A 113,919-nucleotide genomic window follows, 5' to 3' on the forward strand; every position below is an offset into this window, starting at 1 on the left:
GACGGCATGCGCGTGATTTACGAAGCTGCGAAAGCTACCAAGGCGGGTTCGGGCGAGGCCTTGCTCAACGCCATGAAGGGGCAAATTTTTGAGAGTCCACGTGGCCCCATGTTCATCGACGCGCAGACCCGGGATGCGGTGCACAACATCTACATCCGCAAGGTGGAGAAGGTCAACGGTCAGCTCTACAACCAAGAGTTCTCGACCCTCAAAGACGTCAAAGACCCAGGAAAAACCAAGTGACCATTCTGTTTGACGGCATCGCCTACGGCATGCTTCTTTTTATTCTGGCGGTGGGCCTGTCGGTGACGATGGGCTTGATGAATTTCATCAACCTCGCGCATGGTGCTTTTGCCATGGCAGGGGGGTACCTGACGGTGGTGCTGATGCAGCACTACGACGTGCCATTTTTGGTGTGTTTGCCGGTGGCTTTTGTGGGCACGGCCTTGTTGGGCGCGGTGCTTGAGCGCACGCTGTATCGCCCTATGTACAGCAAGCCGCACTTGGACCAGGTGTTGTTCTCGATTGGCCTGGCCTTCATGGCCGTGTCCTTGGTGGACTACTTCATCGGTTCACAGCAACAAATCATGCAACTGCCCGAGTGGCTCAAAGGCCGCACCGAGCTGTGGGACGGCGCTTTGGGCATGGGGCATTACCGCCTGTTCATCATTGCGGTGTGCGCGGCGCTGACCTTGGGCTTGCAGTATGTGCTGTCGGCCACACGTTTTGGCAGCCGCTTGCGCGCCAGTGTGGACGATGCGCGGGTGGCCGCAGGTTTGGGCATCAACGTCAACGTGGTATTTGCTGCCACCTTTGCGGTGGGCTCGGGACTTGCCGGGTTGGGTGGTGCACTTGGCGCTGAGGTGTTGGGTCTGGACCCCACGTTCCCGCTCAAGTTCATGGTGTATTTCTTGATCGTGGTGGCCGTGGGTGGCACCTCGTCGATCACGGGGCCGTTGCTGGCCGCGCTGCTGTTGGGCATTGCCGATGTGGCGGGTAAATATTACGTGCCCAAGTTGGGCGCATTCATTGTGTATTCGCTGATGTTGGTGATTCTGATTTGGCGTCCCCAAGGTTTGTTTGTTCGCCAAGGAGGTAAGTGATGACTGCACGTGACTCTTTGTTGAACACCGCACGCTTCAAGGCGTGGGAGCCGTTGTTTTGGGCGCTGGCCTTTGCGGCACCGTGGGCTGTGTCGCAGCACGCCTTGATCGTGAACGAGATTGCCATCGTGGCCTTGTTCGGTGTGTCCCTGGATTTGGTGTTGGGTTATGCCGGCATCGTGTCGTTAGGGCATGCAGCCTTTTTGGGTTTTGGCGCATACACCGCTGCACTGTTTGCCAAGTTGGTGATGCCTGATCCTTTGGTGGGTTTGCTGGTGGGCACCGTCGCGGCAACAGGCTTGGGCGCTTTGTGCTCGATGACGATTTTGCGTGGCAGCGATTTGACGCGTTTGATGGTCACCTTGGGCATGGCTTTGATCTTGTTGGAGCTGGCCAACAAGCTGGACTGGTTGACGGGCGGCGCCGATGGCTTGCAGGGCGTGGTGCTCGGGCCTGTGCTGGGACGTTTTGAGTTCGATTTGATGGGCCAAACCGCCGCTTGGTATTCGCTGACGGTGCTGTTGTTGTTGTTTGTGTTGGCGCGTCGTTTGATTCATTCGCCTTGGGGTGCCACGCTGATGGCGGTGCGTGACAACCGTTTGCGTGCGATGGCGATTGGTATCCACGTGCATGCACGTTTGGCCGTGGTCTATACCGTGGCAGCGGGTATCGCGGGTGCAGCGGGGGCGTTGATGGCACAGACCACGGGCTTTGCCTCGCTGGATGTGTTCTCTTTGGAGCGCTCTGCTGACGTGATGCTGATGTTGGTGATTGGCGGTGTGGGTTGGTTGTACGGAGGTGTGGTGGGTGCGGTGGTGTTCAAGCTCATGCACGACGTGATCTCCAGCATCACGCCGCAGTATTGGACGTTTTGGATCGGCCTGTTCCTGGTGGTCTTGGTGCTGGTGGGGCGTGAGCGTCTGATTCGGCCTTGGACTTGGTTCTCAAAGAAAGGCGGTGCGGCATGAGCACGCAAGAGATCGTCTTGAAGACGGAGGGCTTGGTCAAACGCTTTGGCGGGATCACGGCCACCGACCATGTGAATCTGAGTGTGACCCGTGGTGCACGCCACGCCTTGATCGGGCCGAACGGGGCAGGCAAAACCACCTTGATCAACCTGATGACGGGTGTGTTGCCCGCTACGCAAGGCCGCATCACGCTGGAAGGTCAAGACATCACCCATTTGGCACCGCACCAACGTGTGCGACGCGGCATGGTGCGGACGTTTCAAATCAACCAGCTCTTCAACAGCATGACGCCGCTGGAGACTTTGGCCATGGTGGTGTCGCAGCAGCGTGGTTTGGGCAACCGCTGGTGGCAAGTGTTGGGCAGCAACGAGACGGTGGTGGCGCGCTGTGAGGAATTGCTGGCCATGTTCCGCTTGAGTGAGGTGATGAACCAACGCACCGAGCATTTGGCCTACGGCAAGCGCCGTTTGTTGGAGATGGCCATTGCCTTGGCTTGTGAGCCGCGTGTGTTGTTGCTCGACGAGCCCGTGGCGGGTGTGCCCGCAGGCGAGCGCGAAGAACTGCTGCAAACGGTGGCGGCTTTGCCCAGCGATGTGTCGGTGCTGTTGATTGAGCACGACATGGATCTGGTGTTTGGCTTTGCCAACCGCATCACAGTGTTGGTGAATGGTGCGGTGTTGACCGAGGGGACACCGCAAGAAATTGCCAACGATCCGCAAGTCAAGGCGGTGTATTTGGGCCATGGGGAGAGCGCGCATGTCTGATTTGCTGCAAGTCGAAAACCTGAGCGCCGGGTATGGCGAAGCAGTGGTGTTGAACGGTGTGAGCTTTTCTTTGGCAGAGGGTGAAACCTTGGCTTTGCTGGGGCGCAACGGCACGGGCAAAACCACCTTGATGGACACTTTGGCAGGGGCCACGCGTCAGCACGGCGGACGCATTGTGTTGGGCGGCGAAACCTTGAGTGGGATGCCATCGCACCAGCGCGCAGCTGCCGGCATTGGCTGGGTGCCCCAAGAGCGTTGTATTTTTAAATCGCTCACGGTGCACGAAAACTTGACCGCGGTGGTGCGTCCTGGACGTGCGGGCCACAGTGCCAAACCGTGGACACCTGAGCGGGTGTATGAGATGTTTCCGCGCTTGGCTGAACGCAAGACCAATTTGGGCACGCAGTTGTCGGGCGGTGAGCAGCAAATGTTGGCTGTGGGCCGCGCCTTGGTGCTCAACCCGCGCTTGCTGTTGCTGGACGAACCCCTGGAGGGTTTGGCACCGATCATCGTGGAAGAGTTGCTGCGTGCAATTGCGCGTATCACCCGCGAAGAAGGCCTGTCGGCCATCATTGTGGAGCAGCATCCGCAGGCCATCTTGGCCATCAGTCACCGCGCAGTGGTGCTAGACCACGGCAGTGTGGTGCACACCGGCAGCGCCGAGAGTTTGCTGGACGCACCTGAGTTGCTGGACCAATTGCTGGGTGTAGCCCGCGTGGATACAGCGCAGGTTGCCTGATCACTGAAACAAGACACAAGGAGTTGGCGATGTTTTTGAAAAATACTTGGTACGTGGCCTGTTCGGCTGCAGAGATCACGGACAAGCCTTTGGGCCGAAAAATTTGTGGCGAGAGCATGGTGTTCTACCGTGGTGATGGCGGAAAAGCTACCGCGCTGGAAGATTTTTGCCCGCATCGCGGCGCACCTTTGTCTCTGGGGTTTGTGTGTGAAGGCAAGCTGGTGTGCGGCTACCACGGCCTGCAAATGGGCTGTGATGGCAAAACGGTCTCCATGCCTGGGCAACGTGTGCGGGGCTTCCCAGCCATTCGCAGCTTTCCCGTGGTGGAGCGCTACGGTTTTGTCTGGGTGTGGCCAGGCGATGTGAGCTTGGCCGATGAAAGCCAAATGCCGGTGTTCGAGTTTTTCGATAACCCGGCTTGGGCTTATGGCGGCGGGCTGTATCACATTGGCTGCGACTACCGCTTGATGATCGACAACCTGATGGACTTGACGCACGAGACCTATGTGCACGCCAACAGCATCGGGCAAAAAGAGATTGACGAAGTGCCTTGCACCACCAAAACCGAGGGTGACTTGGTGGTGACCAGCCGTTTCATGGACGGCATTTCTGCGCCCCCATTTTGGAAGATGGCTTTGCGCGGCAACGACCTGCCCGATGACCAGCCGGTGGACCGTTGGCAGATTTGCCGATTCTCGCCGCCGAGTCACGTGATGATTGAAGTGGGCGTGGCCTTGGCCGGCAAAGGTGGCTACAACGCGCCGGATGATATCAAAGCTTCGAGTGTGGTGGTGGACTTCATCACGCCTGAAACCGAAACGTCTATTTGGTACCACTGGGGCATGGCACGCAAATTCAAGCCCAACGATGCGGAGCTGACCGCAACCATTCGCGAAGGCCAAGGCAAAATTTTTGGCGAAGACTTGGAGATGTTGCAGTTGCAACAAAAAAATCTGCTGGCCTATCCGACACGTGAATTGCTCAAACTCAACATTGACGCGGGTGGTGTGCAATCGCGCCGCGTGTTGGACCGTTTGATCGCGCAAGAGCAGGGCGTGGCTGTTGAAGGTGCCGCATGACTGCTCAGACTTTGAAGGTGCGCGTGGCGCACAAGCGCGACGAAGCGGACGGTATTTGTTCTTTGGAACTGCTGCCTGTGGAGGGAGGCGTGTTGCCAGCCTTCACGGCGGGCGCGCACATTGATGTGCACTTAGGTTCAGGCTTGGTGCGTCAGTATTCTTTGTGCAACCCACCCAGCGAGACGCAGCGTTACCAAATTGCCGTGTTGCGCGACCCTGCCTCTCGCGGTGGGTCAGAAGCGGTGCATGCACAGGTGAAAGAAGGTCAGCTGCTCGAGATCAGTGCACCCAAGAACCACTTCCCGTTGGCGACCGATGCCAAGAAGCACCTGTTGTTGGCGGGTGGCATTGGCGTGACGCCGCTGATGGCGATGGCCGAACAGCTCTCGAACGACGGTGCTGACTTTGCCTTGCATTACTTTGCGCGTTCAGCCAGCAAGGCTGCATTTGTCGACCGCTTTGCCGCGTCAGCGTTTGCGTCTCGCGTGCACACCCATTGGGACGATGTCCCGCAGGATCCGCCAGTCAGTTTGGCTACCTTGATTGGGGTGCCGCAAGCCGGGCAGCACTTGTATGTGTGTGGACCCAAGGGCTTCATGGATGCGGTGTTGGCCACAGCGCGCGCGCAGTCTTGGCCTGAAGACCAATTGCACTTTGAATTTTTTGGCGGTCAGGTGGTGCATGACGCAACGGATGCCGCATTCACCGTCAAGATTGCCAGTTCAGGCCAAGAAATTCAGGTGGGGGCAGACCAAACCGTGGTTGACGCCCTGCACAAAGCAGGCGTCGATGTGCCAATTGCCTGTGAACAAGGCGTTTGTGGCACCTGCTTGGTTCGGGTGTTGGAGGGTATTCCTGACCACAAAGACCTGTACCTGACCCCTGAGGAGCAAGCAGCCAACGATCAATTCACCCCTTGCTGCTCGCGTTCCAAAACAGCTGTGTTGGTTTTAGATTTGTAAGTCTTTGTTTCTAAAATTTTAAGAAATACTTTCAAAAAGTGCTCTAAGTTATTGCTGTGAATCACTTTTTTTTGCCATATTGAAGAATATAAACCTCCTTCTTATGTAGTTTTTGGCAGTTTATTTGCTAAAATCAAAAGAAGGAGTTTTTATGTCCAATCAGTCTGATTCGCTTGAAAGTGTTGTTATTGGTGACGGCGTGGTCGTCAAAGGCACGTTCACTGTGCCTTCAAAAGCCATCATCAATGGTGTGATTGAGGGCGATTTGACTGCAGAAGAGGTGTTGATCGGCCCAACAGGCAAGATCACTGGGCGTGTGTCGGCCAAAGTGATTGATGTGCGCGGTCAGTTGCACAACACCATCATCAGTGAGAAAAGCTTGATCGTTCGCTCCACTGGCAAGATTGCTGGCAAAGTCCAGTACATGGAAATTGAGATCGAAAAGGGCGGCGAAATCGAAGGAACTTTGAGCCAAGGGGCAGACGGTTCTGCGGTGAGCATCGGCGGTACGGCACCAGCCGTCTGACGCGCTTTCTCTCATGTTGATTCGTCGACTCATTAGGGGTGCCCGCATGCTGCCCGGACTGGTGTCCGATGGATGGACGCGTCAATACGAAGACGCTCGCATCATCCTGGAGCAAAACGGAGATGTCCATTATTTGAATGTGACCGCGCGGGTGCAACGTGCTTTGGTGCGTTCTGGCATCGTGGTCACAGGAGCCATGCTGATTGCAATTTTGGTGTTGTTGTTCACCAGCGTCAGCCTGATGATGAGTCGTGCCAAATTGGAGCGCTCACATGAAGAGGTGTACCGTGCTTTGTTGAGCAGTGCCGCAGATTCAGAGCAGGGTGAAGTGCTGTCGATGAACGATGAGCAAATGGTCGCGTTGGCTCAAACCATCCGTGATCGAGACATGAGCATCCGCCGTTTTGTAGACACGTCGATGGTTGCTGTGTCACAAGAGAACGTGACGATGAAGTCGCAACTGGAGTCTTCCGGATTGACCGAGAAGATTGTCAAGATCATTCAGCAAAACGCAGCCAATGGTGGTTTCAACATCGATGACGATGTGAAGGGTAACCCGTTGTTGCGTGGCAAAGTGGCAGACCAGTTGGCCACCAACCGTTCTTTGCGCGAGGTGTTGTATGCCTTGCCTAGTTTGATGCCTGTGCCCAATTACAGCGTCACCTCAGATTTCGGCATTCGTCGCCACCCGATCACGGGTCAGACGCATTTCCACACAGGCTTGGATATGTTGAGCCAAACAGGCGATGAAAAAGTGCACCCCGTCAAGCCTGGCATTGTGGTGTTGGCTCAATACCACCAGCAGTACGGCAACACAGTGGTGATTCGCCACACCAATGGCGTGGAATCTTTGTATGGGCATTTGGCCAACATCGATGTGAAGTTGGGTGACAAAGTCACCACCGACTCGGTGCTGGGCAACATTGGCAGCACAGGGTCTTCGTCAACGGGCAAGCATTTGCATTTGGAAATCTTGATTGGCGGCTATCCCGTCAATCCTCAAAAAGTTATACGGACGGCACAATATGTTCAACAAATCCAAAACCAGCAACACTAATCTCCCCAGCGACAGCGCCTCAGAGCTTAGCGTTGAGAACGATGTGCAAGAGTCGGCTCAGCAGGCCGCTGCGTCAGCACCTGTTATTTCACAGAGAAACACCATGATGGACATGATTTCAACCACCGCTTCCAAGCCGTCTATCCTGAGTGAAGGCTTCTCCTTCCGTGGTGAAATTTCTGCCAAAGGTGCGATTCATGTGGAGGGTTCGTTGAACGGCCAAATCCAGGTGGATGAGCTCACGATTGGTGCACGCGGTCAGGTTGACGGGGTTGTGACGTGCAGCAGTTTGCATATCAAGGGCAAGTTTTCAGGCACGGCCACTTGCAACGAGTTGATCGTGACTTCTTCTGCATCTGTTGACGGCCACGTGGTATACCAAACACTGTCAGTCCAGAAGGGCGCATCGATCAAAGGTGAACTGCTGCTGGTGAAGTGATCAGCTTGACTTGTCACTTTTTGACTCTTAGGTCGCCATGACACCAGTTGAACAAGAATCCACCATCAATGGTGCTGCCCTGCGTTTGGCCCGTGAGGCGCGTGGTTGGACCTTGAGTGACATGGCGACGCGCTCTTGCATGTCGATCCGTCAGATTCGTCAGCTGGAAGAGGGCGGCTCTAGTTCTTTTTACAGTGTCAGCGTCAAACTCACAGCCGTTAAAAAAGTTGGCAGTTTATTAGGGCTGACGCAAGAGCAATGGTTCATTGCACCTGCCGTGGCCTTGTCGACGGAGACGGCGGTGGCCATGGTGTCGCAAGCTGAAACTGATGCATTGACCCACGTATCGTCTTTCTCAGAGTCGCCGCCGACAGCGCTTGAGGCCGGTTCAGACACCCCGATGTTTATTCCGCCACCGCAAAACGAAGCCTCGGTGTCAGCATCAAAACCCAAAGTTTCCCTGTGGGCTATTTTGGGTCTGTTTGCAGCGGCTTTGGGTGTGGCAGTCGTGATGCGACCCGCGCCTGAGTCTGTTGCCACAGAGTCCGCACCGCCTCCGGTGCTGATGGTGCCAAATGGTGAGCCAGAGGCGGCGGACAAGGTCGCCACTGCTTCTGATGTTGCACCTGTTGTCGAGGCGGCCAGCGCCGCCGTGACGTCTGCCGCTGCAAAGGTGTGGACTTCAGGTGTGACGGCATCTGCCAGTGCAGCGCGGCCCGCGGCGTCAAATGCTGTAGCGCCTGCGTCTGCCTCTGCGGCTTCCGCACCGGTTACAGCGGCGTCAGCCAAATCTCTTTGATTGCTTGCGCGGGGTGCAGCAAAGCTGCGCGTCCCGCAGGGCGCATGTATCACCCGTTTATTGCTTAGCCCCTAACGCCAAAGCCTCTTGACGACTGATCTCCAGTGCTTCTGCTGTAGCTGCCGGCATAGGCCATCCTGCCATGTGTTGCAGGCATAAGCTGCGCATGGCATCTACCCACTGCGGGCTGTCGTTGAGGCACGGGATGTAGTGGAAGGTGTCTCCGCCTGCGGCATGAAACGCTTCTTGGGCTTCTTGCGCGATTTCTTCCAAGGTTTCTAGGCAGTCACTGGTAAAGCCGGGACAAATCAAATCTACCCGTTTCACACCTTGTTGTGCCATGGCGATGAGGGTGGGTTCTGTGTAGGGCTCCAGCCACTTGGCTTTGCCAAAGCGCGATTGAAAGGTGACTTGGTATTGGTCTTTGCGCAGCCCCAAAGCCTCGCCCAAAAGACGCGCCGTTTTGTAACACTCGCAATGGTAAGGGTCGCCCAACTGCAGGGTGCGCTCAGGCACGCCATGAAAGCTCATCACCAACCGTTCAGCTTGACCGTGTTCAGCCCAGTGGTGGCGCACGCGCTCGGCCAACGCGGTGATGTAGCCTGGATCGTCATGGTAGTGGTTGATGAAGCGAAACTCAGGGAGCAGGCGAGTCTGTAAGCCCCAGCTGTAGACCGCATCGAACACGCTGGCGGTGGTGGTGCCAGAGTATTGCGGGTAGGCAGGCAGCAGCAGAACGCGCGTGGCACCCTGGGCTTTGAGCGCGTTGAGTTGAGTAGGGATGTCGTGGCTGCCATAGCGCATGGCGTAATCGACGATCACATCTTGGCCATGTGCATGGAACGCTTGTTGCAAGGCTTGGGCCTGACGTTCAGTCCAGACCTTGAGGGGGGAGCCTTCAGCGGTCCAAATGCTCGCGTATTTCTGAGCCGACTTGGCAGGACGAATACGCAAGATGATGCCGTGCAGGATAGCCAGCCAGATCAGGCGTGGAATTTCTACCACGCGTCGGTCACCTAAAAATTCAGCCAAGTAGGTGCGCAGGGCCTTGGCCGTTGGGGCGTCAGGGGTCCCCAGGTTGCACAGCAAGACGGCGGTGCGCGGGGCTTGTCCATGGCGGAACGAGGGTTCGGGGGAGAAAGCAGGTTTAAACAGCATGCGGTATTCTCGCCCAGCCATGATTGACCCCACCCAAATACACGCCATCACGTTCGACCTCGACGACACCTTGTGGCCCATTGCGCCCACCATCGCCCATGCAGACCAAGTGCTTGCCGAGTGGCTGGCCACCCATGCGCCGCAAACAGCGCGCTTATCTGCCAATTTGGAGGTGCGACGCGAGATTCGTGCTTTGATTGATGCCCGTCATCCCGAGCGCAGCCATGACTTGAGTTTTTTGCGTTTGGCATCGATTCGGGAGAGCCTGCGCCGTGCAGGTGAGGCTGAGCATTTGGCTGAGGCTGCGTTTGATGCCTTTTTTGCCGCACGCAACCAGGTATTTGTGTTCGACGGGGTGGTGCAGGCCTTGTCGCGTTTGGCAGCACGCTATCCCTTGGTGGCGGTGTCTAACGGCAATGCAGATGTGTTTCGCACGCCAGTGGGGCCTTATTTTCAAGCCTCGGTGAGCGCACGTGACTGCGGTGTGGCCAAGCCCGATCCGCGCATTTTTGAAGCTGCGGCACGCCAACTCGGTCTGCCCCCAGAAGCGGTGCTGCACGTAGGTGACGATGCCTTGGCTGATGCGGTGGGCGCACGTGGGGTGGGCATGCAGACGGTCTGGGTCAATACCCATGCCCGTGATTGGACACACGACTCGCCCCAGCCCTTGACCTTGTCAGAGGTGACGCAACTGTGCGATTACCTGTTGCCCTGAACGTACTGCGCCTTCCAGGGTCGACGGGTAGGGCCCCCGAACGTAGTCGCCGCAGGCAAAGAGGTGAGGTGCAATGCAGGTTTCAGGCCGCACGAGATCGGGCAGGCAGGCCAGGGTGGCTTGTTTTTCGACCACAGTTTGCACGATGCTGAGATGCAGCCAGCCCAATTGCTGAGCGACTTGCTGTTGCACACGTTCAGCGATGTCGTGGCGTTCTCCCTGACTGGCGCTGACCACGCAGGCCAACAAGCCGGCTTGTTGTGTCAACACACCGCGATCAAACACAAACTGAGCTGGCTGCTGGGCACTGCTGTGCAGGGCCACCATGGGCTGAGTGAGGCCTGCAAACGCTTTGTCTGTGCAATGCAGGTAGACGGTGGTGATCGCGGTGTGCGTGAGGGCTGCTGCCTGTTGTGACCAATGCGGATGCTGTGTTGCGGTCAAACGCGCTGCTTCTCGCGCGGTGCAGGCCAGCACCAGAGCTTGCCCTGGCTGAGGTTGAAACTCTGGGAGCATCATGTCTTCGGCGGTGATGCGATGGCCCAGGTGAATGTGCGCACCTTGCCTTTGTAACCAGCGCAGGCAGGTTTCGGGGAACAAAGCGCCAAGGTCGCACGTGGGTATTAGCAGATCAGCACTGCCCGGGCCACCCAATAGTGCGTCGTGCAGAACGCGTAAAAAAACCAGGGCACTGGCTTCGTGCAAAGGTGTGTTGAGTGCCGACAGGCACAACGGCTCAATCAGTTGTTCACATACGCTGGGTGACAATTTGCTGTGAGTACACAACTGGGTCACTGTCCAGTCACTGGGGCATATGAAGCCATTGCGGTGCCATTGCCAACAGGCGTAGAGCAGATGAGTTTTGTCATGCCAGGTCCATCCACGTGCTCGTGCGATGCCTGCCAGCACGTTCCAAGGCGCGGGGCCATCGGGCAATGCGAGCCCTTGACCGTTGGCAAATTGCAGGTTCAGTGGCATGCGCTTGAGCAAGGCTTCGGGTTCTAAGCCCACTGTGCGCATCAAGGCCAGTGTGTCTCGGTAGGCGCCAATCAACACGTGTTGACCGTTGTCGAGTGGATGACCAGCAAAGGTCTGTGGCAGTTTGCGGGCGCGTCCTCCGCTGATATGGGCTGTTTCGTAAAGGTGGACCTGCATGCCATGCTGCACGGCAGCGACTGCAGCAGCCAGTCCAGCCCAGCCGGCGCCCACGATGCGGACTTGTTTCATGGACACCCTGGTTTAGAAGCGCCCGAGAGCTTGCATCTTCCAGGCCAGCCAGAGCTTGCGCAGAGGTGTCAGTGCCACACGCTGTTGCAGCACGGGAAATTTCTGGGCTTCGATTTCCCGCAACAATGTGCGGTAGATGCTGGCCATCATCAACCCCGGTTTTTGGGTTTGCCAATCTGCAGTGCGCAGTTGGCCCAAAGCCTGGTCGTACAAGGCATGGGCACGTTGGGCTTGGAACTGCATCAGCGCTTGAAAGCGCTCTGAGTCAAGACGGTTGAGCACCTCGTGTGCTTTCACATCGAATTGCTGTAATTCAGACATCGGCAGATAAATGCGTCCACGCAAGGCGTCTTCGCCCACATCACGGATGATGTTGGTGAGTTGAAATGCCTGCCCCAGCGTGTGTGCGTAATCGGTGGTGGCGGGATCCGTCTGGCCAAAGATTCGTGCCGATACCTCGCCAACAACGCCGGCGACCAAATGGCAGTATCGGGTGAGGTTGGGGTAGTCGAGGTAACGGGTTTGTGTGAGGTCCATTTCGCACCCCTCGATCACTGACTGCAACATGGTCTCTTCAATGCCGAATTCTGCACACAGTGGTTGCAGAGCTTGCATCACTGGGTGCTGTGGATGACCCGCGAAGGCTTGGTGTACTTCGTTGCGCCACCAAGCCAGTTTGGTCTGCGCGACGCCTGGATCGCTGACTTCATCCACCACATCGTCGACCTCGCGGCAAAACGCATAGAACGCTGTGATCGCTGCACGTCGCTGAGGTGGCAAAAACAAGAAAGCGTAATAAAAGCTGCTGCCTGAAGCCGCAGCTTTTTGTTGAACGTATTGTTGAGGTGTCATGAAGGACCCATTATCTGGGTTGTTGAAGACGGCTACATGCGCAAGCAACGCCAGGCAATGCACAGCAGATCTGTACGGTTGAGGCGAGGGCGATTTTGCTCAGCCTCCAGTTTGTCCAAAATTCGCAGTCCGCCTTGGACAACTGCACGCAGCTCCCATCCTGCGCGCCCTTGGACACGCTTGGCCAAAGGCGCGCCCTGGTTCATCAGCGCGCGAGCAAACTGGAGTTCTTCTTCAAGGGCGTGAGCTTGTGGCAAATAGTTGCGCCCACGTGCTAAATCAAGTGGGCGGTCTTGCCAAAAATTGATCAGTTGCAACGCGGTGCAAATGGCATCGCTTTGATGCAGCGAGGTGTTGTCACTCACCCCGTACAAATGCAGCATCAGCCGCCCTACGGGGTTGGCTGAGCGACGGCAGTAATCCAGCAGTTCAGCGCGGTTGCGGTAGCCTTGACCGACGCTGGTATAGACCACGTCTTGTTCGAAGGCATCCAATAAATCGTGCAGAGGTTGGGCTGGCAACTGATGCTGTTGGACGGCATGTGCGAGGGCCGCAAATAACGCGGGCCAGCGTTGGCTTGGTGTCGTTGAGCCTGCTAAGCAGAGGTTTAAATCTGCGCGGTATTCGGCCAAGTCGTTGAGGCGGTGGTGTGCCGGGGCGTCACCTTCGTCGGCGATGTCGTCAGCCGTACGGGCGAAGTGATACAGCGCCGCCACGGCGGGGCGCAGATGGGCCGGACACAGCCAGGACGCAACAGGGAAATTTTCGTAATGATCAATGCTTGCCATGTGAAGAGGGATTGTCGCTTGACAGTTTTTTTTCACTCGCTAGAATTACTAACCAGTCAGTCATTAAATTTTTGAATACTTTATGCCGTACAAATTCTCTACTTTGATTTACTTTGTGGTGTCTGCCCTGTGTGCGCTGATGCTGTCGGCTTGTCATAAGGCTGAACCTTTGCAAGAACCTGTGCGCGCTGTGAAGGTCATGACCGTGGGGTCGGTGAGTTCAGATTTGGATTTGGAATTTTCGGGTGAGATTCGTGCGCGCGTGGAGACAGGTTTGGGTTTTCGCATCGCTGGAAAATTACTCAGCCGTTCAGTCGAATTGGGACAACGTGTCAAAGCAGGCCAAGAGCTGGCGCACATTGATGCACAAGACTACCGTTTGGCATCTGATGCCACAGCAGCACAAGTGTTGGTGGCGCAGACCAACCGTGATTTGGCTGGGGCTGATTTGAAGCGTTATCAAGATCTATACAAACAAGGCTTCATCAGTTCGGCCGAGTTGGAGCGTCGTGAGGCCGCGTACAAATCTGCTCAGGCCCAATGGCAACAGGCGCAAGCCCAAAACGCAGTGCAAGGCAACCAGTCAAGCTACACCCGCTTGCTGGCGGATGGCGCAGGCGTGATCACTGCGGTGGACGCCAGTGCAGGTCAAGTCTTGGCCGCCGGCCAGTCGGTGGTAAGGCTGGCGCTGGACGGTCCACGGGATGTGGTGTTCTCGGTGCCAGAAGACAAACTGCCGGCCCTCAAACCAGGAAGCGTTGTGGCGGTTCGGCTGTGGAACAGCGGCAAAACCTTGCAAGCCAAAGTGCGTGATGTATCCGCCAGTGCCGATCCTGTGACCCGCTCTTTCGTGGTCAAAGCGATGTTGCCGTCTGGCTTAGGGCGCGATGAGGCCGATGTGGTGCTGGGTGCTACCGTGACGGTGACTTTGCCTTCTATGGCGGCTGCGTCTGGTGTTGCCGTGGTGAAGTTGCCCACCAGCGCCTTGCGTCAAGAGGGCGGTGCGACATCGGTCTGGTTGCTTGACCCGCAAACCATGACGGTGAAACCACAAGCGGTCGATGTCCATACTGCTGATGGCAACGATGCTGTGGTCAGCGCCGGGCTGAAGAATGGCGACCAAGTGGTGGTGTCGGGCGTGCATGTGCTGAACCCGGGACAAAAGGTCTCGCTTTACCAGGCCCGCAAGTGAGATTGAGCATGAATAAATTCAACTTATCTCAATGGGCCCTGGAACATCCTGCGCTGACCCGCTACCTGATGGTGGTGTTGATGGTGTTGGGCATCGCAGCCTATTTCCAGTTGGGTCAAGACGAAGACCCGCCTTTCACCTTTCGTGCCATGGTGGTTCGTGCCTATTGGCCTGGTGCCACGGCGCAGCAAGTGGCAGAACAAGTGACTGATAAATTGGAGCGAACGCTGCAAGAGGTTCCTTATGCGGACAAGATCCGCAGTTACTCCAAGCCAGGTGAGTCACAAATCATTTTTCAACTCAAAGACTCAACAAAACCCAGCGATGTGCCCAATGCCTGGTACACCGTACGAAAAAAGATTGGCGACATTCGTTACACCTTGCCAGCGGGTGTGCAAGGCCCTTTTTTCAATGACGAGTTTGGTGATGTATTTGGTGTGATTTATGCACTGGATGCGCCAGGTTTCACGCCTGCCGAAGTGAAACGCTTTGCCGACGATGTGCGGCAACAGCTGCTGCGCGTGCCTGATGTGGCCAAGGTGGAACAGTTTGGCGTGCAGGACGAAAAGATATTCATCGAAATTCCACAAAAGCGCTTGGTGCAGCTTGGCCTCGACTTGAATGCGGTGCTGGCACAGTTGGGACAAGAAAACGCTGTCGAGAACGCGGGGTCGGTGCAAGCGCCTCTGGATGTGTTGCAAGTGCGTATTGAAGGCCAGTTCGAGACGGCGGAGCAATTGCGAGCCATGCCGATTCGCGGCAGCTCGGGCCAACAGTTGCGCTTGGGGGATATTGCCACTGTGCAGCGTGGCTACATTGATCCGCCCTCTGTCAAAGTGCATCACCAGGGCCAACCTGTGATTGCCTTGGGTGTTTCAATGGCCAAGAAGGGCGACATCATCGCTTTGGGTAAATCGCTCAAGGTCGCGACTCAAAAAATAGAACAAACTTTGCCTGCAGGGGTGCGACTTGTGCAGGTACAAGACCAGCCCAAGGCCGTGATGAGCTCCGTGGGGGAGTTTGTTCAAGTGCTCATTGAGGCTGTCTTGATTGTGCTGTTGGTGAGTTTCGTGTCGCTCGGCCTGCACAAAGGTGGACGGTTCGGCTGGCATGTAGACATTCGCCCGGGTTTGGTTGTGGCCATCACGATTCCTTTGGTGTTAGCCATGACTTTTTTGGCGATGCATTATTTAGGCATTGGTCTACACAAAATCTCTCTCGGATCTTTGATCATCGCTTTGGGCTTACTGGTGGACGACGCCATCATCGCCGTGGAGATGATGGTGCGCAAAATGGAAGAGGGCTATGACCGTGTGCGTGCGGCCACCTTTGCCTATGAAGTCACCGCCATGCCGATGTTGACAGGCACGTTGATCACCGCCGCTGGTTTTTTGCCCATTGGCATGGCCAATTCAACGGTGGGTGAGTACACCTATGCCATTTTTGCGGTGACCGTGGCTGCGTTGGTGCTGAGCTGGTGGGTGTCGGTCTACTTTGTGCCTTACTTGGGGACCTTGTTGCTGAATGTGAAGCCCCATGCTGAGCACGAGTTGTTCGATGGCCCGTTCTACACGCACTTTCGCCGGGCGGTGATGTGGTGTGTGGTGCATCGCTGGAAGGCCATTGGCATCACTGTGTTGTTGTTTGTCTTGGGGCTGGTGGGGATGGGGCGTGTGCAACAGCAGTTCTTCCCCGATTCGAGTCGCCCCGAAATTTTGGTGGATCTGTGGTTTCCTGAAGGCACCTCTTTCAAACTCAACGAGAGCGTGACGCAAGCGGTGGAACAGCGCTTACTCAAAGAAGCCGGCGTGCAAACAGTCAGTTCTTGGATTGGCTCAGGTGTTCCACGTTTTTATTTGCCACTCGACCAAGTATTTCCGCAGACCAATGTGTCGCAGTTGATCGTGGTGCCAGAAGATTTGAAGCGTCGAGAGTCCTTGCGCTTGGCGCTGCCTACCATGTTGGCGCAAGAATTTCCTGAGGCGCGTGCCCGTGTAAAGCTGTTGCCCAGCGGGCCACCCGTTGCATACCCCGTGCAATTTAGGGTAGTGGGACCTGATCCCAAGGTTTTGCGTGAACATGCTGACGAGGTCAAGGCAGTGATGCGTGCTAACAGCGCAGCGCGTGGCGTGAACGACAACTGGAATGAATCGGTGAAAGTGATTCGCTTGGAGGTTGATCAGGCCAAGGCGCGTACCTTGGGCGTGACTAGCCAATCGTTGGCCCAAGCTGCCCGTACGTTGTTGGTCGGCTCCACGGTTGAGCAATTCCGTGAAGACAACAAACTGATTGACATCGTCTTGCGTCAACCCGTCGATGAGCGTGACGCCATCAGTGACCTGACCAATGCATATGTCCCGACGGCCAGTGGTCGCATGGTGGCGCTGACGCAAATCGCCAAACCCGTGTTTTCTTGGGAGCCTGGGGTGATGTGGCGTGAAGGGCGTGAATACGCGATCACGGTGCAGTGCGACATCATTGAAGGTTTGCAAGGAGCGACGGTGACTGATCAGCTGCTACCAGATCTTCGAAAGTTGGAAGCGCAATGGTCACAAACCCAAGATTCAGGCTATCGCATTCAGGTCGCGGGTGCGGTGGAGGAGAGTGCCAAAGGCTCAAGCTCCATCTCGGCAGGGATGCCGATGATGTTGTTCATCACCTTCACCTTGTTGATGCTGCAGTTGCAAAGCTTCAGTCGTGCGCTGCTGGTGTTTTTGACTGGGCCGCTGGGATTGGCCGGAGTAGCCGCAGCCTTGCTTGCGCTGGATCGCCCCTTTGGCTTTGTCGCGTTGCTGGGTGTGATCGCGTTGATGGGCATGATTCAGCGCAATTCGGTGATTTTGATTGATCAAATTGAACAAGACCGTGCCAACGGGGTGGCGGCTTGGGAGGCCATTGTGGAAGCCGCTGTGCGGCGTTTGCGACCGATTGTGTTGACTGCAGCCGCCGCCGTATTGGCCATGATTCCTCTCACCCGCAGCGTGTTTTGGGGGCCTATGGCTGTGGCCATCATGGGGGGGCTGGCGCTGGCAACGGTGTTGACCTTGTTGTCTTTGCCCGCCATGTACGCTGCCTGGTTCCGAGTCGAGCGGCCAAAACCAGCGGCGTAAACGGATAAAATAATAGGTTGACCGATTTCAAGCGGGTGGTCTTGCACAAAGACCGCCCGTTGTTCTTTGAAAAAACCCGCGCGGGTGGCGAAATTGGTAGACGCACCAGGTTTAGGTCCTGACGTCCGCAAGGATGTGCGGGTTCGAGTCCCGCCCCGCGCACCATGATTCATGGCAACTGGCCCATTGAGGGCTGTTGCTGACAATGCCAATTTAGGAGAAACCGCATGGCTGTGACCGTTGAAACTTTGGAAAAACTGGAACGCAAGATCACCCTCACGTTGCCGGTGGATGTCATTGCCAAGGAAGTGGATGCCCGCCTCAAGCGCGTCGCCCGTCAAGTCAAGATCGACGGCTTTCGCCCCGGCAAGGTGCCGATGAACATCGTGGCACAACGTTATGGTTATTCCACCCACTACGAAGTCATGAACGACAAGGTGGGCGAAGCTTTTGCAGCTGCCACCAATGAAGCCAAGCTGCGTGTCGCTGGTCAGCCCCGTATCTCTGAAAAAGAAGCCTCTCCAGAGGGCCAAATGGCTTTCGAGGCGATTTTCGAGGTGTACCCTGAAGTCAAGATGGGTGACTTGGCCAGCATTGACGTGGAAAAAGCTTCTGCTGAAGTGACCGATGCCGCCATCGACAAAACCATTGAAATCTTGCGCAAACAGCGTCGTACCTTCGCGCAGCGTGGGTTGACGGGGGCGGCTGAGGACAGTGACCGCGTGACCATTGACTTTGAAGGCAAGATTGACGGAGAGCCTTTTCAAGGCGGCAAAGCCGAAGACTTTCAGTTCTTGCTTGGCGAAGGCCAAATGCTCAAGGAATTTGAAGATGCGGTGCGCGGTATGAAGTCGGGCGAAAGCAAAACCTTTCCGCTGAATTTCCCCGCCGACTACCACGGCAAAGAAGTGGCGGGCAAACAAGCCGACTTCTTGGTGACTTTGAAAAAGGTTGAAGCAGCTCACATGCCAGAAGTGACCGACGAGTTGGCCAAGTCCTTGGGCGTGGCTGATGCCACCGTAGCAGGCTTGCGCGCTGACATCAAAAACAACTTGGAGCGCGAAGTGAAGTTCCGCTTGCTGGGCCGCAACAAGCAAGCTGCTTTGGACGCTTTGGTGACTGTCGCTGAACTCGATTTACCCAAGGCCAGCGTGCAAGCTGAGCTGGACCGCATGATCGAAGGCGCCCGTGCAGACTTGAAAGCACGTGGCATCAAAGATGCTGACAAAGCCCCCATCCCTGACGACGTGTTCCGCCCACAAGCTGAAAAGCGCGTTCGCATGGGCTTGGTGGTGGCTGAGTTGGTGCGCAATCATGAGTTGCACGCCACAGCTGAGCAGATCAAAGCGCACATCGAAGAGTTGGCCTCAAGCTACGAAAAACCTGCCGATGTGGTCAAGTGGTATTACAGCGACATGAGCCGTTTGGGCGAAGTTGAAGCCATCGTCATTGAAAACAATGTGACCGACTTCATCTTGTCTAAGGCGAAAGTCACGGCCAAAGCCGTGTCATTCGACGAATTGATGGGCCAATCCTGATCTGTCTTCGTCAACAAGGAAACACTATGAGCGCACTGGACACACAAGCCCTGGGAATGATTCCCATGGTGATCGAGCAGTCGGGCCGCGGCGAGCGGTCTTATGACATTTATTCACGCCTGCTCAAAGAGCGCGTGATCTTTTTGGTCGGTCCAGTCAACGACCAAACCGCCAATCTGGTGGTGGCGCAGTTGTTGTTTTTGGAAAGCGAAAACCCTGACAAAGACATTTCGCTCTACATCAACTCACCTGGCGGCTCTGTGAGCGCGGGCATGGCGATTTTTGACACGATGAATTTCGTCAAGCCTCAAGTCTCCACCCTGTGTATTGGTATGGCCGCCAGTATGGGCGCGTTCTTGCTGGCTGCAGGCGAGAAGGGCAAGCGCTTCTCGTTGCCTAATTCGAAAGTCATGATTCACCAGCCCCTTGGCGGTACGCAAGGCCAAGCCACCGAAATCGAAATTCACGCCCGTGAAATTTTGAAAACACGTGAGCAGCTCAACCGTATCTTGGCTGAGCGTACAGGGCAACCACTTGAGAAAATCGAGCGTGATACCGAACGTGACTACTACCTGAGTGCTGACGAAGCCAAGGACTACGGCTTGGTCGACCAAGTGATCAACAAACGCGCCTAATACGCAGCGTTTGGTTTCTAAGGCGGCGTCTTTTTTGGGTCATCGTACCCATAAGCGCCGCTTTTGATTTGGGTATCATCGACTCAACATTTTTTAGCACCTTCTCAAAGCAATTTCATGGCCGACAAAAAAGGCGCTTCTGGCGAAAAAAACCTCTACTGTTCTTTCTGCGGTAAGAGTCAGCACGAGGTAAAAAAGCTCATTGCAGGACCTTCGGTCTTTATTTGCGATGAGTGCATCGATTTGTGCAACGAGATCATTCGAGACGAGTTGCCTGCTGGCGATCTGGCCGCAGAGACACGCGGTGATTTACCTACCCCGGCAGAAATCAAAGCGAACCTTGACAACTACGTCATTGGACAAGAGCCTGCCAAACGCACCTTGGCTGTGGCGGTGTACAACCACTACAAGCGCTTGAAGCACAAAGAAGGCGCTAAAAAAGAAGATGTCGAGCTCTCCAAAAGCAACATCTTGTTGATCGGCCCTACCGGGTCTGGCAAGACCTTGCTGGCCCAAACCATGGCACGCATGTTGGACGTGCCGTTCGTCATGGCCGATGCCACCACCTTGACCGAAGCCGGTTACGTCGGTGAAGACGTTGAAAACATCATTCAAAAATTGCTGCAAAGCTGCAACTACGACGTTGAGCGCGCGCAGCGTGGCATTGTGTACATCGACGAAATCGACAAGATTTCGCGCAAATCTGACAACCCATCCATCACCCGCGACGTATCAGGTGAGGGGGTGCAGCAGGCCTTACTCAAGTTGATTGAGGGCACCATGGCCAGCATTCCACCGCAGGGTGGGCGCAAGCACCCCAACCAAGACTTTTTGCAAATTGACACGACCAACATCTTGTTCATTTGTGGCGGTGCATTTGCCGGTCTTGAGAAAGTGATCGAAAGCCGTACCGAAGCTTCCGGCATTGGTTTCGGTGCCACGGTCAAGAGCAAAGAAAGCCGCAGCTTGACCGAAGTGTTCGGTGAGGTGGAACCGCAAGACATCATCAAGTTTGGGTTGATTCCAGAACTTGTGGGTCGTATGCCTGTGGTGGCGACCTTGGCCGAGTTGACAGAGGACGCCTTGGTGCAAATCTTGACTGAACCCAAGAATGCCTTGATCAAGCAATACGGCAAGCTGTTTGCGATGGAAGGCGCTGAGCTTGAAGTCCGCCCCAGTGCCCTGCGAGCAATTGCTAAAAAAGCCTTGGCGCGTAAAACTGGTGCCCGAGGTTTGCGTTCCATCCTTGAACAATCGCTGATCGACACCATGTTCGAATTACCCAACACAACGAATGTCGAGAAAGTGGTGGTTGAAGAAGCCACCATCGACGAAAATAAACCCCCTTTGTTGGTGTACCGAGAGGCCGCCAAAAAGGCCTAAAAGATTCATCTCGGGGACGGCGAAAGTGCTTGTCCCCTTTTTATTGGAAGGCTGACCATGTCTGGACAACCCCCGCTGCCTGCTACCCCGATCGATCTGCCACTGCTGCCCTTGCGCGATGTGGTGGTGTTCCCGCACATGGTGATTCCGCTGTTTGTCGGGCGCCCCAAGAGCATCAAAGCGCTCGAATCTGCCATGTCCGCGGATCGGCGCATCATGCTGGTGGCTCAAAAAGCTGCCGCCAAAGATGAGCCATCCGTCGCTGATATGTTCGAGGTCGGGTGCGTTTCCACCATCTTGCAAATGCTCAAACTGCCTGACGGCACTGTCAAAGTGTTGGTCGAGGGGCAGCAACGCGCACGCGTAAACGGTATCGAAGATGGCGAATCGCATTTCACGGCCAATTTGACACCTGTGGAGGTGCTCGCCGCCGAGACCGATAGCGAGGTTGAAGCTCTGCGCCGCGCTGTGATGCAGCAGTTTGACCAGTACGTCAAACTGAACAAAAAGATTCCTCCAGAAATCTTGACCTCCATTGCCAGCATTGACGATCCCGGTCGTTTGGCCGACACCATCGCGGCGCACTTGCCACTCAAGTTAGAAAACAAGCAAGTGGTGCTTGATTTGGCTTTGGTGCGTGATCGTCTGGAAAATCTGTTCGAGCAACTCGAACGGGAAGTGGACATCCTCAACGTTGATAAAAAAATCCGTGGCCGTGTGAAACGCCAGATGGAAAAAAACCAACGCGATTTCTACCTCAACGAGCAAGTCAAAGCCATCCAAAAAGAATTGGGCGAAGGCGAGGAGGGTGCAGACATTGAAGAGATCGAGAAAAAGATCAAAGCTGCACGCATGCCTGTTGAGGCCCGCAAGAAGGCTGATGCAGAGCTGAAGAAACTCAAGCTCATGTCTCCTATGTCGGCTGAAGCCAGTGTGGTGCGTAACTACATTGATGTCTTGGTGGGCTTGCCTTGGAGCAAAAAAACAAAAATCAAACATGACTTGGGCAATGCCGAAGACGTGCTCAACGAGGACCACTACGGGCTCGACAAGGTCAAAGACCGCATCTTGGAATACCTCGCGGTTCAGCAACGCGTTGACAAAGTCAAAGCCCCTATCTTGTGCTTGGTGGGACCTCCTGGCGTGGGTAAAACCTCGCTTGGTCAATCCATTGCCAAGGCGACTGGGCGCAAGTACGTGCGCATGGCTTTGGGTGGCATGCGCGATGAAGCAGAAATTCGTGGCCATCGCCGCACCTACATTGGTGCGATGCCTGGCAAGGTCTTGCAAAGCTTGACCAAAGTGGGCACACGCAACCCCCTGTTCTTGTTGGACGAAGTGGACAAACTCGGAACAGACTTCCGTGGCGATCCATCCAGCGCTTTGCTCGAGGTATTGGATCCGGAGCAAAACAACAAGTTTGGGGATCACTATGTTGAAGTCGACTACGACCTCAGCGACGTGATGTTTGTTGCTACATCCAACTCAATGAACATTCCCCCTGCGCTGTTGGACCGCATGGAAGTCATTCGACTGTCGGGCTACACCGAAGACGAAAAAACGCACATTGCCATGAAATATCTGCTGCCTAAGCAGATGAAAAACAACGGTGTGAAAGACGAAGAGTTGGTGGTGGACGAGTCTGCTGTGCGCGATATCGTGCGCTACTACACAAGAGAAGCAGGCGTTCGTTCGCTCGAACGCGAGTTGTCCAAGATTTGTCGCAAAGTGGTCAAGGCCTTGCTGCTCAAACAAATGAAGCCACAGGTCAAAGTGGATGCTGACAATTTGCCCGACTTCTTAGGGGTGCGCAAATACACCTATGGTCGTGCAGAACAGCAAAACCAAGTGGGGCAAGTGGTGGGTCTGGCATGGACGGAAGTTGGAGGCGACTTGCTCACCATCGAGGCTGCCATCATGACGGGCAAGGGCACCATCACACGCACAGGCTCTTTGGGCGATGTGATGAAAGAATCTGTTGAAGCCGCTCGCACCGTCGTGCGCAGCCGAGCACGTCGTTTGGGTATTTCTGACGACTTGCTTGAAAAACGCGATATTCATATCCACGTTCCAGATGGTGCGACCCCGAAAGATGGTCCTAGCGCAGGTGCTGCGATGACCACTGCTTTGGTTTCGGCCTTGACAGGTATTCCTGTGCGCGCTGATGTGGCAATGACCGGTGAGATCACGCTGCGCGGTGAGGTGACAGCGATTGGCGGTCTCAAGGAAAAACTCTTGGCTGCTCTACGCGGTGGGATTAAGACGGTGTTGATCCCAGAAGAGAACATCAAAGATTTGCAAGAGATCCCCGAAAACGTGAAAAACGGCTTAGAAATCGTGCCTGTCAAGTGGATCGACAAAGTGCTAGAGATCGCTCTTGAGCGTATGCCCACGCCGTTGCCTGACGAAGCGCCTGCTTTAGCGGCAACAGCGGCCACGGAAACGCCCAAAAACGAAGCGGTCAAGCATTGATTTTTGTAAGCGCTTGTGTTTCGCTTTAAAAACGCGTTACAATAGCGGCTCTGCGGGAATAGCTCAGTTGGTAGAGCGCAACCTTGCCAAGGTTGAGGTCGCGAGTTCGAGCCTCGTTTCCCGCTCCAAATTGACAAGGGAAGCAACCGCTTCCCTTTTTCGTCAAAGACATGGCGCGATAGCAAAGCGGTTATGCACCGGATTGCAAATCCGTTTAGCCCAGTTCGACTCTGGGTCGCGCCTCCAAATAAAAGCCGTTACTGATTGATGCAGTAACGGCTTTTGCATTTGACATCCATGCATGGTCGTGCACGCGAAAGTATTTCAAAAACACTGTAAATAAAAAAAGGCGCACTACCAAGCAATGCGCTGTGGATTTCATCACCAAGCCTGTGAACGCATCGGTGGTTCGTGCCCGTGTCAAGACACACCTGACCATCAAAAAGCAATCTGACATCATGAGTCATTTGGTTTTTCTGGATGGGCTGACGAGTGTTTACAACCGCCGGTATTTTGATCAGCAACTGCAAGTGGAAATGGCGCGTGCCAGAAGAACGAAAATCCCCCTTGCTTTGATCATTCTCGATATTGATTATTTCAAGCGTTACAACGACTTCTACGGCCATCAAGGCGGTGATGAATGTTTGCGAACCATTGCCAAGCAACTGCGCGCGAGTTTGAAGCGTCCTGCAGATTTGTTGGCGCGCTACGGCGGGGAGGAGTTTGTTTGCCTGCTGCCCGAGACGGATTTTGACGCCGCCATGTTGATTGCTAATCAGCTTGAACAAAGTGTCAGAGACTTGAAGATTGCGCACGAAAACTCTGAGGTTTCAAACATCGTCACCATCAGCCTGGGGGTGGCGGCTGTATCAGGCAACGCGTCTGTCAATGCGACGGCATTGTTGACCGCAGCAGACGCGCAGCTCTACTTGGCCAAGAGTTCAGGGCGCGCGTGCGTGTGCGGCTGTGAAGTCTCAATCTAAACGTCGCTGAGCGCTTTCAGCGCAACCCCTCGACACTTTTTGCCAGTGGCGACCAGCGGTCGATTTCGCTGCGCATGTAGCGGGTGAAGGTAGCCATGTCCCAGTCTTGGGTTTCAATGTTTTCTTTGGCCAACTGCTTCAGCGCAGCTTCGGTTTTGAGACCACGACGAACCTCGGCATTGATTTTTTCTGCAAGGGCAGGCGATATGCCGGCGGGACCTGACAAAGAAAACCATGTGGTCGAACTAAGTTCTGGGTAGCCTAGTTCTGCAAAAGTTGGCACATTGGGTTGATCGGGCAGACGTTTGCTTGCGCTGATGGCCAGTGCGCGTGCCTTGCCTGATTTGATGAATGCGCTGGCAGATGTGTAGGTCGTGAAGGTGACTGGAATCTGATTGCCAATCAAGTCGGCAATGGCGGGCGCAGCCCCTTTGTAATTGATGTGTGTTTGGTTGATGTTGGTGCGCTTGGCAAACAGCTCACCCACCAAATGCCCGTGTGTCCCGATGCCTGGTGAGCCCCAGCTCAAACCTTCTTTGAGGGTTTGGCTGTAAGCAATGAGTTCTTTGACTGAGTTCACCGGCAAGCTGGGATGGACCACCAACACCAATGGCGGCCCCCCGAGGTAGGCAATGTGTGTGAAGTCGTTGAGCGGGTCCATGCTTTTGTTGGACGCCGGAGCGATCACGTGCGAGCCAATGCCAGACACCACCAAGGTGTAGCCATCGGGGGCAGACTTGGCCACCATTTGGGAGCCGATCACACCGCCGCCGCCGCCTTTGTTGTCGACCACGAAGGGTTGCTTGAACACTGTTTGCAGGTGTTGTGCGATCAAGCGACCCAGCGTGTCGGATGTGCCTCCTGGCGCATAGGGGACCACGATGCGCACGGGTTTGTTGGGCCAGTCGGTGACGTTTGGCTGGGCTTGTAGACCACTGCAAACGAGCCACAAAATGGAGACGCACAGTATTTTTTTCAACACAACGATCCTTTTTGGATGGCTATTAAAAATTAACTGAAATGCTATCATCGTTCCAGAAAGAGGAATGATGTTCCTCTATAAGGAACAAGGAGACTTCTATGCTGAACGCTGAACAAAACGAGCTCGTCACACGCACCAACGCAGGCACACCGATGGGGGAGCTTTTTCGGCGTTACTGGTTGCCCGCCTTGTTGTCTGAAGAGCTGCCTGAGCCAGATTGCGAACCTGTCAGATTGCAACTGCTTGGCGAGCGTCTGATCACGTTTCGAAATACCGATGGGCAACTGGGCGTGATGGACGAGTTTTGTGCCCACCGAGGTGTGTCCTTGTGGTTTGGTCGCAATGAGGAAAACGGTTTGCGTTGTCCCTACCATGGCTGGAAGTTCGATATTCATGGTCAGTGTGTGGACGTTCCGTCTGAGCCTGAAGATAGCCAGTTGTGCAAGCGCATCAAGCTCAAGTCTTATCCCTTGGTTGAGCGTGGCGGGGTGATCTGGATTTACATGGGCCCTCCCGAGTTGCAGCCCGCTCTGCCAGAGTGGGAGTTCGCAACGGTGCCACGCAGCCACAGCTTCACCACCAAGCGTTTGCAAGAATGCAATTGGTTGCAGGCCTTAGAGGGCGGGATCGACTCTAGTCATGTGTCGTTCTTGCATCGGGGCGGGCTGAAGAACGATCCTTTGTTCAAAGGCTCCAAAGGCAACGACTACAACATGAACGACTTGCGTCCGCAGTTTGAAGTGGTCGACACCGACGGCGGTTTGTTGATTGGCGTGCGTCGCAAGGCTGAACCAGGCCATTCGTACTGGCGTGTCACACCTTGGATCATGCCTTGCTTCACCATGGTTCCGCCGCGCGCAGACCATCCGATTCATGGGCATTTTTGGGTGCCGATTGACGACGAAAACTGCTGGGCTTGGAGCTTTGACTACCACCCGACTCGACCACTTCACCAAGAGGAGGTGGATGCCATGCGCAACGGCGCTGGTATCCATTGCAAGTATGTGCCAGGCACGTTCATTCCCTTGGCTAACAAGACCAACGATTACCTCATGGACCGACAAAAGCAGCGCAGTGGCGAGCTGTACAGCGGCGTGGAGGGCATTGCGATTCAGGATGCCTCATTGCAAGAGAGCATGGGGCCGATCCAGGACCGCACACGTGAGCACCTGACCTTCACCGACCGGGGCATTGTGCAAACCCGCCGCCGGCTGATGGCCGCGGCCAAAGCGCTGGCTGAAAACGGCACGCCACCCCCTGGTAATTTGCCCGAGCAACAGAAAATCAGATCGGTTGCCACGGTTCTTCCAGACACGGCAATTTTTCATGAGGCTGCGCGCGATTCTTTTCGTGCCGAGCCCGGTAAACCGCACACGACGGTATGAAAACACTGGCAGCAGTTGCTCTTGCCACGACGCGCACAGAGCTGCGCGAGCTCGATGTGCCGGCTCCAGACGCGAGCGCGGGTATTTTGGAAGTCGTGACCACTGGGGTCTGCGGCAGTGATTGGGGTTACTACAGCAATTTGCCAGTCTCGCGTGGGCCGCTGGTTTTGGGGCATGAAACGGTGGGGCATGTGCGCGCGATTGGATCGATCGCGGCTGGCCGATGGGGCGTCAAAGAGGGCGACTTGGTGGCGCTGGAGGAGTATTTGCCCTGTGGACATTGCGAGCATTGCCGCAGTGGCGACTTCCGCTTGTGCGATGCCACCGATTGGCGCCTGGGAGGCCTGCGTTACGGCGCCACGGCTTTGTCGGTGTCTCCTGGCTTGTGGGGTGGTTTTGCACGTCATCAGTACTTGCATCTCAACACGGTGTTCCATCGGGTGCCAAGCGGTGTGTCGGCCCGTCACGCCGCGCTGGCTTTGCCGCTGTCGAACGGCATTGAGTGGACTTACTTGCAAGGCGGTGCGGGGCCTGGCCAAACGGTGTTGATCCAAGGACCGGGTCAGCAAGGGCTGGCGTGCGTGGTGGCTGCGCGTGAAGCTGGGGCCGAGCAGATCATCGTGACCGGACTGTCAAATCCGACGGACACGCAACGCTTGGCCATGGCCAAACGGTTGGGGGCACACCACACCATCGACATTGAGACCCATGATGTGTTGGAAACCGTGGCCGAGCTCACCCATGGACGCATGGTTGATTTGGTGATTGACTGTGCATCGGGTGGACCGCAATCGGTGGTGAGTGCGATTCGGCTAGCACGTAAAAAAGGCCGCGTCATCCTGGCTGGCCAGAAGCGTCAAGTGATTCCCGAGTTTGAAAGCGATCGCATCATTGCCAATTTCTTGACGGTCAAGGGCATGCGCGGCCACTCTTACCAGTCGGTGGAGTTGGCCTTGCAACTGATTGCTTCGAACAGACACAACGTGTGTGCCATGAGCACGCATGTGTTTGACCTTGGCCAAACCGATTTGGCCTTGCGTTCTTTGGTGGGGCAGGGCGTCGAGGGCGCTATTCATATGACGATTGATCCTTGGGCGTGATGCGCATGTCCAGCCCCCTTCCTGCTGCTGCGCTGTCGTCGGTGACCAATGCCTTGCGCTTGTTAAAGGTGTTCACCGCCGAAGAGCCAGAGTGGGGCATCACCGATTTGGCAAGGCATCTGGGTGTGGCCAAAAGCACAGTTCACCGCTTGGTGAGCAGTTTGGTGCTGGAGGGATTTCTGGAGCAAAACCAGGACAACGGTCGTTACCGTTTGGGCTTGCTGCTCTTTTCGATGGGGACGATGGTGCGACGGCGCATGGATGTGGCGGAGCAGGCTGCGGTGCACTTGCGCCATTTGGCGGAGCAATCCCAAGAGACCGTGCATTTGGCAGTGCTCAATGACGACGAAATTTTGTACCTGCGCAATATTGAAAGCCCGCATGCCATTCGACCAAGGTCTTATTTAGGGGTCAGGATGCCAGCTTTTTGTACCTCTGAAGGGCGTGCAATTCTGGCTCACAGCCCAGCTGCCGTGGTCACTCGTGTTCTTTCTGAAAAGTTAGTCAACAGGACGCCGTTCACGATCACCCACAAGAAAGTCTTGATGGCCAAGTTGGCAGAGGTTCTTGCGCAAGGCTATGCCGTGGATCAAGAAGAAAGCGAACACGCGATGTGTGGTGTCGCTGCCCCGATCTTTGGTGCGAATGGTGAAGTCGTGGCGGCTGTTGGCGTGGTGGGGCCAATACACCGATTAGGCAAGACTCAGTTGCGCAAGTTGGCCCCGCAGGTGACCCGCACGGCACAGACGATTTCAGCCCAACTTGGGTACGACAAGCGCGTGCCATGAAAAGCAAGCCGATCCCGGTTTGGTTGCTGACAGGTTTTTTGGGGTCTGGCAAAACAAGCTTGTTGCTGAATTGGTTGCGCGATCCGGCACTTGCCCATGCGGCCTTGGTGATCAATGAAATCGGTGAGGTCGGAATGGACAACACCTTGGTCGCCTCTGTGGTGGACAGTGCTTCTGTTCTGACTGGGGCTTGTGTGTGTTGTGCCGGTCTAGAAGGGCTTGAAGACACTTTGTCTGAGCTGTGGTGGGACCGGTTGTATCGTCGCCGACCCCGCTTTGATGCCGTGGTGATTGAGACCACAGGCGTGGCTGATCCTCGACCGATACAAGATGCCTTGCGTCGCCATCCATTCTTGCGCGAGCGTTATGCCTTGCAGTCCACGTTATCGACGGTGAGTGCCACCCATGGCTGTGCGCTGCTAGGCTCGTCTCAAGAAGCTGTGGCGCAAGTTCGTGCTGCGGATGTCTTGATCGTGACCAAAACCGATGCGGCTGATCCCAACGAGCTGATCGCGCAATTGATGTCCATGCATTCACAAGCCCATGTGCTGCGATCGGCGCATGCCGGGTTAGGTTGGCGTGATGTGTGCAAGGCCAGTCATCCGTTGCCTGCACCGTCAGATGATGCGTTGTCGTCATCGGTTGGCCCAGCCGTGCATTCGCATGCCTTGCATGCGGACTTTGTGTCCACCCAGGCGTTTGAGGACCTGGCTGCGTTGCAGGCCCAGTTGACGTCGTTGCTGTCGGGCGATTTGGTGCGCTTGAAGGGCATTGTGGCGTTGAAGAATGGGCAGATGTGTGCCGTTCAATGGTCTTGGTTGGACACCGCCCTCACGGTCACTGTGCATGAGGGTGTACCACCGGATCAATGGGGTGTGACGTGTATTCGCCAAGCAAAAAGCCACTGACTTGCGTCAGTGGCTTTGCCGGGTTAGAGCGTTTGCGCTAAGTCATAGCAGGGGCACGATCAACAAGGCCACGATGTTGATGATCTTGATCAAAGGGTTGACCGCTGGGCCTGCCGTGTCTTTGTAGGGGTCGCCCACGGTGTCTCCTGTGACAGCCGCTTTGTGCGCATCGCTGCCCTTGCCGCCGTGGTGGCCGTCTTCGATGTACTTCTTGGCGTTGTCCCAAGCGCCGCCGCCTGTGCACATGGAGATGGCGACAAACAGCCCTGTCACGATGGTGCCCATCAACAAACCGCCCAAGGCTTTGGGGCCAAGCACCACCCCGACCAAGATGGGGGCGACCACGGGCAGCAAAGAGGGGATCATCATCTCTTTGATGGCGGCTGTGGTCAGCATGTCCACAGCACGACCGTATTCGGGCTTGGCGGTACCTTCCATGATGCCGGGTATCTCGCGGAACTGGCGCCGCACTTCCTCGACCACCGCGCTGGCAGAGCGACCCACAGCCTCCATAGCCATGGCACCAAAGAGGTAAGGGATCAAGCCCCCGATGAACAGGCCGACGATGACCATCGGGTCAGACAAATCAAAAGTCACGGCTTTGCCCGCGCTCTCAAGCTTGTGGGTGTAGTCGGCAAACAGCACCAACGCGGCCAAACCGGCAGAGCCAATGGCATAGCCTTTGGTCACGGCTTTGGTGGTGTTTCCCACGGCGTCCAATGGGTCGGTCACGTCACGCACGCTGCTGGGCAATTCGGCCATTTCAGCAATGCCACCTGCGTTGTCGGTGATGGGGCCATAAGCGTCCAAGGCCACCACAATGCCCGCCATGCTGAGCATGGCGGTGGCTGCGGTGGCAACGCCGTACAGCCCCGCCAAACTGTAGGCTGCCACGATGGCGGCACACACCGACAGCACGGGCCAGGCGGTGGACTTCATCGAGACGCCAATGCCGGCAATGATGTTGGTGGCGTGTCCCGTGGTGGACGCTTGCGCCACATGTTTGACCGGTGCGTAGTCCGTGCCGGTGTAGTACTCGGTGATCCACACCAACGCAGCTGTCAGTACCAAGCCCACGGCACAGGCACCGAACAAACGCATTTGGGTGCCAGCGCCCAAGGCGTCATCGGGCATCATGGATTTTGTGACAAAGTAGAAAGCGATCAAGCTGAGCAAGCCCGCCACGATCAAGCCTTTGTAGAGCGCTGGCATGACGTTTTTCATGCCGGGGCTGGCCTTGACGAAGAAGCAGCCAATGATCGAAGCAATGATGGACACCCCACCCAGTACCAAGGGATAGAGCACGGCTTGGACTGGGGCGCTGGCGACCACCAAAGCGCCCAGCACCATGGTGGCAATCAGTGTGACGGCATAGGTCTCAAACAAGTCGGCCGCCATGCCCGCACAGTCGCCTACGTTGTCGCCCACGTTGTCGGCAATCACCGCTGGGTTGCGTGGGTCATCTTCTGGAATACCCGCTTCAACCTTGCCCACCAGGTCTGCACCCACGTCGGCGCCTTTGGTGAAGATGCCTCCTCCTAAACGGGCAAAGATGGAGATGAGTGACGAGCCAAAGGCCAATCCGATCAACGGGTTGAGCATTTCAGCCAAATTTTTGTCTGGGGTGAGGTTGCCATTGCCGACCAAGAACCAATAGAAGCCGCCGACCCCCAGCAGTCCGAGTCCTACCACCAGCATGCCAGTGATGGCCCCGCCTTTGAACGCGACATCCAGGGCTGGACCAATGCCATGGGTGGCCGCTTGCGCCGTGCGCACGTTGGCTTTGACGGACACATTCATGCCAATAAAGCCACACGCACCAGAGAGGACGGCACCGACCACAAAGCCGACGGCGGTTTGCATACCCAGAAAGAAAGCAATCAAGATGGCCAAGACCACGCCGACAAAAGCGATGGTTCGGTACTGGCGGGCCAGATAAGCTGCGGCGCCTTGTTGAATGGCCGCAGCAATTTCTTGCATGCGGGCATTGCCGGCGTCCATGGCGAGAATGGAAGATCGGGCCCAGAAACCGTAAACCACGGCAAGCAGACCACAACCAAGCGCAAAAAGAAGCGCAGTGTTGGCAGACATAAGAGAAGTTCTCCTCAGTGTTGTTTCCCAGGAAGGAGGTGCCAACGCTTGGGTTGCATAGGCGCCACCGCTGCGTTGCTTCCTCCAGCCACCGAGTCAAACCCTGCCGCTGTGATTGGCCAACTCGGCCACTTTAAAGCAAAGCTGGAGGGGCGAAAGGCCTGTGAAAGTAAAATCGGGGTTAATCCTTAGCGTTTCTTTCAACCTTCACAACGAGACACCATGTCCTTAGATAACGTCACTCCCGGTAAAAATGTCCCCGAAGCTTTCAACGTGATCATCGAAATCCCGATGAACGCGGATCCTGTGAAGTACGAAGTGGACAAAGAAACCGGTGCCATTTTTGTGGACCGTTTCATGGGTACCGCCATGCACTACCCCACCAACTACGGTTATGTACCCAAGACCATTGCTGGCGATGGTGACCCGGTGGATGTGCTGGTGATTACCCCATTCCCGCTGATCCCCGGCGTCGTGGTGTCATGCCGCCCGATCGGGATCTTGTTGATGGAAGATGAAGGCGGCCAAGACGGCAAAGTGCTGGCTGTGCCAGTGGACAAAATTTTGCCAATCTATAGCCATTGGAAAAAGCCCGAAGATATGAACGAGCTGCGCTTGCGCACCATCGCGCATTTCTTTGAGCATTACAAAGACCTTGAAAAGGGCAAGTGGGTCAAGGTCAAGGGCTGGGAAGGTCCTGAGTCGGCCAAGCAAGAAATTTTGGATGGCATTGCCAACTACAACAAGGCCCACGGCTGAGCCTTGCGCTGACTGACCGCTTTCTGCGGTCAGTTCACCATCACCAGCTTGCCCATCACTCCACGCGATCCCATCTCGGCGTAAGCCTGTTTGAGTTCTGACATAGGCAATGTGTGGTCGATCACGGGCTTGATCTTGCCTTGCTCGTACCACTGCACCAAGGTTTGCATCATGGCTGCATTGGCTTGCGGTTCGCGTCTTGAAAAGTCGCCCCAAAACACGCCGACGATGGAGGCACCTTTGAGCAGTGCCAAATTCCAGGGCAGGGCCGGTATGGGCCCTGCGGCAAAGCCCACCACCAAGTAACGGCCACGCCACGCGATAGACCTGAAGGCGGGTTCCGCCATTTCTCCACCAACCGGGTCATACACCACATCAGGGCCTTTGCCATCGGTCAGCGACTTCAAGGCTTCGCGCAAGTTTTGTGTGCTGTAGTTGATGGTGGCATCGGCCCCTTGCGACAGGCACAGCGCGCATTTGGTGTCGGTGGATGCGGCTGCAATGACACGTGCACCGGCTGCCTTGGCAATTTGAATGGCAGCGGTTCCTACGCCTCCCGCAGCACCGAGCACCAAGACGGTTTCTCCTGCTTTGAGTTGACCGCGATCTATCAACGCATGGTGCGATGTGGCGTAAGTCATGATGAAGGCGGCTGCGTCGACCGCAGGAAACCCCTCGGGCAGCGGCATGCACAGCTTGGCTGGGGCCAAGGTATGGGTGCCAAAACCACCCGTGCCACTCAAACAGGCCACCGATTGACCGATGCGCAAGTGGGTGACGCCTTCGCCCAGGGCTAGTACAACGCCTGCATATTCAGACCCAGGGACAAAGGGCAGGGGCGGTTTCATTTGGTATTTGTTTTGCACGATCAGCAAGTCGGGAAAGTTCAAACTCGCTGCCTCGATGTGAATCAGCGCTTGTCCAGGGCCGGGTGTGGGCGTGGGGAGTTCTTGCCAATTCAGGGCATCGACACCAATCGGGTTGCTACAAAGCCAGGCGTGCACACAGTTCTCCTTTGAATGGGTCTGCGGATGATAGGTGTATGGCATGCAACCCTACAATTCGTATCAATCCTCAAGGTTTCCATGAATATTCTGATTTGCAACGACGACGGTTACCAAGCGCCAGGGCTCGTGGCCTTGTATGAGGCGCTCAAAGATTTGGGTCATGTTGAGGTGGTGGCCCCCGAACAAAACAACAGCGCCAAGTCGAATGCGTTGACGCTGCATTCGCCGTTGTATGTGTACCAGGGGCTCAACGGTTTTCGCTACGTCAACGGCACGCCGGCTGATTGCGTGCATATCGCGCTCACGGGCTTGTTGGGCTACAAGCCTGATTTGGTGGTTTCTGGCATCAACGATGGCGCGAACATGGGAGATGACACCATTTATTCGGGCACCGTAGGGGCAGCCATGGAGGGCTACTTATTTGGTATTCCTGCCATTGCGTTTTCGCAAGTTGAGAAGGGCTGGGCCCATTTGGACGCAGCAGCTGTCACTGCACGCACCTTGATTCAACAATTGAGTCAGGATGGTTTGACTGGTGCCTCCCCTTGGTTGTTGAACGTGAACATTCCCAGTCGCCCGTTGGATCAAATCAAAGACGTCCGGGTGACCCGTTTAGGGCGCCGTCATGCGGCTGAGCGTGTGATCACGCAGGTCAATCCACGCGGTCAAACCATGTATTGGATCGGTAGCGCAGGGCGAGCCAAAGACGACAGCGATGGCACAGACTTTCACGCCACATTTCAAGGGCATCTCTCGGTGACTCCTTTGCATGTGGATCTGACTGAGCATGCCGAGTTGTCGGCGTGGGACCAGCGCTTGACCAAGGCAGTCGAATGAAGCAGCGCCCCAGTTTTCCTGCGCGTTTGGATGACGTGGGCAAGTCATCGGCCACGCCCAAAACCTTGCTGGGCGCGACACGTGTGCTGACCCCCCAATCGCCTTTACGTGCTAAGCCAAGTCCTATCGCCAGCCCGACGGGGGTTGGTTTGGATTCGTCAGCGGTGCGCGCTCGCATGGTGCAAAAACTGGCTGAACAAGGCGTGACAGACACGGTCGTGTTGGATGCCATGGGGCGAACCGAGCGGCACCGTTTTGTGGACAGTGCCTTGGTGAATCAAGCCTACGAAGACACCAGCTTGCCGATTGGTCTGGGGCAAACCATCTCCAAACCCAATGTGGTGGCTCGCATGATTGCGCTGTTGCGCGAGGCGCCAGGCTTGCAAGGTCAACCAAGCATGGGCCGTGTGCTGGAGATCGGAACAGGTTGTGGTTACCAGGCGGCAGTGTTGTCGCACGTGGCACGTGAGGTGTACAGCATTGAGCGTCTGCGCGGCTTGCATGACAAGGCACGTGAAAATCTCAGGCCTTTGCGTTTGCCCAATGTTCATGTGATCTTTGGCGATGGCATGTTGGGTTATGCCAAGGGCGCTCCCTACAGTGCCATCATTGCGGCGGCGGGGGGTGAGGCGGTGCCACAAGCTTGGATTGACCAGTTGGCGGTGGGCGGACGCATCGTTGCTCCCATGCAAACCACCAAAGGCCAGCAAGCGCTGGTGGTGATTGATAAAACGCCCCAGGGTTTGCAACAGAGTTTGCTCGAAGCAGTGCACTTCGTGCCTCTAAAATCTGGCATTGCTTGACATGGGAGAACCACGGATGTTGCGTGCTGGAATATGGGTGTTGCTAGCTTCCATGGCTGTTGTTGCCATGTCTGGTTGCGCCACCAAAGGGCGCCCCGCGCCCGTGGAAGACCGTACTTCTGGTGCCTCCGCTGCCGTGGTTCAAGCTTTGCCCGGTGCTGAGAACATGGGCAAACCTGGGTATTACACGGTCAAGCCAGGGGACACGTTGATTCGCATTGGCATGGACCACGGTCAGTCTTGGCGTGATCTGGTGCGCTGGAACAGCCTGGGCAACCCCAATTTGATTGAAACCGGACAAGTGTTGCGCGTCATACCGCCAAACCAGGACACGGGCGTGGTGGTGCGCCCAGTCTTGTCGTCCGCGCCTGTGCAAGCAACGCCTGCCAGTGCGGTGGCTTCTGCTCCGACGGTGCCAACAGCGTCTAAAGCTACAAACGCTGCAGCACCTGCTGCGCCAGACAGCGCCGAAGAGGCCTTACTTTTCAAGTGGCCCACACGTGGCAATTTGCTGGCTGGTTTTGACGAGGTCAAAAACAAAGGGCTGGACATTGCTGGCAAGGCAGGCGACCCGGTGCTAGCTGCTGCGGATGGACGCGTAGTCTATGCAGGGTCGGGTTTGCGCGGGTATGGCAACTTGATCATTCTCAAGCACAACAATACCTATTTGACGGCGTATGCCCACAACCAAACCTTGCTGGTCAAAGAAGATCAAGCCATCAAACAAGGTCAAAAAATTGCCGAAATGGGCAACAGCGACGCCGATCAGGTGAAGCTGCACTTTGAAATCCGCCGCCAAGGCAAGCCGGTGGATCCTGCCAAGTATTTGCCTGCCAACTGAGTCTGATATGTCGAACACGGCCGATACGGTGTGGCCTGAACACGCCTTGCACATTGAATCTATGGATCTGGACGCCCAAGGCGTGGCCCACCGCGCCGATGGCAAGGTGGTGTTTGTCGATGGGGCGCTGCCTTTTGAGGTGGTCAGTGCCAATATCCATCGCAAAAAAAACAATTGGGAGCAGGGCTCGCTGATCGAGGTGTTCCGTGAGTCTTCTCAACGCGTGACACCCGGTTGTCCGCACTTTGGTTTGCATGCGGGGGCTTGCGGTGGCTGCAAGATGCAGCATTTGGATGCAACGGCCCAAGTCGCCATCAAGCAACGCGCTGTGGAAGACAACCTTTGGCATTTGGGCAAAGTGAAAGCAGAAACTTTGTTGCGACCTATCCAAGGGCCAACCTGGGGATACCGTTACCGCGCGCGTTTTTCGGTGCGTTATGTGGTGAAAAAAGGGGTGGTTTTGATCGGTTTCCATGAGCGAAAAAGTCGCTATGTGGCCGATACCCAGCATTGCCCCATCTTGCCCGCACATGTCGAGGCTTTGTTGATGCCTTTGCGCGACATGATTGGGCGCATGCAAGCGCGCGATACCTGTCCTCAAATTGAATTGGCCTGCGGTGACAACGTGACGGCGCTGGTGCTGCGGCATCTGGAGCCGTTGAGTGATGCTGACTTGACCCGTTTGCGTGATTTTGCGGCGCAGCACGGTGTGCAGTGGTGGTTGCAACCCAAAGGGCCAGACACAGTGCGCTTGCTAGACGACCGTCAGGTCGAGCAACTCTCGTATGCCTTGCCTGAGTTTGACGTCACCATGCCGTTCAAACCGACCGACTTCACGCAGGTCAACCCTCATATCAACCGCGTGTTGGTGACCCGTGCATTGCGCTTGTTGGATGTTCAACCTCATGAGCGTGTGATTGACTGGTTTTGCGGTTTGGGTAACTTCACCTTGCCTTTGGCCACGCATGCGCGTGAGGTCTTGGGCATCGAAGGTAGCGAGGCGTTGGTGGCGCGCTCACGCGAGAACTTGGCCTATAACCAAAGCTTGCGCAGCACACCGTTGGCACCCACACAATTTGTGGCGCGTAACTTGTTTGAGATGACGCCTGAGTTACTCACGCAAGACGGTGTGGCAGACAAGTGGCTGGTTGACCCGCCGCGTGAAGGTGCCTTCGCGTTGGCACAAACCTTGGCCACGTTGAAAGAACAACCGGAGTTACGTCAAGGGTGGGTTCCCCCGAAGCGGATTGTGTATGTGAGCTGCAACCCAGCCACTTTGGCGCGCGACGCTGGCTTGTTGGTGAATGTGGCGGGCTACCGTTGTACGCATGCAGGTGCGGTCAATATGTTTCCGCACACAGCCCATGTGGAGAGCATGGCGGTCTTTGAGCTGTCTTGAGGACTTAGCCGCCATGTCTCAATGACGCATAAAAAAAGAGACCCGAGGGTCTCTTTTTTATGGTCAATCAAGTGCACTTATTCGCGTTCGCCACCAAAAATGCCCAGCAGGGCCAGCAGGCTTTGGAACACATTGATGACATCCAGATACAAGGTCAACGTGGCGCTGATGTAGTTGGTTTCGCCACCATCAACGATTTGTTTGAGGTCATACAGCATGAAAGCGCTGAAGATCAGCATGGACAACATGGAGATCGCCATCATGCCGGCCGAGGAGCCCACAAAGATGTTGATGATGCTGCCAACCATGAGTACCACCACACCGACCGTGAGCCATTTGGCCATGCCAGACAGGTCGCGTTTGATCACGGTGGCCAAGCTGGCCATCAAAAAGAACACACCCGCAGTGCCGCCAAATGCGGTCATCACCAACTCAGCACCGTTTTTGAAGCCCAACACCATGGCGATCATGCGCGAGAGCATCAAGCCCATGAAAAAGGTGAAGCCCAGCAGCACATAGACGCCTGTGGCGCTTTCTTTGGTGCGTTCAATGGCGTAGATGAAGCCAAAAGCACCTGCCAACATCAAAATCATGCCCATCACACCCGACAGCGCGTAACTGATGCCTGTGGCAACGCCAACCCAAGCCCCCAGGACGGTGGGCAGCATGCTCAGTGCGAGCAGCCAGTAGGTATTGCGCATCACCCGGTTGCGTTCTTGGGTGGGTAGCACGCTGTAGTCAAACGCGTGGATTTGGTCGTTCATGTCACGGTCTCCTGAAACACCTGCACATGCAGATGGGCTGCATTTTAGGGCTGTGTGGCAGAAATCAAGGACTCCCTACTTTTTTGCAGGGTTCTTTTGTGTTGTATGCAGGTAAGCAATAAGCAACGAGCCAGTATGCTCTGCGCCTGTCATTCAACCTTGATACCTAGACCCATGAAAATCAAACACGTTCTCGAATCTGTCGACATCAAAGCCATTGCTGCTGCTGCAGAAGCAGAAGCGCTTAAAAATAACTGGGCCGTGACCATTGCCATCGTGGACGATGGCGGTCATTTGTTGGCCTTGCAGCGCTTGGATGGCGCCCCTCCTTTTTCTGCCCACATGGCCCCAGCCAAGGCCAACACGGCAGCGTTGGGCCGTCGTGAAAGCAAAATTTATGAGGATGTGATCAATGGCGGACGCGTGGCATTTTTGAGTGCGCCAGATTTGAACGGCATGCTCGAAGGCGGTGTGCCAATCATGAAAGATGGTCAATGCATTGGTGCGGTGGGCGTGAGTGGTGTCAAGTCCAACGAAGACGCACAAATCGCCAAGGCGGGTATTGCCGCCATTGGCTTGTAAACCGGCGTTTCAGTAAATCAGTCGTTCAGGACTGATTTCTTGCAGGATGGTGGTGGCGATCTCTTCGATGCTTTTATGGGTCGTGGAGAGCCACCGTATGCCTGCTCTGCGCATCATGGCTTCGGCTTCGGACACTTCGGCGCGGCAATTGACCAAACTGGCGTACTTGGAGTGAGGACGTCGTTCGTTGCGAATTTCGCTCAGGCGCTCGGGTTGAATCGTCAAGCCGAAGATTTTTTTCTTGTGTGGCATCAACGCCGGTGGCAGCTGACGGCGTTCAAAGTCTTCGGGGATCAACGGGTAATTGGCAGCCTTGAGTCCATATTGCATGGCCAGGTACAGGCTGGTAGGCGTTTTCCCGCTGCGGCTCACACCCACCAAAATCACATCGGATGATTCCAAATCCCGATTGAGCTGCCCATCGTCATGTGACAGACTGAAGTTGATCGCCTCAATTCGGTCGTGGTATTCCTTACTTTTGCTGACATCTGAAAACCGACCAATGCGGTGGTTGGAGGTGATGCCAAGTTCTTGTTCCAAAGGATTCACGAAGGTGCCAAACATATCGAGCAACATGCCTTTGCAGCCTTCGGTGATGACGTTGAGGACTTCCATATTCACCAGCGTGGTAAAGACTATTGGCTTGCGCCCCTCCACCTCGGCTGTGTGGTTGATTTGACGCACTGCTTGGTGGGCTTTATCGACCGAGTCCACAAACGGCAGACGGACATGGCGGAATTTCAGTTCAAACTGCGCCAAGATGGCATTTCCAAATGTTTCGGCGGTGATGCCGGTGCCATCTGAGACGAAAAAAACGGTGGGGTTTGGCATGAAAACTTTCTGTGTTGGCGACCTACAATGAGTCATTATCCAAATTTAGCCATGTGCCAAGCCAACCCCTTCCAAGAATTACAAGGTTGCAGCCGCTGCATGGCGCCGTCGGTTTTAACTTCTGGAGCTTTCCCATGTCTGCACTTTTCAGCCCGACCGCCCTGGTCGTACCGTTTGAAAACCTGAGAATGACCGACGTCGAGTCGGTAGGCGGTAAAAACGCCAGTCTCGGCGAGATGATTTCGCAACTTCCCTCTGGGGTTCGCGTGCCTACAGGCTTTGCCACTACGGCGCACGCCTTCCGTGAGTTTTTGCAATACGACGGGTTGACTGAGCGGATCAATGCCCGCTTGGATGCCTTAGATACCGATGATGTGCGCGCTTTGGCCGAAGCCGGGGCAGAAATTCGCGCGATGGTGGAAGCACAACCTTTTCCCGCAGATTTGGAAAAAGCCATTCGCGACGCTTTTGCCACCCTGTCTGCAGGCAACACAGACGCAACTTTTGCGGTGCGCTCATCAGCCACAGCCGAAGATTTGCCTGATGCCTCTTTTGCAGGGCAGCAAGAAACCTTCTTGAACGTGCATGGCATTGAGGATGTGCTGCACAAGATGAAAGAGGTGTTTGCCTCGCTCTACAACGACCGTGCCATCAGCTATCGCGTGCACAAAGGTTTTGCCCATGCGGATGTGGCTTTGTCGGCAGGGGTGCAACGCATGGTGCGCTCAGACCTGGGTGCAGCAGGCGTGATGTTCACCATTGACACCGAGTCTGGTTTTGAAGATGTGGTGTTCATCACGTCAAGCTATGGCTTGGGTGAAACCGTGGTCCAGGGAGCCGTCAATCCTGATGAGTTTTATGTTCACAAGCCTATGCTCAAGGCGGGCAAGCGTGCGGTGATTCGTCGTAATTTGGGCTCTAAGTTGATCCAGATGGAATTCACCACGCCGGAAGAGAAAAAAGCTTCTGGCAAACTGGTCAAAACCACCGATGTGCCCACGGAATTGCGCAATCGTTATTCCTTAACGGATGCGGATGTCGAGCAGCTGGCGCACTATGCTTTGGTGATTGAACAGCACTATGGCCGTCCGATGGACATCGAATGGGGCAAAGATGGCACCGATGGCCAGCTCTATATCTTGCAGGCCCGCCCAGAAACGGTGAAAAGCCAGCAAAAGGGCCAGTCCGAATTTCGCTACAAACTCAAAGGTCATGGCACGGTGCTGGCCGAAGGGCGTGCGATTGGTCAAAAAATTGGCACGGGCCCCGTGCGCTTGGTACACAACATCAGCGAGATGGACAAAGTTCAAGCGGGCGATATCTTGGTCACGGACATGACAGACCCCAACTGGGAGCCCGTGATGAAACGCGCCAGTGCCATCGTGACCAACCGTGGTGGTCGTACGTGCCATGCCGCCATCATTGCGCGCGAATTGGGTATTCCTGCGGTGGTGGGGTGTGGCGATGCCACTGAACGACTCAAAGATGGCACGTTGGTCACAGTCAGTTGCGCTGAGGGCGACACAGGCTTGATTTACGACGGTTTGCTGGAAACCGAAGTGACCGAAGTTCAGCGTGGCACCATGCCCGACATCAAGACCAAGATCATGATGAACGTGGGTAACCCCCAGCTGGCCTTTGATTTCTGCCAGCTACCCAATGAAGGGGTGGGTCTGGCACGCCTGGAGTTCATCATCAACAACAACATCGGTGTGCACCCCAAAGCGATTTTGGATTACCCCAATGTGGATGCAGATTTGAAAAAAGCTGTTGAATCTGTGGCACGCGGACACGCCTCTCCCCGCGCTTTTTATGTCGACAAGGTGGCCGAAGGTGTGGCGACCATCGCTGCGGCTTTTTGGCCCAAGCCCGTGATCGTGCGTTTGTCTGATTTCAAATCCAACGAGTACCGCAAGCTGATTGGCGGTAGCCGCTACGAGCCCGAAGAGGAGAACCCCATGTTGGGTTTCCGTGGTGCAGCACGTTACATCAGCGAAGATTTTGGTGAAGCGTTTGCGATGGAGTGCGAGGCCATGAAACGTGTGCGCCAAGATATGGGCTTGAGCAACGTGCAGGTGATGGTGCCTTTTGTGCGCACGCTCAAGCAAGCCGAGCGAGTCACCCAGTTGTTGGCAGATCACGGCTTGAAGCGCGGAGAGAACGAGCTCAAAGTCATCATGATGTGCGAGGTGCCGAGCAATGCCATCTTGGCTGATGAGTTCTTGCAGTATTTCGATGGCTTTTCCATTGGTTCTAACGATTTGACCCAGCTCACGTTAGGCCTGGATCGCGATTCAGGCTTGGAGTTGTTGGCGGCAGACTTTGATGAGCGCGATCCAGCAGTGAAGGCTTTGCTCACTCGCGCCATCAGTGCCTGTCTGGCACATGGCAAGTACGTGGGGATTTGCGGCCAGGGCCCCAGCGATCACCCCGATTTCGCACATTGGTTGGCAGATCAGGGCATCAGCTCGATTTCACTCAACCCTGACAGCGTGATTGAGACTTGGAAGTCGTTGGCTAAGTAGGCCTGCCTGTGACCTAGACGAGACGCACCTCAGGGCAATCCTGAGGTGCGTCTTGCTTTTTAACTGTTACAAATCAACTGTGATGCATCAGCAAATCCAAGCCTCTGCCGACGACCTCGATGTGCCAACCCATGAAGTGGCTGCACCTGAGGGCTTACGTCATCGCACGCGAGTTGGCCTGTGCTTGTTGGTTTTGATCACCGTCGTTGCGCTCGCTGTGGCGTGGTGTTGGCCTGAGCGCACAGCGCTGCACTTCTGGCTGGTCGCGCAAGCATTGCCGGTTTTTTATGCAGTCTTGGCATGGTGGTGGGCGCGTGAACCTGTGGAGGCTGAGCATGGGCTTTAGACCTTGGCGGTGGCGTCTGGTCTTGGCGGGATTGATGGGGGTGACCGTCTTGTCGCTAGGTCTTTGGCTGGCGGACTTGCTGGGGGTCTCTAAATCCCTGATCAATGGATTCTTTTTGGTGGTGTCGATCATTGGTTATGCCGTGATTGGCATGTTTTGTCGTACCGGTAACCCAGAAGAGTATTACGTGGCTGGACGTCGCGTCAGTGCGCCGTTCAATGGTATGGCCACCGCAGCAGATTGGATGTCTGCTGCCTCGTTTATCGGGTTGACTGGGCTGTTGCTTTCTGATGGTTTTGTAGGGGATGGACACCATGCGGGGGGCTTGGCCTATGTCTTGGGGTGGACCGGGGGTTTTTGTCTTTTGGGGTTTTTGTTTGCTGCGAAACTGAATGCCTCATCTGCCATCACTATTCCTGACTTTTTAGGCCAACGGTTCCAGAGTCCGTCCGTTCGGTGGTTGGCTGCATGGGGTGCCATTTTGTGCTCCAGTATTTATCTGATTGCACAGATTTATGGCATCGGTTTGGTGGCTTCCATGCTGTCTGGGCTGACGTTTGAATTAGGCGTTTTCTTGGCATTGGGTGGGATTTTGCTGTGTTCTTTTCTGGGGGGCATGCGCGCGGTCACCTGGACCCAGGTGGTGCAGTGCGTGGTCATCGTGGCATCGATGCTGGCTTTGGGCGTTGCTGTGTCGTGGAAAACGCAGGGGCACCCTGTGTTGGCTGTGGCGGCGGCGCAGTCATTGCAAACCATTGAGCGTCGAGCCAAAGAGATTGAGGCTGATCCAGCAGAGCAGCGCACACGGCAGGCGATTGCTTTGCGAATTCGTGATCTAGATTCAAAAATCGCCGATCCCGTGGCTGCACGCACCATTGAGCGTCAAGTCATTGCTCGACAAATTGCGCGGGCTAAAGCGGATAACGCGCCTTTGCGCGAGATTCAAGCTTTGGAAGCCAATCCAGCCTGGCGAGAGGTCGGGGTAGAGCGTTTGACGCAAGCGTGGTGGACCGAGCGTGAGCAATTGATACAAACACTCAATCGTCCGGTGGGTTTTCAAGCGGCTGATCTGCATGGCTTGAATCAAGGGTGGGTGAACACGGTTGCGCTGGTGTTTTGTTTGATGGTGGGGACTGCGGCACTGCCTCATGTGCTGGTTCGTTCCTATACGGCATCAAGTCCTACACAAGCCCAGCGTTCGGTAGTTTGGGCGCTGTTTTTTATCGTAGTGGTGTATCTGTGTGCTTCGGCGTTGGCGGTTCTGATCAAGTCGTTTGTCTTGACGGAATTGGTGGGGGTGAATTTAGACCAATTGCCGGATTGGGCTGATCGACTCAAATTGCGCAAACTGGCCTTGCTCACTGTTCAAGACTACAACCACGATGGCATTGTGCAGTTTTCAGACGTTCGTTTGTTCAACGACTACGTGGTGTTGGCAGTGCCGGAGATTGCACGTTTATCCCCGGTTTTTACAGGCCTGATTGCCGCCGGTGCATTGGCTGCTGCGTTGTCTACCGCAGACGGTCTCTTGTTAACCATCTCTAATGCTTTGGCGCAAGACTTGTACTTCCAAACAGCCGCGCCACAAGCCCCAGCATTGCGACGTGTGATGTTGTCAAAAATTTTGCTCATGGTGGTGGCATTGCTGGCGGCGTGGTTTGCTACCAATCGACCTGTCAACATTTTGTTTTGGATTACCTGTGCTTTTTCGTTGGCGGCATCCACCTTTTTCCCCGTCTTGCTGCTAGGGCTATATTGGCCCGCAATGAACCGTGTGGGGGCCATCGCAGCGATGGCGTCGGGCTTGGGGGTTTCTTTTTACTACATCGTCTCTAATCACCCCTGGGTTCAGATGAGGCTGCAGCTGAGCCCTCAGGACACAATTTGGTGGGGCTTGGATCCAACTTGTGCGGCCGTTTTTGGTGTTCCGATGGGGTTGTTTTTGGGGTACGTCTTCAGTCAAGCCTCCGCTTCGAAAAATTGACTATAATGACAGGCTTTCCCTTGCTACACCACGTCTGACGCCGTGGGTGGCTTTAACCCTCAAGGAGTGTCCATGCGTCATTACGAAATCATTTTGTTGATCCATCCGGATCAAAGCGAGCAAGTCCCAGCCATGCTGGAGCGTTACAAAGGCATGATCACCGCAGGTGGTGGTGCTATTCACCGCATGGAAGACTGGGGCCGTCGCCAGCTGTCTTACATGATCAACAAGTTGGCCAAAGCCCACTATATTTGTTTGAATATTGAAGCTGACCAAGCTGTGATGTCTGAACTTGAGCATGCGTTCAAGTTCAACGACGCAGTGTTGCGCCACCTGACCGTTTTGAAGAAGAAAGCTGATACAGCGCCTTCTTCAATGATGAAAACGGTAGAGCGCGAAGAGGCTCGCAAAGCGCAACAAGCCGAATTCTCGGCTTAAGTTTTTGCGTTTTATTGCAAGGTGTGAATCACATTGTTTTGAACGCTTGCATCGCAGAGGTTTCGGCCTTGCGGTACACCCCAGCAGGGTTGCCTGCACTTGATTTGAGACTCGAACATGAGTCTGATATCGAAGAAGCGGGGCAGCAGCGCCAAGTCAAAGCAAGTGTCAAAACCGTTGCCGTGGGAAATCTTGCTGCGCAGTTGGCTCAGCAACCTCTTGGCAGTGTTTGGCAGTTCACGGGCTTCTTAGCCTCACCACGCAATAGCAAAAACGTCGTCCTTCACATTCAAAATTTTCAGCAAATTTCATAGAAAGCCCAGATCATGGCTACGTTCAAGAAATTCAACAAAGACAAGCGCCCCAAGCGCAACACGCAATCTCTGCTGTTCAAGCGCAAGCGCTTTTGCCGCTTCACCGTCACTGGCGTGGAAGAGATTGACTACAAAGATGTCGACACTTTGCGTGACTTCATCGCCGAAAACGGCAAAATCATCCCCGCTCGTCTGACCGGCACCCGTGCCATTTACCAGCGTCAGCTCAACACGGCCATCAAGCGTGCACGCTTTCTTGCCATGTTGCCCTACAGCGACCAGCACAAAATTTAAGGAGAAACGACCATGCAAATTATTCTGCTCGACAAGGTCGTGAACCTCGGCAACCTGGGCGAAATCGTCAAGGTGAAAGATGGCTACGCACGTAACTTTTTGATTCCTTCTGGCCGCGCCCGTCGCGCCACAGAAACCGCTATCAAAGAATTCGAAGTACGCCGTGCCGAACTCGAAAAAGTGGCTGCTGAAAAGCTGGCTGCTGCACAAGCTCAAGGCGAAAAGTTGGGTGGTACAACCATCAAGCTGAGCCAAAAAGCTGGTGTGGATGGTCGCTTGTTTGGTTCTGTCACCAATTTCGACATTGCTGAAGAACTCAACAAGAACGGTTATGCCGTGGTTAAAGCCCAAGTGCGTATGCCCAATGGCCCGATCAAAGTGGTCGGTGACAGCACGGTCAGCGTGGCCTTGCACACCGATGTGGTGGTTGATATCACCGTGTCTGTGTACGGCGAAACAGCCTAAGTTTCTGCTACCCAGTCAAAAGCCGCTCCTTGGAGCGGCTTTTTCTTTTGATTTCCCCAAATAACCCACGCCTTATCCACAGGGTTATCCGATGACTTGGGTGGTCTCTGGGCTTAGGATGTCGTATTCACAGGAACCTTATGTCTGCTGTTTTATCTGGTCTTGAAGAAGGCTTCTCTGGCGATAAACAAATCGCTCAACTGCGCATTCCTCCGCACTCCATTGAGGCTGAATCCAGTGTGTTGGGCGGCTTGTTACTCGACAATGGTGCCTGGGACCGGGTGGGGGACTTGTTGGTCGATGGTGACTTCTACCGTTACGAGCACCGACAGGTGTATGCAGCCATTGGTGCATTGGTCAACGCCAGCCGTCCCGCTGACGTGATCACGGTATACGAACATTTACAGGCTCTGGGTAAGGCTGAGGAAATAGGGGGCTTGGGTTACTTGAATGCCTTGGCGCAGTATGTGCCAAGCGCTAGCAATATTCGTCGCTATGCCGAGATCGTGCGCGAACGTTCGATATTGCGCAAGCTGGTGAGTGCAAGCGATGAAATCGCCACCAACGCGTTCAATACCCAAGGTCGTGCGGTGGCTCAAATCCTAGATGAGGCCGAGCAAAAAATCTTCAATATTGGCGAAGAAGGCTCGCGCATGAAGCAAGGCTTTCAAGCCATGCCGCAGTTGGTGGTTGATTTGTTGGACCGTGTGCAGGAAATGGCCGACAACCAGAATGACATCACTGGCGTTCCCACTGGATTCTTCGACTTTGATCGTATGACTTCTGGTTTACAACCTGGTGATCTGATTGTGTTGGCTGCACGTCCGTCCATGGGTAAAACGGCTTTGGCGATCAACATTGCCGAGCATGTGGCCTTGAACGAAGGTTTGCCTGTGGCTGTGTTCTCGATGGAGATGGGTGCCTCACAGCTGGCAGTGCGTATTGTTGGCTCCATCGGTCGTATCGACCAAGGCCATTTACGTACGGGTAAGTTGAGTGATGACGAATGGCCGCGTCTGACGGAGGCCATTGAGAAGTTGCGCAATGTGTCATTGCACATTGACGAAACGCCTGGTTTGACCCCGAGTGAGTTGCGCGCCAATGCCCGTCGCCTGGCACGTCAATGTGGCAAGTTAGGCTTGATCGTGGTTGACTATTTGCAATTGATGAGTGGCTCAAACAGCAGTGGCGGTGATAACCGTGCCACTGAAATTGGTGAGATTTCCCGAGGCTTGAAAATGCTCGCCAAAGAATTGCAATGCCCCGTGATTGCTTTGTCTCAGTTGAACCGAAGCGTGGAGCAACGTACAGACAAGCGTCCCATGATGAGTGACTTGCGTGAGTCAGGCGCCATTGAGCAAGATGCAGACGTGATCATGTTCATTTACCGTGACGACTACTACAACAAAGAGTCCAAAGAGCCGGGTGTAGCAGAAGTCATCATTGGCAAACAACGTAACGGCCCAACAGGAACCGTGAAGCTGGCTTTCTTGAAGCCGCTGACCAAGTTCGAGAGCTTGGCCAGTGGGTACAACAACGGCGATTTCTAATTTTTAGAGTACATCGCTGGCGTAATCTGCCAGTCGTGAGCGTTCGCCACGTGCCAGGGTGATATGGCCTCCGTGTGGCCAACCTTTGAATCGATCCACAGCATAGGTCAAGCCTGAAGAGCCTTCGCTCAAGTAAGGCGTATCGATTTGGGCCAGGTTGCCCATGCACACAATTTTGGTACCTGGTCCCGCACGTGTGATGAGAGTTTTCATTTGCTTGGGTGTCAAGTTTTGCGCTTCGTCAATGATCAGATACTTGTTCAGAAAAGTACGACCGCGCATGAAGTTGAGACTTTTGATCTTGATGCGGCTACGAATCAATTCGCTGGTGGCCGCACGGCCCCATTCGCCAGCACTCGTCTCGGTCTTGGCCAAAACTTCTAAGTTGTCATCGAGTGCGCCCATCCAAGGGCCCATCTTCTCTTCTTCTGTGCCTGGTAAAAAGCCGATGTCCTCTCCCACACTCACTGTGGCGCGGGTCATGATGATTTCGGTGTAGCGACGCTCATCCAATACCTGCGTTAAGCCTGCGGCCAAAGCCATCAAGGTTTTTCCTGTGCCTGCTGTACCGGTAAGGGTCACGAAGTCAATTTCGTGATCGGTGAGCAAGTTCATGGCGAAGTTTTGTTCGCGGTTGCGTGTGGTGACACCCCACACTGCATTTTTGAGGTGATTGAAATCTTTGAGAGTTTTCAGTACCACCGTTTTTCCGCGAATTTCAGTCACGCGGGCATACAAACTGGGTTCGCCCGGGGCTTCGAAATACACGAACTGGTTGATGTGCAACTCAGGCACGATAGGGCCGCTCAGACGGTAGAAGGTTTGACTGCCGCTCTGCCAGCTCTCTACCGATTTGGCGTGTTTGATCCAAAAGTCAGGCGGTAAGGCCAAAGCACCAGAGTACAACAAGTCGCCGTCTTCTAGCGTCTTGTCGTTTTGATAGTCTTCTGCGGCCAAACCCAACGCACGTGCTTTGACACGCATGTTGATGTCTTTGGAGACCAGAACTACTTCCCGCGGTGCATATTGCACACGCAAGGCGTCGACGACTCCCAGAATTTGGTTGTCGGCCTTTCCTTGTGGCAGGCTGGCAGGCAAGTTGAAATCCAATGCCTGGGTTTGAAAGAATAGTCGTCCACCGACTTGGCGGTGGCCTGTGCTGTCGAGTTTCAGACCCGTTGCAATGTCGGCACCATGGGTTGCAACCAGAGCATCCAAGGTTCGGCTTGTTTGGCGTGCGTTACGCGCCACCTCGGTCATGCCTTTCTTGTTGCTGTCGAGCTCTTCCAGCACGATCATCGGCAAGAAGATGTCGTGTTCTTCAAAGTTGAACAGGCACATTGGATCGTGCATCAACACATTGGTGTCAAGCACAAACAATTTGCTGGGGCCTGGGCGTTTGGCTTTCTTTGGGGCCGCAACCACCTCAGAGGCCGAACGCTCAGCATGGCGGCGGCGTTCTTGCTGTCGCGGTTTGCTGCTGTGGCGAATAGTTTCTACAGGTTCTGGGGTTGAAACTTCTTCTGCCGTGACGCCACCTGTCGTGCGATCGAATGCTTCGATGGAAGATGTTGTGCTTGATGCGCCTTCTGTCTCGTCGTAATGCGCCACAGAACGTCGCGTTGCGCGAGGCTTTGCGGAGGCGTCCAGTGCTTCGGTGTTCAGTAAGGCAGCGCGTTTGGTGGGGGCGGGAGGCAGTGGCATGTGGCGATCGGGGGAGAGGGTTAAAACACAAGCATGAGGCTTAAAAAGCGCAAAAGCCGCCTGGAGGCCAAGGCGGCTTTTGTGGGTGAAACGTGTTCGCTTCTTTCAGCATCATGGGGCCACTATACCTGAGCCCTATGACGTTTGGTGAATTGGGCTGGTTCAGCCGCCTGCCTTTTTCAGTGCCTTGACCGCTTTGAGCACATCGTCCACATGGCCAGGGACTTTCAATCCGCGCCATTCTTCTTTCAGCAAGCCATCGGCGCCAATCAGGAATGTGCTGCGTTCAATGCCTTTGACTTTTTTACCATACATGATTTTATTTTTGACCACGCCAAACATGTGGCACATCTTTTCTTCTGTATCGGCGATCAACTCGAAGGGCAGTTCGAGCTTGGTTTTGAAATCGTCGTGTGACTTCATGTTGTCTCGTGACACGCCAAACACAACTGCTCCGGCCTTGACGAAGTCTTTGTATTTGTCACGAAATTGCATCGCTTCGGTCGTGCAACCAGGCGTGTTGTCTTTTGGGTAAAAGTACAGCACCAGCATGTTGCCCGTGTGCGAGTTGTTAGACACCTTGATGCCACCTGTGGCATTGGCTTCAAATTCGGGAAGGGGTTTATTGACAACAATTGCCATAGCGCTTCAATCAGGTGTGACAGTAAAGACGGCCGATGGAGTGGGGCAACTGTCTAGACGCCCCCAGCGGCAACCCATTATTTTAACTTGAAATCAAAGGGACAGACAGATCGGGTCTCGATGTGTAGGTAATGCCTCACTCAGTCGCTGTTTTGACCTTCAATCAACAGTGCGGCGGCCACCTTGCGGCCTTCGCCCGCCAAGATGTTGTAGGTGCGGCAGGCTGCTTGGGTGTCCATTGTTTCGACGCCAATGCGCTTTTGCATCAAGCCTTGCATCCAGGCGGGTGACCCAAACCGCAGCAGCTTGCCGCTGCCGAATATCACCAACTCGACATCAAGCTCTGCCAGTTGTGCGAAATGTGAAGGGCCGAGGTCTTGAAAGTGTTCACAACCCCAATCAAACTGGGTGCCGTTGGATGCGATGACTACGCTGTGGTGAGTTTTTTCCCCTTGAATGGCGACCCATCCAGGGCCGTAGCCGGTGACAGATGGCACATCAAAGCGATCGGGTTGCAGTTTCATGGGCGGTTTGTCAATGTGTCGGTCTGAGAGGCGGGGTGTTCTGTGGTCAAATTATAGGTTTTCACCCGTAAAAGCGCCCTCGGAGGGACTTTGAAGAAGATCCAAAAATCCAACAAGCTGTCCAACGTCTGTTATGACATTCGCGGTCCCATCATGGACCGAGCCCGTCAAATGGAGGAGGAAGGCCACAAGATCATCAAGCTCAACATCGGCAACTTGGCCGTGTTTGGCTTCGATGCGCCTGAAGAAATTCAGCAAGACATGATCCGCAACTTGCCCAACTCGGCAGGCTACTCGGACAGCAAGGGCATTTTTGGTGCCCGAAAAGCAGTGATGCATGAGACCCAGAAGCAGGGCATCAAAGGCGTCACGCTAGACGATATTTATTTGGGCAACGGTGCCAGCGAACTGATTGTGATGGCTACCAACGCTTTGCTGAACAATGGCGACGAATTGCTGTTGCCAGCGCCCGACTACCCGCTGTGGACGGCCGCGGTTAGCCTGTCGGGCGGCACGCCTGTGCATTACTTGTGTGATGAAGCTAACGGGTGGATGCCAAGCATCGACGATATTCGCGCCAAGATCACGCCCAACACCAAAGGCATTGTGGTGATCAACCCCAATAACCCGACAGGTGCTTTGTATTCTGATGATTTGCTCAAGCAAATCGTGGCCTTGGCCCGTGAACATGGCTTGGTCATCTTTGCTGATGAGGTGTATGACAAGGTTTTGTATGACGGCGTCAAGCACACGCCCATTGCCAGCTTGAGCCAAGATGTGCTGACCCTGACCTTCAACTCTTTGTCCAAGAGCTATCGTTCATGTGGTTATCGCGCTGGCTGGTTGGTGGTGTCGGGCGACAAAAAGCCGGCGGTCGATTACATCGAGGGCTTGAACATGCTCTCCAACATGCGCTTGTGTGCCAACGTGCCTGGTCAGTGGGCCATCCAAACAGCTTTGGGGGGGTACCAAAGCATCAATGATTTGGTGGGCGAGGGCGGTCGACTGCGTAAGCAACGCGACTTGGCGTATGAGCTCATCAGCGCGATCCCTGGCGTGAGCTGTGTCAAGCCTCAGGCGGCCTTGTACATGTTCCCCCGCCTTGATCCCAAGGTTTATCCGATCAAAGATGATCAGAACTTTTTCTTAGAGTTGCTCCAAGAAACCAAAGTCATGCTGGTGCAAGGCACAGGTTTTAACTGGCCCAACACGGACCACTTTCGTATTGTGTTCTTACCGCACGAAGACGACTTGCGCGAAGCCATCGGGCGCATCGCCAAATTCCTAGAAAACTACCGTAATAAAAATTCCGCATGAAACCGATCCAAGTAGGCCTCTTTGGCATAGGCACCGTAGGCAGTGGCACTTTTGAAGTGCTCAAACGCAACCAAGAGGAAATCCAGCGCCGCGCAGGGCGCCCCATCCAAATCACCATGGTGGCTGACCTAGATGTGGCGCGTGCCAAATCCATCGTGGGGAGCACCGTTCAGGTGGTCAGTGATGCACGTCAGATCATTGCCAACCCCGAGATTGACATCGTGGTTGAGTTGATCGGTGGCTATGGTATTGCCAAGCAACTGGTGCTTGAAGCCATTGATGCAGGCAAGCACGTGGTCACGGCCAACAAAGCTTTGCTTGCTGTGCATGGCACTGAAATTTTTGCCGCTGCTCACAAAAAAGGTGTGATGGTAGCGTTTGAAGCGGCTGTGGCGGGTGGCATCCCGATCATCAAGGCCTTGCGTGAAGGCTTGACGGCCAACCGCATCCAATGGCTGGCCGGCATCATCAACGGCACCACCAACTTCATCTTGTCTGAGATGCGCGACAAAGGCTTGGCTTTTGACGACGTGCTCAAGCAAGCTCAAGCCCTGGGCTATGCCGAGGCTGACCCCACCTTTGACATTGAAGGTGTGGACGCTGCGCACAAAGCCACCATCATGTCTGCCATTGCCTTTGGCGTGCCGGTGCAGTTTGACAAGGCCTACGTGGAGGGCATCACCCAACTCGAATCACAAGACATTCGCTATGCCGAACAACTGGGCTACCGCATCAAGCTGTTGGGTATTTCCAAGCGCACAGAACTTGGCATTGAGCTGCGTGTGCACCCTTGCCTGGTGCCCGCCAAACGCTTGATTGCCAATGTGGAGGGGGCGATGAACGCCGTCATGGTGCAAGCCGATGCCGTGGGTACCACCTTGTATTACGGCAAAGGCGCGGGCAGTGAACCCACCGCCAGTGCCGTAATTGCCGATTTGGTGGACATCACGCGTTTGCATACCGTGGACCCACTCAACCGTGTGCCGCACCTGGCTTTCCAACCTGATGCGATGAGCGATTTGCCCGTGCTGTCGATGGAGCAGGTGGTGACCAGCTACTACTTGCGCCTGCGTGTGGCCGATCAAGCAGGGGTTTTGGCCAAGGTCACGGGAATTTTGGCGACGGCCAACATCAGCATTGATGCCGTGCTTCAGCGCGAAGCCGGTGAAGGTGAGAGCCACACTGATTTGATCATCCTGACCCACGATTGCCCTGAGGCGAAGATGAACCAAGCCATGGCTGAGATGCAACAACTCAGCACGGTGTTGGCACCGATCACCCGCATCCGCAAAGAAGAGCTGAACTGATGCAATACCTGTCGACACGCGGTCATCCCGAGCGCAAGCGTTTTTGTGAAATCTTGTTGGAAGGCTTGGCCCCAGACGGGGGCTTGTATTTGCCCGACCATTACCCTCAATTGACGCCAGATGCGCTGGCACGCCTGCGCAACGTCTACGCACACCAAGGCTATGCCAGCCTTGCCTTTGAAGTGCTGTCGCTCTACATCGACGACATTCCCGCCGATGACCTGAAAGCCTTGTGCGTTAAGACATACACCCAAGAGGTGTTTGGCACGGCGGCGATTGTGCCGGTGCGCGCGCTCGAGCCTGGTTTGTTTGTTGAGGCCTTGTCCAACGGACCCACGTTAGCCTTCAAAGACATGGCTATGCAGCTGCTGGGTAATTTGTTTGAGTACGAATTGGCACGACGTGGCGAGGAGCTCAATATTTTTGGTGCGACCAGTGGTGACACTGGCAGCGCAGCCGAATACGCCATGCGCGGCAAACGCGGTGTGCGGGTGTTCATGACCAGCCCTCATGGGCGCATGAGTCCATTCCAGCAGGCGCAAATGTTCAGCCTGCTCGACGACAACATCCACAACATCGCGATTGAGGGTGTGTTCGACGATTGCCAAGACTTGGTCAAGGCTGTGTCCAACGATCTTGAATTCAAGAGCAAATACAAAATCGGCACCGTCAACTCCATCAACTGGGCCCGCTTGCTGGCGCAGGTGGTGTACTACTTTGCGGGGTACTTTCAAGTCACCACAGACAACGCCCAACGCGTGAGCTTCACCGTACCGAGCGGTAATTTTGGCAATGTGTGTGCCGGTCATGTTGCACGCATGATGGGCCTGCCCATCGCCCAACTGGTGGTGGCGACCAACGAAAACGACGTGCTCGATGAGTTTTTCCGAACTGGTGTCTACCGAGTACGCGGCAGCGCCGACACACATGAGACGTCGAGTCCTTCGATGGACATTTCCAAAGCCAGCAATTTCGAGCGCTTTGTGTTCGATTTGCTGGCGCGTGATGGCACCCGGGTCAACAGCTTGTTCGGTGCCGAACTTTCCGCGCAGGGCCGATTTGACCTAAGTGCAGATCCGCAATTTGCACAAGCCGCAACGCGCTACGGTTTTGTCAGTGGCAAGAGCACCCATGAAGATCGTTTGCAGACCATTCGTTCGGTCTACCAGTCCTTTGGACAAATGGTGGATACCCACACGGCAGACGGCATCAAAGCAGCACGTGAGCACATGCAAGCGGGTGTCCCGATGGTGGTGCTTGAAACTGCATTGCCGATCAAGTTTGCAGCCACCATCGTAGAGGCTTTGAACCGCGAGCCTGATTGCCCAGCCAAGTTTGAAGGCATAGAAAGCCTTCCACGTCGCGTGCAGGTGATGCCTGCCGATGTGACCCAAGTCAAGGCCTACATCACCCAACATTGCGATCACGCATGAAAGTGGTGGCCTTTGCCGGTTTTTCCGGGTCTGGAAAAACCACCTTGGTGGAACAAATGATTGGCGTCATGCGTCTGCGTGGCTTGCGAGTTTCTGTGGTCAAGCATGCGCACCATGACTTTGACATCGACCATCCAGGAAAAGACAGCTGGCGGCATCGCGAAGCCGGTGCTTTTGAGGTGGTGGTGGCTTCGCACCGTCGATTGGTTTTACAGCGCGAGTTTGAGCAACCGGCGCAGCTTTCTGTTCACCATTTGTTGGCCGAGGTCTATGACGGCGTGGACTGGGTGCTGGTTGAAGGCTTCAAGCGCAGCGATGTGCAAAAAGTCGAGGTATGGCGTCAAGCGTCGGGCCAACCCGTGCGCTATCCAGAAGATGATTTTGTGGTCGCCATTGCCACCGATTCGCCCGAGGCTTTGCCCGAGGCCACGCAGCGCCCTGTGCTAGATTTGAACGATCCTGAGGCGGTCTGTGATTGGTTGATGGCTAACCAAGACCGCTTCGACTACAACCCACCTCTGTTATGACCCGACCTGCCTTGTTGTCTCTGGATGAAGCCCTGCCTAAATTGCTGGCGCACGCCCAGCCTTTGCCAGGTGTGCAGTCGGTCTCGACCTTCGAGGCCGATGGTCGGGTGCTGGCGCAAGATGTGACGTCTGCCTTGCAAGTGCCACCGCAAGACAACAGCTCCATGGATGGCTATGCCGTGCGAGTGGCCGACTGCGTTCAGGCTGGTGCGTTGCTGCGTGTGACACAGCGCATCCCTGCGGGCTCTCACGGTACGCCTTTGGGGGCAGGTGAAGCTGCCCGCATCTTCACCGGTGCCCCCATTCCAGAAGGTGCAGACGCGGTGGTGATGCAGGAAGACTGTGAAGCGGTGGAGCCATCACAGGTGAAGGTGCTCAAGAGGGTGCCGATCGGACAATGGATTCGCCGCTCGGGTGAGGATGTCACGCGCGGCGCCAAGGTGTTGGCTGCGGGGGACCGACTCACACCCGCTTCGTTGGGCCTGGCCGCCAGCATTGGTTTGGCCCAATTGCAGGTGGCGCCCCGTCCGCGCGTGGCTTTATTTTCTACGGGTGACGAGTTGGTCATGCCGGGTGATGTGGCGCCTGATGCCATGCCACCAGGCGCAATTTACAACTCCAACCGTTTCTTTTTACGTGCCATGCTGCAACGCTTGGGCTGTGACGTGACGGACCTTGGCATCGTGCCCGACCAACGTGAAGCCACCCTTCAGGCGCTGCGTGATGCAGCCAGCCACCACGACCTGATTTTGACCAGTGGTGGTGTGTCAGTCGGAGAGGAAGACCACATCAAACCCGCCGTGCAAGCACTGGGCACCTTGAACCTGTGGCAACTCGCCATCAAACCTGGTAAGCCGTTCGCTTATGGCCAGGTCAACCGCACAGATCGCGCATCAGGGGCGTGTCATTTCATGGGTTTGCCGGGTAACCCGGTGTCGAGTTTTGTCACATTCTTGCTATTGGTTCGTCCGTTTGTGTTGGCCTTGCAAGGTGTCAGACAGACCGAGATTGCTCGCACTGAGTTGACGGCACATTTCGACTGGCCCCGTGCCGACAAGCGACGCGAATTCTTGCGTGTGCGACGCAACGCACGAGGTGGTTTGGATTTGTTTGCGAATCAAAGCTCAGGCGTGCTCACGTCGGCTGTTTGGGGGGATGGCGTGGTAGATAACCCCGCCGGGCAAACCATTGCGCCAGGAGACACGGTGAGTTTCATTTCGTTTACGGAGTGGTTGGCATGAACTTGACTGTGCGCTATTTCGCATCCATCCGTGAAGCTGTGGGGCATGGCAGCGAAGCCGTTCAAACTCAGGCCGCTACGCTGGCGGATTTGCGTGCAGAGTTGATCGCCCGAGGCGGTGCGTATGCCGATGTGCTGGCCCCGGGCCGTGCGGTGCGCATGGCGCTCAACCAAGACTTGTGTGAGGCTTCGGTTGCTTTGACCGATGGCTGCGAGGTGGCATTTTTTCCTCCGGTGACGGGTGGTTGAAGATGTCGATGACGGTCTCCATCCAAACCCAAGACTTTGACGTCAGTCAAGAGTTGGCTGCTTTGCGACAAGGTGATGCCCGCGTTGGTGCTGTGTGCAGTTTTGTTGGCACGGTTCGCGAACGCAACGAGGGCAGTCAAGTCTCCAGCATGGAGTTGGAGCATTACCCCGGCATGACCGAAAAAGCCATCGAGGCTATGTTGGCTCAAGCCCAACAGCGGTTTGACATATACGCCGCACGCGTGATCCATCGCGTGGGCTTGTTGCAACCTCAAGATCAAATTGTTCTGGTTGCCGTGACTTCAGCACACCGAGGTATGAGCTTCCAGGCGTGTGAGTTTTTAATGGACTATCTCAAGACGCAGGCGCCGTTTTGGAAGAAAGAAGTCACACCTGAAGGCGCACGTTGGGTGGACGCCCGCGTTAGCGACGACCAAGCTTTGGCACGCTGGGGTATTCAAGTCAACAACGCTGTTTGAGCGTGGCCGGGTCATTTTCGACCCTCAACGCAGCTGCTTTGACCCAGGTCAACACTTGTTAGGTCGCGCTCACTTGAAATGTAAGGGATCAGCCTCAGCTATGAGGCAATTCAATATTCGATTCCGGAGTTTTCATGCGTCTTGACAAACTGACAACCAAATTCCAAGAAGCTCTCTCAGAAGCCCAAACTTTGGCGCTGGGCAACGACCACGCCTATATCGAGCCTTCGCATGTGGTGGTGGCCATGCTGCGCCAAGACGATGGCCCCAAGTCGTTGCTACAGCGTGCGGGTGCCAACGTCACAGGTTTGGCTGCTGCGGCTGAAACGGCGATGAATCGCTTGCCCAAAGTGCAGGGTCAAGAACAGGTGCAGGTGGGACGAGATTTGGTCTCGCTTATCCAAGCTGCTGAAAAAGAATCCATCAAACGTGGTGACCAATACATTGCCAGTGAATTGTTTTTGCTGGCCCTGTGTGACAACAAAGGTGACTGGGGCAAGCTGGCACGGGACAACGGATTGACACGTCAAAGCTTGGAAGCCGCAGTCACTGCAGTGCGAGGAGGGCAAAAAGTCGATAACGCCGAGAGCGAGGGGCAACGAGAGTCGCTCAAGAAATACTGTGTTGATTTGACCGAGCGCGCTCGCAGCGGCAAGCTCGATCCGGTGATTGGCCGTGATGATGAAATTCGCCGCGCGATCCAAGTGCTGCAGCGCCGTACCAAAAACAACCCGGTGCTGATTGGTGAGCCCGGTGTCGGCAAAACGGCCATCGTTGAAGGGCTGGCCCAGCGCATTGTGTCGGGTGAAGTTCCTGACTCGCTCAAAGGAAAGCGCGTGTTGTCTCTCGACATGGCGGCTTTGCTGGCGGGGGCCAAATACCGAGGTGAGTTTGAAGAACGCTTGAAAAGCGTGCTCACAGAATTGGCGAAGGACGAGGGCCAAACCATCGTCTTCATCGACGAACTCCACACCATGGTGGGGGCGGGGAAAGCCGAAGGTGCCATGGACGCTGGCAACATGCTCAAGCCTGCTTTGGCACGTGGCGAGCTGCATTGTGTGGGGGCCACCACGCTGGATGAATACCGCAAGTACATCGAAAAAGATGCAGCCCTGGAGCGTCGTTTCCAGAAGATCATTGTGGGCGAACCCACAGTCGAAGCCACCATTGCGATCTTGCGTGGCTTGCAAGAAAAATACGAAGTGCACCATGGCGTGGAGATCACCGACCCGGCCATTGTTGCTGCGGCCGAGTTGTCGCACCGCTATATCACAGACCGTTTTTTGCCTGACAAGGCGATTGATTTGATTGATGAGGCTGCCGCCAAGATCAAGATCGAAATCGACTCCAAGCCCGAAGTGATGGATAAGCTCGATCGGCGGTTGATTCAACTCAAGATTGAACGTGAAGCCGTGCGCAAAGAAAAAGACGAGGCTTCTCAAAAGCGCTTGGGTTTACTGGAGGAGGAAATCACCAAGCTTGGCAAAGATTACGCCGACTTGGAAGAAATCTGGAAATCTGAAAAGGCCTCTGCCCACGGTGGTGCTCAGGTCAAGGAAGAGATTGACCGCATCCGCTTTCAGATCGAAGAATTCACCCGCAAGGGCGATTTCAACAAGGTGGCTGAGCTGCAATACGGCAAGTTGCCTGAGCTGGAAAAGCGCCTGAAAGAAGCCAATGCCAAAGAAAGCAGCAAGACTGCCAAGCCAGGGACGCATCGTTTGCTGCGCACGCAAGTAGGGGCCGAAGAAATTGCTGAAGTGGTAGCACGCGCGACGGGTATCCCGGTGTCTAAATTGATGCAAGGTGAGCGTGACAAGCTGTTGCAGATGGAGGACAAGCTGCACCAGCGTGTCGTGGGCCAAGAAGAGGCCATCACGGCAGTGGCCAACGCCATTCGCCGGTCACGTGCTGGTTTGGGCGACCCCAATCGCCCAACCGGTTCATTCTTGTTCCTGGGCCCTACGGGTGTGGGCAAGACCGAGTTGTGCAAAGCTTTGGCGGGCTTTTTGTTTGACAGCGAAGACCACATGATTCGCATCGACATGAGCGAATTCATGGAGAAGCATTCAGTCAGTCGTTTGATTGGCGCGCCCCCCGGTTATGTGGGCTACGACGAGGGCGGGTATTTGACCGAGGCTGTACGACGCAAGCCCTACAGCGTGTTGTTGCTCGACGAAGTGGAAAAAGCCCATCCAGACGTGTTCAACATCTTGTTGCAAGTACTCGACGATGGCCGCTTGACCGACGGTCAAGGCCGTACCGTGGACTTCAAAAACACCGTGATTGTGATGACCTCCAACATTGGCTCACCGATCATCCAAAGCATGGTGGGCCAAGATCCACAAGACATCAAAGATGCGGTGTGGGATGAGCTCAAGAGCCACTTCCGCCCTGAATTTTTGAACCGCATTGACGAGACGGTGGTGTTTCACTCGCTCGATGCGCAGCACATCGCGCGCATCGCCGATATCCAGCTCAAGGTGTTGTCCGAGCGTCTGGCCAAGATGGACTTGGGCTTGCAGGTCTCTCCTGCGGCCTTAGCCGAATTGGCCAAGGTTGGGTTTGATCCCGTGTTTGGCGCGCGTCCGCTCAAGCGTGCGATTCAGCAACGCATTGAGAACCCGCTGTCCAAGCTACTACTGGAAGGCAAGTTCGGTCCCAAAGATGCGATTGCGGTCAGTGTCGATCCGGTACGTGCACCGGGTGAATTTGCTTTCACCAAAGTAGCGGCCTAAAACTTTGGGGCTTGTCCCCCAGTCGACGTCTCAGCTCAAGCGCAAAGGTTAGGATGCTGCCAATCCTGCCTTTGCGCTTTTTTTTGAGACATCATGAGCACCACCCTTGCCCCTAACGACGTGCCTTGGCGTGACGACGCCGCTGTGATTGGCTTGGTCGGTTTGGCGCATGCTAGCTCGCACTTTTCGCATTTGTTGTTGCCGTTGATGTTCCCCGTGTTCATCCAAACCTTTGGCTTGAGTTACGCCGAATTGGGTTTGTTGATGTCGGTCTTTTTTGTGGTCTCAGGCATGGGCCAGGCCACAGCTGGGTTTGTGGTTGATCGTTTTGGCGCGCGCCCTGTGCTGTTTGCTGCTATGACAGCTTTTGTTCTGGCGTGCTTGCTGGCTGCTATGGCGAACAGCTATGCGGCCTTGATGGCGGTGGCGGTACTGCTCGGTTTGGGTAACAGCACTTTTCACCCCGCAGACTTCACCATCTTGAATCAAAAAGTCTCCAGCCTCCGACTGGGTTACGCCTTCAGCGCACACGCCTTGACCGGGAATTTGGGCTGGGCTGTTGCGCCAGTCTTCTTGGTTGGTTTGAGCAGCTTGTTTGATTGGCGTGTGGCCTACGTGGGGGCTGCGTGCCTATTTGCTGGCATTTTGCTTTTGTTGGTGTGGCGACGAGATACCTTGCTCACGCATGCCGTGGTGCATGCGAGCGATGTGCCCAGGGCCCACAGCTTGGCTTTTTTGAAAAATAGCGTGGTCTGGTGGTGTTTTGGTTTCTTCATGCTGACGGCGATGACCTTGGTGATTGTCCAAAGCTTTTCTGTGTCCATCTTGCAGGCCATGCACGGCGTGAGCTTTGAAGCGGCAACCATGACGCTCACTGCGTATATGTTGTGCGCTGCGGCGGGTGTTGTGGTTGGCGGGTTTTTGGCCGCGCGCATACCGCGTCACAGCGAACGTGTGGTGGCTGTTTGTATGTCAGTGGCAGCATTGTTCATGGCCTTGTGTGGCAGCGGCTGGTTAAATGCAACAGCCACCATGGTGGTGTTGGCATTGACGGGCTTGGCCATTGGGATCGGGGGGCCATCGCGCGACATGATGATCAAAAATGCCACGCCCAAAGGAGCAACCGGGCGGGTCTATGGCATGGTGTATTCGGGCATTGATGTCGGTTCGGCGATTTCCCCGCTATTTTTTGGTGTCTTCATGGACCGAGGCTGGTATGGCGCTACGTTGATTGGCGCAGCCTCGGTTCTGTTGCTGAGTGTGTGGGTGGCTTTAAGTGTCGGGCGCCGCACAGTGCATGCTTGAATAAATAGGAGAAGTTGATGAGGCAACAAATCGCTGGCCACTTGTTGGTGGAGTGCTTGATTGAGCAAGGTGTGACGCACGCGTTTGGCGTGCCAGGTGAGAGCTATCTGGCCGTCTTAGACGGCTTTCATGCTTACAAAGATCAGATTCAATTTGTGATCAACAGGCAAGAGGGTGGGGCGGCATTCATGGCCGATGCTCAAGGCCGTTTGACGGGCCGACCGGGTGTATGTTTTGTCACCCGCGGACCTGGTGCTACCAACGCTTCGATTGGCGTGCACACAGCTTTCCAAGACAGCGCACCCATGGTTTTATTTGTGGGCGATGTCGGTAGCGACTTTCGTGACCGTGAAGCTTTCCAAGAAGTGGACTACAACAGCTTTTTCGGACCGAGCACCCGTGGCATGGCCAAACGCGTAGAGCGCATTGACGACCCAGAGCGCATTCCTGAGTACATCGCCCGTGCCTTTGCCACAGCCATGAATGGTCGTCCGGGGCCTGTGGTGGTGGTGTTGCCAGAAGATATGTTGGTGCGCCAAGTGCATGCGCGTCCTTTGTCTCGGGTGGAACCTGTAGAGGCTTGGAGCGATCCTGGCGCACTCAGGCAATTGCGTGAAATGTTGTTGGCCTCGCAGCGCCCGTTTGTGATTGCCGGTGGTGCAGGGTGGACGCCACAGTCGGCCCAAGCTTTGCAGCGCTTTGCAGAAAACTGGAAGCTGCCTGTGGGCAACGCTTTCCGTTTTCAAGACATCTTTGATAACCACCATCCGCTGTATGCAGGTGATGTGGGCATTGGCATCAACCCCAAACTCGCGCAAAGAATTCGTGACAGCGATTTGATCTTGGCCATTGGTCCGCGTTTGGGTGAGATGACGACCAGTGGGTACACCTTGCTGAAAGCACCCAAACCTCAACAAAAGCTGGTGCACATTCACGCCAGTGCTGAAGAGCTTAACCGGGTCTACCAAGCAGATTTGGCCATGTTGTCAACCATGAATGCTGCTGCGCGCTCTTTGGAAGTGTTGACTGCGCCAGTTAGCCTGCCTTGGGAAGCATGGACTGCTGCAGCGCATGCCGACTATGAAGACAATTTCATTTCGCAAGATTTACCTGGCGACATCGATATGCCAGCAATCGTGCGCACCATCAGCCAGCTTTTGCCTGAAGATGCTGTGTTAACCAATGGCGCGGGTAACTTTGCCAGCTGGGTACATCGCTTTCACAAACACCACGGCCTAGCCAAAGGGGTACGCACCCAACTGGCGCCTACTGTTGGGTCTATGGGCTACGGGGTACCTGCTGGCATTGCAGCCAATCTGCTCACTGGACGTACTGTGTTCACGATTGCTGGCGACGGAGACTTTCTGATGAATGGTCAGGAGTTGGCAACTGCCAGTCAACACGGAGCCAAGACCATTGTGGTGTTACTCAACAACGGCATGTACGGGACTATTCGAATGCACCAAGAGCGCGAATTCCCACAGCACACCAGTGGTTCACATCTGCAAAATCCAGACTTTGCGGCCTTGGCAAGGGCATACGGCTATGCGGGCGTACGCATCACACGTACGCAAGAATTCGAGGCTGAGTTCAAAGCTGCGCTTGCTCGTTCAGAAGGCACCTTGATTGAGGTCATGCTTGATCCAGAGGTCATCACCACCCGTGGCACGTTGAGCGCGATTCGTGATGCAGCGCTTGAGCGACAACACAAATCAGCCTGATAGGTTCTAGCTGGACATATGAAAAAGGGCCGCGATAGCGGCCCTTTTTGTAGCACACGAGATGAATTACTTCAGGTGCTTGCCGATCAGGCCAGCCAATTCAAACATCGTGACTTGGGCTTTGCCAAACACCGCTTTGAGCTTGTCGTCGGCGTTGATGTTGCGCTTGTTTACTTTGTCTTGCAGGCCATGCTTCTTGATGTATGTCCACAGCTTGCTGACCACCTCAGTGCGTGGCACTGCGGTCTGACCAATCACAGCAGCCAAAGCGGCGCTGGGAGTCATGGCTTTCATGAACGCTGCGTTGGGCGTGCGCTTTTTAGCGGGTGCTTTTTTAGCAGCAACTTTTTTAGCAGGCGCTTTTTTAGCCACTACTTTTTTGGCGGGTGCAGCTTTTTTAGCAGGTGCTTTCTTGGCTGGTGCAGCCTTCTTCGCTGCTACCTTTTTAGCGGGAGCAGCTTTCTTAGCAGCGGGAGCTACTTTCTTTGCGGGAGCTTTTTTAGCCGGAGCTTTTTTTGCAGTTGCCATGGTCGATTTCCTTCTAGAAGTGTTTGTATTGCCCATCAAAAAATAAACTCTGCTGAGCAACTTAGATGCTAATAGAGAAAAATCTGCTTTCCAAGTGAAAAATCACTTTTTTCACTCTCAGTTGTTGTTTTTTGCGACAGCATTTTCCTTTCGACAAAGGTGGGCGAGAGCACAGAGAAATCCCATGCCACACCGATATCTATAGCCTCATGTATCAAGAGCTTCCGATCTTGGGATTTCTGGTGATGGGGCAAGTTAGTTCAATACATTTCAATTTGATGGAATATGTTTTCTTAATACGAAATTTGAAATTGCTGCAATGCAATATTTTTTCTTGATATGAGAAATAACTTTTTGCATTGAGGAATATTAAATGCAAGTTGTTGTTTTTAATAGATAAAAATAAATTCTTCTATAAGACACAAGAGGTGTTTCAAGTCTTATACAAGACTTATAGTCAATGCACGGGTGGTCGAGCAAAACATGCCGATTCACCGTGAATTTGTTAACAACCCTCTGGAGTGAACCATGCCTCAATCTCTGAATGAACAGCTCAGCCGTGAACAACAAATTGCCGCTCTTGAAAAAGACTGGGCGACCAACCCACGCTGGAAAGGCGTCAAGCGTGGTTACAGCGCAACTGATGTGGTGCGCTTGCGTGGCAGCGTTCAAATCGAAAATACGCTGGCCAAGCGCGGTGCTGAAAAATTGTGGCGTTTGGTCAACGGCGAAGCGAAGAAGGGTTATGTGAATTCTTTTGGCGCGATCTCTGCTGGCCAGGCCATGCAACAGGCCAAAGCCGGTTTGGAAGCTGTGTATTTGTCGGGTTGGCAGGTGGCTGCTGATGGCAACACCTCGGAAACCATGTATCCCGACCAGTCGCTGTATGCCTACGACTCCGTGCCCACCATGGTGCGTCGCATCAACAACACATTCAAGCGCGCTGATGAAATCCAATGGGGCCGGGGCATTGAACCCGGTAGCAAAGAGTTCGTGGACTTTTTCTTGCCCATCGTGGCCGACGCTGAAGCTGGTTTCGGTGGCGTTTTAAACGCATTTGAACTGATGAAAAACATGATCACTGCGGGGGCGGCGGGTGTGCACTTTGAAGACCAGTTGGCAGCGGTCAAGAAATGCGGGCACATGGGCGGCAAAGTGTTGGTGCCAACGCAAGAAGCTTGTGAAAAGTTGATTTCGGCACGTTTCGCCGCTGATGTCATGGGCGTACCTACCATCGTGCTGGCCCGTACCGATGCTGAAGCTGCTAACTTGATCACTTCTGACCACGACGCCAACGACAAACCTTTCTTGACAGGCGAGCGTACGCAAGAAGGCTTCTATCGCGTCAAAAATGGTCTGGAACAAGCCATTAGCCGTGGCGTGGCTTATGCGCCGTATGCCGACTTGGTGTGGTGCGAGACAGGTGTGCCAGACATTGGCTTTGCCCGTGAATTTGCGCAAGCGGTACATGCAGCATGCCCTGGCAAGTTGTTGTCATACAACTGCTCGCCATCGTTCAATTGGAAGAAGAATTTGAACGACAAGCAAATCGCTTCTTTCCAAGAGGACTTGTCTGCATTGGGCTATAAATACCAGTTCATCACTTTGGCGGGTATCCACATCAACTGGTTCAATACCTTCAAGTTTGCCAACGCATATGCCCAAGGTGAGGGCATGAAACACTATGTGGAAATGGTGCAAGAGCCTGAATTTGCAGCCCGTGACAAGGGTTACACCTTCGTGTCACATCAGCAAGAGGTGGGCGCAGGCTACTTCGACGACGTGACCACGGTGATCCAGGGGGGCTCATCTTCTGTGAAGGCTTTGACCGGCTCTACAGAGGAAGAGCAGTTCCATTGAGCTCATCAACGGGATGGCGTTTGTCTGCCATCTTGGTCCGATAAGAAAAAGCCACCTTTCGGGGTGGCTTTTTGATGTGCGCACTTGATGTGATGACATTTGGTCTTAGCGGGTTGAAAATGCCATGTACTTTTTGCAAACGGTCTATTTAGATGCTTGTTTTTAAGGAGGTCGCCATGGATAACGCTCAAAGCAAAGCCGGAATTGATGCGCTGAATCGGATCATGGAGTTGGAGTTAGCCGGTGTGGTCAAGTACACCCATTATTCGCTCATGGTTTACGGCTACAACCGTATTCCTATTGTCTCTTGGCTCAAAGCCAATGCCGATGAAAGCTTGGCTCATGCCCACAAAGCAGGGGAGTTGGTGACCTTGCTAGGGGGGCATCCCTCTCTAAAAATCGGGACACTTTTGGAAACGGAAAAGCATGACATTGGAGATATCCTGCGGGAAAGCCTTGAACACGAAAAGGCAGCCCTGGCTGCCTACTACGACCTGTTGAAAATGGCAGAGGGTCATTCGGTGTTGCTCGAGGAATACGCCCGTGAAATGATCGTTCAAGAAGAGTTGCACTTGGATGAGGTAAATAAGATGTTGCGCCGCCCAGGCGATACCCGTGCGTTCACGCCCTGATGGGCGGCGTAAAATCCAACTCCAGCGTTTAGACCCAATTCCAAGCGCGGCCTGTGCCGCGCTTTTTTACTTTTCAGACACATGGTTCAGATTACTCTTCCCGATGGTTCGCAACGTGAGTTCCCAGGTCCAGTGACCGTGGCCGAAGTGGCTGCTTCGATCGGTTCTGGTTTGGCCAAGGCAGCATTGGCGGGCAAGGTCGATGGCAAAGTGGTGGATACCAGCTACACCATGAACGGCAATGCCAGCTTGGCCATCATCACCGCCAAAGACGCCGAAGGCTTAGAGGTGATCCGTCACTCGACAGCGCATTTGCTGGCTTATGCTGTCAAGGAGTTGTTTCCTGAGGCCCAAGTCACCATCGGCCCAGTGATCGAGAACGGATTTTTCTACGACTTTTCGTACAGCCGCAGTTTCACGCCGGAAGATTTGGTGGCCATTGAAAAGCGCATGACCGAGTTGTCCAACAAAGATGAGCCCGTCGTGCGTCGTGTGTTGCCACGCGATGAGGCGGTTGCCTATTTCAAAGGGATCGGCGAGCACTACAAGGCAGAGATCATTGCGAGCATTCCGTCCAACGAGGATGTGAGCTTGTACCGCGAAGGCAATTTTGAAGACCTCTGCCGTGGACCTCATGTGCCCAGCACCGGCAAGCTCAAACACTTCAAGCTCATGAAGGTGGCCGGTGCTTATTGGCGCGGTGACCACCGCAATGAAATGCTGCAACGCATTTATGGCACGGCTTGGAGCAGCAAAGACGACTTGCAGCTCTACCTCAAGCAGTTGGAAGAGGCTGAAAAACGTGACCACCGCAAACTGGGCCGCGAGTTGGATTTGTTCCATATCGATGAACACGCGCCGGGCTTGGTGTTTTGGCACCCCAAAGGCTGGACCGTGTGGCAGACCATTGAGCAGTACATGCGTCGGGTCTACCGTGACAACGGGTACTTAGAGGTCAAAGGCCCTCAAATCATTGATAAGTCGTTGTGGGAAAAAACAGGTCACTGGGATAAATACCGTGACAACATGTTCACCACCGAGAGCGAAAAGCGCGACTATGCGTTAAAGCCCATGAACTGCCCTGGGCACATCTTGATTTTCAAGCAAGGCATCAAAAGTTATCGCGACTTGCCTCTGCGTTACGGTGAGTTCGGTCAATGTCATCGCAACGAGCCATCGGGTGGTTTGCACGGCATCATGCGCGTGCGTGGTTTCACACAAGACGATGGCCACATCTTCTGCACTGAAGATCAAATCTTGCCCGAATGCGACACCTTCACCAAAGTGCTCAAAAAAGTTTATGAAGACTTTGGGTTCACCGACATTTTGTACAAAGTCTCTACCCGTCCTGAAGCGCGTATCGGGTCGGACGACTTGTGGGACAAGGCTGAAAAGGCGTTGATGGACAGCCTACGTCACTCAGGTTGTGAGTTTGTGATCTCTGAAGGCGATGGCGCTTTTTACGGTCCCAAAATTGAATACACCCTCAAAGATGCGATTGGCCGTGAGTGGCAATGCGGCACGATTCAGGTGGACTTCAACCTGTCTGAGCGTCTGGATGCTGAGTACGTCGCTGAAGATGGCTCGCGCCAACGCCCCGTGATCTTGCACCGCGCCATTGTGGGCAGCATGGAGCGATTCATTGGTATCTTGATCGAGCAACATGCCGGCGCACTGCCTGCCTGGCTGGCGCCAGTTCAAGTTTCCGTGCTCAATATCACCGATTCGCAGGCTGAATATGCCCAAGAAGTTGCGAAAACGCTGCGAAATCAAGGGCTTAGGGTCGATTTAGACCTGCGCAATGAGAAAATCACGTATAAAATACGAGAGCATTCAATGCAAAAGCTTCCTTACATCTTGGTCGTAGGCGATAAAGAGAAGGAAGCTGGTGCCGTCGCAGTGCGCGCCCGAGGCAATCAAGACCTCGGTGTGATGTCTCTCCAAGCGTTCTCTCAAAAGATCGCCTCAGACATCGCTCTCAAAAGCTGATTTCACCTAGAAATTGCCAAGAGTTGTGCGTCGCACACGTGTGTCGGTTTGTTTTTGATTTTTAAGGATAGTCACCATCGCTACAGAATTTCGCGATCGCCGCCAGCGCGAGGAACGCAAACACCGCCTCAACCGGGAAATCATGGCCCCGGAAGTCCGTCTCTCCGGTCCTGACAACGAGCCCCTGGGCATTGTGAGCTTGGCTGAAGCCTTGCGCATGGCCGGTGAGATCGATGTTGACTTGGTTGAAATTGCTGCCACAGCAGTTCCGCCTGTCTGTCGATTGATGGACTACGGTAAGTTCAAGTACCAAGAGCAAAAGAAGGCGGCGGAAGCCAAGTCCAAGCAAAAAGTTATCGAGGTGAAGGAAATCAAATTCCGACCTGGTACCGATGATGGTGACTACAACATCAAGATGCGCAACATCAAGCGCTTCTTGGATGACGGTGACAAATGCAAGATCACATTGCGCTTTCGGGGCCGTGAGATCACGCACCAAGAAATCGGTATGGCGCTGTTACAGCGTATCCGTGATGAGTTGGCGGACCTGATCGTGGTTGAACAGTTCCCCAAACTTGAAGGGCGTCAAATGATCATGATGATCGCGCCTGGCAAGAAGAAATCGGGTGGCGCCGCCAAACCCGCCGCAGAAGCTGCTTCGGCAGATGCTGCGTAAATTGGTGGTGAATTAGTGTCTCGGGGCTAACAAGACTGCGCATCGGTGCGCAGGCGCCTCACGAGCACAAATAATAGGAGCATTCACATGCCCAAAATGAAGACCAAAAGCAGCGCTAAAAAGCGCTTCCGCGTTCGTCCAGGTGGCACCGTCAAGCGCGGTCAAGCCTTCAAACGTCACATCTTGACCAAGAAGACCACCAAGAACAAGCGTCACCTCCGCGGCTCAGTGGCTGTGCATGAGACCAACATGGGTCACATGGCACAAATGCTGCCAAAGACTGGCCTGTAATTAACTGACGAACAAGGAGAAAAAATATGCCTCGCGTTAAACGTGGTGTTACGGCCCGTGCCCGTCACAAAAAAGTTCTGGCTTTAGCCAAAGGTTTCCGCGGTCGCCGCGGTAATGTCTTCCGCATCGCTAAACAAGCGGTGATGAAGGCTGGTCAATACGCCTACCGTGACCGCCGCACTAAAAAGCGTGTGTTCCGTCAGTTGTGGATTGCCCGTATCAACGCCGCTGCACGTCAGTGTGGTTTGACTTACAGCCAGTTTGCCAACGGCCTGAAAAAGGCTGCGATCGAAATCGACCGCAAGATGTTGGCCGATTTGGCCGTGCACGACATGGCTGCTTTCAGCCACATCGTGGACCAAGTCAAAGCCAAGCTGGCTGCTTGATGCCCGCTGAGGTCACGTTGCGGCTGAGCGCTTTCGCAACACCGTAACGTACCCACCAGCCAAGGGATTGAAGCTGCAACCAGCTTCAATCCCTTTTTTGTTTTTTACCTCCGAATTCCTATGAACGAGTTGGACTCTTTGGTCACCAGCGCACAGGCCTTGTTTGCACAAAGCGCCACCCCGGCCGATCTTGAAAACGCCAAGGCCCAGTTTTTGGGTAAATCAGGCCGCATCACCGAGTTGATGAAGGGCATGGCTGCCTTGAGCGTGGAAGAAAAAAAGTCGCGCGGTGCGGTCATCAACGTTGCCAAGCAAGCCATTGAGGCAGCGTTGAACGCACGCCGTCAAGCCTTGGCCGATGCCGAACTCCAGACCCAACTCAAAGCCGAAGCCCTTGACGTCACCTTGCCTGGACGCACGCGCACAGCAGGTGGTTTGCACCCTGTGTCATTGACGCTTGAGCGCATCGAAGCCATTTTTGGTTCGATGGGTTTTGATGTGGCTCAGGGCCCAGAGATCGAAACCGACTGGTTCAACTTCACCGCACTCAACACACCGCAAGATCATCCGGCACGCTCCATGCACGACACCTTCTATGTCGAAGGTGGCAGCCCTGAGGCCCCGAACTTGTTGCGCACCCATACCAGTCCGATGCAAATCCGCCATGCGGTGCAACATGTCAAGCGTTACCAAGCCTTGATGGATGCGGGGCAGGTCATGCCTGAAATCCGAGTCATTGCACCCGGTCGCACTTACCGTGTCGACAGTGACGCCACCCATTCACCCATGTTCCATCAATGCGAAGGTCTGTGGGTGGGCGAGAACGTGAGCTTCAAAGATCTCAAAGTTGTCTTCACCGACTTCTACCGCACCTTCTTCGAAACCGATGACTTGGTGCTGCGTTTCCGCCCCAGCTTTTTTCCATTCACCGAACCCAGCGCTGAGGTCGACATTCAGTTCGCCAGCGGGCCATTGGCCGGGCGTTGGCTGGAGGTCGCTGGCTCTGGTGAAGTCCATCCCAATGTCATTCGCAATATGGGTCTCGATCCCGAGCGCTACATTGGCTTTGCCTTTGGCATGGGCACCGATCGCTTGACCATGCTGCGTTACGGCGTCAGCGACTTGCGCCTGTTCTTTGATGGCGACATTCGCTTCTTGAGCCAGTTCCAGTAATTCGCCCACCGACACGAGATTCACCATGCAATTCCCCGAATCCTGGTTGCGCGAATTCTGCAACCCCTCCCTCACGACCCAACAGTTGGCTGACACCTTGACCATGGCAGGTCTCGAGGTGGAAGACCTTCAACCCGTGGCGCCGCCTTTCACCGGCATCGTGGTGGGTGAAATCAAAGAAGCCGTCCAACATCCCGATGCTGATCGCTTGCGCGTGTGCCAAGTTGACGTGGGGCAAGGCAGCTTGCTCAACATCGTGTGCGGTGCACCCAACGCGCGCGTGGGTATCAAAATTCCATGCGCCATGGTCGGAGCCGAGCTGCCCCCAGGCGAAGATGGCAAACCCTTCAAAATCAAAGTGGGCAAACTACGAGGCGTAGAGAGTCAAGGCATGTTGTGCTCCGCCAAAGAACTCAAAATTGCCGACGACCATGGTGGTTTGTTGGAGTTGCCTGCTGACGCGCCCTTGGGGCAAAACATCCGCGAATACCTCCAGCTCGATGACACACTGCTCACCCTCAAGCTCACGCCCAACTTGGCGCATTGCTTGAGCGTCTACGGGATTGCGCGTGAACTCTCTGCGTTGACTGGTGCGCCTTTGAAAGCACCGAGTTTTCCAGCCGTCTCCGTGAGCAACCACGATCAATTGCCTGTCAAGATCAGCGCTCCCGATTTGTGTGGTCGCTTCTCGGGTCGTGTGGTGCGTGGCGTCAACACGCAAGCCCAAACGCCTGCATGGATGGTCGATCGTCTGGCCCGTTGTGGCCAACGCAGCGTCAGCCCCTTGGTCGACATCTCGAACTACGTGATGTTTGAGTTGGGCCGTCCCTCGCATATTTTTGACCTCGACAAAATCCACGGAGGTCTCGACGTGCGGTGGGGCAAAGTGGGCGAATCGCTCAAACTCTTGAACGGCAACACCGTCACGCTCGACGACAAGGTAGGCGTCATTGCCGACGACACCCAAGTCGAATCGCTCGCAGGCATCATGGGTGGCGACGCCACTGCCGTGAGCGACAGCACGCAAAACATTTACATCGAAGCGGCCTTCTGGTGGCCCTCGGCCATCACCGGCCGTTCACGTCGCTTCAACTTCAGCACTGACGCTGGGCATCGCTTCGAACGTGGTGTGGATCCGCAGCTGACCGTCGAGCACATCGAGCGCATCACCCAACTGGTGATCGACATTTGCGGTACACCTCAGACCACCGTAGGTCCAGTGATCGACCAACAAATCAATATGCCTGCTGCTCAAGAGGTCACCCTGCGTGTGGCACGTGCGGTCAAAGTCATTGGCATGCCATTGACGCAGCCACGTGTGGCGGACGCTTTGCGTGGCTTGGGGCTGTCGGTGAGCGAAGGCGAGGGGACCGTCACCGTGCAGGTCCCGTCCTACCGTTTTGACTTGCAGATTGAAGAGGATTTGATCGAAGAAGTCGCACGCATGGTCGGCTACAACAACTTGCCCACCACCCCCCCATTGGCACCTATCACCGCCAAAGTGCGTCTGGAGTCGCAACGCAGTCCGCATGCCGTGCGCCGTCAATTGGCCGCTTTGGGTTACCAAGAGACCATCAACTTCAGCTTTGTCGAAGAGCGCTGGGAGCATGAACTCGCAGGCAACCCCAACCCCATCAAACTGCTCAACCCGATCGCCAGTCAGATGAGCGTCATGCGCTCATCTTTGTTGGGATCTTTGCTCAACGTCGTCAAGTTCAACGTGGACCGCAAGGCCAGCCGCGTGCGCGTGTTTGAGCTGGGCCGCGTGTTCAAAAAAGATCCGTCCGTCGAAGACACCGACACCACCGTGCAAGGTTTTGACCAGCCCATGCACGTTGCAGGCTTGGTGTTCGGCAGCATCGCTCCCGCGCAATGGGGCAGCAAAGAGCAGGGCGTTGATTTTTTCGATGTCAAAGCCGATGTGCAAGCCTTGTTGGCGCCTGCGCAGCCTGAGTTTGAAGCGGCTGAACATCCGGCCATGCATCCTGGGCGTTGTGCCAAGGTGTTGCTCCATGGCGTGGTCGTGGGCCATGTTGGCGAACTCCACCCACGCTGGAGACAAAGCTGGGACTTGGCTCAAGCGCCTGTGATGTTCGAGCTTGAGCTCAACGCCGTGCTGAACCGTCAAGTGCCTGTGGCCAGTCCTGTGGCACGCTTTCCTGCGGTGGAGCGTGACATTGCCGTGATCGTCAAAGAAAGCGTCACACACGCCGCCCTCATGGCCGCCGTGCATGCCGCCCCCACACAAGGCTTGTTGCGTCACGCTGTGCTGTTTGATGTGTACCGGCCCAAGACCGACAACGCAGGCATGGCGTTGGATGAGAAAAGTCTGGCCGTTCGTTTGACACTCAACAGCGACGAAGCCACCCTGAATGAAGCCCAAATTGACGGTGCTGTTCAGGCCATCGTCAGCCAGTTGACCACCCAGTTGGCTGCACGCCTGCGCGCTTGATGCGTCACGATTTACAGTAAGACCCCCATGGAACTTTCCTTCGAGAGCCTCGAGTCCCCCGCGCTGACCAAAGCCCAGCTGGCTGATTTGCTGTTTGAGCAAATCGGGCTCAACAAGCGCGAGTCCAAAGACATGATCGATGCATTCTTTGACCTTATTGCGCAAAGCCTGGTCGAGGGGACCGACGTGAAAATTTCCAGCTTTGGCAATTTTCAAATTCGTACCAAGGCACCGCGACCTGGTCGCAACCCTCGTACAGGGGAAGCCATCCCGATTGAAGCGCGACGAGCTGTGACCTTTCACGCCAGCCACAAACTCAAAGAGCAAATTCAGGGCGACGGCCAGGGAAAATTAGAAGCCTAAATTCCACAGTGTGGCGTTGAGTCAACTTTTTTATTTGGCAAACGACAAAAATAGGCAACGCGGAGGCGATCTTCGTGTAACCTCTGCGCTCCCGTTTACAAGCCCCTGATTTCATGGAGAAATCCCTCCTTCCTTCTATCCCAGCCAAACGCTACTTCACCATTGGTGAAGTGAGCGATTTGTGTGGCGTCAAGCCGCACGTGCTGCGCTATTGGGAGCAGGAATTCACCCAACTGCGCCCCATGAAACGGCGTGGCAACCGCCGCTACTACCAGCACCATGAGGTGCTGATGATTCGCCGCATTCGAGATCTTTTGTACGACCAGGGTTTCACCATCAGTGGCGCACGCAACAAATTGCAAGAATTGGTGCAGTCTGAGCGTGAGCGTCGTCGCCTCTCAAGCGACTCAGTGGATGACACGAGCTTGCCAGACGAAGACGGCTTGGATTTAGAAACGGTGGATGGTGAGGTGTCTGATGAACAAGAGTTGGCATCACCTTTTCATGTGGACGATCAGGCCATGCATATTCTTCGCAAAGAGTTGCTGCAAATTCGCGAACTGCTCTCTGAGACGGTCTGAGTCGCGTTATAATTTATGTCTTCGGCGTGTAGCGCAGCCTGGTAGCGCACTTGCATGGGGTGCAAGGGGTCGCGAGTTCGAATCCCGCCACGCCGACCAAAACGACCAAGGGTTAGCAGCTTTTCGCTGCTAACCCTTTTGTCTTTTATTGCGCTGGTTAACGCACCATTTGCGTCATGCCCCACATGGGCAAGAAGATACCGAGCAACAGCACCATCACCAGTACAGCCATGAAGACCAGCAAAATGGGCTCCAGCGACTCACCCAAGCGATCGGCTTCGTACTCCACCTCTTCTTGATAGAGTGTGGCCAGTTGTTGCACCATGCCTTCCACATCCCCCGTTTCTTCGCCCACCGAAATCATTTGCAACTCAACGGGAGTGAACAGGCCCGCAGACATGAAACTGCGTAGCAAACTGTCGCCTTGCGACACGGCATCGCGCATCAACAAGATCCGTTCGCCGTAAAAGGCGTTGTCTACTACCCGTGACACCAGGGTCAAGGTGGTCACGATAGGCACCCCACTTTTCAGTGCCGTGCCAAAACTTCGACACAACCGGGCCGTGGTGGCTTTGGTCAACACACTACCCACGACGGGAATTTTCAACTTGTACTTGTCCCAGTTGTAGAGCCCTTCAGGCGTTGAGAGGTAATACCGCGCGCCCATGATGGCACTGGCAGCCAGCGTCAATACGCCCCACCAATACTTGGCTGCAAAAGCCGATACGGTGATCAAAAAGACGGTCACAACTGGCAAGTCTGCTTTCATGCCACCGTAGATCTTGGAGAACACGGGAATCACGTAAATCATCATGATGAAAATCGCCACCACGATGGCCGACATCACAAACATCGGGTAACGCAACACCCCTTTGATTTTTTGTCGCATCCGGCGATCAAAGTCGAGCTGTTCGAACAAGCGTTGAAACACCTCATCCAACTGACCTGCGCTTTCGCCTACGCGAATCATGTTGATGTAGTACTCACTGAAAAAATCGGGATGTCTGGCCATCGCCGCACTCAGCTCAGAGCCTTTGTCCAGTGAAGCATGGAGCGATCGCAACAGCCGGGTCATGGCAGGGTTGGTGCTGCTGTTCTTCAACCCATTGACGGCTTGAATCATTGGTACGCCAGCCTTCATCAGCGTGCCCATCTGCCGTGTCAGCAACAACAAGTCAGAGTGGCTGAGTTTGCGTGCGCCTTGCAATGCCTTGATCCAACCGGGCTGGTCTTTCAGCTCTTCGTCTTTCAATCGGATATCAATCGGCGAAATGCCTGACGATACCAACCAATTCACCACGCCCTCGGTGTTGGGTGCCTCAATCGTGCCACGCATGATGTCGCCGCGTTTATTGCGGCCTCGGTATTGGTAGACCTCCATGGCTGTCGTCCTTGTTTTCTCGCGTAGTGCGGGTTATTCGGCAATCAATGCGTTTTTCGTCACTTCGGCTATCGTGGTTCGACCTTGGAATACCAAATCGAAGCCGTGGTGCATCAAGCTGTCTTGGCCAATTTGCTGGCGTGCCACAGCCTCAAACTCGACGGGGTTTTCTTTGTGCAGCGCAATCGCCAGCTCTTGTGTCATTTCCAACAACTCAAAAATACCAATGCGTCCGTGGTAGCCAGACCCGTTGCAATGTGTGCAACCTTTGCCACGCTTGAATGTGGCCGTGCTGGGTATCGCACCAATGTAGCGGTCCACCCATTGCGCTTCCTCGGGGCTTGGGGTGTAGGGCTCGGTGCATTCTTGGCATACCAAGCGCAACAACCGCTGCGACAACACGGCGCGCAGGGTTGTCGCAATCATGAAGCCTGGCACACCCATGTCGATCAGGCGCGACGGGGTACTCACCGCATCGTTGGTGTGCAAGGTCGACAGCACCAAGTGTCCGGTCATGGCTGCGCGTGTGGCAATCTCAGCGGTCTCGTTGTCGCGAATCTCACCCACCAACAAAATATCCGGGTCCTGGCGCAAAAACGACCGCAGCACACGTGGAAAAGTCAGGCCAATCTTCTCGTTGATTTGCACCTGGTTGATGCCATCGATGCGGTACTCCACCGGATCTTCGCAGGTCAGAATCTTCACCTCTGGACTGTTCAGTCGTGACAGTGCGCCATACAGCGTGGTGGTCTTGCCGCTGCCGGTTGGCCCCGTGGACAACACAATCCCGTTGGGTGTGGCAATGGCTTTCAAAAACTTTTCAAACAACTTGGGTGGCATACCCAACACCTCCAAGTCGCGCATGCCCTGGCTTTGAATCAAGATACGCAACACCACCGACTCACCAAACTGCGTCGGCATGGTCGACATGCGAATGTCCAGTTGCCTGGCATCGGTACGCACTGAAATGCGGCCGTCTTGTGGCAGACGCTTTTCCGCAATGTCCAGACCCGCCATGAGCTTGAGCTTGACCACCAAGGGAGGGGCAATCTTCAAGTCGGCTTCCACCTGTGTATGCAGCACGCCGTCAATGCGGTAACGCACGATCAGCTTCTTCTCTTGTGGTTCGATGTGAATATCGGAAGCGCGCAGTTGTGTGGCTTCGCGAAACACGGTTTGCAGCAACTTCACCACGGGTGCTTCGGCGTCATCCACTGTGGCGCTGATCTGGTTCAAATTGATGATGTTGGCATCACGGTCAATGTCCGATTCAACTTCACGCGCGAACTCTGTCAACTGCTCGTTCTTGCTATAGATGCGCTCAATCAAGGCACTGAGTTGGTCGTTAGACACCACCGCCAATTCAATCGGACGGCCCAGCAGCGCTGACAAAGCGTCTTGTGCCGACATGTTGGACGGGTCGGCCACCGCCACCAAAAAAGTATCTTTACGATCTTCCAAAACCAATGCTTTGTATTTGCGTGCCTGCATCTCGCCCAACACACGAACCGTTTGAGGAATGATTTCATAACGTCGCAAATCGATGAAAGGTAGGCCTTGCTGCGAGGCCAGCACCCGAGCGATTTGTTCTTCCGAAACAAAGTTGTTGTCCAAAAGAATCTGGCCTAATTTTCGGCCGGTGCGTTGCTGCTCGTTCAGTGCATCAGCCAGTCGCTTGGATGTCAGATGACCAAGCGCCACCAGTTCTTCGCCGAGAGATTTTTTGATCACGGGGTTCATGGGTTCTCCTTGAGGTGCGATGGGCGTCAGTTGATGGGCTCGTCAGAGATGACTTCATGCCACTTGTACATCGTGACGCCAGAGTGCGAAATACGTTTGACTTTGCTCGGGTCCACGCCACTCAAGCAAGTGAAACCACCGGCCCATTGCTGAGCCGCTGCGGTGGCACGGGTCAGCGCAAACTCGGTCTTTGATCCATTGCTCGACGGATCATTGAAGAGGGCGCACACCCCACCACAAATGGTGGCGTTGGTGAGTGGGGTCGTGGGGGTCGAACTGACCACAAACTGCGTGCCATTGGCCAGCACCGAGGTGACCTTGGTATTGCCTGCCAACAGGCCTGAACCGCTGTACACCTTGATGATCGTGCCAACCTGAATCTTGGCTGTCGAAGCCACCGTGACTGTGGTGCCTGCTGAGCTGGCCAGCATCTTGGGGAAGGTGGGGTTGTAGGTCCACCAGATCTCTGAAAAAACATCACCATACACACCGGCTGTTGTGCCGTCGGTGTTGGGGTAGTGTGCAATCCAGTTCATCGCAATTGGCTGTGCTGGACTGCCATTGCTGTTGAACACCACCGATGCAAAGGCGCCTGTCACGTTGTCATTGCCGCGGCCCGACACCCCAAACACCAGGGTGTCTGCATCGTTACACCAACCTTTGGCTTCCCCGCTGGACGTGTCACCCGTGGTGACGGTGTTGTTTTGGGTGTTGGCGGTGCGCTTGCCGTCGGCAAAACTGCCTTTGATCAGGGGCTGAGCACCCATGCCCGGCATGATCATGCCCACCTCGGCATAGTTGCGCTCCAGATTGAGCGTTTGTGTCACCACCACACTGCTGTTGGCTGCGGCGCCCACCGCGGTACCCAAGCTGCCCACGCTCGGGGTGCCACTGCTGGACTCGATTGAATACATCAAGCCGCAAGACGGCAGCGTGCAGGCACTGGCAGCCGAGTTATTACCGGGTGGATTGCTGCCGGTGCTCCCGTGGCGGCGCCAAGCCAAATTGAACACAGCCACCGCAGGCACACTTTTATTGTTGCGCAATGTCATGTTGATGTTGGTGCCGTAACCTGCGGTACCGATCTCAGAAAACATACTCATCGTGCTTTCCAGCGTGCGATTGGCCCGACCAACCGAACCTTTGGCCCTGATCGCACAAGCCAGTGTGGTGGGGTCTACCGAGGGCTTGACGAACTGAAACGTGCCACGCCCCAGCTCATACGTTGGGCTGTTGGAGACCGTCCCGCATGAACTCACAAAACTGCTGTCGTCATAACTCACATCGTCGTTGACGGTGTAGGTAGCGCGCTCAATGCCACTCTCGGCCAAATACAGTGCTGCCACACTGTCATCGTAGATTTGTGAATCCACCGCCTTGCTGCCAGTCATCGTGTGTGTCTGGGCCAATACAAAAATGACCACCGCGATCAAAAACAACAACCCCACGATCGAGGTCACACCCGCGTGTTTGCTGACATTGGATCTGCGAAAAACATGACTCATGAGTTTCTCAATGCAACCAAGTTGTTAAACACGGTGCTTGGCCCATCAGGAGGCGACACCGTCAAGCTCACTCGGACGTAACGAATCAGCGCATTGGAGGATGTTTCTGCCAGACCGACGTCGAGATACACCAGAGAAAATCGGGTCACGTTCTCAGCCAGAATGGCGCTTGAGCTGCCTGCGGTGTGGCTCAACGTCAATGTTTGATCGGTGGCATCCAGCGTCACCGTGGTGTCAACGCCCAGCACCTCCCGCACAAACACCATGTGTGTTGGGCTGCCCATGGACGAAATCAAAAAGGCACCTGTCGTGCTGTCGAAACGTACTTCTCGCAACTCGCGGCTTAACCGCTCCATGGCGTAGCGCCCAGAAGCGGTGCCCGCGTTCTCGGCATGCACACTCTTTGAGGACATGATGCTGTCTGAAATCATGTGCGCACTCAGCATGCTCAAAATCCCCAGCAACACAATGCTGATGACCATTTCTATCAACGTGAAGCCACGTGCGGACTGTGGGGCGTGGGTCGTTTGCATGCTTAGAAATTCATCATCTGCAAGGTGACTGACGTGAATGAGATATTGTTTTTCTTCACCGTAATCACCACCTGCTTGCACTGCACGTTGACAGGGCAGGAGTCTGTGATGGCGCTTGTGCCCGTCACGGTTTGAGTCGAAATTTTCGGCACGTCAAAGCCATCAAAATTGCTCATCTCATCGCATTCAAAAACCGCACTAAAACCAGATCGGCGTCGCGTGGCCATGACCTTTTCTGCACAGGCCTGCAGCAGTTGTGTGCCAGTTTGAAGGTCACGAACGTCGGTCAACCGGTAAAACAAATTGCTGTTGAGGGTGATGATGGCCGTCGCTGCAATGCCCAGCACGAGCATGGACACCACCATTTCAATCAGTGTGAAACCGCGTTGTGATCGGCGCGTGGTGTTTTTCATCATGGCCCCACCACCACATGGCCAGTCAGGGCCCACACCGTGACAAATTTTTTGTTGTTGCTGTCCGGCGAGTTCAGGGTGTACACCACCTCGCCGTTGGGCTGCCCCAGGCTGTTGTAAACCAATGCGGCATTGGCCAAAGGCCCAGAGAGTTCGGCACCTTTTTCCAGATTGACCAAAAAGGCCGAGCCGCTGGCTGGGTCCGTGATGGGGTCTGCCGTGCAATTTATCGAATTGGGACGCACGCTGTAGGCGTTGGTGCTGGTCAGCACACATAGGCTGACGCCTTGGGTGGCGGCTAGCAACTGGGCATGGCGTAAATCGGAGGCTAATTTTTGGGCTTGTGAATCCAGCGTGACATCGGTGATGTTGAACCCTTTGGGGATCGCATACACGCTCAAAATTCCCAAAATCACAACCACAAAAACAAGTTCTAACAAAGAAAAGCCCCGCATTCCCCGTCCCCTCAGCAAGGAGGCGGGTGATGCGGGGGCATTCAGAGTTGGCAATGACTCACACGAAAGTGTTGATGGTCAAACTGTCCACTCAGTTGGGCACCGTGAACGTGACTTTCAGACCCGATGTGCCTTTTTGGACCGTGCACTCAGGGTAGGTCGTGGTTTGCACGTCATACACCGAGGTATCCAAATCGGTCAGCAATGCCGCCACTTCGGCGCATGTGGTCGTTGCGGTGGCACCTGCGGTACCAGACTTGACCTTGGCGTAGTTGATGGCTGCCGCCGACACCAAGTTGGCTGCGACGGCCTTGGTGGCTGCATTTTCGGCCTCTTCGGTCAGGCCTTGGAACTTCGGAACTGCAATCGCAGCCAAGATACCGATGATCACAATCACGATGATCAGTTCAATCAAAGTGAAACCCGATTGGTTATGTGAAGAGGTTTGTTTCAGTGAACGCATGAACTATCTCCTTAAAAAAACAAAATTGATCAAACTCCAATGTAGCTTCAATTGTTGTTTTTGTGATCAAAATATTGAATTTGTTTGATATTCGTCAAATTAAACAAAATTAACCATTAGTTTGCTAAATATTCTTGTGATTTTTATCACCAATTCACCTAGACTTCAAAAATCAACAAAGGCTATAAGTTTGATGAAAAAATCAATTAATTGGCTGTGGCGCACCGGTCCATCGGGTTGGGCATCGATTGATTGCCAGGGCGGCGTCTTCGGTGTCAGCGTCAAAAGCCCACGCAAAACCGGTGAAAAGCCACGTGTCGTCAAATACGCGGCGCTTCCCGGCGAGGCTGCCAGCGTGGATGCCTTGTCGCAAGTCAACCGCCTGATTGGAAGTTCGGGCTTTCCGTGGGTGGGCGTGTTGGATCGCAGCGAATACCAAATGTTTTTGGTTGAAAAAGCGGCGGTCCAGGCCGAGGAGATGGAGCACAGCCTGCGCTGGACGCTCAGCCCTCTGATTGACTACCCAGCCACGGAAGCCAATTTTTCATGGATGGAAATTCCAACCCTCAACGCACCCACAGGACGCACCCCGCAGCTGTACGTCGTCACCTCGCGTCGTGAATTGGTTGAAAAACGCACGGACTTGTTCGAGGCGGCACACATCGAACTCGCCGCACTTGACATCCGTGAAACCGGACAACGCAATATTTCGGTGGCCATGGAAAAGCCAAACGAGGGGGTGTGCTTGGTGTTTGCAGAACCCAAGGGCATTCAACTGACCGTGACCTTCCAGGGTGAGCTCTATCTGGAGCGTTTCATCCGTGAGGCCTTGTTTGATGAGGTCGACATCAACGTGCCCGACCAAGCCAGTTTGGAGTTTGACCGTGTGGCGCTGGAAATTCAGCGCTCCATCGATTTCATTCGTCGCAACTTTCCCTCACTTTTGATCAACCGCGTATGGGTTGGCCCGACTGCAAAAGAGATTGGTCTTGCCAAAGAGCTGGGCTCTCGTTTGCTGGAGCCGGTTCAAACACTCGATTTGGGCCAAGTGTTTGACTGGCCACAGGGCTCAGAGTTGGTACGTCCTGAAGTGCAAGCCCTTTATTTCAATGCGCTGGGCGCCGCATTGCGTTTCAACGAGTAATGACCATGAGCCAGCAGATCAACCTGTTAACCCGTCGCCGTACGCGTAAAAGCTTGGCTTGGTACAGCATTCGTGGCGTGGCCCTGCTGGTGCTCGCGCTCACCAGTGTGGCCATCTGGAATGAGTTCACCTTGCGTGAGCAACTGGCCCTTGAAAAACAGACCCAGAAGTCCATTGCAGCGGCCAAAGCCGTGCTAGACCAAAAGCGGCGAGCGTCCGGATTGGAAGATGCCGACGCTTTGGCCAAAGCCTCCAGTGCCATGCGCAGTCGGCTTGATGCGCGCCGGGAGCTGGTGGGTCTGATCGACAAAGGCGAGTTGGGCAGCTTGAGCGGGCACTCCGGGGCAATGTCTGTGCTGGCCACCATCTCGGAAAACGAAGTCTGGGTCCGTCAATTTGAAGTCACCAAAGCCGGCAAATCCATGGTGATCGTGGGCAATGCGCTCAGCAACGAGGCCGTCATGCGTTATGCCAACCGGTTGAACGAAGCTTTCAAGGCGTTTGGTTACCAGTTTTCATCCATGGAGCTTTCGCGCGAGGAAGTGTCTGTGGGGGCCGCAGCAGCGCAAAAAGCCGACCTCATCAAATTCAAACTCTATTGAGCGCCCATCATGAACTTGGTCAACTTTTCCAACAGCTTGCAAGTCAAGTTCTCACACCTGAGCTTGCGAGAGCAATGGCTTTCAGTTTTGGTTGCATTGGTGGGGGTGTATTTCTTGTTTGACACCGGGGTGTTGACTCCGCAGGACATTCGTCACCAAGTGCTGGTGTCACAACAACAAGTTGCGCAAGCCCAACTCGACGTGATCCATGCGCAAACCTTGGCCTTGGACCAAGGCAACGAGGGAAGGGCCATGCTCACCCTGCGGCAAGCCGAGCACGAACAGCTCAAAAAGCAAATTGCGGTGCTCGATGCCATCTCGGGAGGGGTCAGGCCCGATGCCATTCGAATCGGCACCCTGGTGAAAGAAGTGCTCAAGTCGCAATACCCCAAAGTGACGCTCGATGCGCTCAAAACACTGCCCGTCAAGTCCTTGATGGCGGCGCCCAAAAATGGTTCAACCAGCGCACCCCAAACCACCATTTACAAGCACGGCATCGACATCGAGGTGCGCGGCAATTACTTGGACTTGCTGGCCTATGTGAAAACCCTGGAAGCCAGTTCACAGACCTTGTTTTGGTCAGACGCCAAACTGGCTGCGCTGAAGTACCCCGAAGCTACGCTGCGCCTGACCATCTTCATTCTGAGCGATCAACCCAATTTGGGGCTGTCCTGATCTATGAAATCCATCTTCAAACTCCTATGCGTCACGGCCTCTACATGGCTGTTGGCAACTCCACTGGGGGCGCAACCCGTGTTGCGCGACCCGACCCGCCCTTCGGAAATCAGTCCGCCACCTGTGGTCTCTGCCCCCTCTAATGGCTTGCCGGATGGCAACCCCAATGGAGACTATGTGCTGGCGCCCATCTCACCCCCGGAGCGGCTCGGAGTGTTGCTCATCGGGTCATCGCGTCAATATGCGGTGATCGATGGCGTGGTGGTCAAACCCGGACAAAGCGTCAACCAGTGGCGCTTACTCAGCATCCATTCGCAAGGTGTGGTGATGCAAAGCGCATCCGGCACCCAAACCCTCAAAGTCAGTCCCTCGGTGGTCAAGACGCTGCGCTCAGCAGATCGTGCCGACCAGGGGGCCGATACCCGTGATCACAAACCAACCAGGAGAAGTCCGTGAATTGGCACGCTCTTACCATCGTCGCACCCCTTGTCGTTCTTGTGGGCTGCACGTCCACGTACCCCAAGCCTGATGTCTCCACGCAAAACAACATTGCGCAGGAAATGAAACAGGCGGGGGTGACCAAACCTGCGGTCAAAACACCGGCTTCAGGCGTCTCGGCAGAAATTTTGAGTGACTTGATGATGCCCTCCATCAACAGTCTCATCCCGAAATCGGGTCGAGGCACGGTCGATCAACGCTTTGATCTGGTGGTCAACGACGCACCCATTGGTCAAGTCTTGGCGGGGTTGGTGGCAGGCACCGAGTACAGCATCTTGCTCAAACCCGCTGCGGGCGCTTTGCCCATACCTGGCGCCGCAGGTGGTGCGATTTCCAAAGAAATCATGCCGTCTGCTGAGACCAGTGCCAGTCGCGTCACATTGAACCTGAAGAACGTGACCCTGACCGAGGCACTCAACGCCATCCGCGATGTGTACGGCTATGACTACACCATCGATGGACACCGCATCCTGGTTCAAGCGGCAGAATTGCAAACCCGCCTGTACTACGTCAACTACATCCTAGGTCAACGCCGTGGCGTGAGCGATTTGCAGGTCATTGGCGGTGCTTCGGTAGGGCACACCTCCAGCACCTCCACCTCTTCATCCAGCACCAGCTCTTCCAACTACGCCTCAGTGCAAGCCAGCGGCTTGAGCACCTCGGTCAAATCTGACATTTGGGGTGAAGCCGAAGACGCGTTGCGTACCGTGCTGGGCTGCAACATTGCCAAGTCGGTGGCCACCACCGCGACCAGCCGTGTGGGCGGCACCTCCACCTCACAAGGCAATGCCTCACGTGCTGATATTTCGCAACTCGGTGAGTCCACCCGCGGTGACCGTTTGCACGGCATCGACGGATGTGTGCAAGGCCGTGCACTGACCATCAACCAAATGAGTGGCACCATCCTGGCCCGGGGTATGCCCACCGAGCTGCGCATGGTGGAAAAGCTGTTGCGGTCCATGCAACTGAGTATTTCGCGTCAGGTCATCATTGAGTCGAAGATCATCGACGTCGAGCTCAGCAACGACTCACAGCAAGGCATCAACTGGGGTGCTTTCCAAAATGGCATGCACCAATTCTCGGTCGGTGCCAGCACGGGCAGCATTGGCATGAACCAACCCAACGTTGGCGCCGTGGGGGGCACCATCTCCAGCACCGTCACACTGGGTGGTTTGCTGGGGGCCACGCTCGCCACTGGCGCGTCAGCGCCCAACGCGTTTTCGTCAGGCTTGGGCATGGCATTTCAAGCGCGTAACTTTGCGGCTTTGATCAACTTTTTGGAGTCGCAAGGACGTGTACATGTCTTGTCCAGCCCACGCATTGCCACGTTGAACAACCAAAAAGCGGTGATCAAAGTGGGCAGCGAAGAACCGTTTGTCACCAACATCACGGGTGGCAGCATCAGCGTGCCTTCGGCCGGTTCAAACGCCATCACGATTGACCCCACGCTCACGTACCAGCCGTTCTTCTCTGGTATTTCCTTGGACGTGACACCGCAAATTGATGCCGACGACAACATCACCCTGCATGTGCATTCCATGGTCAACAGCGTGGTCGAAAAGTCTAAGTTGGCATTGCCCAACTCAGACCGTACCGTGCCATTCGCTGTCAATACCTTGAACGAAACCGACAGCGTCGTCAAAGCCAAAGACGGTCAAGTGATTGTGATTGGCGGGTTGATGACCGAAAAAACCTCCGACAACCGTGGCGGCATTCCCGGTGCACGCGATGTCCCTGGCGTGGGTGCCTTGTTCAACCGTGGCGCCCAGTCTTCCACCAAACGTGAGCTGGTCATCATGCTCAAGACCACCGTGGTCAAAGACGACAGCGTTTGGGCCAACGACATTGCCGCCACCGGTGAGCGCATCGGTGCTCGCAACACCCCCGCGCCGCGTTGAGGCCATGCAGGCGATCAAGCCCAAGAAAGCCGACACGCATGTACCTTGACTATTTTGGATTGAAAGAATTTCCGTTTGGGATCACGCCCGACACCGAGTTCTATTTCTCCTCAGGCGTCTCCCAGGAAGCCCTCAACACCTTGTTGGTGGCCGCGAAAACGGGCGAAGGCTTCATCAAAATCACAGGCGAAGTGGGCACAGGTAAAACCATGCTGTGCCGCAAGCTGATGGCCAGTCTGGGGCCAGGTTTCAAAGTGGCCTATGTGCCCAACCCGCATATCGACCCGGACAGTTTGTTCATGGAGGTGGCGACCGAATTGGGCATTGCGTTCGATCCCGGTACCCACCACAAGCACCAATTGTTGCGGGCCCTGAATGAGCGCTTGTTGGAACTCAACCGCCAAGGGCAGCGCGTGGTGATTTGTTTGGACGAGGCGCAAGCCATGCCGATCGAGACACTCGAGGCCTTGCGCTTGTTGACCAATTTGGAGACGGAAAAGCGCAAGCTGGTGCAAGTCATCATTTTTGGCCAGCCCGAGTTGGAAAAAAAGCTCAACCATCCGTCGATTCGCCAACTCAAACAGCGCATCGCCTTTGATTACTGTCTCTCTCCCATGGTGGGCGATGAGATCGACTACTACATCCACCACCGTTTGCAGGTGGCTGGGCATCGCGGTGGGCGTTTGTTCACGCGTCCCGCTTTGTGGTTGTTGAAGTTGCGCACAAAGTGTGTGCCGCGCTTGGTGAATATTATTTCCCACAAGGCCTTGTTGTCTGCGTTTGGCAAAGGGCACCACCAAGTGACCTTTGGTGATGTTCGTGCTGCGGTGCTCGACACCACATCGATCCATCCCATGCAGTCGATATTCAGCGTGTGGGCTTTGTTGGGCATGCTGTTGGCCAGCCTGTTGTGGCTGGTGATTGAAAAAGGATACTTGCGATGAGTTTGATCAACCAAATGCTCAAGGACATAGACCAGCGCCAAGGCAGTACCAACGCCAGTGCTGATTTGCAAGGTCAAGTCAGAGGCGTCATCCATCGTTCTGCCTCTCCTGCGTTCATGCATTGGATGGGAGGTGCTCTGGCCGTTACCGTGCTGGTGGCGGCTTCGCTCTCTTACTACCGCAGTGTTTCACCCCGCGCTTCGTTGCCACCGATGGTACAAATTCCTTCGGTGCAAACGCTGCCAAGCCCTGGCTTGAGCACATCGCCCGTCGTGACAGCAGATCAGGCGCCTGCTCAACCGAAGGTTCAGCCACCCCAGCCAACGCCGATGCCGGAGACTACAGCCAAGCTGCCCACGCTTGCCAGCACGACCCCGCAAGCCAGTCCCAGTGACAGAGCTAAAAAAGCCCAAGAGTTGGTGGTGAAAACTGAAGCGGCACCCAGTGTGCCCGTGGCCGTGAGCAGCAAGGCAGAGCCCAGCAGTTCGGTCAGCCGTGTGGTCAGCGTCGAGCAACGTTCAGCCAATTGGTACCGCGAGTCATTGACCCTGATTCGACAAGGACGCAACACCGAAGCCCAGGGCTTGTTGAGAAAAGCAATTCAAGAATATCCAGCCAACCACGATGCGCGCCAATTGTTGGCGCGTGTGCTGGTCGATGCCAGCCAGTTGGCAGAAGCCAAAAGTCTATTGTTGCAAGGCTTGACGCTGACGCCTGATCGCACCGAGTTCTCCATGGCGTTGTCCCACGTGCTGGTGCAGTCCAATGAGCTGGAGTCTGCCATTGACACCTTGCAAAAAGGGCTGCCCTCAGCCGGTAACAACGCGGACTACCATGCCTTTTTAGCCGCGTTGTTGCAACGTCAAGGTCGGCATGAAGAGGCCACCCAACATTACCTCACTGCGTTGCGCCAAGCCCCGGATGCCTCGAATTGGCTGGTCGGTCTGGCGATTTCTTTGCAAGCCCAAAACATGAATGTGGGTGCAGCAGAGGCTTACCAGCGAGCCATTGACTTGGGGCTACCTGCCTCCTTGTCGCAATTCGCGCAAGACCGGCTTCGTCAACTGGGGCGCTGAGCCCCGCGTCCACACAGGGGCTCGTATGAATATTCAACATTTGTTGGCCCAAAGCGTGGCGCAGCGCGCCTCTGACTTACACCTGTCCGCGGGTTTGACGCCGATCATTCGCGTCGATGGTGATTTACAAAAACTGTCTGACCACACGCTCAGCGATGCTGACATTCGTGAAGCGGTCTACAGCATCATGACCATCCACCAACGTGAGCACTTTGAGCGCGAGTTGGAGTGTGATTTCTCTTTTGAAGTGGCTGGTCTGTCACGCTTTCGTGTCAATGCGTTTCACCAAACACGCGGTGCAGCGGTGGCGTTTCGTGCCATCCCGGCAGGTATTCCCAGCCTGGACGATTTGCACGCTCCTGCGGTATTTTCTGAGTTTGTCCGTCGTCCACGTGGGCTGGTGTTGGTGACAGGGCCGACCGGTTCTGGCAAGTCCACCACTTTGGCGGCCATGATTCACAGTCTCAACCAGTCAGACCCCAAACACATCTTGACCATTGAAGACCCGGTTGAGTTTCTGCATACGCCCAACACCTGTTTGATCAACCAACGCGAGGTGGGCGGGCAGACCCTGAGCTTTTCCAACGCCCTGCGTGCGGCGATGCGCGAAGACCCCAACGTGATCCTGGTGGGCGAAATGCGCGACCTTGAAACCGTTCGTTTGGCCATCACCGCCGCCGAGACTGGCCATTTGGTGTTGGGCACAGTCCATACCTCGGGGGCAGCCAAAACCATCGATCGACTGATTGATGTGTTTCCCGCAGAAGAAAAAGAGATGGTCCGCAGCATGCTCTCGGAGTCGCTGGAGGCGGTGATCTCTCAAGTTTTGTGCAAGCGCAAAGACGGCAAGGGGCGCGTGGCTGCATTTGAAATCATGGTGGGCACTTCTGGGGTGCGCAATTTGATTCGTGAGGGCAAAGTGGCGCAAATGTACTCAGCCATTCAGACTGGCAGCGCGGCAGGCATGCAAACTTTGGATCAAAGCTTGGCGCAACTGGTCAAGCAAGGCGTCATTGAAATTTCCGAAGCACGGGTCAAAGCCAAGTTCGCTGAAAACTTCATGCGCTGAACAAGTCGTCCAGACCTGTACCTCTATGCCCGATTTGTTCACCTTTTTTTATGGCGCATCTTTGTTGTTGCAGATTTTGGCTGCCGTGGTCGCACTGGATTTGTATGTGCATTCCAGCCAATACCGTTGGGGTTGGTTGTTGCTGGCTTTGGGGCTCGTGGCCTTGACATTTCGCCGTGCCTTGATGCTCTGGACCTTGGACGGCCACCAAAGCGTCACAGGCGTGGAAGCGTTGATTTTTTTCATGATCGCCAGTGCGCATTTTTTAGGCATTGTGCTGATTCGCAATGTGGTCATCAGCCTGGAGCTGGCCAACCGAGAGTTGAAAAGAATTTCACAAACCGACTCACTGACCGGTGCCTTCAGCCGTGCCGAGACATTCAACCGTGCGCGGCTGGAGATTTCACGCAGCCAACGTCATCATGTCCCGCTGAGCTTTGTGATTGTGGACATTGACCATTTCAAACGTGTCAACGATGACTACGGCCATGATGTGGGAGACCTGGTGCTGCAAGGTTTGGTCAAGACCTGTCAAGTTCAGTTGCGAAAAATTGACACCCTGGGTCGCGTCGGTGGAGAGGAGTTCATGCTGGTGCTGCCCGAGACCGATGAAGACCAGGCCCATGAGGTGTGTGATCGTCTACGCACAGCCATTGAAAGCAAAGAATTTTTTCTGCCCTCAGACGAAATGATCCACATCACCATCAGCCTGGGCATTGCCACCTACCACCCGCAGCAAGTGCGCGTTGACGATGAGTCAGCGCTGGTCCATGTCTTGTGTCAACACGCCGATGCTGCGATGTACCAAGCCAAAAAGGCGGGCCGAAACCAAGTGGCCATCTGGCACTAACCAGATGGTTTGAGCATCAGGTGGGCAATTTGTAGTTCTTTGTCTCGATCAAGCGAATGGCCGCGTCCACCACCTCAGAGTCATACAGCGTGCTGCGATTTTTCTTCAACTCATCCATGGCCGCGTCAATGCCAAGTGCCGCCCGATAGGGGCGGTGGGATGACATGGACTCCAGCACATCGGCCACAGCCAGCACACGCGCTTCCGCCAGAATTTGATCGCCCTTCAATCCTTTGGGATAGCCTGAGCCATCCATGCGTTCATGGTGCTGCCCAATGATGTCGGCAATCGGCAGCGGGAACGACACATTTTTCAAAATGTCATAACCCGCTTGCGCGTGTCCCTGGACCAACTGCATTTCAAGTGGTGTCAGTCGTGTGGGTTTGGTGAGTATTTCGATGGGCACTGCAATCTTGCCAATGTCGTGTACCAAGCCAATCAACTCCAGCGATTTACTGCGCTCTGTTGCCCAACCCATTTCGTGTGCGATCTCGCTGGCGATCAAGCCCACACGGCGCTCGTGGCCTGCGGTGTAGGGGTCGCGCATGTCCACCATGCTGGAGATGGCGCGCAGGGTGGACTCCATCGAGCCCTCCAGTTGACGCACGTATTGCGCAATTTTTTCTTCTTGCCGCTTGCGCTCTGTGATGTCATCGACCAGCACAATGTGCGCAATCTGGCCGTCCCAATCAATGGCTTTCGCATGCAACTCAAGTTCAAGCCACTGTCCACTCTTGTGCTTGACTGGCACCGAGTACGTCACGCTGGGGCTCTCGGCTTCTAGGTCTGCCCAAGCGTTTTGGATGTTTTGAATGTTGTCCGGGTCAGACGTGGTGAAGTCCAGCACACTGTGGTCCAGCAACTCATGGGGCGACCAACCCGTGATCTCGCAATAGCGTGGGTTGACATACACAAACCGGCCATTGCGACGCACATAGATACCGGCCACCGATTGCTCAATCATGTTGCGAAAGTGCTTTTCACTGGCAATCAGCTCACGCTCTTTGGCGCGAATGTCGCTCAAATCGGTCCATGCAATGATGGCTTCGTCGCCCACCAGTGTCATGCTGCCCGTGCACACACGCATCGAGCCATCTTTGGCTTGGATCGAAAATTCTGGTGAATTTTGCGCCCGGTGGTCGCGTCGCGCATTGGCAATGGATTGTGTCCAGGCCGCACGCAACTGTGTTTGCAATTGCGCAGTGGGGTAGGCCAATTCAAACCAGGCCTGTTCATTGGGAATGTCGTTGAGCGTGTAACCCAGCCAGAGTTGAAATGCCCGGTTCAGGCCCAGCATCTTGCCGGTTTTCACATTCATCAGCTGAAGCGGCGAAGGCGATGCGTCAAAAATTTCACTGAAACGGTGTTCAGACAGCTTGGCGCTTTGTTCAGCCTGTTCCGTTCGTTCACTGGCATGCATGCTGCTCAGTGCAAAAGACACGTCAGAGCTCATTTGCTCCAATAGCAACAACTGCTGCGCGTCAAACAGTTTGATGTCTCGGGTGTACAGACCCATCACCCCCATCAGCCGGTTGTCAACCATCAGGGGGACGACCGCTCGGTTGGTGATTTTTTCTTCGTACAGATAGTCCACCCATGGGTCGTCGCTCTCCTTCTCGGTCACAGGCAAGCTGATGATCTTGCCCGCCTCCAGGTTCTGGATCAAACGCCCGAGCACGCTCTGAGTGCTGGCCAGTGAGGTTGCCAAGTCAGACAAGTGCTCGATTGAAAAACCGTGGGCATGGATGATGCGCAGCGGTTGTGCTCCGGTGTCCGTCATGGCGATGAACAACATGGGGAAGGCGTTGCCTTTGACCATGGTGTCAAACAAGGCCGCCAGCAGCTCACCTCTTGTGTTGCACCGAACAATGGCTCGGTTGGTGGCACTGAGCATTTCGTACAGGTACGTCAAATCTTGAATTTTTTTGCTGGCACGGTCACGTTCTGTGATGTCTCTGACCACCTCGACGCGTGCCTGAAATCCATTGTCAATTTGGTAGGGCGCAATATTGCACTCCAAAATTCGCTCAGGTTGCTGGATTCGGACCACCTCGGTGAACAAGGCCTCACCGCTTGCAATTCGCACACACACGGGGCAACTTTGTACCGCAACGCTGGGGTCATGAAACAGGTTGTGTGAGGCGTGTTCAATCAAACCCTCCAGCGGTGTGTTGACCCAGGTGCATGCAGCTTGGTTGGCTTGTAGCACCGCACCTTCTAGCGTGACCACCAAGGTGGGGTCTGGGATTGAGTCAAAGGTGCTGCTGACACGGCTGAGCATGCTGAAAGGACGTGTCAGGGTGGAGTAGACCAATCCCAGGTAAATGAACCAGTAGGCAAAAATCTTCAATACATGGCCCACCAGGTTGGCAGTGGCAATCACACTGACGTACTGGGTAAAGGCGAATTCCGAAAAAATCATGGCCACCAAGGCGGCGCCTATGTAATTGAACAACCTGGGCGACATCACTGCGCGCATGCGCCAGTAAAAAAACAGCGTTGCCGACAGCATCAGAATGATCACGTACTCGGTGTAAATTTTCAGCGGTGTCAGCCCCTGTCCGTCCACATACATGGTGGGAAAGTGGTCGGTTGCGATGAGCCACACCAAGCAAGCGGTGATCAAGCCCAGCACCACATGAAGATGCACTGCGCGAATCACGTGCTTGAGAAAAAGGGGCGACACAAGCAGCGCGGCGGCTTGTAAAAACCGTGCCGCAATCCACAGCTCGGTCGGTGGGTTGGCGCTGTTGGTGGGCAACAAGTGCATGCCTTGAAAGACCAAGGCATGTAACAAATCCAAGCCCGCGCACCAGCCAATCACCGTGGCGACGTAATAAACAAAATGATTCTTGGTAAAACCGCGTGAGTTGGTGGCAACAATCAGCGCTGTGAAAGCAATCACAATCGACACCAGTTCTGCCATGGCATGGAACAACAAATAACTGAACTGTGCGCCAAGTAAGCAAACCATCGAGACAAACAGCGGAGGGAGCCAACTGCCAACAGCCCATCGACGTAGCCAGCCTGATGCACCCGTCAGCTTGGGATGCATGTGAATAGGGGGGGTATTGCTTTGCATTGAATAGATAGTAAATGCAAGCGCATAAAAGCCACAATGCCAAAACCGAAAAAAATCACGTGATCTCAAGCTGACGTTGCTTGTATGAATTTATCACCGATATAACACCCCATGACACAAGCGCCATCACCCCAGCCGCAGCGGCTTCACCCCGACGTTTTTAAGCTCGGGTTGGTGAGTTTCCTCACCGATTTAAGTTCAGAGATGATCTTTTCGGTCTTTGCCATTTTTTTCACCACCGTGGCAGGTGCCTCTAGCGCTTTGCTGGGGGTGATTGAAGGGCTGGCCGATTTGTCGGCTTCATCGCTGACTTACTTGGCCGGTTGGTTGTCAGACCGCAGCGGCAAGCGCAAATGGTTGGCTACTTTGGGGTATGGCTTTTCCACAGTCGCCAAACTCATCTTGCTGGTGTCATCCAGCATTCTTGGATTGAGTGTGTTTCGCGTCATTGAAAGACTGGGCAAAGGCTTTCGTGGCCCACCCCGTGATGCTTGGTTGTCGGCCATTGCCAATCAGCAGCATCGTGGCTATGCGTTTGGCGTTCATAAGGCGCTGGACAAAGCGGGGGCCGTCTTGGGGCCTTTGGTGGCCTATGCCTTGTTGCACCAGTTGGGCGAGTCTGCCCATACCTACAGCGTGATTTTCATGGTGGCATTTGTCCCGGCCGTCATCAGCGTGGTGGTGCTCGCGCGACTGCCTGATCAACCGGGTGTGGCACATGCACGTGAGAGCTTGACGCACAGTTGGCAACAGCTCAGTGTCGGTTTTCAGCGTTATTTGGTCACGGCGGGCATCTTTTCGCTGGCTTATTTCAGTGTTGGTTTTTTATTGCTCAAAGCCCATGCGCTTGGTTTTTCTGTCAGCGACATTGTGTTGCTCTATGCGCTGTTCAACACCTCATGTGTGGTGGCTGCACCCTGGGTGGGGCGGTGCGCGGACCGTTGGGGCCGCCAGCGCATCATCTTTTTGAGCTACGGTTTGTATGCTGCACTCAACCTCGGTCTGCTGCTGGCCAGCACGCGTTGGGAGCTGGTGGCTGTGTTTGTGGTTTATGGTGTGTTTTATGCCATCGATGAATCACAAAGCAAAGCCTTCATCACTGACCTAGAGCCTGAGCGGCGTGCCACCGCCATTGGGGTCTACAACGGTGTGACTGGCATGATGTATTTGCCAGCCTCCGTGGTCGCCGGGGCTTTGTGGGCGGTCTCGCCCTCGGCCACTTTTGTCTGCGCGGCTGCGCTGTCCGTGCTGGCCATGCTGGTATTGGTCGTGTTGCGTCCTGCGACGTCTCAGACCACGCCAGGGTGATGCCAGGGTGGAGAACCTGCTTTTACTTGCAGGCCAGAGCCATGAGCTTCAAGTTTCTGCTCTGGTCCGAATAGATCGGTTTCTTTTGAAATTGCTTGGCAAAGTCTGAGTTGTCGTTCTCAATCACTTTGTCGTTGTTCTTGTAAGAGATGATCACCAACTTGCCTTCACGGTCCGCGTAAAACACCCGGCTCTTGAGCTGAACCGTTTTCTCTTTGCAATCAAACTCATACGACGATTGTTCTGAACCGAACTTCACCAATTGGCTCACTTTGCCTTTGACCTTGGCGTCATACAAAGGCAGCCGATTGACGATGGAGAAGGCGCTGAATGTTTTCACCACCGTGGTCTTGCCTTGTGGGGTGATGGTTGATTCGTAGTAATCGTCAGAGCTGCCATGGCCATCGTCGAAATACACCCACGCGGCATGACCGAGTGGCTGAAGCAGCAAACAAACGAGGAGGGCGGTGACTTTCTTCATGGCTAAATTCTAGGGAATCCCCTAGCCGTGAGGCAAAGTCATGATTGGTAGCATGCTTACGAATTACTGACACGTTCGCACCACCCATGTCTGACTCTCCATTGCCCACCTCCGCACACTATTTTCTGGAGGGCTTGAACGATTTAGGCATCGACTACATCTTCTCCAACTTTGGCACCGACCATGTGTCCTTGATCGAGGCCCTGGCGCAATGGGACCAGCAAGGCAAAGCCCACGCCCAAGTCATGTTGTGCCCCCACGAAAACGTGGCCATTCACATGGCGGCAGGTTTTGCGGCCGTCACCGGGCGTGGCCAAGCCGTGATGGTGCATGTGGACGCGGGCACCGCCAACGCCGCCATGGGCATGCACAATATGTTCCGGGGTCGTTTGCCTGTTCTGCTGATGGCCGGTAAGGCACCTTTCACAGTGCATGGTGAGTTGGAAGGTTCACGCGACAACTATGTCCACTTTGTGCAAGACCCGTTTGACATCGGCAGCTTGGTGCGCTCGTATGTGAAATGGGAATACAACCTGCCCACCGGCGTGACCACCAAAGAAGTGCTGCGCCGAGCACACACCGTGATGCAAAGCGACCCGCCAGGGCCGGTGTTTTTGACTCTGCCGCGTGAAGTGCTGGCCGAAACCTGGGCCCCCGAGGCTGTGCAGTCTTACCCTGAATCTCGCTATGGGGCGGTGCATGCTGGGGGCGTAGACGAGACTTGCGCCCACGCCTTGGCTGAGCAACTGCTGCACGCTGAACACCCGATGGTGGTGACCGCCTATTTGGGACGCAAGGCGGAGGCTGTGCATGCGCTGCAAGATTTGGCCGAGTTGTGTGGCATTCAGGTGTTTGAGTTCAGCCCCAGCTACTTGTGTATCTCGCGCGAATCGCCGTGCTTCGCAGGCTTTGACCCCTCGGTGGGGCTGGCCCAGGCCGACGTGGGTTGGCTGCTCGATGTCGATGTGCCCTGGTTGCCCAAATACGCCAAGCCGCAGCCCCACACGCGCTGGAGCCATGTCGATGTGGACACGGTCAAAAAAGACTTTCCGATGTGGGGCTTTGCCACCGATGTACGCGTGCAGGCCGACTGCGCCACGGTGCTGCGCCAAGTGGCCACCATCGTGCGCGCCAAGGCCGATGCGGCGTTTCACCAGCGCGTGGCCAGCCGCATGGCGCAGATGCGTGCGGCACAGCAAGCGCGTGCCACGGCTTTGCAGCAAGCCGCGCTTAGCCCCGGCCAAGTGGGCGCTATTTCGCCTGCCTATCTGTGTGCGGCCCTGGGCGCCGCGATTGAGCCGCACGACGTGGTGGTCAACGAAGCCATTCGCAACACGTTTGCTGTGCTCAACCAAATCCCGCGCACCGAGCCTTTGAGCATGATCGCCGGTGCCGGCGGCGGCTTGGGCTACAGCGGTGGCATGGCGCTGGGCATCAAGCTGGCCAAGCCGGGCAGCCGCGTGGTGCAAATCGTGGGGGACGGGGGGTTTCACTTCTCCACCCCCACCTCGGTGTACGCCACCGCCCAACGCTATGGCCTGCCCATCTTCACCGTGGTGCTCGACAACGGGGGCTGGCAAGCGGTCAAAGAGGCCGTGGTGCGTGTCTACCCCCAGGGGGCTGCTGTGCAAAGCAACGAATTCCAAGCCCGCTTGCAAGGCCATGAACGCCACTTCGAACAAATTGGCCAAGCCTTCGGCGCGTATGGCGAATGCGTCAGCGACCCGGCCGAGGTGCCTGCTGCCATTGCGCGTTGCTTGCAAGCGCTGGACGCCGGTCAATCAGCGGTGCTGAATGTGCAAATCGGTTTGCAGTGACCCCGTTTCAATTCGTCTCCCTTTCATGGAATAGGAAAATAAGCATGCGTTTTCATCACACCTTGGCGTTCACCACGTCGCTGTTGGCAGGTCTGTGCCTGAGCAGCGCGACGGCTCAAACCGCCGACTACCCCACACGCCCGATCACCATGGTGGTGGGCTACTCAGCAGGCGGCGGCACCGACGTGTTGGCACGCATCGTGGCCGAAAAACTGGCCGCCTCTTTGGGCCAGCCCGTGGTGGTGGAAAACCGCCCCGGTGTGGGCGCCATCGTCGGCTCCACCTATGTGGCCAAGGCCAAGCCCGATGGCTATACCTTGCTCATGGGCGCGAGCGGCCCCATGGTGTTCAACCACGCGCTGTATGCCAAGCTGCCGTATGGCCCACAAGACTTTGCGCCTGTCACGTTGGTGGGCATTTCGCCCATGGTGTTGCTGGTCAATGCCAACAACCCGGTCAAGTCGGTGCAAGAGCTGGTGGCGTTCTCCAAGCAGAACCCCGACAAGTCGAACTACGGTGCCAGTTCGGCCTCGTTTCAGCTCATCACCGAGCTGTTCAACAACAAAACCGGTGGCCGCTTCATGTACATCCCCTACAAAGGTGCCAACGACTCGGTCACCGCGGTCATGACGGGCGACGTCACCATGACCTTGGCCGATGTGGGCCCCGCCAACGTGGGCCTGCAAAGTGGCCGTGTCAAAGCCTTGGCCGTCACCTCGGCCGAGCGCTTGAAAGACTTCCCCAACGTGCCCACCTTGTCGGAGTTGGGCATCGACTTGAAAGCCTCGCTGTGGAACGGCTTGCTGGCCCCCGCTGGCACACCAGTGGCCATCGTCAAACGCTTGCAAGAAGAAGTGGCGCGTGTGATTGAGCTGCCCGACGTGAAAAAGCGCATCAGCGGCATGTCGGTGATTCCGTACACCAACACCCCGGAAGACTTCTCCAAATTCATCGCCTCTGAAATCGTCCTGTGGACGCAGGTGGCGAAAGACAACAACATCAAAGCAAACTGAGGCTCACCATGACCACCACTTTGTCTCGTCTGCTGTGTTTGGTTTTGGCGCTGCTGGGCTTGGCCACCACTTCGGTGCAAGCGCAAAACTACCCGAACAAACCCATTCGCTTGATCGTGCCGTTTCCACCCGGGGGCGGCAACGACGTGATTGCCCGCTTGATCGCCCAAAAACTCAGCGACCGTTTTGTGCAACAAGTGGTGGTCGACAACAAGGCCGGTGCCAACGGCATTGTGGGCTTGCAAGCCCTCATGCAGTCGCCCGCCGACGGTTACACCTTGGCGGTGGCCGCTGCTGGCCCCATGGCGGTCAACCCCAGCCTGTATGACAAGCTGCCCTACGACCCCACCAAAGACTTCTCGCCCATCACCAACCTGGTGAACTACCCGCTGCTGTTGGTGGTACATCCCTCGGTGCCGGTGAAAACCACCCTCGACTTGGTGAACCTGGCCAAGGCCAAACCGCAGCAGTTGTTTTTTGCCTCACCCGGCAGCGGCAACTCGGGCCATTTGGCGGGTGAGTTGTTCAACACCATGGCCCATGTGCAAACCGTGCACGTGCCCTACAAAGGACAGGGGCCCGCCTTGGCCGACTTGCTGACCGGTCAGGTGCAGATGCTCTATAGCAGCATTCCCTCGGTGTTGCCCCAGGTCCGCTCAGGCCAGCTCAACGCACTGGCCGTGGGCAGTGCCAAACGCTTGCCGTCATTGCCAGACATCCCCACCATCGCTGAAAGTGGCGTGCCGGGTTACGAGGCCTATTCATGGGTGGGCATCGTGGCCCCGGCCAAAACGCCCAAAGCCATCGTGACGCGTTTGAACCAAGAGATCGTGGACATCTTGAAACAAAAAGACGTGGCCGAAAAACTCAACCAGCAAGGTGCCTTGCCGGTGGGCGACACGCCCGAACAATTCGCGGCCTACATCAAGACCGAAATAGACAAGTGGGGCGCCGTGGTGCGCGCTGCCAACATCAAAGCCGATTGACCTTTTTAAAAAGCGACACCCCATGAGCACAGCCAAACCCAACGCACGTCCCAAGAAAAAAAGCCCCAGCGCCGCCTACAAAGCGGGCCTGGCCATGCGGGCCCAAGTGTTGGGCCCCGACTATGTGCAAAAAGCGTTTGACAACGCCAACGACTTGAACATGCCGTTTCAAGAAGTGGCCACCGAATTTGCCTGGGGCAGTGTGTGGACGCGCCCGGGCTTGTCGCTGCGTGACCGCAGTTTGGCCACGCTCTCGATGTGCATTGCCTTGAACCGCCCGGCGGAGTTGCGCATTCACTTACGCGGTGCTATCCGCAACGGCGTCACCCGCACCGAGTTGCGCGAACTCTTGCTGCATTCGTTTTTGTACTGCGGCGGGCCTGCGGCCTTGGACGCCTACAAGGCCGTGCATGAAGAGTTGCCGCTGATCGAAGCGGCTGAGAAAGCGCTGAAAAAAGCGGCGAAGGCCCGTGCGCCTAAAGACCAAAAATCCAAAGCACAAACGCCTTCGCCTAAAGCTAAGGATTAAGCGGCAACGCGCAGCACAGCGAGCAAGAAATCTGGTGCAAAGTCAACAAGCTCCGCCAGTGATGAATACGAGACAGTCTTTGCTGGTTCGCCACGTAAACGTTACGTATTGCGTGTGGCTTGTACTTCATTTAAAAGTTTTAGACAGCCATTCTTAAAGGATGGGTTTATTTTTGTTGAAAGTTCGCTGCCATTGATAACTAACTCCCGAAGCAATGAAACAACTTTTGTTGATGTAGTCATAAAGATATCGACATCTCCAGCATCAGATGCAAGGTTATTAACGGTAGGGTACGTTAACCAGTTTCGCGAGGCCGCATCAAGTATCTGAGAGCCATTCAGTTTTGAGGTGTAAGGAAACCACACTCCATGTGTGTGTCTGTAGTTAATTGAATTACGCATTGAAGATAGCCAATTACCTGATGCACTGTTGGCTCTGCTGATGCCATCTGATATTTCAGAAATTAATGCCGATGCTTCAATTTTGTATTTGCTGATGGAGATGCTTTCTGGTATTTTCTCAGACACTTGATCTAGCAAAATTCGAAATGTCCGCCAAGAGTCTTTGTGCGAGTCGTTAAGTTTTTCAAAGACAACAGTCTCAAAATTTGCATCAATGCTTAGACAGTAAAAGCCACTATCAATCGATTTGGTGGTACCCGTTTTTCCAAATATTTCAGCTGATTTATAAATCATTTTGACATGCTCATAGTCTAGTTGTGAGCAACAAGTCCCGAAGAGCCTCATCAGCGCATGTGCAGCAAAGAACGATGCGTAATAAGCACGAATAGCTCCCCATGCAACGCTTCGTGGCATAGCTGGATCGGGTAAAACTCCAGCTGCACTTTCAAAGGCAGCAATAGTCATGCGATTCACATCATTGGCTAGAGCGGCTTTTAGCTGTTCTGGGTTTGATGCTCTGAGCGTAAATTTTGTAGCCTGTATGTCTGAGTCAATGTAGTAGTTTTGGTTTGCGACCCAGCCTTTGACATCTATCGAGGTGTCGCAGCATGGTTGGAAAATGGATAGCCTTACATTCTCCAAGTAAATGCGAATCGCAGACATTACAGTGAAAAACTACCTTTGAGTGCTTCTTCTAGGTTTGCCACAATTGGTTTGTATGCCGTTCCAGTGCCTTTTAATTTTGAAGGCCTAATGTTTCCTCCAACCTGTTCTAAGAAAAAGTAGAAATTGTCAGTTGAGTAAATCGCACCGAATCTATCTTTCACTTTTGGTGCAATGAGCAAAAAGAAGCTGCACGTTGCGCGGAAAAATACAGAGTTAAAAAGCAACTTATCTTCTTTGTGTTTAGCTAAAACGCCCTCTTTAAAGGCGACGAAATAAGCATTCATGATTTGATAAATTTCAGATGAAGATTTATCACCAAATATTTTGATCAATGGTTTTAGCGATGCATTAAAAACTGAGCGCGAAATTTTCCCTGCCGCCTTAGATGCGGGAGAGAGACGCCCATACAAACTACTAGCTGTGTCTTCCATGAAACTATCGTAAATTTCACGAAGAAGTTCATCTTCATTCTTTTCGTACTCCGCTAATTTTTTAATGTCTAGTAATAGTTCTGCTGGGACGCCTTTTTGTTTTGAATTGATATCTATGAATAGACGAGTTTCATCTCGTCTCGAAAGACCAGCATATACAACCACAGGCACGCGGAATGCCGTATTTGCAAGTGTGAAGCCGTAAACTCTATGCTGACCATCAATAATTAAAAACGACTTCGGATGTTTTTAAAACTAAGGCTTTTTGTCTTTGCGTCGTATTTAAGCTCGGCATCCTCTTGTGCTGACAAAATGATCGAGCTTGGAATTGTCCCTAATCCACTATCAATGTAATTGGCAATTTCCCGAGCACGCTTTTCATCTAAAGCTCGTTGGAATCCTTTGATAACGTCTTCATCTCTTGTGCTAACAAAACATGTTTGGGCAAGCATCTCCGTTGGAAGCGTTAATGAAAAAAACTTGTGTTCACCTTGTCTAACTAAGCTAACACTGCCGTATCTGACTCGTTCGGGTTCGTTCATGTCAATCAAAATCATTACTGGATTGGACTGAGGTTAGCACGACAGCAATGTGCTTTGTTGATTTTCGCTACCAGGAGGACATCGAGCCATCTGCTCTGCAGCCTTAGTTCCCGTTTACGAAACAAAGATTCGTCGTAGGCGTTATCGTCCCCCGCGCGCAGACGTTAGTACGACGTCTTCACACCCAGCCAGTTCAACACGCCGAACAGTAAGCGTGCGGTCTGCTGTGCCCCTCTAAGAGCCCGGTGTGCGCCTTCCAGTGTTGCATGGTGCGCTAATCAATGCCTGCAATCTCAGAGGCACCATTTCTCCTAGAGCCAGGCTACCAAACTAGGTGCTCTTGATGGCGTCTTACATCGCAACTGGTGATCTCAGCCTGCAAACGCCCCGCCTCAGTCCATTCCCGTGCTCGTGTGGGCATGGACTGAACTTCTTTTTGCCAGTCTTATAGCGTACCTAATGCAACTCCAATTTCGTTGGATACCAACTCCAGTGCTGCGCTCTAAGCCTGCAGTAGCCGAGCTAGTGCCTTAAATGATTATTCGTAACGTGCCAATGATTTCATTCATTGCCGCCCTTCTGGGTTCTTAGCTTTAAGTTGGCAACAACTATTGTGATGAGGAAGGGAGGACACTCTCCAACCCCGCCATCCGTCCCAACACCTCGGCGGTCGACGCCGTGTCATGCAGGGCCAGGCCCTGCGCCATGGCTGCGGTGTAAACCGACGCACAGGCATTGAACACCGGGGTGGGGCAGTGGAGCGACTTGGCCATGTCGCCAATCACCTGCATGTCTTTTTGCCACACCTCCACCTTCATGGTGGGTGGGGTGTATTGCTGCTTGACCATCATGTCCATGCGCAAGCGCATCACGCCCGTGCCCAGCACCGGGCTGGGGCCAAACAAGTCCAGCATTTGCTGCGGGTCCAAGCCCATCTTGCGTGCCAGCGTCACCGACTCGGCATAGGCCACGTTGTAGATCGCCACCAAGTGGTTGGCGGCGTACTTCATCTTGGTGCCGTTGCCATAAGCGCCCACGTGCGGCACGCTGTCGGTGAAGGCATTCAAGATCGGCAAGGCTTTTTGGAATGCTGCCTTGGGGCCACTGGCATAAATGGTCCAGGCGCGGTCTTTCATGCGCACGGCGGTGCCGCTGATGGGGCAGTCCAGCGCGGTCACGCCCACGGCTTTGAGCGCTTTTGCGCAATGCATCTTGTCGGCCAAGGGCAGGGTGCTGGTCTCAATCACCAAGGGCGTGTGCTTGCTCTTGGCTGCGGCGTCCGCCAGCGCTTGCGTGACTTGCCGCAGCGCGTTGGAGGTGGCCAGCGACACGATCACGATGTCGGATTGGTCGCTCACCGCCTGCACGCTGGCCAAAGCCCGACCGCCATGGCTTTTGAGCCGTGCTTTGGCGGCAGGCGCAATGTCAAAGCCACAGACCTTGAAGCCTTGGCGCAACAACTCTTCGGCCATGATGCCGCCCATGATTCCGAGACCGACGATGCCGATGCGGGGTGAGTTGTGGGCAGGTGTTGGGCGTTTTTTGGGGGATGTCAAAGCAGTGCTCCACGGGTTGTGAGGGGATTGATTGGGGGATGAACAAATTATCAACACCTGCATAGGCTCCTCGTGGTGTTTGACACACCTGTGTGACACCGGGGCATTCTTCGGGCGATACACTCGTTGCAGTTAACCAACCCACGGGAGCTTGAACTTGGTCTCAACAACGACACGGTTTGGCAGCGGACAAGCTGTTCAACGACTGGAAGACGAGCAGTTGCTCAAAGGTGCGGGCATCTACGCCAACGACGTGACGCCGCAAGGCCAAACGCGTTTGTGCTTTGTGCGCTCTTCTTATCCCCATGCACGCATTGTGTCGATCGACACCTCCGCCGCGCAGGCCATGCCCGGTGTGCGCCTGGTTGTCACCGGCCAGCAGCTGGTCGACGAAGGTCGCCCTGCCATGCCTGGCGTGGCCAATTTCACGCGTGCAGACGGCACGCCCGCCGCCACGCCGGTGCGTCATATCTTGGCGGTGGACCGCGTGCGCTACGTGGGCGAACCCGTGGTGGCCGTGGTGGCCGACACCGAACAACAAGCGCGTGACGCGGCAGAGGCCGTGCAGATCGATTTTGACGAGCTGCCTTGCGCTGTGACCCTGACCGATGCCCTCAAGCCCGGCGCGCCTTTGATTTCTGACGCGCCCGATAACCGAGTGGCCGAAACCCGTTATGGCGACCGCGAAGCCGCTGCCAAAGCCTTTGCCTCGGCGGCCCATGTGGTCGAACTCGACATCACCAACCAGCGCTTGGCCGCTTTGACCATTGAGCCCCGCAGCGTGGTGGCTTCCATCGACGCCGGTCGTCTGGTGGTGCGCATGAGCTCGCAAATGCCTACCGCCGTGCGCGGTGCGGTGGCGGGTTTGTTGGGCCTCAAGCCTGAGCAAGTGCGTGTGGTGGTGGGGGACGTGGGTGGCGGCTTTGGCATGAAGACCGGCCCTTACCCCGAAGACCTGGTGGTGGCTTACTGCGCGCACCGCTTGCAATTGCCCGTCAAATGGATTGCCGACCGCAGCGAAGACTTCTTGAGCAGTTCGCACGGGCGTGACATCGAATCGCACGCCTCGCTGGCCTTGGACGCGAGCGGCAAAATTTTGGCCCTGCGCATTGAAAACAACGCCAACGTGGGCGCCTACGCCGTCATGACCGGTGTGGCCATTCAGCTGTTGATTGGCCCTTGGGTGCAAACCAGCGTGTACGACATTCCGCTGATCGACTTCCACTTCACGGGCGTGTTGACCAACACCGCCAGCACCGGTGCATACCGGGGTGCGGGTCGCCCCGAGGCGATCTACAACATCGAACGCTTGATGGACGAGGCCGCGCGCCAAACCGGCATCGACCGCATTGCCTTGCGTCGCCGCAACTTTGTGCAGCCCTCGCAGATGCCCTACAAAAACCCCATGGGCCAAACCTATGACGTGGGCCACTTCGAGTCCATCATGGACCAAGGCTTGGCCCTGGCCCATTGGGACAGCTTTGAGCAGCGCGCCGCTGCGTCGGCCCAACAAGGCCTGTGGCGCGGTTTGGGCGTGGCCACTTTCTTGGAGTGGACAGGTGGCAACGCCCTGGAAGAAAACGTGCATGTGCAAGTGCTGGCCGATGGCGTGATCGAGGTGTTCACCGCCGTCAACGCCATGGGGCAGGGCATTGCCACCTCGCTGGCGCAACTGGTGGTGGACGTGTTTGGCGTGCCCCTGTCGCAAGTGCGCGTGGTCATGGGCGACACCGACCGTGGCAACGGCTTTGGCAGCGCGGGTTCACGCTCGCTGTTCACCGGCGGTTCTGCCGTCAGCGTGGGGGCCAAGCAAGCCTTGGACAAAGCCCAAGAGTTGGCTGCCCAAGCGCTGGAAGCCGCACCGCAAGACTTGCGCTACGAACAAGGCAGCTTCCATGTGGCGGGCACCGACCTCAAGGTCAGCCTGGCCGAGTTGGCCCGTGCCCAACCCAACCAACGCATTGAACTCAACTCCACCACCGCGGCCAAAGGCCCGACCTGGCCCAATGGCTGCCATGTGTGCGAGGTCGAACTCGACCCTCAAACCGGCGAAGTGCAGGTGGTGGCCTATGCCTCGGTCAACGACGTGGGCCGTGTCATCAACCCCATGATCGTGCGCGGTCAACTCGACGGTGGCGCCGTGCAAGGCATTGGCCAGGCGCTGCTCGAGCATGTGGTGTACGACGACGAGACCGGTCAGCTGCTCACCGGCAGCTTGATGGACTACGCCGTGCCGCACGCCGACATCATGCCCACCCTGTTTGTCACCGAGATGGACCAAAGCATCCCGTGCAAAAACAACGTCTTGGGCGTCAAAGGCGTGGGCGAGTTGGGCACCATCGGTGCCACACCCGCCGTGGTCAATGCCGTGGCCGACGCCCTGGCCCGCCATGGCCGTGCCGACTTGGCCCCCCAGCTGCAAATGCCGCTGACCCCTTATCGCCTGTGGCGCTTGATGCACGCGGCTTGAAATCAAAAGGACACATCGATGCAGGTTTCTCTCCACGTCAACGGTAAAGCCGTGACCCTCGACGCCGCACCCAACACCCTGTTGGTGCAGGCCATCCGTGAACACATGCAACTCACCGGCACCCATGTGGGCTGTGACACTGCGCAGTGCGGTGCTTGCACCGTGCTGATGAACGGCAGCTCGGTCAAGTCGTGCAACGTGCTGCTGGCGCAAGCCCAAGGCGCGCACATCACCACCATCGAAGGCTTGGCCCAAGCCGACGGCACGCTGCACCCCATGCAAGCAGCGTTCAAAGCCTGCCACGGCTTGCAGTGCGGCTTTTGCACCCCCGGCATGGTGATGAGCGCCGTCGACCTGTGCCAGAAAAAGCCAGACGCTTCGGCCCACGAGATCCGCGACATGCTCGAAGGCAATTTGTGCCGCTGCACGGGTTACCAAAACATTGTCTTGGCGGTGCAGCAAGGTGCTGCCGCCATGAAGGCTTGAAAGGGGGCCCCACGTGTACGCATTCACCTACGAACGTCCCACCACCCTGGCGCAAGCCGTGAGCCATCTGCAAGCCGGCGGTCAAGCCTTGGCCGGCGGCCAGACGCTGCTGGCGTCCATGAAACAGCGCTTGCTCGCGCCTGAACAGTTGGTCGACTTGGGCGCACTGCCCGAACTCCAAGGCGTGTGCCAAGACGGCGACCACTTGGTCATCGGCGCTATGACGCGTCACCAAGACGTGGCCAACAACGCCTTGGTGTGTCAACACTTGCCCGGCTTGGCGGCACTGGCCAACGGCATTGGCGACAAACAAATTCGCGCCATGGGCACCTTGGGGGGCTCAGTCGCCAACAACGACCCTGCGGCTTGCTACCCCAGCGCGCTGCTGGCCTTTGGTGCCACCGTGGTCACCAACCAGCGCAGCATCGCCGCAGAAGACTTTTTCCAAGGCCTCTACAGCACAGCCTTGGAGCCGGGCGAGTTGATCGTTGCCATTCGCTTCCCCCTGGCGCAACGCGCCGCCTATGCCAAGTTCAAGCAGTCTGCTTCGCGCTTTGCCTTGGTCGGCGTGTTTGTGGCGCAGACCTCAACCGGTGTGCGCGTGGCCATCACCGGCGCAGGCAACGGTGTGTTCCGCCATGCCGGCCTGGAAGCTGCGTTGAGCCAAAGCTTCACGCCCGAGGCGGTGGCGCAAGTGGCCATCGACGCTTCCGACCTCAACGGTGACTTGCACGCCAGCGCCGACTACCGTGCCCACTTGATCACGGTGCAAACCCAACGTGCGGTGCGCCTGGCCCTGGCATGAGCGCAGCGGCAGCACTTGCCAGCATTGACGCACTGACCGAGGCCCTGGCCGCCCATGGCTACTGGGCCGACCGGCGCCTGGCCACCACGGTGTTTCTGGCACTCACCTTGCAGCGCCCCTTGCTGCTCGAAGGCGAGCCGGGGGTGGGCAAAACCGAGCTGGCCAAGGCCTTGTCCAAGGTGCTGGCGCGTCCGCTGATTCGCTTGCAGTGCTACGACGGCATCGAACAGCGCGAAACCCTGTACGAGTGGAACCACGCCGCCCAGCTCTTGCACATGCGCGCCGCGCACGACAGCGCCACGCCTGAGCAACTCGAGCGCGAGATTTACCAAGAGCGCTACCTGATTCACCGCCCGCTGTTGCAAGCCTTGCAAACCCCAGCCCCTGGGGCGGTGCTGCTGATCGACGAAGTAGACCGCGCCGACGAGCCCTTTGAAGCGTTTTTGCTGGAGTATTTGGGCGAGTACCAAATCAGCATTCCCGAGTTAGGCACGGTCACCGCACAGCTGCCGCCCATCACCTTGCTGACCAGCAACCGCACCCGTGAGCTCAACGACGCGGTCAAGCGCCGCTGCTTGTACCACTGGATGGACTACCCCGAGCGCGAGCGCGAGTTGGCGATTTTGCGGGCCCAGGTGCCGCAAGCCAGCCAGCAACTGACCCAGCAGGTGAGCGACTTTGTGGCCCAGCTGCGCAGCCAGGCCCTGGCCGCGCACTTTGCGCGCGTGCCGGGCATTGCCGAGAGCGTGGAGTGGGCCAAGGCTTTGGTGGCTTTGCACACCACCGCGCTCGATGCCACGCGGGTGCAAGACACCGCCGGCCTGTTGTTCAAGCAGCGCGAAGACGTGGTGGCCCTCAACGACCTGTTGGCGCAACTGCTCAGCCCCACCGCACACGGCTGATCAAATCCACCACTCGTATGTTGGCGCTTGAGAACCTAGCCGCGTTTGCACGGGCTTTGCAGCGCGCGGGTGTGCCCATCGACAGCGCCCGAGTGGCCTTGGCCGCCCAAGCCGCGTTGCAGGTGGGCGTGACCCGCAAAGAAGACCTGCGCTTTGCACTCGAAGCCGTGCTGGTGTCACGGCCCCAAGACCGGGCCGTGTTTGAGGCGGTGTTTGATGCGTTTTTTCGTGCCCCTGGTGATGCCTCGGCGCTCTCGCTGACGCTTGAAGAGGCATCGCCCGCGCGCGATCAGCCCGAACCCTCCGCCGCCCAGCGCCGTGCGCAAGAGGCCTTGGCCACACCTGCCGTGGCGCAGCCCACACACGAGCGCTCTGACGCGCCAAACGACGACCCCTTGGCGCTGCGCGCCAGCGCCTATGCGCGCTTGCGCCAGGCCGATTTCAGAAGCCTCAGCGCCCAAGACGTGCGCCACATGCAGCGCTTGTTGCGCGACGTGCCCCTGGACCTGCCGCAAGTGCGTGGTCGGCGTTTGGCCGCCAGCGGGCAGGGCACACGGCTCGACTGGGCCCGTGCCATGCGATGGGCGGCACGCCACGACGGTGAGCTGGTGCGTCTGCCGCATTTGCAACGCCGCCAACAAGCTTTGCCCCTGCTCATCTTGGTGGATGTATCGGGCTCGATGGCGGTGTATGCGCGCTGGCTGCTGGCGTTCTTGCACCAGGCCACGCGCAAGGTGCCACGTTCGGTGTTTGCCTTTGGCACCCAGTTGACCGACTTGAGCGCCGCTTTTCGCCAGCCCGACACCGACACCATGTTGGAGACGGTCAACCGCACCGTCACCGACTATGGCTCGGGCACCCGCCTGGGCGACGCCCTGCATGGGCTGCTGACACAGCACGCACGCCAGCTGGTGGGTCGGCGTACTGTGGTGCTGCTCATCAGCGACGGCTTGGACACCGGCGAGCCCGAGGTGCTGGAAGTGGCCCTGCGCCAGCTCAAGCGGCGCACGCGGCGCGTCTTGTGGTTGAATCCTCTGCTGCGCTTTGCGGGCTACACGCCCTCAGCGCGTGGCCCCGAGGTGTTGAACCGTTGTGTCGATGGCGTGTTGCCCATCCACAACCTCAACAGCCTTGAAGACCTGGCGCACGCTGTGGCCCAGGTGGTGCAACACTGAACTGTGAACTGTGAACTGTGAACGGAGAATGAGATGGACATGCAAGGAAGCCGCACCCTGGCGGTGACGCAACAACAAGCCTGGGACGCGCTCAACAACCCCGAGGTGCTCAAACGCTGCATCCCTGGGTGTGACAAATTCGAAGCCTCGGGCGACAACCGCTACACCGTGGGCGTGGCGATCAAGATTGGCCCGGTGTCTGCCAAGTTCTCGGGCTCGGTTCAACTCAACGACATCGTGCCACCGCACAGCTACGCCTTGCAGTTCGACGCCCAAGGCGGCGTGGCCGGTTTTGGCAAAGGCGATTGCAAGGTAGAACTCAAACCCTTGGAGGCAGGCTGCGAGCTGCACTACACCGTGCATTCGCGCATCGGCGGCAAGCTGGCGCAAATGGGCCAGCGCCTGATCGATGGCGCGGCCAAGTCGCTGACCGAAGATTTCTTCAGCCGCTTTGAACAGGTGTTGAAAGACGACGCAGCTTCTGCTGACGCTCAAGGCAACGCATCCGATGAGGCCAGCGCCGTGGCAGCACAGGCTGCGTCTGCACCCACCACCGTGCCCGTGTGGGTCTGGGTGGCCGGTGCTTTGCTGCTGGCTGCGGCGGTTTACGTGCTGCGCTGAAGCAGCTTGGCGGCGTTGCCACCGGCGACGGCCGCCAAATCGTCGCCCTGTAAGCCAGCCTCTTGCAGCCAGGCCACCGGATCGGCTTCGCCCACGGGGTAGTCGCTGCCCATGACCAAGCGGTCTACCCCCACGCGCTCGATCAGCACCTGCAACACCTGCGGGTCGTAGACGCAGGTGTCGTAGTAAAAGCGGCGCAAAAACGCGCTTGGGCTTTGCCCGTCCATGTGACGGACGGTGTCCGGACGGTTGGCGGTGTTGCGGTCTAAGCGGCCCATGTAGTGGGCAAAGTAGCCGCCGCCGTGGGCCATCACCACCTTGAGGTGGGGGTGGCGCGTCATCACACCTTCGTAAATCAGCGAGGCCATGCACTTGGTTTCTTCGATCGATTGGCCCAGCGAGTTCCACAGCGCATAGCGCTGAAACCACGGGTCGCTCACACCTTCGGGGTGAATCCACGCGGTCAACTTGTGGGCGTCCAGCAAGGCCCAAAACGGGTGGTACAGCGGGTCGCCCATGTACACGCCTTGGTAGCTCGACGACATGTTGACCACCTGCAAGCCCAGCTGGCTGCTGGCGCGTTCCAGCTCTTGCATGGCGAGCTGAGGGGCTTGCAGCGGCAACACCATGCTGCCAATGAAGCGCTCGGGGTACAGCGCCACCCAGCGCGCGGCTTGGTCGTTGCAGCGCTGGCACAGCTTCAAGTCGGTGGCGGCATCGGCCCACGAGGTGCCTTGCAGCACCGTGCTGGCACTGACCACCGAGCGGTCGATGCCGCGTGCGTCCATGTCTTGCAAGATCGCTTGTGGGTCAAACATCTTGCCCATCAAGGCCTGTGCACCCGGGCGCGGCGCTTTGGCGGGCGTGGCCCCAAAGCCGGTGAACACCGTGCGGTTGGTGGAGGCCTCAAACACCTCGTGCTCCAACATGTGCACATGAAAGTCAATGACCAGAGGAGGGCGTGCGGCGTGGGGCATGGGGGGCAAAGTAGACAAGGGGTAACAGCAAGTGTGGATGCGGGCAATTTTCAACCACGTTGCGGTGCAACGGTGTGTTCCATGTGACTCCAACTCACACCATAAAGAGCGCTACATCACATCATAGGGTTTGGTATTTAAGTGTTATTCGAGTTGAGAAGTGCGAGGACGCTTTGCAAAAGAAAAAACCTTCAGAGAAAGACACGACCACCGCATTGGCCACACCCGAAGCAGCTCTCTACGCGCAGATTCAGCACGTGTTGCAGCAAGCGCGTCAGCGAGCCAAACGCAGTGTCAATCAAGTGATGGTCCAGGCCTATTGGCAAATCGGCCAGTTGATCGTGCAACACGAGCAAGGTGGGCAAGAGAGGGCTGTGTATGGGGCCAAGACTCTGCAAAGACTGGCAAAACGTTTGCAAATTGAATTTGGCAAAGGGTTTTCATTACCCAACTTGCGAAATTTCCGGCAGTTCTATCAGACCTTCACCGAAGATGAAATTCGCTACTCGACAAGTAGCGATTTGAGCTGGACGCATTTTCGTGTCCTCATGCGCATCTCCGACCCCGCCGCTCGCCAGTGGTACGCCCGTGAAGCGGTTGCCCAAACTTGGAGCGTGGCTGCACTGGATCGCCAGATCAGCACCTTGTACTACCAGCGCTTGCTGTCCAGCCAAGATCAGGAAAGCGTCAAGGCCGAAAACTCAGTCATCAAGACGTGGGCCAACTTGATATGTATGTGCGGGTGTTTGATGAGCAAATTCGGCAACAGGGTGACAACCCCACCATTGGCCTGATCTTGTGTTCCGAGCGCAACGAAGCTGTGGCGCGTTACTCGTTGTTGGCAGATAGCGAGAAGATATTTGCCAGTCGCTATCAGCCTTGGTTGCCCACTGAGGCTGAACTCCAAGTTGAACTGGCCCGCGATCGAGCCTTGATTGAAACCGCCCAAGCCGCAAACGACAAGCGAGGCGGGTAACTCGCAAGGGCGTTACACCAGCAGGCGCCGCAGCACACGTGCGACAAAGCGTCCCCCTGTCTTCGTCCACAATCGCCCCAAAAATAGTGGGTCTGAAGAAGGAGACACCCCCATGCGATCACGCGTATTAGCTGCCTGCCTGGCACTCACATCCTGGGCCTTGCCCCATGGGGCTGTCTTGGCACAAGACTTTCCCAATAAACCCATCCGCATTGTCGTGGGGCAGGGCGCGGGCGGGGGCATGGACACCTTGGCGCGCTTGGTGGGGCAGCGGCTGTCCACCAACCTGGGCCAGCCGGTGCTGGTGGAAAACAAGGTGGGCGCTGGCGGCATCATCGCCACCGACTTTGTGGCCAAAGCGCCGCCCGACGGCTATAGCTTGCTGATGGGGCCGATTGGCAACATGGTGTTCACCCCGGTGATGACGCCCAAGCTGCGTTACTCACCCACCAAAGACTTCACCCCCGTGTCGTTGGTCGCCACCTTTCCTTTGGTGCTGGTGGTCAGTGCCAAACAAAACATCCAGACCGTGCCCGAGCTGGTGGCGTTCATGAAAGCCAACCCCGCCAAGTCCAACTACGGCGGCTCGGGTCCGGCGTTTCAGTTTGCGTCGGAGTTGTTCCGTCTGAAAACGGGCACACCGGGCGAGTTCATTCAGTACAAGAGCATGAGCGAGACCATCACCGGCTTGATCGCGGGCGACTTGCTCATGTCGATGGTGGACACCGGGCCTGCCACACCGGCGATTGCGGCAGGGCAGTTGCGTGCGCTGGCCGTCACCTCGCCCACCCGTTTGGCCGCGCTGCCGCAAGTGCCCACCATGGCCGAGTTGGGGCTGCCCGAGGTGGGCTTTCGTTTCTGGACCGGCTTGTTCGCGCCTGCGGGCACGCCCGAGCCGGTGGTGAAAAAACTCGAAGCCGAGATCAACCGCATCTTGAAGTTGCCCGAGGTGGCCAGCCAAATGGCCACCATGCAAGTCACACCCACAGGCAGCACCTCGGCCGAGCTGGGCAAGTTGGTGGTGCAAGACCTGGCCCGCTGGGGCGCGGTCGCCGAGGTGGCGAAAATCAAAGCGCCTGAATAAAAAAACCGAGACCTTCACATGCCCCCTGTTTCTGCGTGCCACGGCACATGCTGCGGTGTTGATGTGCATGCGCATGTCATCCCCGCCGAATTCCCCCGCTACTTGGGCGATGTGGTGCCCAAGGGCTGGCCCTCGATGGCGCTGGGTGAGAACTGCCACCGCCACGTGATGATCGATGGCAAGAACTACCGCACTGTGTCTGACAAATGCTGGACCACTTCCAAGCGCTTGGCCGACTTCACCGAGATGGGCTTGGCCCAGCAAGCTGTGTCTCCCATGCCCGAGTTGCTGTCCTACTGGCTGGAGCCCGTGGCCGCACAACAACTGATTCGTTACTTGAACGAACACATCGCCCTCATGGTGGCCGAGTCGTCGGGGCAATTGCTGGGCTTGGGCGCGGTGCCTTTGCAGCACATGGACATGGCGCTCAAAGAGCTGCACTACATCAAGCACACGCTGGGGCTGTCTGGCGTGGAGATTGGCAGCAACATCAACGGTGTGGTGGTGGGTGACCCGCAACTCGACCCCTTCTTTGAAGCCTGTGAGGCACTGGACTTGGCAGTGTTTGTCCATGCTGTGCGCCCCACGGGCATGGACCGTTTGGTGGGCCCCGCACCCCTGCAACAAATCTTGGCTTACCCGTCTGACGTGGGCTTGGCCGCCGCCTCGGTGCTGACCAGCCAGCTCATGCTGCGCCGTCCCAAATTACGCATCGCGTTCAGCCACGGCGGCGGCACTTTGCCCATGCTGTTGCCGCGCTTGGAGCAGTCGATGTCGGTGTTCCCGGCTGTGCGTGAGGCGGTGGGCGTGTCGCCCAGCCAGCAGGTCAAGTCGCTGTACTTTGACGCCCTGGTGTTTGACGCCCCCACGCTGCGACACTTGGTGCACACCTATGGCGCAAGCCAATTGATGATTGGCACCGACTATCCTTTCAACTTCCACGACCACACGCCCGTGCAACGCATCCAAGATGCCGGCTTTGACGATGCGGTGGTGCAGCAACTGGTGGCCGGCAACGCCCAGCGTTTTCTGGCTTTGAATTCATACGGAAAGTAAATTTCATGACCCATGCTTCCTCTCGCATCAGCGCCTTGCGCAATGCGGCACTGAATGTGCCCAACTTGCAGCAAGCCGAAGATTTTTTCTGTCGTACCTGGCATCTTTTTGTGGCCGATCGTGCACCGGGTGTTGTGTACTTGCGTGGCACGGGCCAAGACCACCATTTGCTGGCGCTGCATCAAGGCGGTGAACACGCACAGATCAAACACGTGACCTTGCGTGCCCGCAGCGAGAGCGCGCTGCACGAAGCTGCCGCTCTGGCCGTGCAACACGGGGGGCGTGTGGTCAAACCTGCGGCACCCAGTGCTGACCCAGCGGGGGGCACCTCGCTGACCATCGCCGACCCCCATGGACGCGTTTTTGAGTTGGTGACAGGCGACACCCTGCGTTCCAGCCCCACCGTAGAAGCGGACCAGCCCATGCGCTTGGCCCATGTGGTGCTCAACAGCCACGACGTTGAAGTCAGTCAAAAATTTCTGGCCCGCGTGCTCGACTTCTCGTTGTCAGACCGCACCAAGATCATGGCCTTCATGCGCTGCAACAGCGACCACCACAGCATCGCGCTGGGTGACACCGACAACGACGCCTTGAACCACATCGCGTTTTTGATGCCCGACCTCGAGTCGGTCATGCGCGGCGGTGGCCGCATGCGCGATGCGGGTTACGGCATCGAGTGGGGCCCAGGCCGTCACGGCCCCGGCAACAACGCCTTCAACTACTTTGTGGGCCCGTTCGATCTGGTGATCGAATACACCGCCGATGTGCAGCAAATCGACGACAGCTACAAGGCTGGCCAACCCTCTGACTGGAAGTGGCCCGAGGGCCGTGTCGACCAGTGGGGCATTTCCCAACCTCCCAGCGCCAAGCTCAAAGAAGCCCAGCGCGCCGTGTTGTTTGAAACCGTTTGAAGATGAGTCGCTGAAGATGAGTAACGAGATGTTTGATGTGGCCATCGTGGGCTTTGGTCCTACCGGGGCCGTGGCTGCGGGTTTGTTGGGCGGCCGAGGCCTGAAGGTGTGGGTCTGTGACAAGTCAGAGGATGTGTACGACAAGCCCCGTGCCATTGCCCTGGACCACGAGATCATGCGTGTGTTCCAAGAACTTTCCTTGGTTGAAAAAATTGAGCCCTTCACCGAACCCTTCACCAACTCTGAGTTCTTTGGGGTCGACGGCCAGCTCATCAAATGCATGTCCACCGTGGCCGAGCCTTTCCCATTGGCTTACACGCCCTCGTTGGTGTTCAGCCAGCCCCCGGTGGAAGCGGCCTTGCGCGCCCATGTGCGCAGCTTGCCCAACGTCACCGTGTCGCTGGGCCACACCGTCACCGCTGTCACGCAAGACAGCGAGGGCGCCACACTGACCCTGATGGATGCGCAGGGCCACAGCAGCCAGGTGCAAGCGCGCTACGTCATCGGCTGCGACGGTGCGTCGAGCTTTGTCCGCGGGCAAGTGGGCTTGACGTTGGAAGACTTGGGCTTTGACGAACCCTGGTTGGTGGTGGACGTGCTGGTCAACGAACAAGGGCTGAAAAAGCTGCCTCAAACCAGCGTGCAGTACTGCGAGCCAGAACGTCCTTGCACCCTGGTGATTGGGCCTAAGAACCACCGCCGTTGGGAGATTTCGATCAATCCCGGCGAAGACCCACAACACTTGGCCACGCCTGAAGGCACCTGGCCTTTGCTGGCGCGTTGGCTCACGCCCGCAGAC

The 113,919-nt window shown here is 55.7% G+C and carries 110 protein-coding genes and 4 tRNA genes (2 of these 114 cut by a window edge); 87 read left to right on the forward strand and 27 right to left on the reverse strand.

Translation table 11 applies throughout. The annotated features are described in order from the left end of the window. The 11 genes from B9Z41_RS01090 to B9Z41_RS01140 all read left to right on the forward strand — a co-directional run. Window positions 1-243: the final stretch of an ABC transporter substrate-binding protein gene (locus B9Z41_RS01090; protein ID WP_100144139.1), read on the forward strand. It extends 924 nt beyond the left edge of the window; 243 of the gene's 1,167 nt are visible here — the last part of the coding sequence; its start codon lies off the left edge, out of view; it ends in the stop codon at window positions 241-243. Next, the gene (locus tag B9Z41_RS01095; RefSeq protein WP_255408392.1) at window positions 240-1,103 is read left to right on the forward strand and encodes a branched-chain amino acid ABC transporter permease; all 864 of its coding nucleotides are present in this window, start codon (window positions 240-242) and stop codon (window positions 1,101-1,103) included. The genes B9Z41_RS01090 and B9Z41_RS01095 overlap by 4 nt, the downstream gene beginning before the upstream one ends. Continuing rightward, window positions 1,103-2,071, forward strand: coding sequence for a branched-chain amino acid ABC transporter permease (locus tag B9Z41_RS01100; protein WP_100144141.1), 969 nt, complete (start codon window positions 1,103-1,105; stop codon window positions 2,069-2,071). Before B9Z41_RS01095 ends, B9Z41_RS01100 begins: the two co-directional genes overlap by 1 nt. Then, window positions 2,068-2,835, forward strand: a complete 768-nt coding sequence (locus tag B9Z41_RS01105; protein WP_100144143.1) for an ABC transporter ATP-binding protein — start codon at window positions 2,068-2,070, stop codon at window positions 2,833-2,835. Before B9Z41_RS01100 ends, B9Z41_RS01105 begins: the two co-directional genes overlap by 4 nt. Next, window positions 2,828-3,574, forward strand: a complete 747-nt coding sequence (locus tag B9Z41_RS01110; protein ID WP_100144145.1) for an ABC transporter ATP-binding protein — start codon at window positions 2,828-2,830, stop codon at window positions 3,572-3,574. The genes B9Z41_RS01105 and B9Z41_RS01110 overlap by 8 nt, the downstream gene beginning before the upstream one ends. A gap of 29 nt (window positions 3,575-3,603) precedes the next feature. Beyond that, a complete protein-coding gene (locus B9Z41_RS01115) occupies window positions 3,604-4,653 on the forward strand; it encodes an aromatic ring-hydroxylating dioxygenase subunit alpha (RefSeq protein WP_100144147.1) in 1,050 nt (349 codons plus the stop codon). Next, the gene (locus tag B9Z41_RS01120; RefSeq protein WP_100144149.1) at window positions 4,650-5,615 is read left to right on the forward strand and encodes a PDR/VanB family oxidoreductase; all 966 of its coding nucleotides are present in this window, start codon (window positions 4,650-4,652) and stop codon (window positions 5,613-5,615) included. Before B9Z41_RS01115 ends, B9Z41_RS01120 begins: the two co-directional genes overlap by 4 nt. A 151-nt stretch (window positions 5,616-5,766) precedes the next feature. After that, a complete protein-coding gene (locus B9Z41_RS01125; RefSeq protein WP_100144151.1) occupies window positions 5,767-6,141 on the forward strand; it encodes a polymer-forming cytoskeletal protein in 375 nt (124 codons plus the stop codon). Window positions 6,142-6,187: 46 nt separating this feature from the next. Beyond that, window positions 6,188-7,198 (forward strand): M23 family metallopeptidase, encoded by a 1,011-nt coding sequence (locus tag B9Z41_RS01130; RefSeq protein ID WP_158236105.1) that lies wholly within the window; start codon window positions 6,188-6,190, stop codon window positions 7,196-7,198. Between the two features lie 103 nt (window positions 7,199-7,301). After that, entirely contained in the window at window positions 7,302-7,637 is a 336-nt protein-coding gene (locus B9Z41_RS01135; protein WP_158236106.1) for a polymer-forming cytoskeletal protein, read from the forward strand. Between the two features lie 37 nt (window positions 7,638-7,674). Next, window positions 7,675-8,436, forward strand: coding sequence for a RodZ family helix-turn-helix domain-containing protein (locus B9Z41_RS01140; RefSeq protein WP_100144157.1), 762 nt, complete (start codon window positions 7,675-7,677; stop codon window positions 8,434-8,436). A 57-nt stretch (window positions 8,437-8,493) separates the two neighbouring features. On the opposite strand, the gene hemH is transcribed toward B9Z41_RS01140, so the two are convergent. Further along, on the reverse strand, window positions 8,494-9,594 hold the full coding sequence (gene hemH, locus B9Z41_RS01145) for a ferrochelatase (RefSeq protein ID WP_233202450.1): 1,101 nt from the start codon (window positions 9,592-9,594) through the stop codon (window positions 8,494-8,496). 19 nt (window positions 9,595-9,613) lie between these two features. On the opposite strand from hemH, the gene B9Z41_RS01150 reads away from it, so the two are divergent. Further along, window positions 9,614-10,309, forward strand: coding sequence for an HAD family hydrolase (locus B9Z41_RS01150; protein WP_100144161.1), 696 nt, complete (start codon window positions 9,614-9,616; stop codon window positions 10,307-10,309). Here B9Z41_RS01150 and hpnE read toward each other — a convergent pair. The 3 genes from hpnE to B9Z41_RS01165 are packed head-to-tail and all read right to left on the reverse strand — an operon-like array spanning window position 10,271 to window position 13,176. Continuing rightward, entirely contained in the window at window positions 10,271-11,536 is a 1,266-nt protein-coding gene (gene hpnE, locus B9Z41_RS01155) for a hydroxysqualene dehydroxylase HpnE (RefSeq protein ID WP_100144164.1), read from the reverse strand. The genes B9Z41_RS01150 and hpnE overlap by 39 nt on opposite strands. 12 nt (window positions 11,537-11,548) lie before the next feature. After that, window positions 11,549-12,388: a presqualene diphosphate synthase HpnD gene (hpnD, locus tag B9Z41_RS01160; protein WP_100144166.1), complete on the reverse strand. Its 840-nt coding sequence runs from the start codon at window positions 12,386-12,388 to the stop codon at window positions 11,549-11,551. A 32-nt stretch (window positions 12,389-12,420) separates the two neighbouring features. Beyond that, complete coding sequence (locus tag B9Z41_RS01165) at window positions 12,421-13,176, reverse strand: squalene/phytoene synthase family protein (protein WP_100144168.1); 756 nt, start codon at window positions 13,174-13,176, stop codon at window positions 12,421-12,423. A gap of 82 nt (window positions 13,177-13,258) precedes the next feature. Here B9Z41_RS01165 and B9Z41_RS01170 point away from each other — a divergent pair, with 82 nt between their 5' ends. The 10 genes from B9Z41_RS01170 to B9Z41_RS01215 all read left to right on the forward strand — a co-directional run bounded on the left by B9Z41_RS01170 (window position 13,259) and on the right by B9Z41_RS01215 (window position 24,489). Further along, window positions 13,259-14,368 carry an efflux RND transporter periplasmic adaptor subunit gene (locus B9Z41_RS01170; protein WP_100144170.1) on the forward strand — a complete coding sequence of 370 codons (1,110 nt, stop codon included), beginning with the start codon at window positions 13,259-13,261 and terminating at the stop codon, window positions 14,366-14,368. Between the two features lie 8 nt (window positions 14,369-14,376). After that, window positions 14,377-17,478, forward strand: coding sequence for an efflux RND transporter permease subunit (locus B9Z41_RS01175; protein WP_100144172.1), 3,102 nt, complete (start codon window positions 14,377-14,379; stop codon window positions 17,476-17,478). Between the two features lie 78 nt (window positions 17,479-17,556). Beyond that, window positions 17,557-17,643 (forward strand) — tRNA-Leu (locus B9Z41_RS01180). Between the two features lie 62 nt (window positions 17,644-17,705). Continuing rightward, window positions 17,706-19,016: a trigger factor gene (gene tig / locus B9Z41_RS01185; protein ID WP_100144174.1), complete on the forward strand. Its 1,311-nt coding sequence runs from the start codon at window positions 17,706-17,708 to the stop codon at window positions 19,014-19,016. 26 nt (window positions 19,017-19,042) lie between these two features. Next, on the forward strand, window positions 19,043-19,651 hold the full coding sequence (gene clpP, locus B9Z41_RS01190; protein WP_100144176.1) for an ATP-dependent Clp endopeptidase proteolytic subunit ClpP: 609 nt from the start codon (window positions 19,043-19,045) through the stop codon (window positions 19,649-19,651). Between the two features lie 117 nt (window positions 19,652-19,768). Beyond that, on the forward strand, window positions 19,769-21,034 hold the full coding sequence (clpX, locus tag B9Z41_RS01195) for an ATP-dependent Clp protease ATP-binding subunit ClpX (RefSeq protein ID WP_100144178.1): 1,266 nt from the start codon (window positions 19,769-19,771) through the stop codon (window positions 21,032-21,034). A 57-nt stretch (window positions 21,035-21,091) separates the two neighbouring features. Then, a complete protein-coding gene (gene lon, locus B9Z41_RS01200; RefSeq protein ID WP_100144180.1) occupies window positions 21,092-23,506 on the forward strand; it encodes an endopeptidase La in 2,415 nt (804 codons plus the stop codon). A gap of 52 nt (window positions 23,507-23,558) precedes the next feature. Then, window positions 23,559-23,634 (forward strand) — tRNA-Gly (locus B9Z41_RS01205). Window positions 23,635-23,678: 44 nt separating this feature from the next. Continuing rightward, window positions 23,679-23,752: transfer RNA gene (locus B9Z41_RS01210), tRNA-Cys, on the forward strand. A 125-nt stretch (window positions 23,753-23,877) separates the two neighbouring features. After that, window positions 23,878-24,489: a diguanylate cyclase gene (locus B9Z41_RS01215; RefSeq protein WP_100144182.1), complete on the forward strand. Its 612-nt coding sequence runs from the start codon at window positions 23,878-23,880 to the stop codon at window positions 24,487-24,489. A 16-nt stretch (window positions 24,490-24,505) separates the two neighbouring features. Here B9Z41_RS01215 and B9Z41_RS01220 read toward each other — a convergent pair whose 3' ends face one another. Next, window positions 24,506-25,468 (reverse strand): tripartite tricarboxylate transporter substrate binding protein, encoded by a 963-nt coding sequence (locus tag B9Z41_RS01220; protein ID WP_158236107.1) that lies wholly within the window; start codon window positions 25,466-25,468, stop codon window positions 24,506-24,508. Window positions 25,469-25,569: 101 nt separating this feature from the next. Between B9Z41_RS01220 and B9Z41_RS01225 the strand changes: the two genes are divergently transcribed. From B9Z41_RS01225 to B9Z41_RS01240, 4 genes are read left to right on the forward strand one after another with little or no spacing between them, the layout of a single operon-like run. Further along, a complete protein-coding gene (locus tag B9Z41_RS01225) occupies window positions 25,570-26,856 on the forward strand; it encodes an aromatic ring-hydroxylating dioxygenase subunit alpha (protein WP_100144186.1) in 1,287 nt (428 codons plus the stop codon). Continuing rightward, window positions 26,853-27,956, forward strand: coding sequence for a zinc-binding dehydrogenase (locus B9Z41_RS01230; RefSeq protein WP_100144188.1), 1,104 nt, complete (start codon window positions 26,853-26,855; stop codon window positions 27,954-27,956). Before B9Z41_RS01225 ends, B9Z41_RS01230 begins: the two co-directional genes overlap by 4 nt. Window positions 27,957-27,961: 5 nt before the next feature. Then, window positions 27,962-28,744, forward strand: coding sequence for an IclR family transcriptional regulator (locus tag B9Z41_RS01235; RefSeq protein WP_233202451.1), 783 nt, complete (start codon window positions 27,962-27,964; stop codon window positions 28,742-28,744). Further along, entirely contained in the window at window positions 28,741-29,652 is a 912-nt protein-coding gene (locus B9Z41_RS01240) for a GTP-binding protein (RefSeq protein WP_100144192.1), read from the forward strand. Before B9Z41_RS01235 ends, B9Z41_RS01240 begins: the two co-directional genes overlap by 4 nt. A 42-nt stretch (window positions 29,653-29,694) precedes the next feature. Here the strand turns inward: B9Z41_RS01240 and B9Z41_RS01245 are convergent, their stop codons facing one another. Next, window positions 29,695-31,743 carry a sodium-translocating pyrophosphatase gene (locus tag B9Z41_RS01245; protein ID WP_100144194.1) on the reverse strand — a complete coding sequence of 683 codons (2,049 nt, stop codon included), beginning with the start codon at window positions 31,741-31,743 and terminating at the stop codon, window positions 29,695-29,697. Between the two features lie 222 nt (window positions 31,744-31,965). On the opposite strand from B9Z41_RS01245, the gene ppa reads away from it, so the two are divergent. Next, window positions 31,966-32,502 carry an inorganic diphosphatase gene (gene ppa, locus B9Z41_RS01250; protein WP_100144196.1) on the forward strand — a complete coding sequence of 179 codons (537 nt, stop codon included), beginning with the start codon at window positions 31,966-31,968 and terminating at the stop codon, window positions 32,500-32,502. A gap of 29 nt (window positions 32,503-32,531) precedes the next feature. Here the strand turns inward: ppa and B9Z41_RS01255 are convergent, their stop codons facing one another. Beyond that, the gene (locus B9Z41_RS01255) at window positions 32,532-33,506 is read right to left on the reverse strand and encodes an NADPH:quinone oxidoreductase family protein (protein ID WP_100144198.1); all 975 of its coding nucleotides are present in this window, start codon (window positions 33,504-33,506) and stop codon (window positions 32,532-32,534) included. An 81-nt stretch (window positions 33,507-33,587) separates the two neighbouring features. Between B9Z41_RS01255 and surE the strand changes: the two genes are divergently transcribed. The 4 genes from surE to rlmD are packed head-to-tail and all read left to right on the forward strand — an operon-like array spanning window position 33,588 to window position 37,389. Next, a complete protein-coding gene (gene surE, locus B9Z41_RS01260) occupies window positions 33,588-34,346 on the forward strand; it encodes a 5'/3'-nucleotidase SurE (protein WP_100144200.1) in 759 nt (252 codons plus the stop codon). Beyond that, a complete protein-coding gene (locus tag B9Z41_RS01265; protein WP_100144202.1) occupies window positions 34,343-35,149 on the forward strand; it encodes a protein-L-isoaspartate(D-aspartate) O-methyltransferase in 807 nt (268 codons plus the stop codon). Before surE ends, B9Z41_RS01265 begins: the two co-directional genes overlap by 4 nt. A 52-nt stretch (window positions 35,150-35,201) precedes the next feature. Beyond that, window positions 35,202-35,990, forward strand: coding sequence for a peptidoglycan DD-metalloendopeptidase family protein (locus B9Z41_RS01270; protein WP_369823262.1), 789 nt, complete (start codon window positions 35,202-35,204; stop codon window positions 35,988-35,990). 7 nt (window positions 35,991-35,997) lie between these two features. Next, window positions 35,998-37,389 carry a 23S rRNA (uracil(1939)-C(5))-methyltransferase RlmD gene (gene rlmD / locus B9Z41_RS01275; RefSeq protein WP_100144206.1) on the forward strand — a complete coding sequence of 464 codons (1,392 nt, stop codon included), beginning with the start codon at window positions 35,998-36,000 and terminating at the stop codon, window positions 37,387-37,389. A gap of 77 nt (window positions 37,390-37,466) precedes the next feature. On the opposite strand, the gene B9Z41_RS01280 is transcribed toward rlmD, so the two are convergent. After that, window positions 37,467-38,153, reverse strand: coding sequence for a Bax inhibitor-1/YccA family protein (locus tag B9Z41_RS01280; protein WP_100144208.1), 687 nt, complete (start codon window positions 38,151-38,153; stop codon window positions 37,467-37,469). Window positions 38,154-38,327: 174 nt separating this feature from the next. Between B9Z41_RS01280 and B9Z41_RS01285 the strand changes: the two genes are divergently transcribed. After that, the gene (locus tag B9Z41_RS01285) at window positions 38,328-38,735 is read left to right on the forward strand and encodes a heme-binding protein (protein ID WP_100144210.1); all 408 of its coding nucleotides are present in this window, start codon (window positions 38,328-38,330) and stop codon (window positions 38,733-38,735) included. A gap of 9 nt (window positions 38,736-38,744) precedes the next feature. On the opposite strand, the gene B9Z41_RS01290 is transcribed toward B9Z41_RS01285, so the two are convergent. Then, on the reverse strand, window positions 38,745-39,566 hold the full coding sequence (locus tag B9Z41_RS01290; RefSeq protein WP_100144212.1) for a pyruvate, water dikinase regulatory protein: 822 nt from the start codon (window positions 39,564-39,566) through the stop codon (window positions 38,745-38,747). A gap of 134 nt (window positions 39,567-39,700) precedes the next feature. Between B9Z41_RS01290 and ppsA the strand changes: the two genes are divergently transcribed. From ppsA to dnaB, 8 genes are all read left to right on the forward strand, one after another. Further along, complete coding sequence (ppsA, locus tag B9Z41_RS01295) at window positions 39,701-42,091, forward strand: phosphoenolpyruvate synthase (RefSeq protein ID WP_100144214.1); 2,391 nt, start codon at window positions 39,701-39,703, stop codon at window positions 42,089-42,091. Between the two features lie 82 nt (window positions 42,092-42,173). Beyond that, window positions 42,174-42,437, forward strand: a complete 264-nt coding sequence (locus tag B9Z41_RS01300; RefSeq protein ID WP_100144216.1) for a hypothetical protein — start codon at window positions 42,174-42,176, stop codon at window positions 42,435-42,437. Beyond that, a complete protein-coding gene (locus tag B9Z41_RS01305) occupies window positions 42,427-44,421 on the forward strand; it encodes a VC_2705 family sodium/solute symporter (protein ID WP_233202452.1) in 1,995 nt (664 codons plus the stop codon). Before B9Z41_RS01300 ends, B9Z41_RS01305 begins: the two co-directional genes overlap by 11 nt. A 72-nt stretch (window positions 44,422-44,493) precedes the next feature. Further along, window positions 44,494-44,859, forward strand: a complete 366-nt coding sequence (rpsF, locus tag B9Z41_RS01310; RefSeq protein WP_100144219.1) for a 30S ribosomal protein S6 — start codon at window positions 44,494-44,496, stop codon at window positions 44,857-44,859. 23 nt (window positions 44,860-44,882) lie between these two features. Next, a complete protein-coding gene (priB, locus tag B9Z41_RS01315) occupies window positions 44,883-45,173 on the forward strand; it encodes a primosomal replication protein N (protein WP_369823263.1) in 291 nt (96 codons plus the stop codon). Between the two features lie 12 nt (window positions 45,174-45,185). Beyond that, window positions 45,186-45,467, forward strand: coding sequence for a 30S ribosomal protein S18 (gene rpsR, locus B9Z41_RS01320; RefSeq protein WP_100144223.1), 282 nt, complete (start codon window positions 45,186-45,188; stop codon window positions 45,465-45,467). Window positions 45,468-45,479: 12 nt separating this feature from the next. After that, window positions 45,480-45,932, forward strand: a complete 453-nt coding sequence (gene rplI, locus B9Z41_RS01325) for a 50S ribosomal protein L9 (RefSeq protein ID WP_100144225.1) — start codon at window positions 45,480-45,482, stop codon at window positions 45,930-45,932. Window positions 45,933-46,072: 140 nt separating this feature from the next. Beyond that, entirely contained in the window at window positions 46,073-47,482 is a 1,410-nt protein-coding gene (gene dnaB / locus B9Z41_RS01330; RefSeq protein WP_100144227.1) for a replicative DNA helicase, read from the forward strand. Between the two features lie 3 nt (window positions 47,483-47,485). Here dnaB and B9Z41_RS01335 read toward each other — a convergent pair whose 3' ends face one another. The 3 genes from B9Z41_RS01335 to B9Z41_RS01345 form a co-directional block, all read right to left on the reverse strand. Then, window positions 47,486-49,186, reverse strand: coding sequence for a PhoH family protein (locus B9Z41_RS01335; protein WP_100144229.1), 1,701 nt, complete (start codon window positions 49,184-49,186; stop codon window positions 47,486-47,488). 162 nt (window positions 49,187-49,348) lie between these two features. Beyond that, window positions 49,349-49,828 (reverse strand): peroxiredoxin, encoded by a 480-nt coding sequence (locus tag B9Z41_RS01340; protein WP_100144231.1) that lies wholly within the window; start codon window positions 49,826-49,828, stop codon window positions 49,349-49,351. Between the two features lie 140 nt (window positions 49,829-49,968). Further along, complete coding sequence (locus tag B9Z41_RS01345; protein ID WP_100144233.1) at window positions 49,969-50,352, reverse strand: Mth938-like domain-containing protein; 384 nt, start codon at window positions 50,350-50,352, stop codon at window positions 49,969-49,971. Between the two features lie 90 nt (window positions 50,353-50,442). On the opposite strand from B9Z41_RS01345, the gene B9Z41_RS01350 reads away from it, so the two are divergent. The 10 genes from B9Z41_RS01350 (at window position 50,443) to B9Z41_RS01395 (ending at window position 62,668) form a co-directional block, all read left to right on the forward strand. Then, window positions 50,443-51,669, forward strand: a complete 1,227-nt coding sequence (locus B9Z41_RS01350) for a pyridoxal phosphate-dependent aminotransferase (protein ID WP_100144235.1) — start codon at window positions 50,443-50,445, stop codon at window positions 51,667-51,669. Beyond that, a complete protein-coding gene (locus B9Z41_RS01355; RefSeq protein WP_100144237.1) occupies window positions 51,666-52,976 on the forward strand; it encodes a homoserine dehydrogenase in 1,311 nt (436 codons plus the stop codon). Before B9Z41_RS01350 ends, B9Z41_RS01355 begins: the two co-directional genes overlap by 4 nt. Next, window positions 52,976-54,409, forward strand: a complete 1,434-nt coding sequence (thrC, locus tag B9Z41_RS01360) for a threonine synthase (protein WP_100144239.1) — start codon at window positions 52,976-52,978, stop codon at window positions 54,407-54,409. Before B9Z41_RS01355 ends, thrC begins: the two co-directional genes overlap by 1 nt. Continuing rightward, window positions 54,406-54,936, forward strand: a complete 531-nt coding sequence (mobB, locus tag B9Z41_RS01365; protein ID WP_100144241.1) for a molybdopterin-guanine dinucleotide biosynthesis protein B — start codon at window positions 54,406-54,408, stop codon at window positions 54,934-54,936. The genes thrC and mobB overlap by 4 nt, the downstream gene beginning before the upstream one ends. Further along, window positions 54,933-56,177, forward strand: coding sequence for a gephyrin-like molybdotransferase Glp (glp, locus tag B9Z41_RS01370; RefSeq protein WP_100144243.1), 1,245 nt, complete (start codon window positions 54,933-54,935; stop codon window positions 56,175-56,177). Before mobB ends, glp begins: the two co-directional genes overlap by 4 nt. After that, a complete protein-coding gene (gene moaD, locus B9Z41_RS01375; protein WP_100144245.1) occupies window positions 56,174-56,425 on the forward strand; it encodes a molybdopterin converting factor subunit 1 in 252 nt (83 codons plus the stop codon). The genes glp and moaD overlap by 4 nt, the downstream gene beginning before the upstream one ends. Before the next feature lie 2 nt (window positions 56,426-56,427). After that, window positions 56,428-56,904 carry a molybdopterin synthase catalytic subunit MoaE gene (gene moaE / locus B9Z41_RS01380; RefSeq protein ID WP_369823265.1) on the forward strand — a complete coding sequence of 159 codons (477 nt, stop codon included), beginning with the start codon at window positions 56,428-56,430 and terminating at the stop codon, window positions 56,902-56,904. Window positions 56,905-57,038: 134 nt separating this feature from the next. After that, window positions 57,039-59,642, forward strand: coding sequence for an ATP-dependent chaperone ClpB (clpB, locus tag B9Z41_RS01385; RefSeq protein WP_100144247.1), 2,604 nt, complete (start codon window positions 57,039-57,041; stop codon window positions 59,640-59,642). A gap of 93 nt (window positions 59,643-59,735) precedes the next feature. After that, entirely contained in the window at window positions 59,736-60,947 is a 1,212-nt protein-coding gene (locus B9Z41_RS01390; RefSeq protein ID WP_100144249.1) for an MFS transporter, read from the forward strand. 17 nt (window positions 60,948-60,964) lie between these two features. Further along, window positions 60,965-62,668: a thiamine pyrophosphate-binding protein gene (locus B9Z41_RS01395; protein WP_100144251.1), complete on the forward strand. Its 1,704-nt coding sequence runs from the start codon at window positions 60,965-60,967 to the stop codon at window positions 62,666-62,668. A 66-nt stretch (window positions 62,669-62,734) separates the two neighbouring features. Here B9Z41_RS01395 and B9Z41_RS01400 read toward each other — a convergent pair whose 3' ends face one another. After that, window positions 62,735-63,196: an SWIB/MDM2 domain-containing protein gene (locus tag B9Z41_RS01400; protein ID WP_100144253.1), complete on the reverse strand. Its 462-nt coding sequence runs from the start codon at window positions 63,194-63,196 to the stop codon at window positions 62,735-62,737. Window positions 63,197-63,724: 528 nt separating this feature from the next. Between B9Z41_RS01400 and aceA the strand changes: the two genes are divergently transcribed. The 11 genes from aceA (at window position 63,725) to B9Z41_RS01455 (ending at window position 73,698) form a co-directional block, all read left to right on the forward strand. Further along, window positions 63,725-65,056, forward strand: a complete 1,332-nt coding sequence (gene aceA / locus B9Z41_RS01405) for an isocitrate lyase (protein ID WP_100144255.1) — start codon at window positions 63,725-63,727, stop codon at window positions 65,054-65,056. Between the two features lie 176 nt (window positions 65,057-65,232). Then, window positions 65,233-65,688 carry a bacterioferritin gene (locus tag B9Z41_RS01410; RefSeq protein WP_100145059.1) on the forward strand — a complete coding sequence of 152 codons (456 nt, stop codon included), beginning with the start codon at window positions 65,233-65,235 and terminating at the stop codon, window positions 65,686-65,688. Between the two features lie 81 nt (window positions 65,689-65,769). Then, window positions 65,770-67,677 (forward strand): threonine--tRNA ligase, encoded by a 1,908-nt coding sequence (gene thrS, locus B9Z41_RS01415; protein ID WP_100144257.1) that lies wholly within the window; start codon window positions 65,770-65,772, stop codon window positions 67,675-67,677. A 67-nt stretch (window positions 67,678-67,744) separates the two neighbouring features. Then, window positions 67,745-68,353 (forward strand): translation initiation factor IF-3, encoded by a 609-nt coding sequence (gene infC / locus B9Z41_RS01420; RefSeq protein WP_100144259.1) that lies wholly within the window; start codon window positions 67,745-67,747, stop codon window positions 68,351-68,353. An 87-nt stretch (window positions 68,354-68,440) separates the two neighbouring features. Further along, window positions 68,441-68,644 carry a 50S ribosomal protein L35 gene (rpmI, locus tag B9Z41_RS01425; RefSeq protein WP_100144261.1) on the forward strand — a complete coding sequence of 68 codons (204 nt, stop codon included), beginning with the start codon at window positions 68,441-68,443 and terminating at the stop codon, window positions 68,642-68,644. A gap of 26 nt (window positions 68,645-68,670) precedes the next feature. Continuing rightward, window positions 68,671-69,030 (forward strand): 50S ribosomal protein L20, encoded by a 360-nt coding sequence (gene rplT / locus B9Z41_RS01430; protein WP_100144263.1) that lies wholly within the window; start codon window positions 68,671-68,673, stop codon window positions 69,028-69,030. Window positions 69,031-69,150: 120 nt separating this feature from the next. Next, entirely contained in the window at window positions 69,151-70,203 is a 1,053-nt protein-coding gene (gene pheS / locus B9Z41_RS01435; RefSeq protein ID WP_100144265.1) for a phenylalanine--tRNA ligase subunit alpha, read from the forward strand. Window positions 70,204-70,228: 25 nt separating this feature from the next. After that, complete coding sequence (gene pheT, locus B9Z41_RS01440) at window positions 70,229-72,655, forward strand: phenylalanine--tRNA ligase subunit beta (protein ID WP_100144267.1); 2,427 nt, start codon at window positions 70,229-70,231, stop codon at window positions 72,653-72,655. A 27-nt stretch (window positions 72,656-72,682) separates the two neighbouring features. Then, on the forward strand, window positions 72,683-73,018 hold the full coding sequence (locus B9Z41_RS01445) for an integration host factor subunit alpha (protein WP_100144269.1): 336 nt from the start codon (window positions 72,683-72,685) through the stop codon (window positions 73,016-73,018). Between the two features lie 113 nt (window positions 73,019-73,131). Continuing rightward, window positions 73,132-73,599 (forward strand): MerR family transcriptional regulator, encoded by a 468-nt coding sequence (locus tag B9Z41_RS01450; protein WP_100144271.1) that lies wholly within the window; start codon window positions 73,132-73,134, stop codon window positions 73,597-73,599. A 22-nt stretch (window positions 73,600-73,621) separates the two neighbouring features. Next, window positions 73,622-73,698 (forward strand) — tRNA-Pro (locus B9Z41_RS01455). A 58-nt stretch (window positions 73,699-73,756) separates the two neighbouring features. Here B9Z41_RS01455 and B9Z41_RS01460 read toward each other — a convergent pair. The 7 genes from B9Z41_RS01460 to B9Z41_RS17300 form a co-directional block, all read right to left on the reverse strand. Continuing rightward, complete coding sequence (locus tag B9Z41_RS01460) at window positions 73,757-74,980, reverse strand: type II secretion system F family protein (protein ID WP_100144273.1); 1,224 nt, start codon at window positions 74,978-74,980, stop codon at window positions 73,757-73,759. A gap of 33 nt (window positions 74,981-75,013) precedes the next feature. Further along, on the reverse strand, window positions 75,014-76,720 hold the full coding sequence (locus B9Z41_RS01465; RefSeq protein ID WP_100144274.1) for a GspE/PulE family protein: 1,707 nt from the start codon (window positions 76,718-76,720) through the stop codon (window positions 75,014-75,016). Between the two features lie 26 nt (window positions 76,721-76,746). Then, window positions 76,747-78,225, reverse strand: coding sequence for a hypothetical protein (locus tag B9Z41_RS01470; RefSeq protein ID WP_100144276.1), 1,479 nt, complete (start codon window positions 78,223-78,225; stop codon window positions 76,747-76,749). After that, a complete protein-coding gene (locus B9Z41_RS01475) occupies window positions 78,222-78,758 on the reverse strand; it encodes a PilW family protein (protein ID WP_100144278.1) in 537 nt (178 codons plus the stop codon). The genes B9Z41_RS01470 and B9Z41_RS01475 overlap by 4 nt, the downstream gene beginning before the upstream one ends. Before the next feature lie 2 nt (window positions 78,759-78,760). Continuing rightward, window positions 78,761-79,174, reverse strand: coding sequence for a prepilin-type N-terminal cleavage/methylation domain-containing protein (locus tag B9Z41_RS17005; protein ID WP_158236108.1), 414 nt, complete (start codon window positions 79,172-79,174; stop codon window positions 78,761-78,763). After that, complete coding sequence (locus tag B9Z41_RS01485) at window positions 79,171-79,626, reverse strand: Tfp pilus assembly protein FimT/FimU (RefSeq protein WP_100144280.1); 456 nt, start codon at window positions 79,624-79,626, stop codon at window positions 79,171-79,173. Before B9Z41_RS01485 ends, B9Z41_RS17005 begins: the two co-directional genes overlap by 4 nt. Window positions 79,627-79,717: 91 nt before the next feature. After that, window positions 79,718-80,089, reverse strand: coding sequence for a prepilin-type N-terminal cleavage/methylation domain-containing protein (locus B9Z41_RS17300; protein WP_100144282.1), 372 nt, complete (start codon window positions 80,087-80,089; stop codon window positions 79,718-79,720). A gap of 193 nt (window positions 80,090-80,282) precedes the next feature. On the opposite strand from B9Z41_RS17300, the gene pilM reads away from it, so the two are divergent. The 9 genes from pilM to B9Z41_RS01535 are packed head-to-tail and all read left to right on the forward strand — an operon-like array spanning window position 80,283 to window position 88,845. Then, window positions 80,283-81,233 (forward strand): type IV pilus biogenesis protein PilM, encoded by a 951-nt coding sequence (gene pilM / locus B9Z41_RS01495; RefSeq protein WP_100144284.1) that lies wholly within the window; start codon window positions 80,283-80,285, stop codon window positions 81,231-81,233. A 5-nt stretch (window positions 81,234-81,238) separates the two neighbouring features. Continuing rightward, window positions 81,239-81,835, forward strand: a complete 597-nt coding sequence (locus B9Z41_RS01500) for a hypothetical protein (RefSeq protein WP_143474129.1) — start codon at window positions 81,239-81,241, stop codon at window positions 81,833-81,835. A gap of 9 nt (window positions 81,836-81,844) precedes the next feature. Beyond that, window positions 81,845-82,510, forward strand: a complete 666-nt coding sequence (locus B9Z41_RS01505) for a hypothetical protein (RefSeq protein WP_100144288.1) — start codon at window positions 81,845-81,847, stop codon at window positions 82,508-82,510. Window positions 82,511-82,513: 3 nt separating this feature from the next. Continuing rightward, window positions 82,514-82,966, forward strand: coding sequence for a hypothetical protein (locus B9Z41_RS01510; RefSeq protein WP_100144290.1), 453 nt, complete (start codon window positions 82,514-82,516; stop codon window positions 82,964-82,966). After that, window positions 82,963-84,906, forward strand: coding sequence for a secretin N-terminal domain-containing protein (locus B9Z41_RS01515; protein WP_143474130.1), 1,944 nt, complete (start codon window positions 82,963-82,965; stop codon window positions 84,904-84,906). The genes B9Z41_RS01510 and B9Z41_RS01515 overlap by 4 nt, the downstream gene beginning before the upstream one ends. 38 nt (window positions 84,907-84,944) lie before the next feature. Then, window positions 84,945-85,850, forward strand: coding sequence for an ExeA family protein (locus B9Z41_RS01520; RefSeq protein ID WP_100144294.1), 906 nt, complete (start codon window positions 84,945-84,947; stop codon window positions 85,848-85,850). Further along, window positions 85,847-86,926, forward strand: a complete 1,080-nt coding sequence (locus tag B9Z41_RS01525) for a tetratricopeptide repeat protein (RefSeq protein ID WP_100144296.1) — start codon at window positions 85,847-85,849, stop codon at window positions 86,924-86,926. The genes B9Z41_RS01520 and B9Z41_RS01525 overlap by 4 nt, the downstream gene beginning before the upstream one ends. Window positions 86,927-86,951: 25 nt before the next feature. Then, complete coding sequence (locus tag B9Z41_RS01530; protein ID WP_100144298.1) at window positions 86,952-87,995, forward strand: type IV pilus twitching motility protein PilT; 1,044 nt, start codon at window positions 86,952-86,954, stop codon at window positions 87,993-87,995. A gap of 25 nt (window positions 87,996-88,020) precedes the next feature. Further along, window positions 88,021-88,845 carry a GGDEF domain-containing protein gene (locus B9Z41_RS01535; protein ID WP_100144300.1) on the forward strand — a complete coding sequence of 275 codons (825 nt, stop codon included), beginning with the start codon at window positions 88,021-88,023 and terminating at the stop codon, window positions 88,843-88,845. Between the two features lie 16 nt (window positions 88,846-88,861). Here the strand turns inward: B9Z41_RS01535 and B9Z41_RS01540 are convergent, their stop codons facing one another. Next, window positions 88,862-91,819 carry an MASE3 domain-containing protein gene (locus B9Z41_RS01540; protein ID WP_158236110.1) on the reverse strand — a complete coding sequence of 986 codons (2,958 nt, stop codon included), beginning with the start codon at window positions 91,817-91,819 and terminating at the stop codon, window positions 88,862-88,864. A 219-nt stretch (window positions 91,820-92,038) separates the two neighbouring features. Between B9Z41_RS01540 and B9Z41_RS01545 the strand changes: the two genes are divergently transcribed. Further along, window positions 92,039-93,235: an MFS transporter gene (locus tag B9Z41_RS01545; RefSeq protein WP_100144304.1), complete on the forward strand. Its 1,197-nt coding sequence runs from the start codon at window positions 92,039-92,041 to the stop codon at window positions 93,233-93,235. Window positions 93,236-93,257: 22 nt separating this feature from the next. Here B9Z41_RS01545 and B9Z41_RS01550 read toward each other — a convergent pair whose 3' ends face one another. Then, a complete protein-coding gene (locus B9Z41_RS01550) occupies window positions 93,258-93,716 on the reverse strand; it encodes a surface-adhesin E family protein (protein WP_100144307.1) in 459 nt (152 codons plus the stop codon). 86 nt (window positions 93,717-93,802) lie between these two features. On the opposite strand from B9Z41_RS01550, the gene B9Z41_RS01555 reads away from it, so the two are divergent. From B9Z41_RS01555 to B9Z41_RS01570, 4 genes are read left to right on the forward strand one after another with little or no spacing between them, the layout of a single operon-like run. Continuing rightward, window positions 93,803-95,533: a thiamine pyrophosphate-requiring protein gene (locus tag B9Z41_RS01555; RefSeq protein WP_100144309.1), complete on the forward strand. Its 1,731-nt coding sequence runs from the start codon at window positions 93,803-93,805 to the stop codon at window positions 95,531-95,533. A gap of 44 nt (window positions 95,534-95,577) precedes the next feature. Next, window positions 95,578-96,546, forward strand: coding sequence for a tripartite tricarboxylate transporter substrate binding protein (locus tag B9Z41_RS01560; RefSeq protein WP_158236111.1), 969 nt, complete (start codon window positions 95,578-95,580; stop codon window positions 96,544-96,546). 8 nt (window positions 96,547-96,554) lie between these two features. Beyond that, complete coding sequence (locus B9Z41_RS01565) at window positions 96,555-97,532, forward strand: tripartite tricarboxylate transporter substrate binding protein (RefSeq protein ID WP_100145066.1); 978 nt, start codon at window positions 96,555-96,557, stop codon at window positions 97,530-97,532. A 22-nt stretch (window positions 97,533-97,554) separates the two neighbouring features. Beyond that, window positions 97,555-98,061: a carboxymuconolactone decarboxylase family protein gene (locus tag B9Z41_RS01570; protein WP_100144311.1), complete on the forward strand. Its 507-nt coding sequence runs from the start codon at window positions 97,555-97,557 to the stop codon at window positions 98,059-98,061. A 101-nt stretch (window positions 98,062-98,162) separates the two neighbouring features. Here B9Z41_RS01570 and B9Z41_RS16890 read toward each other — a convergent pair whose 3' ends face one another. From B9Z41_RS16890 to B9Z41_RS01580, 4 genes are all read right to left on the reverse strand, one after another. Continuing rightward, window positions 98,163-99,125 carry a hypothetical protein gene (locus tag B9Z41_RS16890; RefSeq protein ID WP_143474131.1) on the reverse strand — a complete coding sequence of 321 codons (963 nt, stop codon included), beginning with the start codon at window positions 99,123-99,125 and terminating at the stop codon, window positions 98,163-98,165. Next, complete coding sequence (locus B9Z41_RS01575; RefSeq protein ID WP_199172925.1) at window positions 99,125-99,787, reverse strand: DGQHR domain-containing protein; 663 nt, start codon at window positions 99,785-99,787, stop codon at window positions 99,125-99,127. The genes B9Z41_RS16890 and B9Z41_RS01575 overlap by 1 nt, the downstream gene beginning before the upstream one ends. Continuing rightward, window positions 99,787-100,101, reverse strand: coding sequence for a DGQHR domain-containing protein (locus B9Z41_RS17280; protein WP_199172908.1), 315 nt, complete (start codon window positions 100,099-100,101; stop codon window positions 99,787-99,789). Before B9Z41_RS17280 ends, B9Z41_RS01575 begins: the two co-directional genes overlap by 1 nt. A 608-nt stretch (window positions 100,102-100,709) precedes the next feature. Further along, a complete protein-coding gene (locus tag B9Z41_RS01580; protein ID WP_158236112.1) occupies window positions 100,710-101,657 on the reverse strand; it encodes an NAD(P)-dependent oxidoreductase in 948 nt (315 codons plus the stop codon). Window positions 101,658-101,814: 157 nt separating this feature from the next. On the opposite strand from B9Z41_RS01580, the gene B9Z41_RS01585 reads away from it, so the two are divergent. From B9Z41_RS01585 to B9Z41_RS01610, 6 genes are read left to right on the forward strand one after another with little or no spacing between them, the layout of a single operon-like run. Continuing rightward, a complete protein-coding gene (locus B9Z41_RS01585; protein WP_369823267.1) occupies window positions 101,815-104,127 on the forward strand; it encodes a xanthine dehydrogenase family protein molybdopterin-binding subunit in 2,313 nt (770 codons plus the stop codon). Between the two features lie 18 nt (window positions 104,128-104,145). Then, window positions 104,146-104,613 (forward strand): (2Fe-2S)-binding protein, encoded by a 468-nt coding sequence (locus tag B9Z41_RS01590; RefSeq protein WP_100144316.1) that lies wholly within the window; start codon window positions 104,146-104,148, stop codon window positions 104,611-104,613. A gap of 13 nt (window positions 104,614-104,626) precedes the next feature. Further along, window positions 104,627-105,418, forward strand: a complete 792-nt coding sequence (locus B9Z41_RS01595; RefSeq protein WP_100144318.1) for a xanthine dehydrogenase family protein subunit M — start codon at window positions 104,627-104,629, stop codon at window positions 105,416-105,418. Then, entirely contained in the window at window positions 105,415-106,320 is a 906-nt protein-coding gene (locus B9Z41_RS01600) for a MoxR family ATPase (protein ID WP_100144320.1), read from the forward strand. The genes B9Z41_RS01595 and B9Z41_RS01600 overlap by 4 nt, the downstream gene beginning before the upstream one ends. A 17-nt stretch (window positions 106,321-106,337) precedes the next feature. Further along, a complete protein-coding gene (locus tag B9Z41_RS01605; protein WP_100144322.1) occupies window positions 106,338-107,495 on the forward strand; it encodes a VWA domain-containing protein in 1,158 nt (385 codons plus the stop codon). Window positions 107,496-107,528: 33 nt separating this feature from the next. Beyond that, window positions 107,529-108,116 (forward strand): CoxG family protein, encoded by a 588-nt coding sequence (locus B9Z41_RS01610; protein ID WP_100144324.1) that lies wholly within the window; start codon window positions 107,529-107,531, stop codon window positions 108,114-108,116. Here B9Z41_RS01610 and B9Z41_RS01615 read toward each other — a convergent pair. Then, entirely contained in the window at window positions 108,101-109,093 is a 993-nt protein-coding gene (locus tag B9Z41_RS01615; protein ID WP_100144326.1) for an amidohydrolase family protein, read from the reverse strand. The two genes, B9Z41_RS01610 and B9Z41_RS01615, sit on opposite strands and share 16 nt — an antisense overlap. Window positions 109,094-109,167: 74 nt before the next feature. On the opposite strand from B9Z41_RS01615, the gene B9Z41_RS17190 reads away from it, so the two are divergent. From B9Z41_RS17190 to B9Z41_RS01640, 6 genes are all read left to right on the forward strand, one after another. Then, a complete protein-coding gene (locus B9Z41_RS17190; protein WP_233202456.1) occupies window positions 109,168-109,887 on the forward strand; it encodes a DUF1016 N-terminal domain-containing protein in 720 nt (239 codons plus the stop codon). Then, window positions 109,824-110,069, forward strand: coding sequence for a PDDEXK nuclease domain-containing protein (locus tag B9Z41_RS17195; protein ID WP_233202487.1), 246 nt, complete (start codon window positions 109,824-109,826; stop codon window positions 110,067-110,069). Before B9Z41_RS17190 ends, B9Z41_RS17195 begins: the two co-directional genes overlap by 64 nt. 112 nt (window positions 110,070-110,181) lie before the next feature. After that, on the forward strand, window positions 110,182-111,153 hold the full coding sequence (locus B9Z41_RS01625; protein ID WP_100144328.1) for a tripartite tricarboxylate transporter substrate binding protein: 972 nt from the start codon (window positions 110,182-110,184) through the stop codon (window positions 111,151-111,153). An 18-nt stretch (window positions 111,154-111,171) separates the two neighbouring features. Further along, a complete protein-coding gene (locus B9Z41_RS01630; protein WP_100144330.1) occupies window positions 111,172-112,209 on the forward strand; it encodes an amidohydrolase family protein in 1,038 nt (345 codons plus the stop codon). A 5-nt stretch (window positions 112,210-112,214) separates the two neighbouring features. After that, window positions 112,215-113,120: a VOC family protein gene (locus B9Z41_RS01635; protein ID WP_100144333.1), complete on the forward strand. Its 906-nt coding sequence runs from the start codon at window positions 112,215-112,217 to the stop codon at window positions 113,118-113,120. 16 nt (window positions 113,121-113,136) lie between these two features. After that, window positions 113,137-113,919 carry the 5' portion of a bifunctional 3-(3-hydroxy-phenyl)propionate/3-hydroxycinnamic acid hydroxylase gene (locus B9Z41_RS01640; protein ID WP_233202457.1) on the forward strand. Its footprint extends 756 nt past the window's final position, so only the first 783 of its 1,539 coding nucleotides appear in the window; the start codon lies at window positions 113,137-113,139; the stop codon falls past the right edge of the window.

Source organism: Limnohabitans sp. JirII-31 (genome assembly GCF_002778315.1).
Classification (GTDB): Bacteria; Pseudomonadota; Gammaproteobacteria; order Burkholderiales; family Burkholderiaceae_C; genus Limnohabitans.

Coding starts and splice junctions, on each gene's coding strand:
- B9Z41_RS01105 (WP_100144143.1), top strand. CDS start 2,068: ATGAGCACGCAAGAGATCGTCTTGAAGACGGAGGGCTTGGTCAAACGC.
- rplT (WP_100144263.1), top strand. CDS start 68,671: ATGCCTCGCGTTAAACGTGGTGTTACGGCCCGTGCCCGTCACAAAAAA.
- B9Z41_RS01485 (WP_100144280.1), bottom strand. CDS start 79,626: ATGCGGGGCTTTTCTTTGTTAGAACTTGTTTTTGTGGTTGTGATTTTG.
- B9Z41_RS01635 (WP_100144333.1), top strand. CDS start 112,215: ATGACCCATGCTTCCTCTCGCATCAGCGCCTTGCGCAATGCGGCACTG.
- clpB (WP_100144247.1), top strand. CDS start 57,039: ATGCGTCTTGACAAACTGACAACCAAATTCCAAGAAGCTCTCTCAGAA.
- B9Z41_RS01245 (WP_100144194.1), bottom strand. CDS start 31,743: ATGTCTGCCAACACTGCGCTTCTTTTTGCGCTTGGTTGTGGTCTGCTT.
- B9Z41_RS01165 (WP_100144168.1), bottom strand. CDS start 13,176: ATGGCAAGCATTGATCATTACGAAAATTTCCCTGTTGCGTCCTGGCTG.
- moaE (WP_369823265.1), top strand. CDS start 56,428: ATGTCGATGACGGTCTCCATCCAAACCCAAGACTTTGACGTCAGTCAA.
- B9Z41_RS01600 (WP_100144320.1), top strand. CDS start 105,415: ATGAGCGCAGCGGCAGCACTTGCCAGCATTGACGCACTGACCGAGGCC.
- B9Z41_RS01470 (WP_100144276.1), bottom strand. CDS start 78,225: ATGAGTCATGTTTTTCGCAGATCCAATGTCAGCAAACACGCGGGTGTG.
- B9Z41_RS01120 (WP_100144149.1), top strand. CDS start 4,650: ATGACTGCTCAGACTTTGAAGGTGCGCGTGGCGCACAAGCGCGACGAA.
- B9Z41_RS01100 (WP_100144141.1), top strand. CDS start 1,103: ATGACTGCACGTGACTCTTTGTTGAACACCGCACGCTTCAAGGCGTGG.
- B9Z41_RS01235 (WP_233202451.1), top strand. CDS start 27,962: ATGTCCAGCCCCCTTCCTGCTGCTGCGCTGTCGTCGGTGACCAATGCC.
- B9Z41_RS01625 (WP_100144328.1), top strand. CDS start 110,182: ATGCGATCACGCGTATTAGCTGCCTGCCTGGCACTCACATCCTGGGCC.
- B9Z41_RS01590 (WP_100144316.1), top strand. CDS start 104,146: ATGCAGGTTTCTCTCCACGTCAACGGTAAAGCCGTGACCCTCGACGCC.
- B9Z41_RS01410 (WP_100145059.1), top strand. CDS start 65,233: ATGGATAACGCTCAAAGCAAAGCCGGAATTGATGCGCTGAATCGGATC.
- B9Z41_RS01175 (WP_100144172.1), top strand. CDS start 14,377: ATGAATAAATTCAACTTATCTCAATGGGCCCTGGAACATCCTGCGCTG.
- B9Z41_RS01500 (WP_143474129.1), top strand. CDS start 81,239: ATGAGCCAGCAGATCAACCTGTTAACCCGTCGCCGTACGCGTAAAAGC.
- B9Z41_RS01510 (WP_100144290.1), top strand. CDS start 82,514: ATGAAATCCATCTTCAAACTCCTATGCGTCACGGCCTCTACATGGCTG.
- B9Z41_RS01150 (WP_100144161.1), top strand. CDS start 9,614: ATGATTGACCCCACCCAAATACACGCCATCACGTTCGACCTCGACGAC.
- B9Z41_RS01355 (WP_100144237.1), top strand. CDS start 51,666: ATGAAACCGATCCAAGTAGGCCTCTTTGGCATAGGCACCGTAGGCAGT.
- rpmI (WP_100144261.1), top strand. CDS start 68,441: ATGCCCAAAATGAAGACCAAAAGCAGCGCTAAAAAGCGCTTCCGCGTT.
- B9Z41_RS16890 (WP_143474131.1), bottom strand. CDS start 99,125: ATGTCTGCGATTCGCATTTACTTGGAGAATGTAAGGCTATCCATTTTC.
- B9Z41_RS01475 (WP_100144278.1), bottom strand. CDS start 78,758: ATGCAAACGACCCACGCCCCACAGTCCGCACGTGGCTTCACGTTGATA.
- mobB (WP_100144241.1), top strand. CDS start 54,406: ATGAAAGTGGTGGCCTTTGCCGGTTTTTCCGGGTCTGGAAAAACCACC.
- B9Z41_RS01225 (WP_100144186.1), top strand. CDS start 25,570: ATGCTGAACGCTGAACAAAACGAGCTCGTCACACGCACCAACGCAGGC.
- moaD (WP_100144245.1), top strand. CDS start 56,174: ATGAACTTGACTGTGCGCTATTTCGCATCCATCCGTGAAGCTGTGGGG.
- B9Z41_RS01605 (WP_100144322.1), top strand. CDS start 106,338: ATGTTGGCGCTTGAGAACCTAGCCGCGTTTGCACGGGCTTTGCAGCGC.
- rpsF (WP_100144219.1), top strand. CDS start 44,494: ATGCGTCATTACGAAATCATTTTGTTGATCCATCCGGATCAAAGCGAG.
- B9Z41_RS01140 (WP_100144157.1), top strand. CDS start 7,675: ATGACACCAGTTGAACAAGAATCCACCATCAATGGTGCTGCCCTGCGT.
- B9Z41_RS01630 (WP_100144330.1), top strand. CDS start 111,172: ATGCCCCCTGTTTCTGCGTGCCACGGCACATGCTGCGGTGTTGATGTG.
- B9Z41_RS01240 (WP_100144192.1), top strand. CDS start 28,741: ATGAAAAGCAAGCCGATCCCGGTTTGGTTGCTGACAGGTTTTTTGGGG.
- B9Z41_RS01530 (WP_100144298.1), top strand. CDS start 86,952: ATGAATATTCAACATTTGTTGGCCCAAAGCGTGGCGCAGCGCGCCTCT.
- pheT (WP_100144267.1), top strand. CDS start 70,229: ATGCAATTCCCCGAATCCTGGTTGCGCGAATTCTGCAACCCCTCCCTC.
- B9Z41_RS01125 (WP_100144151.1), top strand. CDS start 5,767: ATGTCCAATCAGTCTGATTCGCTTGAAAGTGTTGTTATTGGTGACGGC.
- B9Z41_RS01135 (WP_158236106.1), top strand. CDS start 7,302: ATGATGGACATGATTTCAACCACCGCTTCCAAGCCGTCTATCCTGAGT.
- glp (WP_100144243.1), top strand. CDS start 54,933: ATGACCCGACCTGCCTTGTTGTCTCTGGATGAAGCCCTGCCTAAATTG.
- B9Z41_RS01450 (WP_100144271.1), top strand. CDS start 73,132: ATGGAGAAATCCCTCCTTCCTTCTATCCCAGCCAAACGCTACTTCACC.
- hpnE (WP_100144164.1), bottom strand. CDS start 11,536: ATGAAACAAGTCCGCATCGTGGGCGCCGGCTGGGCTGGACTGGCTGCT.
- B9Z41_RS01570 (WP_100144311.1), top strand. CDS start 97,555: ATGAGCACAGCCAAACCCAACGCACGTCCCAAGAAAAAAAGCCCCAGC.
- B9Z41_RS17195 (WP_233202487.1), top strand. CDS start 109,824: ATGTATGTGCGGGTGTTTGATGAGCAAATTCGGCAACAGGGTGACAAC.
- B9Z41_RS01390 (WP_100144249.1), top strand. CDS start 59,736: ATGAGCACCACCCTTGCCCCTAACGACGTGCCTTGGCGTGACGACGCC.
- B9Z41_RS01445 (WP_100144269.1), top strand. CDS start 72,683: ATGGAACTTTCCTTCGAGAGCCTCGAGTCCCCCGCGCTGACCAAAGCC.
- B9Z41_RS01400 (WP_100144253.1), bottom strand. CDS start 63,196: ATGGCAACTGCAAAAAAAGCTCCGGCTAAAAAAGCTCCCGCAAAGAAA.
- hemH (WP_233202450.1), bottom strand. CDS start 9,594: ATGCTGTTTAAACCTGCTTTCTCCCCCGAACCCTCGTTCCGCCATGGA.
- thrC (WP_100144239.1), top strand. CDS start 52,976: ATGCAATACCTGTCGACACGCGGTCATCCCGAGCGCAAGCGTTTTTGT.
- B9Z41_RS01555 (WP_100144309.1), top strand. CDS start 93,803: ATGTCTGACTCTCCATTGCCCACCTCCGCACACTATTTTCTGGAGGGC.
- B9Z41_RS01550 (WP_100144307.1), bottom strand. CDS start 93,716: ATGAAGAAAGTCACCGCCCTCCTCGTTTGTTTGCTGCTTCAGCCACTC.
- B9Z41_RS01565 (WP_100145066.1), top strand. CDS start 96,555: ATGACCACCACTTTGTCTCGTCTGCTGTGTTTGGTTTTGGCGCTGCTG.
- B9Z41_RS01115 (WP_100144147.1), top strand. CDS start 3,604: ATGTTTTTGAAAAATACTTGGTACGTGGCCTGTTCGGCTGCAGAGATC.
- B9Z41_RS01535 (WP_100144300.1), top strand. CDS start 88,021: ATGCCCGATTTGTTCACCTTTTTTTATGGCGCATCTTTGTTGTTGCAG.
- hpnD (WP_100144166.1), bottom strand. CDS start 12,388: ATGACACCTCAACAATACGTTCAACAAAAAGCTGCGGCTTCAGGCAGC.
- clpX (WP_100144178.1), top strand. CDS start 19,769: ATGGCCGACAAAAAAGGCGCTTCTGGCGAAAAAAACCTCTACTGTTCT.
- B9Z41_RS17280 (WP_199172908.1), bottom strand. CDS start 100,101: ATGAACGAACCCGAACGAGTCAGATACGGCAGTGTTAGCTTAGTTAGA.
- B9Z41_RS01520 (WP_100144294.1), top strand. CDS start 84,945: ATGTACCTTGACTATTTTGGATTGAAAGAATTTCCGTTTGGGATCACG.
- B9Z41_RS17005 (WP_158236108.1), bottom strand. CDS start 79,174: ATGATGAAAAACACCACGCGCCGATCACAACGCGGTTTCACACTGATT.
- B9Z41_RS01560 (WP_158236111.1), top strand. CDS start 95,578: ATGCGTTTTCATCACACCTTGGCGTTCACCACGTCGCTGTTGGCAGGT.
- B9Z41_RS01615 (WP_100144326.1), bottom strand. CDS start 109,093: ATGCCCCACGCCGCACGCCCTCCTCTGGTCATTGACTTTCATGTGCAC.
- B9Z41_RS01290 (WP_100144212.1), bottom strand. CDS start 39,566: ATGCCAAACCCCACCGTTTTTTTCGTCTCAGATGGCACCGGCATCACC.
- B9Z41_RS01305 (WP_233202452.1), top strand. CDS start 42,427: ATGGGCTTTAGACCTTGGCGGTGGCGTCTGGTCTTGGCGGGATTGATG.
- aceA (WP_100144255.1), top strand. CDS start 63,725: ATGCCTCAATCTCTGAATGAACAGCTCAGCCGTGAACAACAAATTGCC.
- rpsR (WP_100144223.1), top strand. CDS start 45,186: ATGGCTACGTTCAAGAAATTCAACAAAGACAAGCGCCCCAAGCGCAAC.
- surE (WP_100144200.1), top strand. CDS start 33,588: ATGAATATTCTGATTTGCAACGACGACGGTTACCAAGCGCCAGGGCTC.
- B9Z41_RS01525 (WP_100144296.1), top strand. CDS start 85,847: ATGAGTTTGATCAACCAAATGCTCAAGGACATAGACCAGCGCCAAGGC.
- B9Z41_RS01280 (WP_100144208.1), bottom strand. CDS start 38,153: ATGAACGACCAAATCCACGCGTTTGACTACAGCGTGCTACCCACCCAA.
- ppsA (WP_100144214.1), top strand. CDS start 39,701: ATGTCTGCACTTTTCAGCCCGACCGCCCTGGTCGTACCGTTTGAAAAC.
- B9Z41_RS01460 (WP_100144273.1), bottom strand. CDS start 74,980: ATGGAGGTCTACCAATACCGAGGCCGCAATAAACGCGGCGACATCATG.
- B9Z41_RS01270 (WP_369823262.1), top strand. CDS start 35,202: ATGGCTGTTGTTGCCATGTCTGGTTGCGCCACCAAAGGGCGCCCCGCG.
- pheS (WP_100144265.1), top strand. CDS start 69,151: ATGAACGAGTTGGACTCTTTGGTCACCAGCGCACAGGCCTTGTTTGCA.
- clpP (WP_100144176.1), top strand. CDS start 19,043: ATGAGCGCACTGGACACACAAGCCCTGGGAATGATTCCCATGGTGATC.
- tig (WP_100144174.1), top strand. CDS start 17,706: ATGGCTGTGACCGTTGAAACTTTGGAAAAACTGGAACGCAAGATCACC.
- B9Z41_RS01340 (WP_100144231.1), bottom strand. CDS start 49,828: ATGGCAATTGTTGTCAATAAACCCCTTCCCGAATTTGAAGCCAATGCC.
- B9Z41_RS01465 (WP_100144274.1), bottom strand. CDS start 76,720: ATGAACCCCGTGATCAAAAAATCTCTCGGCGAAGAACTGGTGGCGCTT.
- B9Z41_RS01110 (WP_100144145.1), top strand. CDS start 2,828: ATGTCTGATTTGCTGCAAGTCGAAAACCTGAGCGCCGGGTATGGCGAA.
- B9Z41_RS01285 (WP_100144210.1), top strand. CDS start 38,328: ATGAAAATCAAACACGTTCTCGAATCTGTCGACATCAAAGCCATTGCT.
- B9Z41_RS01540 (WP_158236110.1), bottom strand. CDS start 91,819: ATGGTTTGCTTACTTGGCGCACAGTTCAGTTATTTGTTGTTCCATGCC.
- B9Z41_RS01335 (WP_100144229.1), bottom strand. CDS start 49,186: ATGCCACTGCCTCCCGCCCCCACCAAACGCGCTGCCTTACTGAACACC.
- B9Z41_RS01300 (WP_100144216.1), top strand. CDS start 42,174: ATGCATCAGCAAATCCAAGCCTCTGCCGACGACCTCGATGTGCCAACC.
- thrS (WP_100144257.1), top strand. CDS start 65,770: ATGGTTCAGATTACTCTTCCCGATGGTTCGCAACGTGAGTTCCCAGGT.
- B9Z41_RS01395 (WP_100144251.1), top strand. CDS start 60,965: ATGAGGCAACAAATCGCTGGCCACTTGTTGGTGGAGTGCTTGATTGAG.
- B9Z41_RS01545 (WP_100144304.1), top strand. CDS start 92,039: ATGACACAAGCGCCATCACCCCAGCCGCAGCGGCTTCACCCCGACGTT.
- B9Z41_RS01130 (WP_158236105.1), top strand. CDS start 6,188: ATGCTGCCCGGACTGGTGTCCGATGGATGGACGCGTCAATACGAAGAC.
- rlmD (WP_100144206.1), top strand. CDS start 35,998: ATGTCGAACACGGCCGATACGGTGTGGCCTGAACACGCCTTGCACATT.
- B9Z41_RS01230 (WP_100144188.1), top strand. CDS start 26,853: ATGAAAACACTGGCAGCAGTTGCTCTTGCCACGACGCGCACAGAGCTG.
- ppa (WP_100144196.1), top strand. CDS start 31,966: ATGTCCTTAGATAACGTCACTCCCGGTAAAAATGTCCCCGAAGCTTTC.
- pilM (WP_100144284.1), top strand. CDS start 80,283: ATGAAAAAATCAATTAATTGGCTGTGGCGCACCGGTCCATCGGGTTGG.
- B9Z41_RS01505 (WP_100144288.1), top strand. CDS start 81,845: ATGAACTTGGTCAACTTTTCCAACAGCTTGCAAGTCAAGTTCTCACAC.
- rplI (WP_100144225.1), top strand. CDS start 45,480: ATGCAAATTATTCTGCTCGACAAGGTCGTGAACCTCGGCAACCTGGGC.
- lon (WP_100144180.1), top strand. CDS start 21,092: ATGTCTGGACAACCCCCGCTGCCTGCTACCCCGATCGATCTGCCACTG.
- B9Z41_RS01345 (WP_100144233.1), bottom strand. CDS start 50,352: ATGAAACTGCAACCCGATCGCTTTGATGTGCCATCTGTCACCGGCTAC.
- dnaB (WP_100144227.1), top strand. CDS start 46,073: ATGTCTGCTGTTTTATCTGGTCTTGAAGAAGGCTTCTCTGGCGATAAA.
- B9Z41_RS01610 (WP_100144324.1), top strand. CDS start 107,529: ATGGACATGCAAGGAAGCCGCACCCTGGCGGTGACGCAACAACAAGCC.
- B9Z41_RS17300 (WP_100144282.1), bottom strand. CDS start 80,089: ATGCGTTCACTGAAACAAACCTCTTCACATAACCAATCGGGTTTCACT.
- B9Z41_RS01170 (WP_100144170.1), top strand. CDS start 13,259: ATGCCGTACAAATTCTCTACTTTGATTTACTTTGTGGTGTCTGCCCTG.
- B9Z41_RS01265 (WP_100144202.1), top strand. CDS start 34,343: ATGAAGCAGCGCCCCAGTTTTCCTGCGCGTTTGGATGACGTGGGCAAG.